Source organism: Burkholderia gladioli (assembly GCF_000959725.1).
GTDB classification, from domain to species: domain Bacteria; phylum Pseudomonadota; class Gammaproteobacteria; order Burkholderiales; family Burkholderiaceae; genus Burkholderia; species Burkholderia gladioli.
Window position 1 is genome coordinate 3151773 of sequence record NZ_CP009322.1, and the last position, 115343, is coordinate 3267115.

General features: G+C 68.0%; 95 protein-coding genes and 3 pseudogenes (1 of these 98 only partly in view). 35 read left to right on the forward strand and 63 right to left on the reverse strand.

The window, feature by feature from the left end:
• Positions 1–392: the beginning of an MFS transporter gene (locus tag BM43_RS13670; protein ID WP_036055226.1), read on the reverse strand. 937 nt of this gene lie to the left of the window's left edge; 392 of the gene's 1329 nt are visible here — the first part of the coding sequence; it begins with the start codon at positions 390–392; its stop codon lies beyond the left edge, outside the window.
• Between the two features lie 148 nt (positions 393–540).
• The gene (locus BM43_RS13675; protein ID WP_036055225.1) at positions 541–1626 is read right to left on the reverse strand and encodes a tartrate dehydrogenase; all 1086 of its coding nucleotides are present in this window, start codon (positions 1624–1626) and stop codon (positions 541–543) included.
• 112 nt (positions 1627–1738) lie between these two features.
• Between BM43_RS13675 and BM43_RS13680 the strand changes: the two genes are divergently transcribed.
• The 4 genes from BM43_RS13680 to BM43_RS13695 all read left to right on the forward strand — a co-directional run bounded on the left by BM43_RS13680 (position 1739) and on the right by BM43_RS13695 (position 4825).
• Positions 1739–2773, forward strand: coding sequence for a LysR substrate-binding domain-containing protein (locus BM43_RS13680; protein WP_036057070.1), 1035 nt, complete (start codon positions 1739–1741; stop codon positions 2771–2773).
• A gap of 160 nt (positions 2774–2933) precedes the next feature.
• Positions 2934–3506, forward strand: coding sequence for a chromate transporter (locus BM43_RS13685; RefSeq protein ID WP_036055224.1), 573 nt, complete (start codon positions 2934–2936; stop codon positions 3504–3506).
• A gap of 10 nt (positions 3507–3516) precedes the next feature.
• Positions 3517–4053, forward strand: coding sequence for a chromate transporter (locus BM43_RS13690; RefSeq protein WP_013691653.1), 537 nt, complete (start codon positions 3517–3519; stop codon positions 4051–4053).
• A gap of 487 nt (positions 4054–4540) precedes the next feature.
• The gene (locus tag BM43_RS13695; RefSeq protein ID WP_042284692.1) at positions 4541–4825 is read left to right on the forward strand and encodes a hypothetical protein; all 285 of its coding nucleotides are present in this window, start codon (positions 4541–4543) and stop codon (positions 4823–4825) included.
• 122 nt (positions 4826–4947) lie between these two features.
• On the opposite strand, the gene BM43_RS13700 is transcribed toward BM43_RS13695, so the two are convergent.
• The 5 genes from BM43_RS13700 to BM43_RS13720 all read right to left on the reverse strand — a co-directional run bounded on the left by BM43_RS13700 (position 4948) and on the right by BM43_RS13720 (position 10464).
• Positions 4948–5826 (reverse strand): PilZ domain-containing protein, encoded by an 879-nt coding sequence (locus BM43_RS13700; RefSeq protein ID WP_036055223.1) that lies wholly within the window; start codon positions 5824–5826, stop codon positions 4948–4950.
• A gap of 253 nt (positions 5827–6079) precedes the next feature.
• Positions 6080–6286 (reverse strand): YbdD/YjiX family protein, encoded by a 207-nt coding sequence (locus tag BM43_RS13705; protein WP_013691656.1) that lies wholly within the window; start codon positions 6284–6286, stop codon positions 6080–6082.
• 22 nt (positions 6287–6308) lie between these two features.
• Positions 6309–8387, reverse strand: coding sequence for a carbon starvation CstA family protein (locus BM43_RS13710; protein WP_036055222.1), 2079 nt, complete (start codon positions 8385–8387; stop codon positions 6309–6311).
• Between the two features lie 262 nt (positions 8388–8649).
• Positions 8650–9660, reverse strand: coding sequence for an ABC transporter substrate-binding protein (locus tag BM43_RS13715; protein ID WP_036055221.1), 1011 nt, complete (start codon positions 9658–9660; stop codon positions 8650–8652).
• 165 nt (positions 9661–9825) lie between these two features.
• Positions 9826–10464 (reverse strand): LysE family translocator, encoded by a 639-nt coding sequence (locus BM43_RS13720; protein ID WP_036055220.1) that lies wholly within the window; start codon positions 10462–10464, stop codon positions 9826–9828.
• Between BM43_RS13720 and BM43_RS40410 the strand changes: the two genes are divergently transcribed.
• Both BM43_RS40410 and BM43_RS13725 read left to right on the forward strand, forming a co-directional pair.
• The gene (locus BM43_RS40410) at positions 10463–10786 is read left to right on the forward strand and encodes a hypothetical protein (RefSeq protein WP_144417663.1); all 324 of its coding nucleotides are present in this window, start codon (positions 10463–10465) and stop codon (positions 10784–10786) included. The genes BM43_RS13720 and BM43_RS40410 overlap by 2 nt on opposite strands.
• Before the next feature lie 418 nt (positions 10787–11204).
• Positions 11205–12368 (forward strand): porin, encoded by a 1164-nt coding sequence (locus tag BM43_RS13725; protein WP_013691662.1) that lies wholly within the window; start codon positions 11205–11207, stop codon positions 12366–12368.
• Between the two features lie 98 nt (positions 12369–12466).
• On the opposite strand, the gene BM43_RS13730 is transcribed toward BM43_RS13725, so the two are convergent.
• The 8 genes from BM43_RS13730 to BM43_RS13760 form a co-directional block, all read right to left on the reverse strand.
• Positions 12467–14335, reverse strand: coding sequence for a S9 family peptidase (locus BM43_RS13730; protein ID WP_036055219.1), 1869 nt, complete (start codon positions 14333–14335; stop codon positions 12467–12469).
• Complete coding sequence (gene pqqE, locus BM43_RS13735) at positions 14304–15500, reverse strand: pyrroloquinoline quinone biosynthesis protein PqqE (protein ID WP_042284696.1); 1197 nt, start codon at positions 15498–15500, stop codon at positions 14304–14306. The genes BM43_RS13730 and pqqE overlap by 32 nt, the downstream gene beginning before the upstream one ends.
• Positions 15500–15775 (reverse strand): pyrroloquinoline quinone biosynthesis peptide chaperone PqqD, encoded by a 276-nt coding sequence (pqqD, locus tag BM43_RS13740; protein ID WP_025098424.1) that lies wholly within the window; start codon positions 15773–15775, stop codon positions 15500–15502. Before pqqD ends, pqqE begins: the two co-directional genes overlap by 1 nt.
• Positions 15772–16524 carry a pyrroloquinoline-quinone synthase PqqC gene (pqqC, locus tag BM43_RS13745; protein WP_036057067.1) on the reverse strand — a complete coding sequence of 251 codons (753 nt, stop codon included), beginning with the start codon at positions 16522–16524 and terminating at the stop codon, positions 15772–15774. The genes pqqD and pqqC overlap by 4 nt, the downstream gene beginning before the upstream one ends.
• Positions 16525–16632: 108 nt before the next feature.
• A complete protein-coding gene (pqqB, locus tag BM43_RS13750) occupies positions 16633–17544 on the reverse strand; it encodes a pyrroloquinoline quinone biosynthesis protein PqqB (RefSeq protein ID WP_036055218.1) in 912 nt (303 codons plus the stop codon).
• Positions 17545–17651: 107 nt separating this feature from the next.
• Entirely contained in the window at positions 17652–17729 is a 78-nt protein-coding gene (gene pqqA, locus BM43_RS42580) for a pyrroloquinoline quinone precursor peptide PqqA (RefSeq protein WP_013691668.1), read from the reverse strand.
• A 327-nt stretch (positions 17730–18056) separates the two neighbouring features.
• Positions 18057–19067: an NAD(P)H-quinone oxidoreductase gene (locus BM43_RS13755; protein WP_036055217.1), complete on the reverse strand. Its 1011-nt coding sequence runs from the start codon at positions 19065–19067 to the stop codon at positions 18057–18059.
• 44 nt (positions 19068–19111) lie between these two features.
• The gene (locus BM43_RS13760; protein WP_036055216.1) at positions 19112–20551 is read right to left on the reverse strand and encodes an NAD-dependent succinate-semialdehyde dehydrogenase; all 1440 of its coding nucleotides are present in this window, start codon (positions 20549–20551) and stop codon (positions 19112–19114) included.
• Between the two features lie 304 nt (positions 20552–20855).
• Here BM43_RS13760 and BM43_RS13765 point away from each other — a divergent pair, with 304 nt between their 5' ends.
• Together BM43_RS13765 and BM43_RS13770 are read left to right on the forward strand one after the other, a co-directional pair.
• Positions 20856–21797 (forward strand): LysR family transcriptional regulator, encoded by a 942-nt coding sequence (locus tag BM43_RS13765; protein ID WP_036055215.1) that lies wholly within the window; start codon positions 20856–20858, stop codon positions 21795–21797.
• A 70-nt stretch (positions 21798–21867) separates the two neighbouring features.
• Positions 21868–22143 carry a DUF2164 domain-containing protein gene (locus BM43_RS13770; RefSeq protein WP_036055214.1) on the forward strand — a complete coding sequence of 92 codons (276 nt, stop codon included), beginning with the start codon at positions 21868–21870 and terminating at the stop codon, positions 22141–22143.
• A gap of 21 nt (positions 22144–22164) precedes the next feature.
• Here the strand turns inward: BM43_RS13770 and gcvA are convergent, their stop codons facing one another.
• Together gcvA and BM43_RS13780 are read right to left on the reverse strand one after the other, a co-directional pair.
• Positions 22165–23076: a transcriptional regulator GcvA gene (gene gcvA / locus BM43_RS13775; RefSeq protein WP_013691675.1), complete on the reverse strand. Its 912-nt coding sequence runs from the start codon at positions 23074–23076 to the stop codon at positions 22165–22167.
• 150 nt (positions 23077–23226) lie between these two features.
• The gene (locus BM43_RS13780; RefSeq protein ID WP_036055213.1) at positions 23227–24210 is read right to left on the reverse strand and encodes an alpha/beta fold hydrolase; all 984 of its coding nucleotides are present in this window, start codon (positions 24208–24210) and stop codon (positions 23227–23229) included.
• Positions 24211–24374: 164 nt separating this feature from the next.
• On the opposite strand from BM43_RS13780, the gene BM43_RS13785 reads away from it, so the two are divergent.
• Complete coding sequence (locus BM43_RS13785) at positions 24375–24959, forward strand: CGNR zinc finger domain-containing protein (RefSeq protein ID WP_017919494.1); 585 nt, start codon at positions 24375–24377, stop codon at positions 24957–24959.
• 125 nt (positions 24960–25084) lie between these two features.
• On the opposite strand, the gene BM43_RS13790 is transcribed toward BM43_RS13785, so the two are convergent.
• The 8 genes from BM43_RS13790 to BM43_RS13825 form a co-directional block, all read right to left on the reverse strand.
• Complete coding sequence (locus BM43_RS13790) at positions 25085–25831, reverse strand: SDR family NAD(P)-dependent oxidoreductase (protein ID WP_036055212.1); 747 nt, start codon at positions 25829–25831, stop codon at positions 25085–25087.
• A gap of 578 nt (positions 25832–26409) precedes the next feature.
• Positions 26410–27897, reverse strand: a complete 1488-nt coding sequence (locus tag BM43_RS13795) for a M81 family metallopeptidase (protein ID WP_036057066.1) — start codon at positions 27895–27897, stop codon at positions 26410–26412.
• On the reverse strand, positions 27897–29204 hold the full coding sequence (locus BM43_RS13800; protein ID WP_036055211.1) for a Zn-dependent hydrolase: 1308 nt from the start codon (positions 29202–29204) through the stop codon (positions 27897–27899). The genes BM43_RS13795 and BM43_RS13800 overlap by 1 nt, the downstream gene beginning before the upstream one ends.
• 32 nt (positions 29205–29236) lie before the next feature.
• On the reverse strand, positions 29237–29938 hold the full coding sequence (locus tag BM43_RS13805; RefSeq protein ID WP_013691682.1) for an ABC transporter ATP-binding protein: 702 nt from the start codon (positions 29936–29938) through the stop codon (positions 29237–29239).
• Positions 29935–30702, reverse strand: coding sequence for an ABC transporter ATP-binding protein (locus BM43_RS13810; RefSeq protein ID WP_036055210.1), 768 nt, complete (start codon positions 30700–30702; stop codon positions 29935–29937). Before BM43_RS13810 ends, BM43_RS13805 begins: the two co-directional genes overlap by 4 nt.
• Entirely contained in the window at positions 30699–31694 is a 996-nt protein-coding gene (locus tag BM43_RS13815) for a branched-chain amino acid ABC transporter permease (RefSeq protein ID WP_226284937.1), read from the reverse strand. The genes BM43_RS13810 and BM43_RS13815 overlap by 4 nt, the downstream gene beginning before the upstream one ends.
• Before the next feature lie 62 nt (positions 31695–31756).
• Positions 31757–32617: a branched-chain amino acid ABC transporter permease gene (locus BM43_RS13820; protein ID WP_013691685.1), complete on the reverse strand. Its 861-nt coding sequence runs from the start codon at positions 32615–32617 to the stop codon at positions 31757–31759.
• A 79-nt stretch (positions 32618–32696) separates the two neighbouring features.
• The gene (locus tag BM43_RS13825; RefSeq protein WP_036055208.1) at positions 32697–33905 is read right to left on the reverse strand and encodes an ABC transporter substrate-binding protein; all 1209 of its coding nucleotides are present in this window, start codon (positions 33903–33905) and stop codon (positions 32697–32699) included.
• Between the two features lie 236 nt (positions 33906–34141).
• Here BM43_RS13825 and BM43_RS13830 point away from each other — a divergent pair, with 236 nt between their 5' ends.
• Both BM43_RS13830 and BM43_RS40415 read left to right on the forward strand, forming a co-directional pair.
• Positions 34142–34990 carry a FadR/GntR family transcriptional regulator gene (locus BM43_RS13830; protein WP_036055207.1) on the forward strand — a complete coding sequence of 283 codons (849 nt, stop codon included), beginning with the start codon at positions 34142–34144 and terminating at the stop codon, positions 34988–34990.
• Positions 34991–35014: 24 nt separating this feature from the next.
• Complete coding sequence (locus BM43_RS40415) at positions 35015–35236, forward strand: hypothetical protein (protein WP_144417664.1); 222 nt, start codon at positions 35015–35017, stop codon at positions 35234–35236.
• A gap of 7 nt (positions 35237–35243) precedes the next feature.
• Here BM43_RS40415 and BM43_RS38865 read toward each other — a convergent pair whose 3' ends face one another.
• The 20 genes from BM43_RS38865 to BM43_RS13920 form a co-directional block, all read right to left on the reverse strand.
• Entirely contained in the window at positions 35244–35531 is a 288-nt protein-coding gene (locus BM43_RS38865) for a hypothetical protein (RefSeq protein WP_144417665.1), read from the reverse strand.
• A gap of 805 nt (positions 35532–36336) precedes the next feature.
• Positions 36337–36606 (reverse strand): hypothetical protein, encoded by a 270-nt coding sequence (locus BM43_RS40420; RefSeq protein WP_105859280.1) that lies wholly within the window; start codon positions 36604–36606, stop codon positions 36337–36339.
• The gene (locus tag BM43_RS13835; protein ID WP_080752265.1) at positions 36603–44240 is read right to left on the reverse strand and encodes a hemagglutinin repeat-containing protein; all 7638 of its coding nucleotides are present in this window, start codon (positions 44238–44240) and stop codon (positions 36603–36605) included. Before BM43_RS13835 ends, BM43_RS40420 begins: the two co-directional genes overlap by 4 nt.
• A gap of 233 nt (positions 44241–44473) precedes the next feature.
• Positions 44474–47080: a penicillin-binding protein 1A gene (locus tag BM43_RS13840; protein ID WP_036057064.1), complete on the reverse strand. Its 2607-nt coding sequence runs from the start codon at positions 47078–47080 to the stop codon at positions 44474–44476.
• A gap of 91 nt (positions 47081–47171) precedes the next feature.
• A complete protein-coding gene (locus BM43_RS13845) occupies positions 47172–50513 on the reverse strand; it encodes a multidrug efflux RND transporter permease subunit (protein ID WP_036055205.1) in 3342 nt (1113 codons plus the stop codon).
• Between the two features lie 10 nt (positions 50514–50523).
• Positions 50524–51114: a GNAT family N-acetyltransferase gene (locus tag BM43_RS13850; protein WP_036055204.1), complete on the reverse strand. Its 591-nt coding sequence runs from the start codon at positions 51112–51114 to the stop codon at positions 50524–50526.
• Complete coding sequence (locus BM43_RS13855; RefSeq protein ID WP_036057062.1) at positions 51111–51638, reverse strand: GNAT family N-acetyltransferase; 528 nt, start codon at positions 51636–51638, stop codon at positions 51111–51113. The genes BM43_RS13850 and BM43_RS13855 overlap by 4 nt, the downstream gene beginning before the upstream one ends.
• A gap of 23 nt (positions 51639–51661) precedes the next feature.
• Positions 51662–53026, reverse strand: coding sequence for a metallopeptidase TldD-related protein (locus tag BM43_RS13860; protein ID WP_036055203.1), 1365 nt, complete (start codon positions 53024–53026; stop codon positions 51662–51664).
• On the reverse strand, positions 53026–54462 hold the full coding sequence (locus BM43_RS13865) for a TldD/PmbA family protein (protein ID WP_036055201.1): 1437 nt from the start codon (positions 54460–54462) through the stop codon (positions 53026–53028). Before BM43_RS13865 ends, BM43_RS13860 begins: the two co-directional genes overlap by 1 nt.
• Positions 54455–56125 (reverse strand): ABC transporter ATP-binding protein, encoded by a 1671-nt coding sequence (locus BM43_RS13870; protein ID WP_042285894.1) that lies wholly within the window; start codon positions 56123–56125, stop codon positions 54455–54457. Before BM43_RS13870 ends, BM43_RS13865 begins: the two co-directional genes overlap by 8 nt.
• Before the next feature lies 1 nt (position 56126).
• A complete protein-coding gene (locus BM43_RS13875) occupies positions 56127–57236 on the reverse strand; it encodes an ABC transporter permease (protein ID WP_036055199.1) in 1110 nt (369 codons plus the stop codon).
• Complete coding sequence (locus BM43_RS13880) at positions 57190–58242, reverse strand: microcin C ABC transporter permease YejB (protein ID WP_013691699.1); 1053 nt, start codon at positions 58240–58242, stop codon at positions 57190–57192. The genes BM43_RS13875 and BM43_RS13880 overlap by 47 nt, the downstream gene beginning before the upstream one ends.
• Positions 58243–58246: 4 nt before the next feature.
• Positions 58247–60169: an extracellular solute-binding protein gene (locus BM43_RS13885; RefSeq protein ID WP_036055198.1), complete on the reverse strand. Its 1923-nt coding sequence runs from the start codon at positions 60167–60169 to the stop codon at positions 58247–58249.
• Positions 60170–60320: 151 nt separating this feature from the next.
• Positions 60321–63101: a TonB-dependent receptor gene (locus tag BM43_RS13890; protein ID WP_036057060.1), complete on the reverse strand. Its 2781-nt coding sequence runs from the start codon at positions 63099–63101 to the stop codon at positions 60321–60323.
• Between the two features lie 382 nt (positions 63102–63483).
• Positions 63484–64059, reverse strand: a complete 576-nt coding sequence (locus BM43_RS13895; protein WP_013691702.1) for a helix-turn-helix domain-containing protein — start codon at positions 64057–64059, stop codon at positions 63484–63486.
• A 13-nt stretch (positions 64060–64072) separates the two neighbouring features.
• Complete coding sequence (locus tag BM43_RS13900; RefSeq protein ID WP_036055197.1) at positions 64073–65266, reverse strand: tetratricopeptide repeat protein; 1194 nt, start codon at positions 65264–65266, stop codon at positions 64073–64075.
• 16 nt (positions 65267–65282) lie between these two features.
• Positions 65283–65708, reverse strand: coding sequence for an ExbD/TolR family protein (locus BM43_RS13905; protein ID WP_013691704.1), 426 nt, complete (start codon positions 65706–65708; stop codon positions 65283–65285).
• A gap of 9 nt (positions 65709–65717) precedes the next feature.
• On the reverse strand, positions 65718–66140 hold the full coding sequence (locus BM43_RS13910) for an ExbD/TolR family protein (RefSeq protein WP_036055196.1): 423 nt from the start codon (positions 66138–66140) through the stop codon (positions 65718–65720).
• A 13-nt stretch (positions 66141–66153) separates the two neighbouring features.
• Positions 66154–67065 (reverse strand): MotA/TolQ/ExbB proton channel family protein, encoded by a 912-nt coding sequence (locus BM43_RS13915; RefSeq protein WP_013691706.1) that lies wholly within the window; start codon positions 67063–67065, stop codon positions 66154–66156.
• A gap of 93 nt (positions 67066–67158) precedes the next feature.
• Complete coding sequence (locus BM43_RS13920) at positions 67159–67854, reverse strand: energy transducer TonB (protein WP_013691707.1); 696 nt, start codon at positions 67852–67854, stop codon at positions 67159–67161.
• 851 nt (positions 67855–68705) lie between these two features.
• Between BM43_RS13920 and BM43_RS13925 the strand changes: the two genes are divergently transcribed.
• The 9 genes from BM43_RS13925 (at position 68706) to BM43_RS13965 (ending at position 78391) form a co-directional block, all read left to right on the forward strand.
• Positions 68706–70535 (forward strand): ATP-binding response regulator, encoded by a 1830-nt coding sequence (locus BM43_RS13925; RefSeq protein WP_036057059.1) that lies wholly within the window; start codon positions 68706–68708, stop codon positions 70533–70535.
• A complete protein-coding gene (locus BM43_RS13930) occupies positions 70532–70942 on the forward strand; it encodes a response regulator (RefSeq protein WP_013691709.1) in 411 nt (136 codons plus the stop codon). The genes BM43_RS13925 and BM43_RS13930 overlap by 4 nt, the downstream gene beginning before the upstream one ends.
• Positions 70914–71309, forward strand: coding sequence for a hypothetical protein (locus BM43_RS13935; protein WP_025100485.1), 396 nt, complete (start codon positions 70914–70916; stop codon positions 71307–71309). Before BM43_RS13930 ends, BM43_RS13935 begins: the two co-directional genes overlap by 29 nt.
• 82 nt (positions 71310–71391) lie before the next feature.
• Complete coding sequence (locus tag BM43_RS13940) at positions 71392–71730, forward strand: STAS domain-containing protein (RefSeq protein ID WP_013691711.1); 339 nt, start codon at positions 71392–71394, stop codon at positions 71728–71730.
• Between the two features lie 216 nt (positions 71731–71946).
• A complete protein-coding gene (locus BM43_RS13945; RefSeq protein WP_230676386.1) occupies positions 71947–72822 on the forward strand; it encodes a substrate-binding periplasmic protein in 876 nt (291 codons plus the stop codon).
• Positions 72819–75854, forward strand: a complete 3036-nt coding sequence (locus tag BM43_RS13950; RefSeq protein WP_017921519.1) for a SpoIIE family protein phosphatase — start codon at positions 72819–72821, stop codon at positions 75852–75854. Before BM43_RS13945 ends, BM43_RS13950 begins: the two co-directional genes overlap by 4 nt.
• A gap of 224 nt (positions 75855–76078) precedes the next feature.
• Complete coding sequence (locus BM43_RS13955) at positions 76079–76294, forward strand: hypothetical protein (protein ID WP_036028486.1); 216 nt, start codon at positions 76079–76081, stop codon at positions 76292–76294.
• Positions 76291–77307: a glycosyltransferase family 2 protein gene (locus BM43_RS13960; protein ID WP_036055193.1), complete on the forward strand. Its 1017-nt coding sequence runs from the start codon at positions 76291–76293 to the stop codon at positions 77305–77307. The genes BM43_RS13955 and BM43_RS13960 overlap by 4 nt, the downstream gene beginning before the upstream one ends.
• Positions 77308–77344: 37 nt before the next feature.
• Positions 77345–78391, forward strand: coding sequence for a glycosyltransferase family 2 protein (locus BM43_RS13965; protein WP_036057058.1), 1047 nt, complete (start codon positions 77345–77347; stop codon positions 78389–78391).
• A 162-nt stretch (positions 78392–78553) separates the two neighbouring features.
• On the opposite strand, the gene BM43_RS13970 is transcribed toward BM43_RS13965, so the two are convergent.
• Positions 78554–79243 (reverse strand): response regulator transcription factor, encoded by a 690-nt coding sequence (locus BM43_RS13970; protein WP_013691716.1) that lies wholly within the window; start codon positions 79241–79243, stop codon positions 78554–78556.
• A 242-nt stretch (positions 79244–79485) separates the two neighbouring features.
• On the opposite strand from BM43_RS13970, the gene BM43_RS13975 reads away from it, so the two are divergent.
• Together BM43_RS13975 and BM43_RS13980 are read left to right on the forward strand one after the other, a co-directional pair.
• Positions 79486–80880: a cache domain-containing protein gene (locus BM43_RS13975; RefSeq protein ID WP_036055191.1), complete on the forward strand. Its 1395-nt coding sequence runs from the start codon at positions 79486–79488 to the stop codon at positions 80878–80880.
• Between the two features lie 6 nt (positions 80881–80886).
• A complete protein-coding gene (locus tag BM43_RS13980; protein WP_025100493.1) occupies positions 80887–81534 on the forward strand; it encodes a response regulator in 648 nt (215 codons plus the stop codon).
• A 66-nt stretch (positions 81535–81600) separates the two neighbouring features.
• Here BM43_RS13980 and BM43_RS13985 read toward each other — a convergent pair whose 3' ends face one another.
• Together BM43_RS13985 and BM43_RS13990 are read right to left on the reverse strand one after the other, a co-directional pair.
• Positions 81601–82107 carry a cupin domain-containing protein gene (locus BM43_RS13985; RefSeq protein ID WP_036055189.1) on the reverse strand — a complete coding sequence of 169 codons (507 nt, stop codon included), beginning with the start codon at positions 82105–82107 and terminating at the stop codon, positions 81601–81603.
• Between the two features lie 278 nt (positions 82108–82385).
• Positions 82386–82982, reverse strand: a complete 597-nt coding sequence (locus BM43_RS13990; RefSeq protein ID WP_013691720.1) for an MlaC/ttg2D family ABC transporter substrate-binding protein — start codon at positions 82980–82982, stop codon at positions 82386–82388.
• A gap of 295 nt (positions 82983–83277) precedes the next feature.
• Between BM43_RS13990 and hpnN the strand changes: the two genes are divergently transcribed.
• Positions 83278–85908, forward strand: coding sequence for a hopanoid transporter HpnN (gene hpnN / locus BM43_RS13995; protein ID WP_036055188.1), 2631 nt, complete (start codon positions 83278–83280; stop codon positions 85906–85908).
• Positions 85901–86836, forward strand: coding sequence for an MlaA family lipoprotein (locus BM43_RS14000; RefSeq protein WP_013691722.1), 936 nt, complete (start codon positions 85901–85903; stop codon positions 86834–86836). The genes hpnN and BM43_RS14000 overlap by 8 nt, the downstream gene beginning before the upstream one ends.
• A gap of 165 nt (positions 86837–87001) precedes the next feature.
• Here the strand turns inward: BM43_RS14000 and BM43_RS14005 are convergent, their stop codons facing one another.
• The 7 genes from BM43_RS14005 to BM43_RS14035 all read right to left on the reverse strand — a co-directional run bounded on the left by BM43_RS14005 (position 87002) and on the right by BM43_RS14035 (position 95013).
• Positions 87002–87556, reverse strand: a complete 555-nt coding sequence (locus tag BM43_RS14005) for a carboxymuconolactone decarboxylase family protein (RefSeq protein ID WP_036055186.1) — start codon at positions 87554–87556, stop codon at positions 87002–87004.
• 101 nt (positions 87557–87657) lie between these two features.
• Entirely contained in the window at positions 87658–88998 is a 1341-nt protein-coding gene (locus BM43_RS14010; RefSeq protein ID WP_036055184.1) for an aspartate aminotransferase family protein, read from the reverse strand.
• Between the two features lie 87 nt (positions 88999–89085).
• The gene (locus BM43_RS14015; protein WP_036055183.1) at positions 89086–90123 is read right to left on the reverse strand and encodes a C45 family autoproteolytic acyltransferase/hydrolase; all 1038 of its coding nucleotides are present in this window, start codon (positions 90121–90123) and stop codon (positions 89086–89088) included.
• Positions 90124–90377: 254 nt separating this feature from the next.
• Entirely contained in the window at positions 90378–91079 is a 702-nt protein-coding gene (locus BM43_RS14020) for a phosphorylase (RefSeq protein ID WP_025100235.1), read from the reverse strand.
• Positions 91080–91081: 2 nt separating this feature from the next.
• Complete coding sequence (gene shc / locus BM43_RS14025) at positions 91082–93301, reverse strand: squalene--hopene cyclase (RefSeq protein ID WP_036055182.1); 2220 nt, start codon at positions 93299–93301, stop codon at positions 91082–91084.
• A 330-nt stretch (positions 93302–93631) separates the two neighbouring features.
• Complete coding sequence (hpnD, locus tag BM43_RS14030; RefSeq protein ID WP_036028459.1) at positions 93632–94480, reverse strand: presqualene diphosphate synthase HpnD; 849 nt, start codon at positions 94478–94480, stop codon at positions 93632–93634.
• 200 nt (positions 94481–94680) lie between these two features.
• The gene (locus BM43_RS14035) at positions 94681–95013 is read right to left on the reverse strand and encodes a hypothetical protein (RefSeq protein WP_013691729.1); all 333 of its coding nucleotides are present in this window, start codon (positions 95011–95013) and stop codon (positions 94681–94683) included.
• Between the two features lie 344 nt (positions 95014–95357).
• On the opposite strand from BM43_RS14035, the gene BM43_RS14040 reads away from it, so the two are divergent.
• The 3 genes and pseudogenes from BM43_RS14040 to BM43_RS42705 form a co-directional block, all read left to right on the forward strand.
• The gene (locus BM43_RS14040) at positions 95358–96254 is read left to right on the forward strand and encodes an alpha/beta fold hydrolase (protein ID WP_088555578.1); all 897 of its coding nucleotides are present in this window, start codon (positions 95358–95360) and stop codon (positions 96252–96254) included.
• Between the two features lie 85 nt (positions 96255–96339).
• Positions 96340–97105 (forward strand): annotated as a pseudogene (locus tag BM43_RS42700) (PDC sensor domain-containing protein); the annotation flags it as partial.
• A 65-nt stretch (positions 97106–97170) separates the two neighbouring features.
• Positions 97171–98637 (forward strand): annotated as a pseudogene (locus BM43_RS42705) (ATP-binding protein); the annotation flags it as partial.
• 209 nt (positions 98638–98846) lie between these two features.
• Here the strand turns inward: BM43_RS42705 and BM43_RS14050 are convergent.
• Both BM43_RS14050 and arsC read right to left on the reverse strand, forming a co-directional pair.
• Positions 98847–99407 carry an NADPH-dependent FMN reductase gene (locus BM43_RS14050; protein WP_025100229.1) on the reverse strand — a complete coding sequence of 187 codons (561 nt, stop codon included), beginning with the start codon at positions 99405–99407 and terminating at the stop codon, positions 98847–98849.
• Positions 99408–99724: 317 nt separating this feature from the next.
• Positions 99725–100082 (reverse strand): annotated as a pseudogene (arsC, locus tag BM43_RS14055) (arsenate reductase (glutaredoxin)).
• 476 nt (positions 100083–100558) lie between these two features.
• Between arsC and parA the strand changes: the two are divergent.
• Both parA and BM43_RS14065 read left to right on the forward strand, forming a co-directional pair.
• Complete coding sequence (gene parA / locus BM43_RS14060; RefSeq protein ID WP_013688816.1) at positions 100559–101221, forward strand: ParA family partition ATPase; 663 nt, start codon at positions 100559–100561, stop codon at positions 101219–101221.
• A 24-nt stretch (positions 101222–101245) separates the two neighbouring features.
• Positions 101246–102295 carry a ParB/RepB/Spo0J family partition protein gene (locus tag BM43_RS14065; RefSeq protein WP_013688817.1) on the forward strand — a complete coding sequence of 350 codons (1050 nt, stop codon included), beginning with the start codon at positions 101246–101248 and terminating at the stop codon, positions 102293–102295.
• Positions 102296–102594: 299 nt separating this feature from the next.
• Here the strand turns inward: BM43_RS14065 and BM43_RS14070 are convergent, their stop codons facing one another.
• Positions 102595–103971, reverse strand: coding sequence for a replication initiation protein (locus BM43_RS14070; protein ID WP_036055180.1), 1377 nt, complete (start codon positions 103969–103971; stop codon positions 102595–102597).
• A 46-nt stretch (positions 103972–104017) separates the two neighbouring features.
• Here BM43_RS14070 and BM43_RS40425 point away from each other — a divergent pair, with 46 nt between their 5' ends.
• Positions 104018–104287 (forward strand): hypothetical protein, encoded by a 270-nt coding sequence (locus BM43_RS40425; RefSeq protein WP_124083594.1) that lies wholly within the window; start codon positions 104018–104020, stop codon positions 104285–104287.
• Positions 104288–106175: 1888 nt separating this feature from the next.
• A complete protein-coding gene (locus BM43_RS14075) occupies positions 106176–107384 on the forward strand; it encodes a DNA-binding protein (protein WP_036055179.1) in 1209 nt (402 codons plus the stop codon).
• Between the two features lie 59 nt (positions 107385–107443).
• Here the strand turns inward: BM43_RS14075 and BM43_RS14080 are convergent, their stop codons facing one another.
• The 3 genes from BM43_RS14080 to BM43_RS14090 all read right to left on the reverse strand — a co-directional run bounded on the left by BM43_RS14080 (position 107444) and on the right by BM43_RS14090 (position 109724).
• Complete coding sequence (locus BM43_RS14080) at positions 107444–108487, reverse strand: tyrosine-type recombinase/integrase (protein ID WP_036055178.1); 1044 nt, start codon at positions 108485–108487, stop codon at positions 107444–107446.
• 153 nt (positions 108488–108640) lie between these two features.
• Positions 108641–109027 (reverse strand): DUF2471 family protein, encoded by a 387-nt coding sequence (locus tag BM43_RS14085; protein WP_013688821.1) that lies wholly within the window; start codon positions 109025–109027, stop codon positions 108641–108643.
• A gap of 82 nt (positions 109028–109109) precedes the next feature.
• Positions 109110–109724, reverse strand: a complete 615-nt coding sequence (locus BM43_RS14090) for a helix-turn-helix domain-containing protein (RefSeq protein ID WP_013688822.1) — start codon at positions 109722–109724, stop codon at positions 109110–109112.
• A gap of 161 nt (positions 109725–109885) precedes the next feature.
• On the opposite strand from BM43_RS14090, the gene BM43_RS14095 reads away from it, so the two are divergent.
• Positions 109886–111085 (forward strand): glycine C-acetyltransferase, encoded by a 1200-nt coding sequence (locus tag BM43_RS14095; RefSeq protein WP_036055177.1) that lies wholly within the window; start codon positions 109886–109888, stop codon positions 111083–111085.
• Positions 111086–111097: 12 nt separating this feature from the next.
• A complete protein-coding gene (tdh, locus tag BM43_RS14100) occupies positions 111098–112126 on the forward strand; it encodes an L-threonine 3-dehydrogenase (RefSeq protein WP_013688824.1) in 1029 nt (342 codons plus the stop codon).
• Positions 112127–112257: 131 nt separating this feature from the next.
• Here the strand turns inward: tdh and BM43_RS14105 are convergent, their stop codons facing one another.
• Both BM43_RS14105 and BM43_RS14110 read right to left on the reverse strand, forming a co-directional pair.
• On the reverse strand, positions 112258–112884 hold the full coding sequence (locus tag BM43_RS14105) for a GNAT family N-acetyltransferase (protein ID WP_025100223.1): 627 nt from the start codon (positions 112882–112884) through the stop codon (positions 112258–112260).
• 115 nt (positions 112885–112999) lie between these two features.
• A complete protein-coding gene (locus BM43_RS14110) occupies positions 113000–113671 on the reverse strand; it encodes a YceI family protein (protein WP_013688826.1) in 672 nt (223 codons plus the stop codon).
• An 82-nt stretch (positions 113672–113753) separates the two neighbouring features.
• On the opposite strand from BM43_RS14110, the gene BM43_RS14115 reads away from it, so the two are divergent.
• Positions 113754–114395: a TetR/AcrR family transcriptional regulator gene (locus BM43_RS14115; protein WP_042285908.1), complete on the forward strand. Its 642-nt coding sequence runs from the start codon at positions 113754–113756 to the stop codon at positions 114393–114395.
• Between the two features lie 132 nt (positions 114396–114527).
• Positions 114528–115007: a nuclear transport factor 2 family protein gene (locus BM43_RS14120; RefSeq protein ID WP_025100220.1), complete on the forward strand. Its 480-nt coding sequence runs from the start codon at positions 114528–114530 to the stop codon at positions 115005–115007.
• Positions 115008–115343: the final 336 nt, after the last annotated feature.

Here is a 115343-nt window from a genome sequence, read left to right on the forward strand (position 1 = left end):
TGCGCGAGGTAGTAGATGATGCCGGGGAAGAAGCCCGCCTCGGCCACGCCGAGCAGGAAGCGCACCGAGTAGAAGCTGGCCGGCCCGGTGACCAACGCCGAGGCCGCCGAGACGATGCCCCACGAGATCATCACGCGCGCGATCCAGACGCGCGCGCCGACCTTGCTGAGGATCAGGTTGGACGGCACCTCGAACAGGAAGTAGCCGATGAAGAACAGCCCGCCGCCCAGGCCGAAGGCGGTGGGCGTGAGGCCCAGCGCGGCATTCATGGTCAGCGCGGCGAAGCCGACGTTGACGCGGTCCAGGAAGCTGACGAAGTAGAGCAGCATCACGAACGGAATGATCCGCCACATGAGCTTGCGGGTGACGCGGCGCTCGAGATCGGTTTGCATGCATGTCTCCTGCGGCCGCGCGGCACGGCATCGCGCCGCGGGCCGGATGTTCGGGTGCGTCGGGCTCTCGTCGATCCTGCTCGGCCCTGATCGCGATAGCGGCGCGTCCCCGCCGCCGTGCAGCCGGGGCGCGCCGCCTGCGGCTTGCTCAGGCGGCCACCGCCGCGCCGTGCGCCACCAGCGCGCAGACCGCCTCGGTCACCTGCTCGGTGCGCGCCTGGCCGCCGAGATCGCCGGTATGCAGCGCCGGGTTCGCGGTCACCGCCTCGACGGCGCGCATCACGCGCGCGGCCGCCTCGGGCTCGCCCAGGTGCTCGAGCAGCATCACCACCGACCAGAAGGTGCCGATCGGGTTGGCGATGCCCTTGCCCATGATGTCGAAGGCCGAGCCGTGGATCGGCTCGAACATCGAGGGATAACGGCGCTCGGGATCGATGTTGCCGGTCGGCGCGATGCCCAGGCTGCCGGCCAGCGCGGCGGCCAGGTCGCTGAGGATGTCGGCGTGCAGGTTGGTGGCGACGATGGTGTCGAGCGAGGCCGGGCGGTTGATCATGCGCGCCGTGGAGGCGTCGACCAGCTCCTTGTCCCACTTCACGTCCGGGAATTCCCTGGCGACCTGGGCGGCGATCTCGTCCCACATCACCATCGCGTGGCGCTGCGCATTGCTCTTGGTGATCACCGTCAGCAGCTTGCGCGGCCGCGACTGCGCGAGCCGGAACGCGAAGCGCATGATCCGCTCGACGCCGGCGCGCGTCATCATCGACACGTCGGTGGCCGCCTCGATCGGGTGGCCCTGGTGCACGCGCCCGCCCACGCCTGCGTATTCGCCTTCCGAGTTCTCGCGCACGATCACCCAGTCGAGGTCGCCCGGGCCGCAGCGCTTGAGCGGCGCGTCGATGCCGGGCAGGATCCGCGTCGGCCGCACGTTGGCGTATTGGTCGAAGCCCTGGCAGATCTTCAGGCGCAGGCCCCACAGCGTGATGTGGTCGGGCACGTCGGGGTCGCCGGCCGAGCCGAACAGGATCGCGTCCTTGTCGCGCAGCGCGTCGAGGCCGTCGGCCGGCATCATCACGCCGTGCTGGCGGTAGTAGTCGGCGCCCCAGTCGAAATCCTCGAAGTCGAAGCGAAAGCCGGCGGCGGCGGCGGCCAGCGCCTCGAGCACGCGGCGGCCGGCGGGAATCACTTCCTTGCCGATGCCGTCGCCGGGAATGGTGGCAATCCGGTAGGTCTTCATGCGGGTGTCTCCGATTGACAGTCTGTTGGTGAACACACGGTAACGCGCCGGCCGCCGCGAAAACCGGTGCTAGACTCAAAGCATCTTTAACTTCAATTCACAAGTGAGCGCCGTGAACGATGCCGTCCAGCCCGCTGATCTCGCCTTCTTCTCGACGCTGGCCGCCTCCGGCAGCCTCAGCGCCGCCGCGCGCGAGCTGGGCCTGACGCCGGCCGCGGTCAGCAAGCGGCTGGCGCAGATGGAGCAGCGCGCCGGCGTCGCGCTGGTCAACCGCACCACCCGGCGCATGGCGCTCACGCCCGAGGGCGAGGTCTACCTGGAACGCGCGCGGCGCATCCTCGACGAGATAGAGCAACTGGGCGAGCTGCTGTCGCGCTCGAACGACCGGCCGCGCGGCCTGCTGCGCGTGAACGCCACGCTCGGCTTCGGACGCAGCGCGGTGGGCCCCGCCATCTCGCGCTACGCGCGGCGCTATCCCGAGGTAGAGGTGCAGCTGCAGTTGTCGGTCACGCCGCCGCCGCTCACCGACGACAGCTTCGACGTCTGCATCCGCTTCGGCGAGCCGCCCGACACGCGCGTGGTGGCGCGGCGCCTCGCGCCGAACCGACGGCTGCTATGCGCTTCGCCCGCCTACCTGGCCGAGCGCGGCATGCCGCGCAAGCCGGCCGACCTGGCGCGCCACAACTGCATCGGCATCCGCCAGGGCGACGAGGCCTACGGCGTCTGGCGGCTGACCCAGGCACGCGGCGCCGCGCGCGCCACCGAGGCGGTGCGCATCGGCGGCAGCCTCACCACCAACGACGGCGAGATCGCCGTCAAGTGGGCGCTCGACGGGCACGGCATCCTGATGCGCGCCGAATGGGATATCCACGACTACCTGGCCGACGGGCGCCTGGTGCTGGTGCTGCCGGGCTACGAAACGCCGGCCGCCGATATCTATGCCGTCTATCCGCGGCGCCTGCAGATGTCGGCGCGGGTGCGCAGCTTCGTGGATTTCATCGCGGGGGAGTTCGCCCAGCCGCGCGTGCTGTCGGTGCCGGGAGCCGCGCCCGGGGCGAGGGCGAGAACGGCAGGCGACACGCCGGCCGCCGCGCGCGACGCCGCAACACCGGATCGGCCGCCCAAGCGCCGTCGCCCGGCACGATAAGGCCCGACGAGGCGGCAAGACGCGGGCCGCCGCATCCCGCGCCGCGCCTGCCCGCGACCATCCCGGATTGCCGCCCGGCGCGCCGCGATGCTATCGTCGGCCGGTGCGGCACGCAGGCAGCCGCACTTCGCCCCGCCCGCCACCGCCCGCCCGGTTCCCGATGACAGCCAGCACGCCCGACCCGCAGCGGCCGACCACCCTCGGCCTGTTCCTGATCTTTTCCCGCATCGGCCTGACCAGCTTCGGCGGCGGCCTGAGCGGCTGGTTCATGCGCGAGTTCGTCCAGGATCGCGGCTGGCTCAGCGAGCAGGAATTCCTCGACGGCCTGGCGCTGTCGCAGGCGCTGCCCGGCGTCAACGTGAAGAACCTGGCGATCTGGATCGGCTATCGGCTGTGCGGCTGGCCCGGCGCGATCGCCGGCTTCTGCGGCATCATCTTCCCGCCCGCCGTGGTGATCGTGCTGCTCGGCCTGCTGTTCGCCGAGATCACGCGCTATCCGATCGCGCATGTCGCCCTGGCCGGCGCGGCCGCGGCCGCGATCGGCCTGTCGCTGTCGATGGCGCTCACTGCCGCGCGCCGCCTGCCGCGCCGCGTGGTGCCCTACGCGGTGTTCGCGGCCACCTTCGTGGCGGTGGCGGTATTCAAGGTGCCGGTGCTGTGGACCGTGCTGACGGCCGGCGTGCTCAACGTCGGCTACGAGTACCGGCGCCTGCGGCGCGGCGGCGGCGACTGAGGCCGGCACCATGTCCCGTACCCTCTACGCGCTGTTCGCCATGTTCGCGCCGCTGTCGGTGGCCACCGTCGGCGGCGGCCAGACCATCATCGCCGACATGCAGCGGCAGGTGGTCGACGTCCACCACTGGATGACGCACGCGCAGTTCGTCAACGATTTCGCGATCGCCCGGCTGGCGCCGGGCCCCGGCTCGCTGCTCGCCACCCTGGTGGGCTTCCAGGTGGGCGGCGTGGCCGGCGCGCTGGTGGCCACGCTCGCGCTGTTCGGCCCGACCGCCTTCCTGATGATCGCGGTGGCCCACATGACCTCGCGGCACCACGACGCGCCCTGGCAGCTCGCGCTGCAGGCCGGCCTGCGGCCGGTCGCGGCGGGCCTGATCCTGGCGGCCGTCTATACGCTGGTGCAGGGGCTCGACGGCGGCTGGATCGCGATCGCCACGGCGCTGGTGTCCACCGCGCTGGTGATGCGCACGCGCGTCAATGCGCTGGTGCTGATCGCCGGCGGCGCGGCGCTGTTCGCGACGCTGCATGCGCTGGGCGTGCTCTGAAACAGCGGCACGGCGCGATCCGGACCAGCGCGACGCGCAGCCGCCAAAACACGACATGCGACAGACATTGCCGTGAAAATAAGCGCCAGCGCATATCCAAACCGCCTGTCATGGGACACAATGGATTCGTTGGGCGCTGCCCCTAGGTGCCCAACCTGCAGAGTTGAGACGATTAGCAGGCCGCTCCTCGCGAGCGGTCTCTTTTTGTCCGCGCGGCCTCGATCACCGCCACGGCCTCGACGATCCTGCGCCGCCCCTCGTCCCCCTTCCGTCGCTCCCTCCCGCCGCGTCGATGTCGCCATCCCCGGCGCCTCGCGTCACCGCCTCACGTCACCGCCTCACGTCACGTTACGCGGACGTAACACCACCACCGCGCGCCAGCCCATTTGTTAAATCCAGGCCTTGATTCCACACGTTTTTTTTGATTGGCATCCTTATTGCATAAAAGCCTGCAACACCGCCAATCACCACGTATGTGGAGCTTCACATGGACATCGCAGGCGTCGCCCACCCGCTGCTGGATATCAACGACTTCGACGTGATCGACGGCGATACGCTGATCATGGAATCGCGCAGCGCCGCGCCGGTTCGCGCCGAGGCACTGCCCGGCGTCGACCTGCCGCCGCTCACGCTCTACGGCGCCTATCGCCAGGGCGTGGCCGACTACTTCGCGCGCCGATCGAATCCGTATCGCCTCGGCAGCCGGCTCGCCGATGTCTGGCAGGAAGGTCGGCTCGAGGCCGCGACGCGCAGCACGCGCCGGGCACACTGACACAGGACCGGGACGACGATGGCGCGGCAGCGCCGCCATCGCGCATCACCGGGCTTCGGCACCCGCCCCGCGGCCGGAGCCCGGATCGAGGATCCAGGCGGACAGCACAACAGGCAAACCGCTCAGGCGGAAACGGACCAGTCGAACAGCGCCGCCTTCAGGCGCGTGATTTCCGCCTCGGCCATCGCGTCGAGCGCGACATGATGAAGCCAGGCCGGCTCGGCCTCGAGCTGATGCGTCAGCCCGCGCAGGCTGCCGGTCAGCGTCAGCGCTTCCACCGCGCCATCGCTGGCCGCCACCGGCAGCGTGACGCGCAGGCTCTCCCCCACCTTGCCCAACTCCCGGTCGACCGCGATCGACAGGCCGCTCGGGCTCACGTCGAGCACCAGCCCCGTGCCCCGCGCGCTAGACAGCACATAGCGCGCGGCGAGCCGCACCGCGACGCGCGTATCGCGCCGCTCACGCACGCGCTTGAGCTTGCCGGGCGCCGACAGGATCAGGTACGGCGCCGGCTCGAATGCCACCGCCTCGACGAAGGCCGTGAACCAGTAGACCGCCGACCGCCCGATCGCCATCGCCTCGATCGCCTCGCCTGGCGTCAGGTCCACCGCGCGCGGCTGCAGGGGCCGCACGAACAGCGGCCCGGCCGGATGCACGCCGAACACCCGGAAGCGGCTCATCTGGCGCGTCGAACCCGCGCGCCGGCGCAGGCCGAGCGTCGCGTCGGCGGGCAAGCTCAGGCGCGGCGCGGCAGGAGCCGCTTCGGACGGCGCGGCCCCGTCCGGCGCCTCGCCCGCTTGCGGTGCTGCTTGCGGCGCGTCGCCATCGGCGCGGCGCGCGGGCGCGAAACGCGCGAACAGGAACGCGATCTCCTCGGCATCCAGGCTCGCGCCGGCCTGCATCAGCGGCGCGCCGCCGGCATCGAACAGCGGCCACGGCAGGGGCTCGCCGGCTGTCAGCTCGGATTCGGCGAGCAGCAGGACGGAACGGTTTTCGGACATCGGGACGGCACTCCGGACGAAATGGATTCGATTCGTATGACGGCACGATAAGGGAAAACCTGAGAGGGGTATCGCCGGAAACGCGGGGCGAGCCGTTGCGCGCGCATCGATATGCGCCGCGACGACGGCCTGACGAGAGAAGCCGGCGCAAGCTCGCCGGCAAGAAAAACGGCCGCGTGAGGAACGCGGCCGTGTAGTCGATCGAACCACGGGCGATGGCGGCGCGGCGGCTACCCGCGCGCGCGGAGGATGATCAGCAGCACTTGCCCGCGCCGCTGCCGTAGCGCGCGTTCTGCCGCTCGCGGAAGAATTCCTCGTAGCTCATCGGCGCGCGGTCGGGATGCGTCTCGCGCATGTGGGCGACATAGGTGTCGTAGTCGGGCACGCCCACCATCAGGCGGAAGGCCTGCCCCAGGTAGCGCCCAGCGGAGCGCAGTTCGTCGCCGAGATCGGTAAACATGAGGGCCTCCCGCGCCGGTGGTTCAGCGGCCGCTGCCGAGCGCCTGCGCGGACGGCAGCGGTTCGAACGGCGTTTCCTTGGTGGTCGGCCGCGCCTCGCGACGCGCGCGCAGCACCGCCAGCACGCCATAGGCCGCCACGCTGATCACCACGAACATGAACACGCCCGCCAGCGCCGCGTCGATCGTGTCGTTGAGGATGATGCGCTGCATCTGCTCGAGCGACTTGGCCGGCGCCATCACCTTGCCCGCGTCGACGGCCGATTGCAGCTTGGCCGCGTGGGCCAGGAAGCCGACCTTCGGGTTCGCGTCGAAGATCTTCTGCCAGCCGGCCGTCAGCGTGCAGATCAGGAGCCAGGCGGTCGGCAGGATGGTGACCCAGGCGTAACGCTCGCGCTTCATCTTGAACAGCACCACGGTGCCGAGCGTCAGCGCGATAGCGGCCAGCATCTGGTTCGAGATGCCGAACAGCGGCCACAGCGTGTTGATGCCGCCCAGCGGATCGACCACGCCCTGGTAGAGGAAGTAGCCCCAGGCGGCCACGCACAGCGCGGTGGCGACCAGGTTGGCCGGCAGCGATTCGGTGCGCTTGAGCGCCGGGTGGAAGGTGCCCAGCAGGTCCTGCAGCATGAAGCGGCCCGCGCGCGTGCCCGCGTCGACGGCCGTCAGGATGAACAGCGCCTCGAACAGGATCGCGAAGTGATACCAGAAGGCCATCATCGCCTGGCCGCCGATCACCTGGTGCAGGATCTGCGCCATGCCGACCGCCAGCGTGGGCGCGCCGCCGGCGCGCGCGATGATGGTGGTCTCGCCCACTGCCTTGGCGGTCTGCGTCAGCATGTCGGGCGTCAGCATGAAGCCCCATTGCGTCACCGTCTGCGCGACCGCCTCGGGCGTGGTGCCGAGCACCGCGGCCGGCGCGTTCATCGCGAAGTAGATGCCCGGCTCGATCACGCTCGCGGCCACCAGCGCCATGATCGCGACGAAGGATTCCATCAGCATCGCGCCATAGCCGATCAGGCGCGCATTCTTCTCGTTGTCGAGCAGCTTGGGCGTGGTGCCCGACGAGATCAGCGCGTGGAAGCCCGATACCGCGCCGCAGGCGATCGTGATGAACAGGAACGGGAACAGGTTGCCGGACCAGACCGGGCCGCTGCCGTCGACGAACTTGGTGAAGGCCGGCATCTTCAGCTCGGGCGCCACCACCAGGATGCCGATCGCCAGGCCCAGGATGGTGCCGATCTTGAGGAAGGTGGAAAGGTAGTCGCGCGGCGCGAGCAGCAGCCAGACTGGCAGCACCGAGGCCACGAAGCCGTAGCCGATCAGGATCCAGGTCAGCTGGGTGCCCGTGAAGGTGAACCAGGCGGCCAGCGCCGGCGTGTCGTGCACATGCTGGCCGTAGACGATCGAGGCCATCAGCAGCACGAAGCCGATGATCGACACCTCGCCGATGCGGCCCGGGCGGATGTAGCGCGTGTAGACGCCCATGAAGATCGCGATCGGAATCGTCGCCGCGACCGTGAAGGTGCCCCAGGGCGAGTTGGTCAGCGCCTTCACCACGATCAGCGCGAGCACCGCCAGGATGATCACCATGATCAGGAAGGCGCCGAACAGCGCGATCACGCCCGGCACCGTGCCGAGCTCCATCTTGACCAGGTCGCCGAGCGAGCGGCCGTTGCGGCGCGTCGAGATGAACAGCACGATGAAGTCCTGCACCGCGCCGGCGAACACCACGCCGGCCAGGATCCACAGCATGCCGGGCGTGTAGCCCATCTGCGCGGCCAGCACCGGGCCGACCAGCGGACCGGCCCCTGCGATCGCAGCGAAGTGATGGCCGAACAGCACGTACTTGTTGGTCGGCACGTAGTCGAGGCCGTCGTTGTACTTGACCGCCGGCGTCATGCGCAGGCCGTCGAGCTGCACCACGCGGCTGGCGATGAAGCGGCTGTAGAAGCGGTAGGCGATCAGATAGACGCAGACCGCGGCGATCACGATCCACAGCGCGCTGATGCGCTCGCCGTGCGCGAGCGCGATGGTGCCGAAGGCAAAGGCGCCCAGCAGCGCGATCGCGCTCCAGAGCAGGGTTCCGGAAGCCCGATTCATGGTGTCTCCTGGCTATTGTTCGACGTCGTCGCGTGCGGTCTTGCACGCGAACCGGCGGGGGTGGCACGCGCCCGGCAAGGGGCTCGGCACTGCCGCGTATTGTTCGCGTTCGGCACCGCGCGGACAAGCGCACAACTACGTATCCACGCTACGTAGCAACGCGTAGGGGAAAGCGATGAGGGGCGGGGGAAGGCGCGCGAGGCGTGTCGCGGCGGCGGGGGAATGGATGCGCGTCGCGCGCGAGGCGGCGACGCGAAAGGCCTCAGCCGCGCGACACGTCGCGTACCGAGATCGCGGCGACGTCGACGCGCGCCGGCAGGATCGCGTCGTGTTGCGCGCGATCGGCGACGCGCTGCAGCGTCGCGATGTCGGCGGGCGTCACGGCGCGCTGCGCGACCGAGGCGCGCCCGGTGATGTCGCTGGCCGCGTCGAGCGGCAGGCGGGTCAGCGAGGCATAAACCTTCGCGTAGTCGGCCGGATGCGCGAGCGCCCAGCGGCCCGCCTGTTCGAGCCTGGCGAGCACGTCGGCGAGCGCCGCGCGCCTGGCGCGATCGGCCAGGGTCGGCGCGGGCGAGGTCAGGAAGCCGAGCCCCGAATTGATGCCGCTGCCATCGCGCAGCACGCGTGCGCCGCGTCGCACCACGTGGCCGTAATAAGGATCGAAGGTCGCCCAGATATCGATGCGCTTCGACTCGAAGGCCGCGAAGGCATCGACCGGCAGCACGAAGCGCACTTCCACGTCGGTGCGCGACAGGCCACGCTCCTCGAGCGCGCCGTACAGTTGGTACTGCGAAATGCTGCCGCGCGCGGACGAGACCACCACCGTCCTGCCCTTCAGGTCGGCGACGTTGCGCACCGCGGAATCGGGCTGCACCACGATGCCGAGCGAGGCCGGCGAACCGGCGCGCGTCGCGACGATGCGCAGGTCGGGGTCGCCCAGCGCCGCCGTCAGCACCGGCAGGTCGCCGGCCGGGGCGAGATCGATGGCGCCGGCGCGCTGCGCCTCGAACAGGGGCGCGGCGCCCTGGAAGTTGGCCCAGCGAAAGCGGTAGCGCGTGCCGTCGAGCACGCGCGCTGCCTCGGCCAGCGCGCGCAGGCCGCCCGCCTGGTCGCCGAGCACCAGCGTGACGTTCGAGAGATCCGCCTCGGCCGGCGCGGCCCGCGTCGGCATGGGCGCGGCCAGGCTCGCCAGCGCCGTGCCGGCCAGGCCCGTGAGCGAGCGCAGCGCGCGACGGCGCGCGGGCGAGGACGGCGGGAAGGAACGATGCGACATCGATGACGACCTCGGAGAATGCCGAGCCGGGCGGCAAGGCTGGTCGCCAAGATTAAGGAAGGGCGTGGCCGGCACCAACCATTGAAATCGGCAATGCTTATGAGGGAGCGACGGAATGCGAATGCCGTGACGCAAGAGAACCGGGCGAGTCCCGCGCCCCTTCCCTCACGAGCGGATCGACCGGATGAACCCCGCCGCCAGCACGCAATAAAAACCCCCGCAGAACAAGCCGAAGGCCTTGCGCGTGCGCGCGAACAAGGGCCCGGCCGCGCGCGCCGAAAACGCCAGCGCGTAGCCGGCGAAGATCGCCGCGCCCAGCAGCGCGCAGCAGGCGACCAGCACGAAGCTGGTCCAGGCCGGCGCGTGCGGCGACAGCCCCAGCGAGGTGACGGTCAGCCAGGTCAGGATCGCCTTGGGATTGGTCAGGTGGATGCCGAGCCCCTGCAGGTAGAAGCGCATCAGGCGATCGCGGCGCGCCGGCGCGGCCGCGGCGAGCGGATCCTGCCTGGAATACGCGCCGCGCACCGCCTTGTAGGCGAGCCACAGTAGATAGACCGCGCCCAGCACCTTCAGCGCGATCAGGCATTGTCGGTACGACATCAGCAGCGCCGACATGCCGGCCGCCGCCGTCACGCCCCAGCACAGCGAGCCGCTGATCACGCCGGCCGCCATCGCGAAGCCGGGCTTGCGGCCGTAATGCAGCGAGGTATTGGCGATCGACAGGTTGGCGGGGCCCGGCGACACCGTGCCGACCAGGTAGACGGCGAACGCGACGCCGAGATTCGAGAGCACTTCGACGGACATGGTGACGATCCTGGGTCCTTGGGGGCACGTTGCCGGAATGGGAGGGGCCAAGCGGGCGGGCAACCCGCGCGCGGACGATTATCGCGCAGCCGGCAGGCAGCAACAGGGACGCTTCGATCGCGCCGGGCAGGCACTGTCATGCCGTTTCGGGCTGACACTTCGGCGTCGTGCCGGTGCAAGCGCGCGCAAAGGAAACCGGGATCGGAACCGTGCGGCGCGGACCGACAAGCGCGGCGAACGAATCACGCCGGCTTTAAGCCGATTCCATCGGCAATACGAATTCCGATTAAAAATCGAAATGCAGTATTGCCAAAATTGGTGACGCGCGCATAAAAAAGAGCGGCCGAAGCCGCTCAAGCGTGGACTCGTCTGTCTACCCACCAGAGTAAGGACGAGTGGACGCACACTATCATCTTTCCCAGTCGGCTATTGAACCGATTTGGTTAATTAATCATTGCAGGAACAAAATCAATCCCGGCGCGGGCCCTTCCTGCTCAAACCTTGGGCAGGATTGTTTCCGATTCCACGCGAAGCACGGCGACCCAAACGATCTCCATCGCGCAATTAATGCAAAATCGAGAATAATTCAAATAAGTTAACAAATCTTTCACCGTAATCGGCTTGTATTGTTTTCGATACAAGACTGAATTTCGTTTTTGCCAATTAAATCTGTCTGGTTAGTCTCACGTCACTCCAAAACCACCACACGCAACAGCATCCACTACAGGAGATTGACCGACATGAAACGCACCGCATTGACGATGGTGTCGCTCGCCTCGCTGGCGGCGATGGGCTCGGCCCACGCGCAATCGAGCGTGACGCTGTACGGCCTGATCGACACGTCGCTCACCTATATCAATCACGCGGACGGCGCCAAGAACTCCTGGCTGCTCGGCAACAGCAGCGCCGGCAACCTGGCCGGTTCGCGCTGGGGCATCAAGGGCAGCGAGGACCTCGGCAGCGGCCTGAAGGCGATCTTCCAGTTGGAGAACGGCTTCAACCCGAGCACCGGCGGCCTCGGCCAGGGCGGCCGCGAGTTCGGCCGCCAGGCCTTCGTGGGCCTCGCCAGCGACCGCCTCGGCACGCTCACGCTGGGCCGCCAGTACGACCCGCTGATCGACCTGGTGCAGCCGATCACGGCCGACAACTACTTCGGCAGCGCCTTCGCGACGGCCGGCGACGTCGACAACTACGACAACAGCTTCCGGGTCGACAACGCGGTCAAGTACACCTCGCCGCTGTTCGCCGGCGTGCAGTTCGAGGCGATGTACTCGTTCGGCGGCGTGGCCGGCTCGACCGGCTCGAAGCAGTCGTACGCGGCAGCGCTGTCGTACAACGGTGGCCCGCTCAGCGTCGCCGGCGGCTACTACTACGCCACCAACACCGCGGCCGACCTCGGCCCGCGCTCGACCTGGTCGAGCACCTCGGACGGCACCTTCGACGGCCCGATCAACCTCGGCTACCAGACCGCGCACTCGATCGGCATCGCCCGCATCGCCGGCCAGTACGTGTGGGGCGCCTTCACCTTCGGCGGCGGCTACAGCAATGCGCAGTACCGTCGCGACGGCTCCTCGCTGTTCGGCCAGAACGAGCGCTACAACACCGGCCAGGGCTTCCTGAACTACCAGGCCACCGCGGCCCTGCTGCTGGGCGTCGGCTACAGCTACACCAAGGCCAGCGGCGACACCTCGGCCACCTACCACCAGGCCTCGCTGGGCGCCGACTACACGCTGTCCAAGCGCACCGACATCTACATGACGGCCGCCTACCAGCACGCCAGCGGCACCACGCGCGACAGCGTGACGGGCAACGTGGTCGCGGCCCAAGCGTCGATCGGCTCGTACGGCTATGCCGGCACGAACTCGCAGACGATGGTCAACCTCGGCCTGCGCCACCGCTTCTAAGCAGCCCCCGCCAAGGCGGTTCTCCCGAACCGCTGCGCGCACAGTGCGAAGGCCGCCCTCGGGCGGCCTTTGTTCATTGCGGCGACGTGCTTCCTCGCTCAGATCCCGCCGTCGAGGATGCGCCGGTAGAACGCGTGCTCGGCCTCGAGCGAATGCGCCTGGTTCACCGCGCGCCGGAAGCCGTGGCGCTCGTCGGCGTAGTAGTGCACCTCGTTCGGCACGCCGTTCGCGTCGAGCGCCTCGGCCATGCTGCGCGTCTGGTCGGGCGTGACCACCGCGTCGAGCTCGCCCTGGAAGAACACCACCGGCGCACGGATCTGGTCGGCATGGACCAGCGGCGTGCGCGCCAGGTAGCGCTCGCGATCGGCCACCGGATCGCCGATCAGCCAGCGCAGGTAGCGCGCCTCGAACTTGTGCGTATGCGCGTCGAGCTGCAGGGGATCGCTCACGCCATACAGGCTCGCGCCGCCGCGGAACACGTCGCGGAACGCCAGCGCGCAGAGCGCCGTGTAGCCGCCCGCGCTGCCGCCGCGGATGAAGGCGCGCCGCGCGTCCACCAGGCCCTGCGCCGCCAGGTGCTCGACCAGCGCGCAGGCATCGTCGACGTCGGCCACGCCCCAGGTCAGGTGCAGCGCCTGGCGGAACGCGCGGCCGTAGCCGCTGCTGCCGCGGTAGTTGAGCAGCGCGATCGCGAAGCCGCGCTGCACCCAGTATTCGAAACGCGGGCTGAACACGGGATGGCTGACCGAGGTCGGGCCGCCGTGCACGAACACCACCACCGGCGGCGGCTCGGCGGGCGCGCCGTCGCTCGCCGCCTGCTCCGCGGCGGGCAGGTAGAGGTAGCCATGGGCGTCGCGATCGCCGCTGCGAAAGCGCAGCGGCAGCGGCTGCGTGATCCGCTCGACCGGCACCAGCGGCGCGACCTCGCGCAATACCTCGACACGACGATCGCGCCGGTCGATCGCGAGGATCGCGGCCGGGCATTCGGGCGAGGCGGCGAGGCAGTAGCAATGCGTCTCGTCGGCGGCCAGTTGCTGGAACAGGCTGTATTCCGGCGCGATCCGCGTCAGCGTGCCGTCGGCCGCGCGCAGGCCGAGCCGGCCCCAGCCCTCGTCGAACCAGGTCGTGAACAGTTCGCCGCCCGCCAGCGGCAGCCAGCTCGACGCGCCGAGCTGCCAGGGCGCGCCCGCGTGATCGCCGGCCTCGGCCGGCAGCGCCACCAGGCGCTCGCCCTCCAGCCGCCACGGCTGCCAGAAGCCGGCGCGATCGCTCAGGCAGACCAGCCGGCCCTCGGCGTCGAAGCCGGGCTGCTGCAGGGCTTCGTCGTCGCCCTCGCCCGCGAGGGTCCGTTCGTCGAGCACGCCGCCCTCGGCCGCGTAGCGCCGCAGCTTGAGGCGCGTGGCGGTCCAGGGCTGATGCGGATGCTGCCATTCGATCCAGGCCAGTTGCCGGCCGTCGGCGCTCAGCACCGGCGCGGCGTAGAAATCGGCGCCCTCGGCCAGCAGCTCGCGCGAGCCGTCGTGCAGGCCGATCGAGACCAGCCGATGCGTGTCGCCCTCCTCCTCGACGGCGAGGATCCGCCCGCGCGCGTGACGCAGCGCGCCGTAGCGCAAGCCTTCCGCCGTGAGCGGCTCGGGCGCGGCCAGGCTGCCGGGCGCGAAGCGGTAGATGCGCTGGTCGCGCTCGTTGACGAACACCACCTGCTCGCCGGCCAGGCAGAACGCGCCGCCGCCATATTCGTAGACGCGGCCGCGCGCGCTGAAACCGTCGGGGCTGACGGCCTCGATCACGCCGTCGCGCGCGCGCCAGATCCGGCACATCGCGTCGGCCGGGTCGTACTCGGTCCAGAACACGCCGGCCGGGCCGGCCTGCAGTTCGACGAAGTCACGGCCGGCGGCCACGGCCTCGTCGGCGGTGAGACGCGCACGCGGCGCGTCATGGCTTGAGTCGGCGGGATTCCTTGACATTGCGGAAGATCAGCGGATGGGAGGTGGTCGGCCGGGGCTGCACGGCTTCGTCGCGCGCGCGCAGGATCACCGGGTGATAAGGCGACTTGCCGCAAACCGGGTCCGCGTTCGCGGCATCGCCGGTCAGCATGTAGGCTTGGCAGCGGCAGCCGCCGAAATCCTTCTGCTTCTCGTCGCAGGAGCGGCAGGGCTCGGGCATCCAGTCCTCGCCGCGGAAGCGGTTGAAGCCGAACGAGTCGTACCAGATGTGGCGCAGGTCGTGCTCGCGCACGTTCGGGAACGCGATCGGCAACTGCCGCGCGCCGTGGCAGGGCAGCGCCGTGCCGTCGGGCGTGACAGTCAGGAAGATGCTGCCCCAGCCGCTCATGCAGGCCTTGGGCCGTTCCTCGTAGTAATCGGGCGTGACGAAGATCAGCTTGCAGGGATGGTTTTGCGCGGCCAGCTTCTCGCGGTAGTCGTTGGTGATGCGCTCGGCCCGCGCGAGCTGCTCGCGGGTGGGCAGCAGCGCCTCGCGGTTCAGGTAGGCCCAGCCGTAGAACTGGCAGGTCGCCAGCTCGACGAAATCCGCCTCGAGCGCGATGCACAGCTCGATGATGCGGTCGATGTGATCGATGTTGTAGCGGTGCGTGACGAAGTTCAGCACCATCGGATAACCATGCGCCTTCACCGCGCGCGCCATCGCCAGCTTGTGCGCGAAGGCCTTGTCCGAGCCCGCCAGCATGTTGTTGACCTGCTCGTCGCTGGACTGGAAGCTGATCTGGATGTGATCGAGCCCGGCGCGCTCGAAGGCGTCGAGCTTGGCTTCGTCCAGGCCGATCCCGGAGGTGATCAGGTTGGTGTAGTAGCCGAGCCGACGCGCCTCGGCGATCAGCTCGGGCAGGTCGGGGCGCACCAGCGGTTCGCCGCCCGAGAAGCCGATCTGCGCGGCGCCCATCGCGCGCGCCTCGCCCATCACGCGCACCCAGTCGGCGGTGCCCAGTTCCTCGCCCTGCCGCGCGAAGTCGAGCGGGTTGGAGCAATACGGGCACTGCAGCGGGCAGCGATAGGTCACTTCCGCGAGCAGCCACAACGGCAGCCCGACGGGCGCGGCCGGGGCCGGCGATGCCGCCGGGCTGGCCTGCGTGTCGGCCGCCACGGCCGCCGCGCTGTCGATGACCTCGTTCATCAGGCCAGCTCGATCCAGTGCTTGTCGAGCGCGACCAGCATGAACTGCTCGACGTCCTCGCCGAGCTCGGGCACGCCCGGGAACTGCGCGTCGAGTTCGGCGACGATGGCCGCCACGCTGCGCTGGCCGTCGATCAGCGCGCCGATCGCGGCCGCGCTTTCATTCAGCTTGATCATGCCTTCGGGATAGAGCAGCACGTGCGCGTCCTGCGCCGGCTCGAACTGGAAGCGATAACCGCGGCGCCAGGCCGGCGTGCGTTGTCGGTCGAAACTCATAGCGCGATTCCCTTGTGCCAGACGCGATCGGCGGTGACGGTGTGATAGGGCGGACGATTCAGCTCGTAGGCCATCGACATGGCATCGAGCATGGTCCACAGGATGTCGAGCTTGAACTGCAGGATCTCCAGCATACGCTGCTGCGATTCGAACGTCGTGTAGTGCTGGAGCGTGATCTGCAGGCCGTGCTCGACGTCGCGGCGGGCCTGGCCCAGCCGCGAGCGGAAGTATTCGTAGCCGCTCGGGTCGATCCACGGATAGTGGCGCGGCCAGGTATCGAGCCGCGATTGATGGATCTGCGGCGCGAACAGCTCGGTCAGCGAGCTGCTGGCCGCTTCCTGCCAGCTCGCGCGGCGCGCGAAGTTGACATAGGCGTCGACAGCAAAACGCACGCCCGGCAGCACCAGCTCCTGCGAGCGCAATTGATCGGGATCGAGCCCGACGGCCTGGCCCAGGCGCAGCCAGGCCTCGATGCCGCCGTCCTCGCCGGGCGCGCCGTCGTGGTCGAGCAGGCGCTGGATCCACTGGCGGCGCACTTCGCGATCGGGACAGTTGGCGAGGATCGCCGCGTCCTTCATCGGGATGTTGACCTGGTAGTAGAAGCGGTTGGCCACCCAGCCCTGGATCTGCTCGCGCGTGGCGCGGCCCTCGTACATCGCGACGTGATACGGATGATGGATATGGTAGTAGGCGCCTTTGGCGCGCAATGCCTGCTCGAACTGCTCGGGGCTCAGGGCGGTCTGGCTCATGATGGCTTGCATTCCGGTTTCGATACGGGCGGGCCCGCGGAAGTGGCTCGGGAAAACGCTGCGCCGCGGCGGCCGGCAAACCCGCGCCGCGCGCCGCCGCGACGGCGTTCAGAGATCGATCCGCATGCCGTCGAACGCGACCTCGACCTGCCGGCGCGCGAGTTCCGCGCGCTCGGGCGACCGCTCGTCGAGGATCGGGTTGGTGTTGTTGATGTGGGTGAGGATCTTGCGCTGCGCGGGGAAGCGCTCGAGCACCTCGAGCATGCCGCCGGGGCCGCTTTGCGCCAGGTGGCCCATCTGGCGGCCGGTGCGCGTGCCCACGCCGCGCCGCTGCATCTCGTCGTCGTGCCAGAGCGTGCCGTCCAGCAGCAGGCAATCGGCCTGCGCCATGCGCGAGGCCAGCGCCTCGTCGACGGCGCCCAGGCCCGGCGCGTAGAACAGCTTGCCGCCGCTGCGCGCGTCCTCGATCACCAACCCGATGTTGTCGCCGGGATGCGGATCGTGACGATGCGGCGAATACGGCGGCGCCGCGCTTTGCAGCACGAAGGGCGTGAAGCGCAGGTTCGGGCAGGCGGCGATCGTGAAGGCGCGATCCGGCTCGACCGGGTTCCAGCGCAGCCCGCCGTTCCAGTGCGAGAGCATGGTGAACAGCGGAAAGCCGGTGCTGAGGTCCTCGTGGACCATGTCGGTGCACCAGACGTCGAGCGGGCAGCCCTCGCGCAGGCTCAGCAGGCCCGTGGTGTGATCGATCTGGCTGTCCATCAGCACGATCGCGGCGATGCCGGTGTCGCGCAGCGCGCGGCCCGGCTGGAACGGCGCGAACTGCTGGAGCTGGGCGCGGATGTCGGGCGAGGCGTTGCAGAGCACCCAGGAGACGCCGTCGTCGGAGATCGCGATCGACGATTGGGTGCGCGCCTTGGCCTCGACGCTGCCGTCACGGAAGCCGGCGCAGTTCGCGCAGTTGCAGTTCCATTGCGGAAAGCCGCCGCCGGCCGCGGAGCCGAGGATCTGTATGTGCATGCCTGAATTCGGTGAGGAGCCGGCCGCCGCGAGCGGGCGACGGCCGGCCACAAGAAAAATAGCCCCGGCGAACCGAGGCTAGATATGGCCTTGGGAGGGGCTTCGAATCAACGATTCGAGATGTACATCGTGATTTCGAAACCGAGGCGCAGGTCGGTGTAGGCAGGCTTGATCCACTTGGACATGGCAGATTCTCCATTCGGGCGATACGGACAGCCCGGCGCGAGGCCGGGCACGGGAAGACCGAGGAACAAAAAAACGCGCTCGCGGCGAACACCGCGCGGTCGCGTTTTTATCCCGGAAAGGTCCGAGGGCAATCCTACCACTTTGTACGGTCTGACGAATTCCGGCGCCCGGCGCGCGATCCGGCCCCGCTGTCGGCCCTGTCGCGCGCGGCTCCGGTTCGCAGCGGCGAACCGGAGCCCATCACGTCCGGGACAACGCCGGCAGCGAGGCGGGCGCCGGTCGGATAGACCGTTAGTTGCGCATCAATATCGAAGCCATGCCGATGATTAAGCCACCGGCACGAGATCCTCGTCGCCCATCGTCAGGATGATCTTGCCGACGTTGGCCGCGCTTTCCATCCGGCGATGCGCGTCGGCCGCGCGCGCCAGCGGGAAGGTGCTGTCGACCACCGGCTCCAGGCTCGCGCCGCCCGAGAAACGTTCGAGCCAGTGCTCGCGGAAGCGCCGCACCATCGCATGCTTCTCGGCCTGCGGCCGCGATTTCATCACCGTGCCGAGGATCTGCAGATGGCGGTACAGGATCCGCTCCAGCTCGACGCCGACCTTGCCGCCGCCGCCGAGGATGCCGACCTGCACCAGCCGGCCGCCATGGGCCAGCGCCCCAAGGTTGCGCTCGAAATACGGCGCGCCGATGAAGTCGATCACCACGTCGACGCCGCGCCCCTCGGTGGTCCGCGCGATCACCTCGCCGAAATCCTCGGCGCGGTAGTCGATCGCGTGATCGGCACCGAGCTGCACGACGCGTTCGAGCTTCTGCGCGTCGGCCGTCGCGAAAATCCTCGCGCCGCTCGCGTAGGCCAGTTGCACGGCCGCCGAGCCCACGCCGCCCGCTGCCGCGTGGATCAGCACCGAATCGCCGCGTTGCAGCCGGCCCAGGTGGATCAGCGCCTCGTGCGCGGTGACGAACACCTCGGGGATCGCGGCCGCGTGCACGTCGTCGAGCGCGGCCGGCACCGGCATCGCCATCCGGTAGTCGATGCGCGCGATCTCGGCGTAGGCGCCGCCGCCCACCACGCCCATCACGCGATCGCCGACGCGATAGCCGCTCGTTTGCTCGCCGACGGCGATCACCTCGCCGGCGATCTCCAGCCCCATCAGCGTCGAATCGCCGAAGTCGGGCCGGCCGTAGCCGCCGCGCCGATGGGTGAGATCGGCGCGGTTGACGCCGGCCGCGCGCACGCGCACCAGCAGGTCGGTCGCGCGCAGTTCGGGCGCCGGCACCTCGTCGAGTCGCAGCACCTCGGCGTCGCCGAATTCCTTGAAGACAATCGCTTTCATGATCGGATTTCCCGGTTCGATGGTTGAAGGCTTACGCGGGCCGCTCAGGCCTGGCTGATGAACTTGCGGGTCAGGTAGGGCTCGATGCCCTCGGCGCCGCCTTCGGAGCCGTGCCCGCTTTCCTTGAGCCCGCCGAACGGCAGCTCGGTCGCGACGATCCGGTACTGGTTGATGCCGATCATGCCGGCCTCCAGCCCGTCGCCGACGTCGAGCGCGGTGCGCACGCTGGCGGTGAACGCATAGGCGGACAAGCCGTAAGGCAGGCGGTTGGCCTCGGCCAGGCCGTCTTCCAGCGTGTCGAAGGGCATCAGCACCGCGATCGGGCCGAACGGCTCCTCGTGCATCACGCGCGCCTCGGGCGGCACGTCGGCCAGCACGGTCGGCTCGAAGAAGAAACCCTCGCCTTCGATGCGGCGGCCGCCCGCCAGCAGCGTGGCGCCGCGTTCCAGCGCGTCGGCCACCAGCGCCTCGATCTTGGCGAGCTGCCGCGCATTGGCGAGCGGCCCGACCTGGGTGCCGGGCGCGAGGCCGTCGCCCACCTTCAGCGCGCGCGCCGCCTGCGCGAAGCGCTCGGCGAACGCGGCATACGCGCCGCGCTGGACCAGGAAGCGTGTCGACGAGATGCAGACCTGGCCGGTGCCGCGAAAGCGGTTCGCGGCCCCCTCCACGGCCGCACGCTCGACATCGGCGTCGTCGAACACCAGCACCGGGCCATGGCCGCCCAGCTCCAGCGTGATCGGCTTGACGCCCTCGGCCGCGCGCGCCGACAGCAGGCGCCCGATCGGCCCCGAGCCGGTGAAGGTCACCTTGCGAATCACGGGCGAGGCGATCAGCCGGCGCGACACCTCGTCGGGCACGCCGAACACCACCTGCAGCACGCCCTTGGGCAGGCCCGCGTCGTCCAGCGCGCGCGCCAGGGCCAGCGCGGTGGCGGGGCTTTCCTCGCCGGGCTTGAGGATCACGCTGCAGCCCGCGGCCAGCGCCGCCGACAGCTTGCGCGAGGGGGTAATCGCCGGGAAGTTCCAGGGCGTGAAGGCCGCCACCGGCCCGATCGGCTGGCGCTTGACGAGCTGCTGCACGCCGGGACGGTTGGACGGCACCACGCGGCCGTCGATGCGGCGCGCCTCCTCGGCGAACCATTCGAAATACTCGGCCGCGCGCAGTACCTCGTCGCGCGCCTCGGCCAGCGGCTTGCCTTCCTCCAGCGTGAGCAGGGTCGAGATCCGTTCGGCGCGCTCGCGGATCAATTCGGCCGCGCGCTTGAGCACACGCGCCCGCTCGGCCGGCACCGCGCGGCGCCAGACCGTGAAGGCCGCCTCGGCCGCGGCGAGGGCGCGATCGAGATCGGCCGCGGTGGCCAGCGGCACGCGGCCGATCTCGCCGCCGTCGGCGGGGTTGATCACGGTCGCGGTATCGCGGCCCTCGGCCGACAGCCATTGGCCGTCGATGAACAGGTACAGCGGTTCGTAGGCGGGATGCGTCATCACAGGCTCCATTCAGTTGTCCGGATCGATTCGTCTGGCGATCGATCGGCGCGCGGTTCGCGAAAACATCGTCGGTCCGGTGCCGCCGTCACGCGACAGCGCCGAACCATGGAGCCAAGTCTAGGGAGGCCGGCCGCCGTGGGTTAGCCGTTCGAAAGGGAAACAGTCTTGTCTGGCACAGCAGAATAAAGTCGGGCAAACGGCTTGCCGGAACCCCGAGCCGAATCCATCATGCTGGCTCGCGGACCGGCCCCATGCCCGGCGGCCGGGCCCGCGTGTTCCTCAACCGCAAGCGGGAGCGTCGATGGACAAGTTCCACAACATGTCGGTATTCGCCAAGGTGGTCGAGATGGGCAGCTTCACCGCCGTGGCGAACCACCTCGACACCACGGTCGGCAATATCTCGCGCGCCGTCTCGACGCTGGAGGAGGCGCTGAACACGCGCCTGCTGCATCGCTCGACGCGGCGCCTGACCATCACCGATGCCGGCCGGCGCTTCTACGAACGCAGCGCGGCGATCCTCGCCGATCTCGAACACGCCGAGGCCGAGGCGCGCGACGCGCTGCTGGAGCCGCGCGGCCTGCTGCGCGTGCATTGCGTGCCGGGGCTGGGGCGCGATCTGGTGACGCGCGCGGTGCTGGCCTATCGGGAGGCCTTCCCGCAGGTCACCGTCGACCTGCGGCTGTCGCAACGCATGCCGAACCTGCTCGAGGACCAGCTCGACATCTCGATCGTGATCGCGCGCGCGTTACCCGATTCGGCCTACGTGAGCCAGCAGATCGGCACCAGCCACTGCGTGCTGGCCGCCTCGCCCGCCTATCTCGCCGCGCATCCGGCGCCCGAGCGGCCCGAGGACCTGGTCGACCATCGCTGCGTGCTGCTCGGCACGGTCGACTACGCGCCCGACGTCTGGCAGCTGGAGGGCGCGGGCGGCGAGACCGTGTTCCGCCCCACCGGCCCGCACTTCAGCGTCAACGACATGGAGGCGATGGGCACCGCGCTGGAGGCTGGCGCGGGGATCGGCCTGCTGGCCGGCTACGCGGCGCTCGACGCGCTGCGCGCGGGCCGCCTGCAGCGCGTGCTGCCCGGCTATCACACCTGGCGGCGCAATGTGTTCGTGATGTATTCGTCGCGGCAGTTCGTCGACGCGCGCATCAAGCGCTTCGTCGAGTTCGTGCGACAGCATGTGGGCGAGCCGCTGGAAGCCTGCGCGCAAGAGCTCGGCATCGCGTCGGCGGCGGCCTGAGCGACGAACCGGCCCGCGCGCGGCATGCGCTAAGATCGTCCGCTCCCGCCTCTCACCGCCGCGAGCCCGCATGAGCATCGAACTGACCAAGGAAGACCGCGCCCAGGCGATCGCCTCCCTCCAGCGCTATTTCGAGCAGAACATGGAGGAGCCGATCGGCAACGTCACGGCCGGCGCGCTGCTGGCCTTCTTCCTGGACGAGGTCGGCCCGGCGATCTACAACCACGCCGTGGCCGACGCGCAGGAGCACATGCAGCGGCGCGTCTCCGAACTCGACTTCGAGGTGCATGAGGACGAGTTCCCTTATTGGTCGAAGCAGGCCTCGAAGGGCAAGCCGCGCAAGTAGGCCGCGACGCGCTCCGCCTACCTAGGCGCCCACCTCGGCGAGCAGCCACTCGCGGAACGCCACCACCGGCGCCTCGTTCTCGCGCCCCTTGCGATGCACGAGGTAGTAGGCCAGCTCGCAGGTCTGCTCGGTCTCGAACGGCTTCACCAGCCGCCCCTCGGCCAGGTCTCGCTCGACCAGCGAGGTCCGGCCGAGCGCCACGCCGTTGCCCGAGATCGCGGCCTGGTAGGCCGACGAGGAATCGTTGAGCTGCAGGCCGCGATCGCAGTCGACCTGGTTCGCGTAGCCGGCCTTGCGCAGCCATGAGCGCCAGGTCGGGAACACGCCGAAGTCGCTCATCGAGGTGTCGTGGATCAGCCGGTGATGGCGCAGCTCGGCGGGGCTGGTCAGCGCATGCTCGCCCTCGAGCAGCGCGGGGCTGCAGACCGGGAAGAAATCGTCGCGCAGCAGGTAGGTGGACACCAGGTCGGGCCAGTTGCCGGCGCCGTAGCGGATCGCCACGTCGACGCGTTCGGCGGTCAGGTCGACCAGGTGCCGGCTCATGTCGATACGCAGGTCGTAATAGGGATGCTGGACCTGGAACGACTCGACGCGCCAAAGCAGCCAGCGGTCGGCGAAGGCCGGCGGCACCGTCACGGTGAACACGATCCGCGACTTGCTCGCGCGCAGCCGCTCGACCGCCGTGGACAGCAGGTCGAAGCCGCCCTGCAGTTCGGGCAGCGCCGCGCGCGCGGCATCGGTCAGCGTCAGCCGCGACGGGCCTGACGAGGCGCGATGGAACAGCTCCACGTCGAGATAGCTCTCCAGCCCGCGAATCAACTGCCCGACCGCGGCCGGCGTCACGTTCAGCTCGGCCGCCGCGGCCGGGTAGCTCAGGTGCCGAGCCACCGCCTCGAAGGCGCGCAGGGCATTCAGGTTGTTCGGGGCTCGCATGATCCGCTCGTGACCGGGTACCGATGGTGCGATGGATTCTCGCAGCGGCTTCCGGGCCGGTCAATCGGCGCGCAGGTACGACAAGACGCGGCACGCCGATCGCTCGACGTGCCGCGTCCCGCTTCATTGCTTCGTCATCGCCTCACGCGTTCAACGGCGCGGCACGTTGCGGTCGAGGAAGTGGTGGATCACCGGCGCGATGTCGGCGATGTTGGTTTCCAGCGCGAAGTGGCCGGTATCGTAGAAATGCACCTCGGCCTTCGGCAGGTCGCGCTTGAAGGCTTCCGCGCCCGGCGGCAGGAAGAACGGATCGTTCTTGCCCCACACGGCCAGCACCGGCGGCTGGTACTTGCGGAAGTAGGCCTGGAATTCCGGGTAGCGCGCCACGTTGCTCGCGTAGTCGCCGAACAGGTCGAGCTGGATCTCGTCGTTGCCGGGGCGCGCGACGAAGGCGGCGTCCAGCGTGTAAGCCTCGGGCGCGACCTGGTCCGGGTCCTTCACGCCATGCGTGTATTGCCACTTGATCGCCTCGGGCTTGAGGAACTCGCGCAGCGCATCGCGGTTTTCCTGCGAGGGATCCTTCCAGTACTTCTGGATCGGGTTCCAGCCGTCGCTCAGGCCCTCGACATAGGCATTGCCGTTCTGCGTGACGATCGCCGTCACGCGCTCCGGATGCGCCACCGCCAGGCGCCAGCCCACCGGCGCGCCGTAGTCGAACACCTGCAGCGCGTACTTGTCGAGATGCAGGGTTTCGGTGAAGTGGTCGATGGTCTGCGCGAGATGATCGAAGGTGTAGGCGTAATGCGCGCGATCGGGGCTCTGCGTGAAGCCGAAGCCCGGCAGGTCCGGCGCGATCACGTGATAGCGGTCGGCCAGGCGCGGAATCAGCTCGCGATACATGAAGGACGAGGTCGGGAAGCCGTGCAGCAGCAGGATGGTGGGCGCCGACGGGTTGCCGGCCTCGCGGTAGAACACCTTCACGTCGTCGACCTGAACGTAGTGGTGACTCACCACCGGCGCGGCCGCCGCGCTTGCCGCCGCCGTCGTCGCGGCCTGCGCCGCCGCGCCGCCCGCCAGCCCTTCCACCACGCCGAACGTCATCAGCGCCCCCATCAATACCTGCTTGATCTTCATGGCAAAACCTCCGTTGGTCGAAAGATCCGCGTGCCGGCCAGCGGGTGCCCTCGCACCCTCTGTAACCGTCAATATCGTTTTTAAAGGTTACGTAGCGCATGAGTAACCTGTCAACAGATTTTTTATGAGTTACAATCCGTCCATCGACTTTCCGGGAGTTCAGGATGAGCACCGCAAGCCCGGCCGGCGGCTCGACGGCCCTGTTCATAGGCGACGATCTCGCCCTCGATTTCATCAACACGCGCTACGGCATCGGCGAGGCGCGCACCGACGTGCTGGCCAGCGACGCCAGCGTGATCGACTGGCTCAGGCAAGCCGGCGCGCTACCGGCCGGCCATGCAGGCCCGGCCCCGGCCGGCCTGCGCGAGGCGGCGCTGGCGCTGCGCGACGCGGCGCGGCAGTTGGTCGAGAAGCGCCAGGAAGGCAAATGGGGCGACCCGGCCGCGCTGAACCGCGTGCTCGCCTCGGGCAGCCATCACCTGGAGCTGCAATGGAAAAAGGGCGGCGAACCCGAGCTGGTGTCGCGCCGCACCGACCTGAACGCGACCGCCGCGCTGCTGCCGGTGGCCGAGGCGCTGGCGAAGCTGCTGGCCGAGGCCGACTTCGGGCTGGTGCGCAAGTGCGAGTGCGAGGACTGCACGCTGATGTTCCATGACCGCACCAAGTCGCATCGGCGCCGCTGGTGCAGCATGGCCTTGTGCGGCAACCGCATGAAGGTGGCCGCGTATCGGGCGCGGCAGAAGGCCTGAGGCGTCGAAGCCGCTGCCCGGCGATACATCGGGTGTGAAAAAGCCGGTCCAGGCGGACCGGCTTTTCTCGTTCGAGGCGCGGGCCGATCGGCGCGCGCCTTGCGCTCGCCGGATCGCCACCGATCTCAGATCTGCGACAGCCCGCCGTCGACCACCAATTCGGCGCCCGTCACGTAGGACGCGTCGTCACTGGCGAGGAACAGCGCCGCCTTCGCGACTTCCGCAGCCGAGCCGATCCGCTTGAGCGGCACGGCGGCAGCCAGCGCCTCGCCCGACTTCTTCAGGTCGGCTTCGGGGATGCCCATCTTGGTGGCGAAGGGCGTGTCGATCGGGCCGGGGCTCACCGCATTGACGCGGATGCCGCGCGGCGCGAGTTCGGCGCCGAGCGAACGCACCAGCGAGCGCACCGCGGCCTTGGTCGCCGACAGGATCGACAGGCCCGGCGTGCCGACCTCGTTGAGGAACGAGGTGGTGACCACCACGCTGCCGCCGTCCACCAGATGCGGCGCCGCCTTCTGGATCGTGAAGAACAGGCCCGTCACGTTCAGCGAGAACTGTTCCTCGATCTGCTCCGCCGTGACCGCTTCGAGCGGCGCGGCCTTGCCCGCGCCGGCGTTGGCATAGACCACGTCGATCCGGCCGTGAGTTTCGACCACTTCGGCGATCGCCCGGTCGATCTGCGCCGGGTCGCGCAGGTCGACGCGCAGCGCGGTGGCCTGGGCGCCCAGTTCGCGCTCGGCGTCCTTCAGGCGCGCCTCGTTGGTGCCGAACACGACGACCTTCGCGCCTTCGTCGCGAAACAGCTTCGCGGCTTCCAGGCCGATGCCCGAGGTGCCGCCCGTGATCACTGCCACCTTGTTTGCCAGCTTCATGATGATGCTCCTTTGAGTCGGTTGAGAGGGTTCGTTTCGGCGGGAGCCGTGTCGCTTCCCGTTGGCTCAACTATCGTCGCCGGGGCCCGGGCGCGTCGAACGAGAAGATCTGGCGCAGCCGGCAAGAAAGACTATTCGGGGCGGTGAGAAGCCTTGCCGGGCGTGGGTTTTCAAGTAGGCACCGATGGTGGTCAAACGCGCTGTCGAGCGCCGTCGGGGCGTTTTTGCATGCTGCGTCTGCCGCACGGCGCGGCGTCGCCTGTCGCTGATTCTCTCGGTGGGCGGGCTGGCCTCGGCGATGCGGCCGGCGCTCTGGCTGGGAGATCCGCGCAGGCTCTGGCCGAGCCGTCTCGCGAGGTTCATGAACCTGCTGCCGGTGGCCACGGCGCTGCTCGCAACGGCCGGCTCGGCGAATCACCGCGGGCCGATCACCCGGTCGGCGCGGGAGTCACGCTGGCGGGCATGCTGGCCGCGTAGACGCTGAAGGGAAAGGTCGCGCGCGGCGGCGCGACGTGTTCGCGAGGAAGGGCTTGCCGAGCCGGCCGCGAGACGGGGCCCGGCGGCCCGGCGGGCGAGGCTCAGCGCGCCGCCCAGCCGGTGTCCGCGTCGAGCGGATAGACCGGCCGATCGAGATGCCGGTAGTCGAACAATCCGTAATCCGAACCGGTCACGCCGCGGCTGTCGCATTCGACCAGGCCCGCCGAGATCGGCACGAACACCGGCCGGCAGTACATGCGCGACTTCAGCAACAGGAAACGCGCGCGGCGCGGATCGACGCCGACGCTCTCGAACACGCCCAGATCCCAGGGTTCGTGGGTGCGCTCGGTGATCACCAGCACCGCCGCGCCGACGTCGAGCACGGCCGCGCGGCCCATGTGCGCGCGCTGGCCGGTATAGGTCGGTCCGGTGATGGTGTATTCGCCGTCGGTGAGCGCCAGCACCGTGCCGCGCGCCATGAAGGGCGCGCGTTGCGAGCCGTCGCGCGCCGGCCGCTTGTTGCCGACCGGCAGCGTGACGTTCGCGCCGACGCCGGCCTCGACGAGCACCGCCACCGCCTCGGGATCGCAGAGCGGCCCGCTGACGAGGCCGTCGAGCCCCTGCGCCAGCGCGGCCTCGAGCAGGTCCATGGTGTCGCAGGTGCCGCCCGACATGCAGTTGTCGCCGTGGTCGAGCAGCAGCACCGGCTTCTCGGCGCCCCGCGCGAGCGCCAGCGCCTCGGCCACCGACTCGGCCAGCGGCGGGCTGCGGTAGACGAAGGCGTCGCGCTCGTCCCAGATCGCGGCGGCGATCCGCGCGGCCACCGCCTCGGCCTGCGCCGCGTCGCCGTCGCCGACCACCACCACGCTGATGCAGGGCGCCGCGATATCGGCCAGCGAGAAGCCGGCCAGGATCGACACCGCCAGCATGCCCTCGGCCTCGGCCGCGCGCGCCGCCGCCACCGCGCGCTGCATCGCGCCCTCGGCGGTGGCGCTGCACAGCGTCGAGCTGAGCAGCGGCGGCCGCCGCCAGGCCAGCACCGGCCGGGCTCGGCCGTTGAGCGTGTGGAACAGCAGCCGCGCCGCATGCTCGCCGGTCTCGTACATGTCGACGTGCGGATAGGTCTTGAAGCTGACGATGATGTCGGCGTGGTCGATCATCGCCTGCGTGACGTTGCCGTGCAGGTCCAGCGCGACGGCGATCGGCACGCCCGGCAACGCGGCTCGCACGCGCGCCAGCAGTTCGCCCTCGCCGTCGGGCGTGCTCTCGGCCACCATCGCGCCGTGCAGGTCGAGCATCACCGCGTCGCAGCCCGGCGCGGCGGCCACGATCGCCTCGCAGATCGCGGCATAGGCCTCGGCCGCCACCGGCCCGCTCGGGTTCGCGCCGGCCGAGATCGGCGTGACCAGCTCGGCGCCGGCCGCCTCGGCCGCGTCGATGAAGGCCGCCATCGCGGTGCGCATGCCCTTGTTGTCGCGATAGGCCTCGGCGCCGTAGCTCGGCCCGTTCGCGCCGAACGCGGCCAGCGGCGTGGGCACCGGCGAAAAGGTATTGGTCTCGTGGTTCATCCGCGCGATCAGGATCCGCATCATGCGCCCTCCACGCCGGCGGCCGCCCCGGCCGGGGCCAGGCTCGCGGCCTCGAGCATCGCGTGAAGCAGCACGTTGCAGCCGGCTTCCAGGTGCTCGGGGCTCGCGTCCTCGATCTCGTTGTGGCTGATGCCGTCCTTGCAGGGCACGAAGATCATCGCGGCCGGCGCCACGCGCGCCAGGTACACCGCGTCGTGGCCGGCGCCGCTGACGATGTCCATCGCCGACAGCCCGAGCCGCGCCGCGCCCTCGCGCACCGCGCCCACCAGCTTCGCGTCGAAGGGCTGCGGCGGGAAGTACACCACCTGCTCCACGTCGATCGTCATCGCCGCCTCGGTGCCGGCCTGCGCGCAGGCTTCGCGCAGCGCGGCGTCCATCGCGCTCAGGGTGGCGTCGTCGGGCGCGCGCAGGTCGACGGTGAGCGTCACGCGGCCCGGGATCACGTTGCGCGAATTCGGATGAACGTCGACCCAGCCCACCGTGCCGCGCGCATGCGGCGCGTGCGAACGCGCGATGCGGTTGACCGCGGCGATCAACGCGGCGGCCGGCAGCAGCGCGTCGCGGCGCAGCTCCATCGGCGTCGGGCCGGCATGCGCCTCCATGCCGTGGATCGTCACGTCGTACCAGCGCTGGCCGAGCGCGGCCCGCACCACGCCGATGATGGTCTGGTTGGCCTCCAGCACCGGCCCCTGCTCGATATGCGCCTCGAAATAGGCGCCCACCGGATGCGGGCCGGCGGCCTCGCCGGCATAACCGATCGCGGCCAGCGCCTCGCGCACCGACACGCCCTCGCGGTCGCGCTGGTCGAGCGCGTGATCGAGCGTGAAGGCCCCGGCGAACACGCCCGAGCCCATCATCACCGGCACGAAGCGCGAGCCCTCCTCGTTGGTCCAGACCGCCACCTCGAGCGGCGCGAGCGTGCGCAGGCCCGCGTCGGCCAGCGTGCGCAGCACCTCCAGCCCGGCCAGCACGCCGTAGTTGCCGTCGAACTTGCCGCCGGTGGGCTGGGTGTCGATATGGCTGCCCGTCATCACGGGCGGCAGGTCCTCGCGCAGCCCGGCGCGGCGCGCGAACACGTTGCCGATCGCATCCACGCGCACCGTGCAGCCGATCTCTTGCGCCCAGGCCGAGAAGCGGTCGCGCGCGAGCCGGTCGAGCTCGGTCAGCGCGAGGCGGCACACGCCGCCCTTGTCGGTCGCGCCGATCCGCGCGAGCTGCATCAGGCTGTCCCACAGCCGCGCGCCGTTCACGCGCAGCGCCGGCGCGGCGTCCTCGCGCGCGCCGCGGGGGGTATCCAGAACTTGCATCGATGTGTCCTCGGTTGGCGGGGCGGCGTCGCTCAGGCGACGCCGACGCCCAGGTAACGGTCGCGCACCGACTGGTCCGCGAGAAAGGCAGCGTTGTCGCCCTGGTAGACGATCGCGCCCTGCTCGATCACGTAATGGCGATCGGCGAGCTGGGTGCAGACCTCCAGGTTCTGCTCGACCAGCAGGATCGCCACGCCGGCCGCCTTGATCAGCTTGAGCTGGGCCACGATCTCCTCGACGATCACCGGCGCCAGGCCCTCGACCGGCTCGTCGAGCATCAACAGGCGCGGCCGGTTCATCAGCGCGCGGCCGATCGCCAGCATCTGCTGCTCGCCGCCGGAGAGCTGCGCGCCGCCGTTGCGGCGCCGTTCCTTCAGGCGCGGGAAGATCCGGTAGATGTCCTCCAGTTGCCACGGCGAATCGCGCCGCGCGCCGAGCCGCAGGTTCTCCTCCACCGTCAGCAGCCGGAAGATGCCGCGATGCTCGGGCACGAAGCACACGCCGCGCGCGGCGATCCGATGCGGCGCGAGGCCCGCCAGCGCGGCGCCGTCGAAGCTCACCCGGCCCTGGCGCGGCGCCACCACCCCGGCGATCGCCTTCAGCGTGGTGGACTTGCCGGCGCCGTTGCGGCCCAGCAGGGTAACCGTCTCGCCCTCGCCGATCGTCATCGACACGCCCTGCAGCACGTGGCTCTTGCCGTAGTAGCCGTGCACCGCGTCGAGTTCGAGCATCATGCGCGGCCTCCCGTGATCATGTTGCCGAGATAGGCGCGGCGCACCCGCTCGTCGGCGCGGATCGCGTCGGGCTTGCCCTCCACCAGCACGCGGCCCTGCTGCATCACCGTGATGGTGTCCGAGATGTCCATCACGATCCCCATGTTGTGCTCGATCAGCACCACCGTGTAGTCGTCGCGCAGGCCGCGGATCAGCGTCTTCATGTCGTCCAGGTCGTCGATGCCCATCCCCGAGGTAGGCTCGTCGAGGAAGATCGCGCGCGGCTTCGCGGCCAGCGCCATGCCGACCTCCAGCCGCCTCTGCTGGCCGTGCGAGAGCGCGCTGGCGGCGCTGCCGGCGAAGCGCTGCAGCGCCAGCCGCTCGATCACCGCGTCGATCGTCTCGCGTTGCGCGAGCGCGCCGCGCGGCGGCGTCCAGGGGTTGAAGGCGCGGCGCGCCTCGACGCCCTGCGCAGCGATGCGCAGGTTCTCGCGCACCGACAGGTTCGGAAACAGGCTGGTGACCTGGAACGAGCGCGCGATGCCGCGCCGCACGCGGCGGTGATCGGGCTCGCGCGTGACGTCGGCGCCGTCGAACAGGATGCGGCCCGCGCTGATCGGCACGGTGCCGGTCAGCACATGGAACAGGGTGGTCTTGCCGGCGCCGTTCGGGCCGATCACCGAATGCACGGTGCGCGGCGCGATGCGCAGGTCCACGCCGCCCAGCGCGGTGAACTTGCCGTAGCGCTTGACGATGCCGCTCGCCTCGAGAATCGCCTCGCTCATGCCTGCCTCCCTTGATCCTTGCGGCCGCGCAGTGCGGCCACGATGCGCTCGCCCAGCCCCCACAGGCCGCGCTGCATGAACAGGCTCACGGCGATCAGCACCAGGCCGAGCAGCAGCAGCCAGCGCGGCCACAGCGTCGAGAGCCAGTCCGAGAACAGCACGTAGAACACCGCGCCCAGCACCGAGGCGAACAGCTTGCCGGTGCCGCCGATCACGGTGGTCACCAGGATCATCTCGCTGGTGTGGTAGTCGATGTTGGACAGCGGCGCGATGCCCGTCATCAGCGCATGCAGCGCGCCGGCCAGGCCCGTCACCGCGCCCGACAGCACGAAGGCCAGCAGCTTGAAGCGCGGCACGTCGTAGCCGACCGCGGCGGCGCGTGCCTCGTTGTCGCGAATCGCCAGCAAGGTGCGGCCGAACACCGACAACGTCACGCGCCGCAGCAGCCAGAACGCCGCCACGAACAGCACCGCCACGAAGCCGTAGAACTGCCAGGGCGTGGCCAGCGGCAGCAGCGTGTGGCCGGCGATCGACAGCGCCGGGCGCGGGATGTCGAGCAGGCCGTTGTCGCCGCCGGTGAGCTCCGGCGTGGTGTAGGCGAGGAAGTAGAACAACTGCCCGAAGGCCAGCGTCAGCATCACGAAGTAGGTGCCGCGCTGGCGGATCGAGAACCAGCCCACCACGGCGGCGGCCAGCGCGCCGATCGCGACGGCGGCGGCCAGCGCGAGCGGCAGGGGCAGCGCGAAGCGCGTCAGCACGATGCCGGCGGTGTAGCTGCCCAGGCCGAAGAAGATGCCCTGGCCGAACGAGAGCAGGCCCGTATAGCCGAGCAGCAGGTTGCAGCCGAGAGCGGCCAGCGCATAGACCAGCACCTCGGTGGCCAGCGAGCCGGAATTGAGCGCCAGCGGCAGCGCGCAGGCCACCGCGATCGCCAGCCAGGTCTCGTAATGGCGGCGCCAGATGCCGCGCGCAGCGGCGCCGTCGACGGCCATGTCGGGCATCTCTGCCGCCTCGTCCTGGCGCGGCGCGGCCACCAGCGGTTTCGAACCATCGATCATGCGGCCCTCCCGAGCAAGCCGTTGGGACGCAGCAGCAGCACGGCCGCCATCGCCACGTAGATCATCAGCCGCGCGCCCTCGGGCCACAGCGTGCTCATCACGCTCTGCACGATGCCGACCAGCAGGCCGCCCACCAGCGCGCCGAGGAAGTTGCCCATGCCGCCGACCACCACCACCACGAAGGCGACGCCGAGCGCCTCGATGCCCATGAAGGGATCGACGCCGCGGATCGGCGCGGCCAGCACGCCGGCCAGCGCGGCGGTGGCGGCGCCCAGCGCGAACACCAGGCTGAACACGCGCGACACGTTGATGCCGAGCAGGGACACCATCTCGGCCGCCTCGCTGCCGGCGCGCACCGTGCTGCCCAGCCGCGTGCCTTCCAGCAGCCACCAGAGCAGCGCGGCCAGCACCGCGGTGAAGCCGATCACGAACAGCCGGTACTTCGGATAAACGAAGCTGCCCCAGATCACCACGCCGTCGAGCGAGGCCGGCACCGCCACGTTGTCGCCGAGCGGGCCCCAGACGAGGATCGCGCATTCCTGCAGCACCAGCGCGAGGCCGACCGTGACGAGGATGTGGAATTCATGGGCTTGCGCGTAGACGTGGCGCAGCACCAGCTTCTCGACCAGCCAGGCGAAGGCGCCCACCGCGAGCGGCACCAGCAGCAGCGCGACCCAGAAGTTCGCTTCCCATTGCAGCGCCTGGTAGCAGAAGTAGGCGCCCAGCAGGTAGAAGGCGCCGTGCGCGAAATTCACGAAGCGCAGCAGGCCGAACACGATCGACAGGCCGACGGCGAGCAGGAAGTACAGCATCCCGACGCCGATGCCGTTGACGATCTGCAGCAGATAGACATTCATGGCAGGGAGGATCCGCAGGAAGGGAAGGCGGCACCGGGCGCCGCCTTCGTCGTGTCGTCGTATCGTCTCGCGGGCGGCGTCAGCCGAGCTTGCAGCCGGTCTTGTCGGCGGCCAGGAAGGACTGGCCGGAGCTGACGATGTCGGCGTAGTCGTCGGCGTTCTTCATGCGGTTCTTCGCCTTGCCCTTGAGCAGGTAGTAGTTCTTCAGCACCTGGTGATCGGCGCGGCGCACTTCCTCGGGGCCGGTGAGGCCGTCGTACTTCATGCCCTCCAGCGTGGCGATCACCTTCTTCGGATCGGTGCTGCCGGCCTTGAGCATGCCGTCGAGCAGGATCTTGGTGCAGATGTAGGAGCCGGCCAGGCTGTAGTTCGGGTTGGCGTGGAAGGTCGCGTTGGCGCGCTTGACGAGATCGCGGTTCAGCGGCGAATCGATGCCGTGCCAATACTGCGCGCCGAAATACACGCCGTCGCAGAGATCCGCGCCGAGCGTCTCGAACTGCTCCAGGCCCGAGGCCCAGGCCATCAGGATCGTGCAGTTGCGCTTCATGCCGAAGCTGACCGCCTGGCGCAGCGTGTCCGAGGACTGCGAGCCGAAGTTCAGGATCAGCAGCACGTCGGGCTTGGCGGCGACGGCGTTGGTCAGGTAGCCGCTGAATTCCTTCTCGGCCAGCGAGTGATAGCTGTTGCCGACGTGCTGGATGCCGGCTTCCTGGAAGATCGCCTTGGCGGCCGACAGCAGGCCCTCGCCGAACACGTATTGCGGCGTGATGGTGTACCAGCGCTTCGCGTTCGGCAGCATCTTGATCAGCGGACGCACGGTCTGCTCGATCGCCCCGAAGGTCGGCACCGACCAGCGGAAGGTGGCGCTGTTGCAGTCCTTGCCGGTGATCTCGTCGGCGCCCGCGGTGGTGATGAACACGCCGCCGGCCTTCTCCACCTCCTTGCCCATCGCCAGCGATTCCGAGGACAGGATGCCGCCCGCGAAGTAGCGCACGCCCTTCTGCTGCGCGACTTCCTGCACCCGGCGCACCGCCGTGGCCGGCTTGCCCTCGGTGTCGAGCGTGACGTAGGACAGCGGCGAGCCGAGCACCTGGCCGTATTGCTGCACGGCCAGCTTCATGCCGAGGTCGGCGTACTTGCCGTTGGCCGCGAACGGGCCCGACATCGGCACCGGGCAGGCCAGCTCGAGCGGCGCGCCGGCGGCGAACGCGGCACGGGAGGCAAGGGCGCCGAGCGCACCCGGCATGGCCGACGCGGCGGCCAGTTTCAACAGTTCACGGCGATTCAAGTCGATGCTCCTTCGGGGATGGACGCTCGCGAGCCGGCCGGCTGCCGATCGCTCGGGCCGCCTCGCTCGGGCGGCCATCGGTTCATCCTATTTATCATGATAAATAGGATGAACATGATCCTAGGTATGTCAAAATCCACTGTCAATCAGGCAAAATTCGCTACCGCGAACCGGCCACCGCCACCGCGCGCAACGCGGCCGGCAGGCGCCGCCAGAACAGGAAGGGAGTCAGGAAGATGGGCATGGAGCGAGCGAAAGCGGCTGTCGCGGTCGAGATCAAGCAGCAGAAGCGCGCGGATCTGGTCGCTGAGGAAATCAAGCGGCTGATCACCGAGAAGGACCTGAAGCCGGGCGATCGGCTGCCGCGCGAAGCCGAGCTGCAGCAGCTCTATTCGGTCAGCAAGAGCACCGTGCGCGAGGCGCTGAAGTCGCTCGAGGTGCAGGGGCTCATCAAGGTGACCACCGGCCCCGGCGGCGGCGGGATGGTGGTGGAGGTGCCGCTCGACCGCACCTTGCAGCTGCTGCAGAACTACCTGTTCTTCAAGGACGTGTCGATCGACGACATCTACACGGTGCGCAAGCTGCTGGAGCCGGAGCTGGCGGCCGGCGCGGTGCCGCACCTGACCGAGCGCGACTTCGCCGCGCTGGAGGCCAACATCGCCTGTTGCGACGGCGCGGCCGGGCCGCACGATCGCGGCAACCTGGTGCGCCAGCGGCAGGAGGACATGACCTTCCACGACATCCTCGCGTCGGCCAACCCGAACCCGTTTCTGCGCTTCACCTGCGAGCTGATCAACGAAATGATCCGGCAGTTGATCGAATTCCGGAACGACACGCCACTGGCCGAGCACAAGCGTTTCGGCGAGGCCAACGTGTCGATCCATCGCGCCATCACCGAGGCGGCGCGAGCGCGTGACGTGGAGAAGGTGCGCGCGCTGATGGTGGAGCACATGACCGAGGCGCCCAAGCATGTGAAGCGCATGAAGGGCAAGCTGCGCGGGCGGCTGATCCTCGATTCGGAGATCCGCAAGCGCGTGAGGGCGCGGATGGCTGGGCCGGTGGGGGAAGGTGAGGGGGAAGGCTGAGACGGGTGGTTTGGTGGTGAAAAAATGGATGTCTTGATGCCGTTCAGTCGTTTCGTTGAACGGCGTTTTTTATTGGATGAAGCCCTGCCATGTGACTGGATCGAACCGGCCGTCGAGGCGATGGGCACCCCCAGCATTCGTAGGCGACAAGATTGCCTCAATCTGCGCGCCGAACATATCGCCCTGGCTACACGACAGCATGCGGTTCAGCTTGAAGTAGTGTGCAATAGTAGCGGCAGCCGATGAGAATTTCTCATTTCGACTTGTCTTGGTCTTCTCTATCATTCTTCTTATAACTATCGCGCGCCTTCTTGTAGCGGTTGTCAAATGGTTTGATTTTTAACATTGCAGCACGACTTGCAAATCCGCCGACCAGCGCGATCCCAAAACCGGATAGCAGTACAATTCCCCCAAAAGGTGATGGCGGAATGAATTTGACTGCAACATACATCATCAATACCCCTATCACGACAAGAATCAACCTCAGCCATCGAGGGAAATTCCCATCTTCGATCAGTTTAATTTTTCGCATCATTCCCATCTACCTTTCCCGTTGTGGCGTTCACAGCGCCTTGCCAATAAGAATCGAGCACCCCTTTAATCTTATTTGAACTATCGCTATTGCTCACAGTTTGTCATGACTCACTGCTTTAACTCAAAATAACTTAATCCACTATCATGAGTGCCTATCCGAATCGTCGCCCTTCGCTTCGTAGTTTTTGCGCGCCTTTTTGTAGCTGCTATCGAAGGGCTTGATCTTCAGCATATGTGCTCGACTGGAAATGCCTCCAAGGGCCATCATCGCAAAGCCAGAGAGAAATGCTCCGGCTCTGATCCATCGGGGCATTTGGTCAAGTCCGATCCCTCCCACGGCCAGGGTTAAACCACTAAAAAAAGACAACTCTAAGCCAACCGGAGAAATTACCGTCGTCGATGAGCTTCATTTCTTTTCCTTGTCAGCACTCGGACCTAAAATAAAATTCAACTGCAGCCCTACGCGCGCGATTGCTTGGCCATCGAGGTCGATGCTTCGCTGCCGGACCTACGGCAAGTGCTCGAGCGTCTGAAGGAGATGCGAGGCTTACCTGCTCGACAACAGGCAGGAGTTCGCTGGTAAGGGCTGGATGCATGGGCCTACGAAGCCGGTGTCACGCTGTCATTCATCCGACCTGGCAAGTCGGTGGGAAGTGCCTATATCGAGAGCTTCAACCGACGGTTCCGCGCTTCTTCATGCTACCGGGTTTGCTGGTCAATGCCTGGAATGGCGAAGCGCGGAGCTTCTTGGGCAGATAAGCTTGTCGCGACCAACGTAGCAAACGGCAGTAGCGGCAGCCAGTGGGGATTTTTCATTTGGGCTTATCAGCGTCTGCGCCGACGTTCGTTTTATAGCTATCACGTACCTTCTTGTAGTTGCTACCGAAGGGTTTAATTTTTAGTAGACGAGCACGACTGCTCAAGCCACCGATAGCCATAAGCAAGAATCCGAGCAACGCTAAAAGCACGCTCCAAATCGAGGGAGGCGCATATTTGAATGCCCAATACGATATCCCTATGCCCGCCGCAATCAAGGTGGCACACACCAACCCGGTCAAGTTTCCGTTGTCGATAAGTTTCACTTATTCTCCGGTTGATTAACAATACGCGCCCAAGAGGAATTTATGAAGTCCTGTATTGATTGAGACAATCTGCTGCCGTTAAAATTGTTTGCAGCCTCATTGATTATAGGCGTCGCAAGTGGATACTTTGTTGAGAGTCGATCGGAAATCATGGCGCCTCCGCTATTCGTCCAATATTTCCCAACATCAGGTTTCACAACCTGCACTACAGCGTCGGCTACCATGCCGGTCACTGTGGCAACATAAGCCGCCGTAGCCAACCCCGGCGCGTAAGGCGATGGCATAGTCGCTCCGGCCGCAGTGACTGCCCCAAACCGTCCAGCGGCAGTCGATACACTGCCTGCAGCATTAGCCACTGCTCCCCATACATCTAACCCCACTGGGGTCGGCGCATACGTATAAGTACTCGGCACTTGCCCCTGTGCAGCCGAATTGTAGTTTTCCATGATGAAATTTTGCAATGCCGGATTCGCCTCCAACATTACTTGAATAATCAAAGGATTTCCATTTTCATTAGACAATCCTGTATTTAACCAACCGGCACTAGGATCGCTCGGAGCGCGACCATTCAACTCTTCGGACGTTCCAGGCGCCACCGCCCCATCTCTCGCATCGGACACACCCATGATCCGCATCTGATCCTCGATTTGCGCTTGGGTATATTCACCCTTGCTTTTTTCCGCCAGTTGTTTCGCGAGCGCCTTTTCTTCCGTATGCAATTGCCGGTTGAACCGATCCACGTTGTACCCCGAGAACGCCCCCGATTCACCACCCACCGCCGCACCGGCTCCCGTCGCCAGCGCATTCGCCACGATGTTGCCCAGTGCCTGATTCATATTGACGTCGCCGGTCGGATCGCTGCCCGCGATTGCACCGCTCAGCTCGTTCAACTTGCCCGACGCGATCGACGCAATCGCCGCGCCGGCTGCGCCGCCTACCGTGTTACCGCCCGCCAGCCCCGTCACCAGCGCCGCGCCGGCACCTTGCATCAGCGCTCGATTCGCTCCGCCTTCCTTCCACGCGTCAACGCCCGCCTTGTCCCCGTCCGCCGCGGCCTCCTTCATCATCTTGTCCGCGTAGTCCCCGATACGGCGCGACACCGCTTCACCGGCGGCGCTGGCCGCCGCCATCATGTCCGCCTGATTGCTCAACAGGCTCTGCATGTCAGGAAGCTTGGAAACTGTACCGTTCGTATTCGTCGTATCGCGGTTCAGGCTTGCCACATCCTGCTTCTGGTTCACCGAATCCCTAATCGTGACCGTCCCCGCGCTGACGCCGCTCTTCGTCGTCGCGCAATCGCTGCCACTGTCGTTCTGGCCGAGCATGGGCGCCGCACCGCCCGTATTCTTGCCTGACGCGCTGCCATGTGTGCTGTAGTTCATCCCGCCATCGCCGGTCGTCGCGCCCGCACTGAAGCCGCTCGAGCTCGCATCGTAGTGCGACTGATTCTGGACGTCCGAGAAGGAGAGCGACCCTGTCGTCAGCGAATTCCTCGACGCATCCGCGTGGCTCGCAATCAACCCGCCCTTCAGGTCGGTATTGCCGGCCACGTTGACATTGAACCCGCCATCGCCCGCATGAATTCCGGCCTGCTCATTGACGCCCGCATAGCTTCCCGACGCGTTGCCCTTGCTCCGGCTGAAGTTCCCACTGGCGCCGCCCTGGCTGATGCTGAAGCCGCCGCCTGAACTCGACTGATGCGCCGCGCTCGACAACGTATCCTGCACGCTCGCGATATTCAGATTTCCGCCCACGTCGGCATTCACCTGATTGCCCTTCACCGTCGATCCGATGAGGTTCGTATCGCCCCCCGAGATAATCGTCACGCTGTTTGCCGCGCTCACATGGCTGTTGTTCTGCGTGACCAAGTCGCTGTTGCCGTCGCCGCTGGCTTTCGACATCGCCGCCGAGACACCGAAGCCGCCCGTGCCAACCGACACGCCCACGCTCGCGCTCCTCGAATCGTTCGTGCTGCGCGTTGAGTCCGTATCGGTCGTGTTGACGATATTGACCTGGTTCTTTGCCGCCAGGATCACATCGTTCGCGTTCACGTTCGAGCCCGCGATCATCACATTGCCGCTTCCCGGCTGGCCGTTACCCGTCGCCGCGAACGCCGCGGTTCCGCCTGCCATGACGCTGGAGCCGCGATTCGTCACGCTATCTTCCGAGAACGCGCTCTTGCTGTGACTGCTGCCGACGCTGACCTCAACCTTGAACTGGGGTGTTTCGCCTGCCCCCAGTGTATTGACCAGATCGCCCGCGGCCATGTTCGCATCCCATGCCGCGCTGGCCGCCGCCATCCCGTGCAACGCTGCGGCGCGGCCATCCTGGCTACGACCGGCCGCTCGCGATTGACCCACGGCATTCGACACCGCATCGATCACGGGCGCTTTCAGCGCCAACGTCAGGCCGCTCTTCGACACGTCCTGCGTCTCGCCCCGGTGACGCGTATCCTGCGCAGCGTCGACCGTCACGTTCGCGCCTGTTCCGCTCAGGTTCTGGGCCGCAATCAGGTCGCTTCCCGTTACGTGCAGATCGTTCCCCGCAGCGATGCTGAGGTTGCCCTTCAGCGAACCGATCGTGCTGCCGTTGTTCGACACCTCGGTCGTCTGGCTGGTCGTCTTCAGCGAACTGCTGCCCACCGAGACCGACAGGCCGCCGCCCGACATCAGCCCCGATTCCTTCTTGTCGTAGTAGTTCGAAGACTGCAAGGTATCCTGCGACGTCGTCACCCTCACGTTGTGCGCGGCAGTGAGCGTCACGTCGTTCGTCCCGACGAGGGTGCTGCCCTGAACATTGACGTCCTTTCCGCTGACTATATTCACGCCGTCCGCCGACACCAGACTGCCACGATTGAGCGTCATCGTCTGATCGATTCCACTTGCAACCTTTACACCACTCACCACATTGCTGTGACTATGCGTTTCATGTGAGTTGAGTGCATGCGTCTCGGTTGCCGCACCGACGTTCACGTCGCCGGCGGCCAGCAGGTTCGCATTGCCTTTGTCGAGGCTGATGGTACTACCGGAAAGCGTCATGTCCTTCCCCGAGACGATATTGACCGTATCGCCTCCCTTCAGCGTCGTGCCAGTCAGTGCCTGGTCGGACGTGTGCAGCGTCTCTGCATAGCTGCCGTGACTGTCGCTGCCCGAACTGTTGCTGTTCACGGTCGAGGTCGCACTCGCCGCCTCCAGCGTGACGTTTCCCTTGGCAGCAAGCGTCCCACCTTGCCCGAGCTCGATCTGCGCGCCCTTCGCCGTCAGGTCACCACCCACGACGACATTCGATTGCCCATCGACGCTGACCGAACTACCGGTGACCTTGTTGATGTCAGTATTCGACACACCATTGGCCCGCTGCACGATCTTGTGCTCGCCGGTCTGCACGGCACCGAGATCCCAGTTGCCGCCGACATTCATGCCGAGATTACCGCCGACGGACAGATCGCCCGCGTTTTGCTGGAAGTTACCGCCGGTCGTGATCGAAGCATCGCCCGCAACGTCGAGTTTCGCGGTCGGCCCGAGCGTGGTGACCACGCTCGTCGCCCCGTCCCGGCTCACGCGTGTGTTCGTCTTCGTCGCCGTGTCGAGAATCAGGTCCTGGCCCGCGTCCAACTGCAGGCTGCCGGCCTTCACGTTCGCCGACGTCAGATCGATGTTGTTCTCGGTCGAAAGCGCCATCAGTCCGCCGCCTTGCAGCGCGCCGAATGCGTTGTCGATCTGCTTGCCCTGGATCGCCAGCGTATTGTCCGCCGTGATCGTGCCGCTGTTCGTGAACGACTGCGCGTTCTGGAGATCGATGTTGGTTGCGGCAATCAACGGGCCATTGACGTTCTGCTGGCTGGCCTGCGCCAGATACACGACCGGCACCAGCACCGACTGGCCGTCGACCACGCGCGTTTCCATCAGGATCACGTTGCCGGTTAGCTTGGCGACCTGGTCGGCCGACAGGCTCGCGCCGATCGGTAAATCGAGCGACTTCGACAGATCGGCGCCGGCCGCCATCAGCGACTCATACATCGTCTGCAGGTCCGCATATGGTCCGAGCACTGCCTTGCCCGTCAGCGATGTCACCTGATTGCGTACCAGTTGCTGCTCGTAGAAGCCGTCTCCCAGGCGCTTCGGGATATGCGTGAGGTCGACACCGATCTGACTGAAGAAGTAGTCGCTCGAGATGAAGTTCTTCTGGTTCGTGAACGCCGGGTTCGTCTCGATCACATAGCTCGCGTTCGGCGCGGCGGTCGGCTTGAACAATCCGCCTTGCGGAATGGTGAGGTTGTTCAGGACATTCAGTGCCGTCGCGCTGGCAAGGATCGGATCGACCGGCGCGGACGGCCCGCCGTGCACCGACGACGCCCCCGATTTCGCGCCGCTCGCGTTACCGCTCAGCTTGATCGGCGTGAGTCCCGGCACCGATTGCCCCGGCAGCAGGCCGAGCGGCGGAATCGATGCGTTACCGGCCGTGTTATTGACGCTGACGCCCGTGCCCGAGATCGTGCCGTTCGAACTCAGCGTCGAAAAATAGCCCGGCAGCGTGTAATCCTTGAGGGAGGCTGGCGCCGCCTGTGTGTAGCCGCCCGGGCGCCCCGTGACGAACGGCGCGTTGCCGAACGGCAGTTGCCAGTCGTGCTCGGTGTAGTCGTAGTTGTTGTAGTGATATTGCCCCGAGTAGGAGACCGTCACGCCCGGCAGTTTCTGGCCGGAGGCCGCCCAGCCGTCGGCGTCGTAGCGGGCTGGCATCTTGACGTCGCCGACCGCCGCGATGTTGCTCCAGTAGCTTTGCAGCGTACCGACCGACGACGCATCGATCTTGCCGCCCGACACGATTTGGGCGGCCGGGCTGAGGCTCGTTACGGTCGTCGCTGTCGCGCTGTCCGCGTAGTACGTGGTCTTCTGGTAACTGCTGTTCCATTGTCCGCCATGGGGAGGAACGGTAGGGACTCCCCCTGGGAAGTCCAGAAAAAGCGCTTGCACCTCGGGCTTGCTCAAATCGACCCAGCCCACGTCCCGGCCAGAGCACGCCGTCATGTCGACTGCCGAGCATCCAACCATGCTGATGCCAAACTGCGCGAGCGATGCCGGGTCGATCTGGCTGGTGGACGTCTTCATCACGCGGCGCGTGCTCGTCACCTTGTCCGCGTGCAGTTCCATTTCGCTGCCGGACTGGATCAGAGCCGACACGTTATTGACGAGCGCGGCGTTCGTATAGCTGCCGCTCGCGTCCTTGCCGCCCGCCAGCACGACCTTGCCCATGCCGAAGATGGCTGTCGTCGCCATCGAGTCGGTCGCGGTCGTGTCGTCGCGGTTTTCGATGTCGTGCGCGAGGATGTCGAGCGTGCCGTTGCTGTCCGACGCCCCGATCAGCGCGGTCGGCCCGAGGTTCGAGATCGTATTCGTCGCGTTCAGCGAGGCGCTGGCGCCCACCAGCGCGCCGGTATTGGTCAGGTTGGTCGACTGCGTATGCAGCAAGCCGCCGGCCGTCAAGGCGCCCGCGTTGACGATGTTGCCTGCGTCGACGCTCAGTGTGTTGACCGACTGCAGGCTCGCGTTGTTCGTGAAGGTGCCGGGCAAGGTGAACGCGAGGTCGTGACCGACATTGAACTGGGTATCGGACGCCGCCGTGTAGTCGCCTTGGAGATGCACGTTGGCGTCATGCGTCGCGCTGTAGGTGCCGCCGCCTTGCAGCGTGGCCGCGGCGATCGATAAGTCGTGCGTCGAGCTGATCTTGCCACCTTGGTTCGACAGGGCGCCGCCACTCGTCAACGACAGCGACGCGTCAGAACGAAGCAACCCCTGCGCATTGTTCAAGTGGCCCGATATGGTCGCGTCGATGCCCCGTTGCGCGGCGAGAATACCGCCCGCGTTGTTCAAGCCAGCCGCTTGGACAATGGCTTGTCCCTTCGTCACGATGCTGCCCGACGCGTTGTTCAGTGCACCGGCGTCCGCGTTGGCTCCCGTGCCCGGAGCGATCGTCAACGTCCCGATCCCGCCGTGCGTAATGGTGCCGCCCGCGTTGTCCAGCTCGGCCGGCGTGAGCGTCAGGTCGGTAGCGTTGGTCTGGATCACGCCGGAGGCCGAGTTATCGAGCGTGCCGCTGACGTTCATCCCCATCGTCGACGATCCATACTGCGTGATCGTACCGCCGTGGTTCGACAGGTTGGCACCCGTCAGTGTCATGCTGCCGCCGCTCGACACGCTGCCGTGGTCGTTGATCATCGTGCCGGAAGCCTTCGCGTTGACCGTACCTTGTGCGCTGGTCGTCGCGCTCGACAGGTTCACGTCGCCGGCTGTCGCGTTCAGCGACAGATTGCCGTTTGCTGTCGTCTGGCTGCCGGCGAGATTCACACTGGCACCGGTCAGTGACGCATTGCCACCGGCAGCATTCTGGCCGGTTGCGCTCAACTGACCGGAGGCCGTCAGGTTCAGGTCGCCGCCATGGCCGACCGCCCCATCGTTGTTCACGCCCGCACCGAGCGTGCCGGTTGAATTGACGCTGCCGGCATTCACGCTCGTATTCTGCTGCGCCGCCAGCGTCCCGCTGTTCGTGAGATCGGTGCCAATGCTTGCCGACAGCGACTGCCGAGCGTAAGTCGTACCGCTATTCTGTATCCCGTTCGCGGCCGACAACGCGAGGTTGCCGCTCGCCATCGTCTTGCCCGTGAGCACCAGATGGCCATTCGATTGCAGCGTCAGATCGCCTGCCTGCGCCGCGATCGTCCCTGCGTTCGCGACACCGACGCCTGCCGAGTTGCCAACCAAAAACACCCTGTCGGCATACATGCCGCCCAACTGGGCCACATCAATCGCGACAGCGGGAACAGGACCGTCACCGGCGATCGGCGTCGCGGCAAGCGTGTCGTGATTCACCTGGTTCGCGCCGGCGATCACGTTCAGATTCTTCGCGTAGATCGCCGCATTGGCCTGCACGGCACGAGAAATGATGTCGACCTGATCGAGATTCGAGGCATTGAGACCCGCACCGGCAACGGTCACGAGGCCGCGGCTGACGTTGTAGCCAGCCAGCGAACCGTCGGCTCCGTAGAACGGCAGGCCCGTGGTCAGGGTCGCGCGGCTGGTATTGATGAAGCCCGCGCCATCGAGATAGATACCCGAGGGATTCGCCAGCACAAGCTCCGCGCGGGCGCCTGCGATCTCCAGCGCGCCGCGGATCCGGGACGGGTTCGGGCTGTTGACCTGGTTGACGATGATGCGCGCCACATCGTTCGGCCCGAAGTTCGGGTTGCCGTTGATCCATCCGCCAAGCTGGGTCTGGACCATGGTGGCCGAGTTGTTCAGGATCGCGCCGGCCTTCTGCACGTCGAACTGGTTGTAGGTGTTGACCGACACACCGCCACCACCGGGCTTGTTGATATTGACTTGCGGCAGCCCGTTCGGCGTCTGGATCACCGCCGGCGCGCTCGGCCCGGCCCCGACTATTTGCGCCTGGACCGGCGTCGACAGAGCACCGGCCACCACCGAGGCGGCCAGCACCACGGCAACGCGCATGCCTGACGATCGCTTGACCCGCCGCGCCTCGCCGCTTGCGGATTTGCCCTCGGCCGTGGCCGTCTCGGTGACGGCCACCACCATACCCCGAAGCCTGAAATACACCAGGCGATGCGCATTCTTGTTCATTCTCTTCGACGTGGCCTGCGTCCATTGAGGTGGTTATTGGACGCGAGCTTATCGAAGCAATGAAAGATAGCTGTCAACAACTGCCAAGTTGTTGACCCAAACGACTCAAATTATGAAATTTGGATACGTCTGATTGATTAGGATCGGGACTCTCTGATCGCTTTTGCAAAGCCAGTCAGGCCGCGACCACGCCGTTGGTTCATCGTGACGGGGAAGCCATTTGCGGCATTCGCTTATTGCCCGTTGCCGTTGCCCGACGACGGCGTATCCGGCGTGGGCGTCGGCGATTCGGCCGGCGGCTCGCTCGGCAGGCCGTTGTCCTGCCCGCCACCGCTCGCGCCACCATTGCCACTGCCGTGATTACCGCCGCCGGCCGGCGCCGAAGGCAGCAGCGGCGGCGCCGAGGCACTGAAGGTATCCACGCCCGACGCGGCATGGCCGCCCGCCGCGCCGCCGCCCTTCAGGAATGCGCCGAGCGGATCCGAAGCCGCCTCGGCCGCGGCCGCCGCCGAGGCAGCGCTCGCGGCACTGGCCGCCTGCTCCGCCTCGCTCGGCGCCGGGGCCGGTGCCGGCGCGCGCGGCTTCTGCGGCACGGCCGGCTTCTCCGGCTTGGACGGGAACAGATAGGCGATCCAGTCGTCGAGCTTGCCACGCAAGGTATCGAAGAAACCCGGCGGCGCCTCGGTATCGAATCTCACCCGCGCGTCGATCAGCTTGGCGCGGAACACGCGCTGGTAGAAATCGCCGACCATAGGCAAGGCGCTGCGCGCGCCCTGCCCCCAGGTATCGCCGAGCGTGACGCGGCCGTCGTCGAAGCCGACCCAGGCGCCCGCCACCAGTTGCGGCTGCATCAGGATGAACCAACCATCGGTATTGCCCTGGGTGGTGCCGGTCTTGCCGGCCACGTCGGCGCGGATCCCGAAGCGCGAGCGAATCGCCGAGCCGGTGCCGCGATTGATCACGCCGCGCAGCGCCTCCACCAGCGTGCGCGAGGCCGAGGTGGACAGCGTGCGTTCCGGCGGCGCCGGCATGAACTCGGCCAGCACGTTGCCGTCGCGATCCTCGATGCGGGTCACCATGCGCGGCTCCACATAGCTGCCGAGGTTGGCGATGGTCGCGTAGGCCGAGACCATCTCCTTGAGCGTGACGGGGCTGGTGCCCAGCGCCAGCGAGGGCACCGCCTCCAGCGTGCTGTCGCGCACGCCCATCTCGCGCGCGAGCCGCGCCACCTTGACCGGCCCGACCTGCTGCATCAGCTGCGCGGTGATGCGGTTGCGCGAATAGGCCAGCGCGTCGGCCAACGTCATCGGCTTGCCGGTGGGCGTCTCGGCGTCGTCGGGGCGCCAGATCTCGCCGCCCTTGAGCGGGATCTCCACCGGCTGGTCGATGAAGGTATCGGTGGGCTTGGCGCCGTCGGCGAAGGCGGCGCCGTAGACGAAGGCCTTGAAGGTCGAACCCGGCTGCCGGCGTGCCTGCTGCACATGGTCGAAGGGCTCGGTGCTGAAATCACGGCTGCCGACCCAGGCGCGGATCGCGCCGTCGCGCGGGTCGATCGCCATGAAGCCGGCCTGCACGTCGGCCTTGGCCTTGCAGAGATCGCGCAGGAACTCGCGCTGCTTGCCGAGCGCCTTCAGCGCGGCGGCATCGTCGGCGCCGCCGTCGCGCGCGGCCTTGTACTCGGGCGTCTCGCGGATGAAGGTCTGGAACAGCGGGCTGCCGAACGCGCAGCCGCTGCCCGAATTCCAGGCGCTGTTGGCGATGCCCTGCAGCTGGTTGGCCTGCAGCTTGAGCGCCGCGGTGGCCATCGACTGCATGCGCGAATCGATCGTGGTCCTGACGATCAAGCCATCCGAGTAGATGTTGTAGTCATTGCGGTCGGCCCAGCCGATCAGCCATTTGCGCAACTGCTGCGCGAAATGCGGCGCCGGGCCGGGCGGCTCCTTCTGCCGCTCGAAGTCGATGCGCAGGGGCTTCTTCTGCAGCACCGCGAACTGCGCCGGCGTCAGCTTGCCGTACTTGACCATCTGCCCGAGCACCGTGTTGCGCCGCTGCAGCGCACGCTCGGGATTGATCACCGGGTTGTAGTAGCTGTTGCCCTTGAGCATGCCCACCAGGGTGGCGCTGTCGAGCACGTCGAGCTGGTCGGCCGACTTGTCGAAATAGGTGCGCGCGGCCATCTCCACGCCATAGGCGTTGTAGAGGAAGGGCACCGTGTTCAGGTAGGTCTCGAGGATCTGCGGCTTGCTGTAGACGGCCTCGATCTTCAGCGCGGTGATCGCCTCCTTGAGCTTGCGCGTGAGCGTGGGCGCGCGGCCGATCTGGTCCGGATAGAGATTGCGGGCGAGCTGCTGGGTGATGGTCGAGCCGCCCTGGCGGTCGCCCGAGAAGGTGTGCAGCGCGGCGCCGGCGGTGCGCCGCCAGTCGAGCCCGTGATGCTCGTAGAAGCGGTGGTCCTCGGTGGCGATCAGCGCGTCCACCATGTGCGGCGAGATATCGGCCAGCGCCACCCACTCGCGGTTCGAGGGCTTGAATTCGGCCAGCAGCTTGCCGTCCGAGGACATCACCTGGGCCGGCGCGTCGACCCGGGCCTTGCGGATGTCGCCGATGCTCGGCGTGAACGGGATCAGCACCAGCACGTAGAGCAGGAACAGCGCCGGGACGGCCGCCACGACGATCAGCACGCCGCGGCGCGTGGGATGCCGCAGGTGGTGCCAGAGCAGGGCCAGCGCGCGCGAGACGGGCGGCCGCGCGCGGGCCAGGGCCGAGGCCAGCACGGGCCGGGCGGCGGCCCGCCAGGCGGCGAGGCGGGAAAGCAGGCTGGACAGGAAACGACGGCTCACGCGGGACATCCGAAGAGGCGAAAGCGTGCATCGTATCAAAGCCGGCGCGCCGGACCGGCGGGAGAGGCCGAGCGGGCCACACCCGAGCCCGCTAGCGCGTCGGCCCGTAAGGCTGGGCGCCGGGCGGCGGCAGATCGCGGCCGTCGCGTCCCTCGCGCGGCGCTTCGCCGGCCTGGCTGCCCGGCGACGGCGCCGCTTCCCGATTCCCTTCGTGATTTCCTTCCCGATTCCCGCGCCGCTCGGCGGCATCGCCCGAGACGCCCTCTTCCCCATCCGCGGCGCCCTCGGCCGCGCCACCCGCGCGCCGCCGCTCGCTGCCGAGCACGGCCACCAGCCGGTACGCGAGCGGCGCGAACACCAGCCCGAACAGCGTCGCCGCCAGCACCCCGCCGAACGCGCCGGTGCCGATCGAGCGGCGGCTCTCGGCGCCCGCGCCGGTGGCGATCACCAGCGGCACCACGCCAAGCAGAAAGGCCATCGAGGTCATCACGATCGGCCGGAAGCGCAGCGCCGCCGCGTCGAGCACCGCCTCGCGCAGGCTGGCGCCGCGCCGGTAGGCATCGCGCGCGAATTGCACGATCAGGATCGCGTTCTTGGCGGCCAGCCCGATCACGGTGATCAGCCCGACCTTGAAATAGACGTCGTTGGGCAACCCGCGTGCGAGCGCCGCGGCCAGCGCGCCGGCCGCCCCCAGCGGCAGGATGGTCAGCACCGCGAACGGCACGGTCCAGCTCTCGTAGAGCGCGGCCAGCACCATGAACACGGCCAGTACCGACAGGCCGATCAAGAGCGGCGTCTGCCGCGCGGCGATGCGCTCCTCGCGCGCCGCGTCCACCCAGTCGTAGCCGATCCCGCTCGGCAGCGCCGCGGCCAGCCGCTCCATCTCGGCCATCGCCGCGCCCGAGCTCACGCCCGGCGCCGAGCGCCCGCTGACGTCGAGCGAGGGATAACCGTTGAAGCGCGACAGCGAAACCGGGCCCAGGCTCCAGCGCCGCGAGGCGATCGCCGAGAGCGGCACCATCTGGCCCGTCGTATTGGGCACCATCAGCGACATCAGCTTATCGTCGGACATCCGCGCGCTCGAGTCGGCCTCGACGATCACGCGGCGCATCCGGCCATTGGCCGGGAAGTCGTTGACGTAGTTCGAGCCGAAGGTGCCGCCCAGCAGGCTGGACAGCCGCTCGAAGGGCACCCCCAGCGCATAGGCCTTGGCGCGGTCGATGTCGAGCTCGACGCGCGGGCCGTCGGGCTGGTCCTCGGTGCGGATCGAGGCGAGCCGCGGATCGGCGCGGGCCGCCTCCACCAGTTGCGTGCGCGCCGCCTTCAGCGCATCGAGCCCCACGCCGCCGCGATCCTCCAGCCGGAAGGTGAAGCCGTCGCCGTGGCCCAGGCCCGGCACCGAGGGCGGCAGCGAGACGTCGATGTCGGCCTCGATGATCTTCGAGAACTCGCCGTTGAGGCGGTCGCGCAGCGCCATCGCGTCCACGTCGCGATGCGCCCAGTCGGCCAGCTCGACGAAGCCCATCGCGATGTTCTGGCCGCTGCCGGTGAAGCTCCAGCCGATCACGCTGGTCACGTTGGCCACCGCATGCTCGCGCGCCAGCACCGCCTCGACGCGCTCGACCACGGCCAGCGTGCGCGACTGGGTGGCGCCGGCAGGCAGCTGGATCATCACCTGCAGTTGCCCGCGATCCTCGGAAGGCAGGAAGCCGCCCGGGATGGCCCAAGCCATCAGCGCGCACAGCGCCACCAGGGCCGCGTACAGCAGCAGCATCGGGCGCGGCCGGTCGATGGTGAAGGCCACCACCCGGCGATAGCGCTCGCCGAGCCGGTCGAACAGGCGCGCGAACGCATCGGCCGCGCGCGTGGCGAGCGCCGGTACGCGCCGCCCTCGCGCCGCGGCGGCGCCCCGCCGCTGCGCCTGCCCCGGCCCGATCGGCTTGAGCAGGCTCGCGCACAGCGCCGGCGTGAGCGACAGCGCGACGAAGGAGGACACGCCCATCGAGGCGATCATCGCGATCGAGAACTGCCGGTAGATGCCGCCCACGCCGCCGGGGAAGAAGGCCATCGGCACGAACACGGCGGTCAGCACCGCGGTCACGCCGACGATCGCGCCGCTGATGCGCTTCATGGCGCGGCGCGTGGCCTCGCGCGGCGACAACCCCTCGTCCTCCATGATGCGGTGCACGCTCTCCACCACCACGATCGCGTCGTCGACCAGGATGCCGATCGCCAGCACCAGGCCGAACATGGTGAACACGTTGATCGACAGGCCGAAGATCCACATCGCCACGAAGGCGCCCATCAGCGTGACCGGGATCACCACGGTGGGCACCAGCGTGTAGCGCAGCCCGCGCAGGAACACCCACATCACCAGGAACACCAGCACCACCGCCTCGGCGAGGGTCAGCACCACCTCGTCGATGGCGATCTGCACGAAGTGGGCGCCGTCGAAGGGCACGCGGATCTGCGCGCCGGCCGGCAGGCGCCGCGACAGCTCGCCGATCCGCTCGCGGATCGCGTTCGAGGTATCCAGCGCATTGCCGCGCGGCCCGAGCTGCACGCCGACCGCCGCGGCCGGCTTGCCGTTCAGGCGCGACCAGTAGGAATAGTCGTCGCGGCCGATCTCGATGCGCGCGACATCGGCCAGGCGCACCGCCGAGCCGTCGGGCTTGGCCTTCAGCACGATCCTGCCGAACTCGGCCGGCGAGGCCAGTTGCCCCTTCACGATCACCGAGGCGGTCATCTGCTGGCCGGGCTCGAAGGGCGCATCGCCGATCGCGCCGGCCGTCACCGCCACGTTCTGCGCGCCCACCGCGGTGATCACGTCGTCGGCGCCGAGCCCGAACTCACGCAGCTTGTCGGGGTCGAGCCAGATCCGCAGCGCCACGTCCGCGTCCCACAGCTGGGCCGAGCCGACGCCGGGCACGCGCTTGATCTCGCGCAGCAGGTTGCGGGTGAGGAAGTCGCCCAGCGAGGTGGAATCCTGCCGGCCGTCCTTCGAGGCCAGCGTGACCAGCATCAGGAAGGTGTTGGCCGACTTGAACACGCTGATGCCCTGCTGCACCACCTGCTGCGGCAGCCGCGGCTCGACCTGCTTGAGGCGGTTCTGCACGTCGACCACGGCGATGTCGGGATTGGTGCCCGGCGCGAAGGTGACGTCGATCTCGAGGTTGCCGTGGTTGTCGCTGTTGGTTTCGTAGAACTGGAGATTGTCGATGCCGTCGAGGCTCTCCTCGATGATGCTGGCCACGTCCTCGTCGACGGTTTCCGGCGCCGCGCCGGGATAGGTGGCCGATACCACCACGCGCGGCGGTGCCAGGCGCGGGTACTGCGCGACCGGCAACTGCGGGATCGCCAGCAGCCCGGCCACCACGATCGCCAGCGCGACGATCCAGGCGAACACGGGACGATCGATGAAGAACGACGGCATCGACCTCCCCTCAGTCGCCCGGCGGCGCGAGCGGCGGTGCCGCCACCAGGCGCGCCATCAGCAGCCCGTCGGCCAGCTCGCCGTCGCGGATCGCGTGGGCGCGCGAAAACGCCTCGGTGACGAAGCCGAAACGCTCGTAGAGCGCGATCGCGCGCGTGTTGTCGGCGAACACGTTCAGCTCGATGCGGCGCAGGCCGAGCTCGCGATCGGCGGTGTCGAGCATCGCCTGCATCAGCCGGGCGCCGATGCCGAGGCCCGCGTAGGCGTCGTGCACGGCGATGCCGAAGCTGGCGCCGTGCGAGCGCGGCGGCGGATGCACGAATAGCGCGAGATGGCCGACCACCTTGCCGTCGATCACCGCGCACAGCGCGAAACCCTGGCCGGCGCCGCTCACCAGCGGCGCGTGCCAGTTGCTGACCACCTCGGCCGGCCGGCAAGGCATGGCGAGCGTGTAGCGCAGCGAGACCGGCTGCTGGTGGATCGTCGCGACGGCGGCCGCGTCGGCCGGTTCGTAGGGGCGCAGGATCACGGTGTCGGCCGGGCTTGCCGGCACGGTCGATTCAGGCGCGGCGGCCGGCGTGACGGGATTCGACCCGCTCATGGCTGCTCCGCCGGATTGAAGGGCGCGGCCACCGGCAAGGCATCCACCAGCCGCGCCATCATCCGCAGGTCGACCAGCATGCCCTCGCGCAAGGCGGCGCCGCGCCGGAAGCCTTCGGTCTCGAAGCCGTAATGGCCGAACAGCGCGAGCGCGGCGGCGTGATCGGCATGCAGGTCGATCTCGAGCCGGCGCAGGCCGAGCCAGCGATCGGCGAAGTTCAGCATCGCCTCGACCAGCGCGCGGCCGACCGCGTCGCCTGGCAGCGCGTCGTGCACCGAAAGGTCGAGGATGCCCACGTGATTGCGGCGCAGCCGCTGCGGTGCCAGTTCGCCGAAGCCGACCAGCGCGCCGTCGGCCCAGGCGCCGAAACCATGCCGCTGCGCCACCAGCTTGCCGAGCCAGTCGCGCCGCCATTCCAGCGTGCGATGCGGCGCCTCCAGGCGCCAGGTGGCCACGCCCGGCCGCGACAGCAGCGCGTGCAGCGCCTCGGCATCCTCGGCTTGAAGGGCGCGCACGGTCGTCATGGCGGGCTCGATCGCGGCGAGCGTCACAATGTCAGCGCGAAGCTGCGCACCAGCATGCCCGGCACGCTGAGGCCGCCGGTGGCGCGTTCGCCCCAGGTGCTGTTGTTGAGCAGCGTCTGCGGCTGGGCGCCGAGGCGCTCCAGCTCGCTGCCGAACAGGTTGTAGAAGCTGTCGTCGAAGCGCATCGCCTCGACCGGCGCGACGATCTCGCCATCCTCCACCCAGAAGGTGGCGAAGCGCGTCATGCCGGTCATCCGGCAGTGGCTGCGATCCGAGAAGTTGAGATACCAGAGGTTGCCGACATACAGGCCGGTGCCGAGCGCGGCGAGCACCTCGGCATCGGCCAGGTCGCCGCCGGCGATCGACAGCGACTCGGGCACCTCGGAGGACGAGGCGCCGTTCGGCACCAACCCGTATTCGCGAGCGGTACGCGCATCGACCAGTTGGCCGACGCCGCGCCCGGCCGCCACCAGCGGCACGCTCTCGCGCAGGTAGCCGTCGGCGCTGAAGGCCGGCGCCAGGCCGAGCGAGAAATCCTCGGTGATCGAGACGCGCGGGTCGAGCGCGACCTCGCCCTCGTAGAGCCGCTGCAGCGCACCGCGCGCGCTGCGTTGCGCGCGGGCCGAGAAGCCTGCCCAGCCAGCGGCCAGCTCGACCATCTCGCTGACGGCCGAGGGCTCGAACCAGGTGCGATAGCGTCCCGGCGCCAGCGTCTTCGGCGTACGCGCGATCACCGGCAGGCGCGCGGCCGCTTCCTCGACCTTGGCGGCGAACACCTCGTCGCGCCAGTCGTCGCCGGCATAGACCGACTTGATGGCGCGCCCGCTCTTGTCATACAGCGACCAGCTGAAATTGAAGTTCTCGACCTCGTGCCAGCCGCGGCTGCCCGTCGACGAGGCGAAACCCCGCGCGATCGTGCCGCCGGCATGGGCACCGACGAAGTCGAGCCCTTGCGCGGCCTCGGCCACGCGGGCGGCCAGCGCATCGGCGTCGGGCACGCGGCCGCTGCGTCGCGTGGTGCGCGTCCAGCTGCTGGTATCGAACAGCAGGTGGGGATCGTCGGGCGCATCGCGCAGGGCCTCGCGCAGCGCGGCCAGCGAGTCGGCCAGCGCGGCGCGGTCGCTCGCCCAGTCGCCGCTGGCGGTCTGCTCGACCGAAGCCTGGCGGGCGCCCTGCACCAGCCGCAGGCTCAGCTTGCCCTGCAGCACGCGGCCGGTCTGGCGGATGCGGCCCGTGTTGAAGCGCACGAAATCGGAATGCTCGGCGGCGAACCACAGCAGGATGGTCTCGCCGGGCGCGCGCAGCGCGTCGGCCTCGTCGGCGAGCCGGTCGAAATGCGTCCGCCAGTCGATGGTGGCGGACGTGGAAGCGGTGGCGAATCCGGTCATCACGCGCCTCCGAACACGTCGACGTCGGCGAACACGCAGGCCGGCGAGGCGTGGCCGACACGGATCACCTGGGCCGGCTCGCCCTTGCCGCAATACGGCGTGCCGTGCACGCGGAAGGTGCTGGCGTCGCCCACGGCGCGCAGGCTGCGCCAGAAGTTCGCCGAGATCCCGCGATAGTTCGGCTTGCGCACCACCTGGGTGAGCTTGCCGTTCTCGATCAGTTGGCCGAACTCGCAGCCGAACTGGAATTTGTTGCGGTGATCGTCGATCGACCAGGAGGTATTGGTGCGCATCAGGATGCCGCGCTCGGTGCCGGCGATCAGTTGCTCGAGCGAGGCGTCGCCGGGCTCGATGTTGAGGTTCGCCATCCGGTCGATCGGCGCGCGGTTCCAGTTCGAGGCGCGGCTGTTGGCGACGCCGGGCAGCCCGGCGCGCTGCGCCGAGAGCGCGCCGCCCAGCGGGCGCTCGAGGATGCCCCGGCGAATCAGGTAGGCCTTGGCGGCGGGCGTGCCGTCGTCGTCGTAGGCGTAGGAGGCGGCCTCGCCGGGCAGTTCCGGGTCGAAGCTGACGTTGAGCAGGGCCGAACCGTATTGGTAGCTGCCGAACATCTCGGGCTTGACGAAGCTCCAGCCCGCGAAGTTGCGCTCGTCGCCGAGGATCCGGTCGAGCTCGAGCGGATGGCCGATCGATTCGTGGATCTGCAGCATCATCTGGTCGGGCATCAGCAGCAGGTCGCGCGGCCCGGACGGGCAGTTCGGCGCGGCCAGCAGTTGCAGCGCCTCGTCGGCCACGCGCGCGCCGGCGCCGGCAAAGCCGCTGGCCTCGAACACCGCCAGGCCGCCCTGCGAGAGCATCCCGCGGCCGCCGCCGAGCGAACGCGTCTCGGTCTCGCCGTCGGCATGCGCGACGGCGGTCAGTTCGGGGGTGACGAAGGCGAAACGCTGGTCGATGCGGATGCCGTCGCTGGTCAGGTAGAGCTGGTCGGTCTCGATCAGCATCACGCTGGCGGTGCGCTCGACGATGCGGGGGTCGATCGCGGCGGCCGCGCATTCGTGGGCGAGCCGCGCCAGCCAGTCGGCGCGCGTGGGCAGCGCCGCGCCCACGCCGGGCGAAACGAAGCTGCCGCCGCGGGCCGGCCGCGCCACTTCGCGATGATCGATCAGGGACCAGCGCGCGGCGGCCTTCGCGCGTGCGATCGCGGCGTCGAGCGCGGCCTGCAGGCCCGCCGGCGACAGGTCCGGCGTGGCCGCGTAGCCGGCGCCGGCGCCGCACCAGGCGGTCAGCATCGCGCCGCGATCCAGCGTGCGCTTGAGCGGTTGGGCGACGTCGTTGCGGACCTCGTGCTCGTCGGTCCGCTCGTCGACGATGCGCAGCGACCAGAAGTCGGCATCGCCGCGCAGGCCGCGGGCGGCCTCGGCCCAGCGTTCGTCAATCATTGGCTCTCTCTTCGGCCGCCGCGGCCGTCGAGAGCATCGACGACGCGAGCAGCGCTTGTGTATATGCGTGCGAGGGCGCGTTCAGCACATCGAGCGCATCGCCCGATTCCACCACGCGTCCCGCCTTCATCACGATCACCCGGTGCGCCATCGCGCGCATCACCGCCAGGTCGTGGGTGATGAACAGATAGCTCAACCGGTACTTCTTCTGCAGATTCGTCAACAGCTTCAGTACCTGCTTCTGGATCGACACGTCGAGCGCGCTGGTCGGCTCGTCGAGCACCAGCAACTCGGGTTCGACCGCCAGGGCACGGGCGATCGCGATCCGCTGCCGCTGCCCGCCGGAGAATTCGTGCGGATACCGTAGCATCGCCTCGGCCGGCAGCCCGACCTCGTCGAGCAGCGCGGCAATTCTGCCACGCCTTGCGCTCGCCGTCATGTCCGGCCGGTGCAGGGCCAGCCCCTCGCCGACGATCTGCTCGACCGTCATGCGCGGCGACAGCGAGCCGAACGGGTCCTGGAACACCACTTGCATGCGGCCGTAGAGTTCGCGCTTGCCGCGCGAGCCGCGCACCTCGGCGAGCGGCAGCCCGTCGATCTCGATGGCGCCGGCCGCCGGCTGCTGCAGGCCAAGCACGGTGGCCGCCAGGGTCGACTTGCCGGAGCCCGATTCGCCGACGATGCCGATCGTCTCGCCGCGGCGCAGCGTCAGCGCCACCTCGTGCACGGCGCGAAAGCGGGTCTTGCCGAACAGCGAGCGCAGCCCCTTGGCGGCGGTGCGGTAGTCGACCGCCACGTCGCGCACCTCGAGGATCGGCCGCGCGTCGGCCGCCACCGGCTCGACCTCGCGCACCGGCTCGCTGTCGAGCAGCCGCTGCGTATAAGGGTGTTGCGGGTTGGCGAACAGCGCGGCGGTCTCGTTGGTCTCGACCAGCACGCCCTTCTCCATCACCGCCACGCGCTGCGCGAAGCGGCGCACCAGGTTCAGGTCGTGGGTGATCAGCAGCACCGCCATGCCGCGCGTGGCCGCCTCCTGCTCCTGCAGCTCGATCAGCAGGTCGACGATCTGCTGGCGCACCGTCACGTCGAGCGCGGTGGTGGGCTCGTCGGCCAGCAGCAGGCGCGGCCGGCAGGCCAGCGCCATGGCGATCATGGCGCGCTGGCGCTGGCCGCCCGAAAGCTGGTGCGGGAAGCTGTCGATGCGCCGCTCCGGCTCGGGAATCCCGGTGCGGCGCAGCAGTTCGATGCCGCGCTCGCGCGCCGCGCCGGGCCGCAAGCCCTCGTGCAGGCGCAGGCTCTCGGCGATCTGCTTGCCGACCGTGTAGAGCGGGTTGAGCGCCGTCATCGGCTCCTGGAACACCATCGCGATGTCGGCGCCGCGGATCCCGCGCATCTGCTGCTCGCTCTTGGCCAGCAGGTCCTCGCCGTCGAACAGCATGCGCCCCGACAGCTCGGCGTCGCGCACCAGGCGCAGGATCGACAGCGCGGTCACGCTCTTGCCCGAACCCGATTCGCCGACCAGCGCGACGCGTTCGCCGCGCGCGATCGACAGCGACAGCGTCTGCACCGCGGCGCGGCCGCCGAAGCTGGCGGAAAAATCCTCGATGCTCAGCAGCGGCCTTTCGTGGGACGGATTGGACTGCTTGGACTGGATTGGCGTCATCTCACTTGCCCCCGCCGAAGGCCGAGCCGCGGGCACGCGTGTCGAGCGCGTTGCGCAGTGCGTCGCCCATGAAGGTCAGCAGCAGCAGGGTGACCACCAGGGCCGCGAAGGCCGAGATCGAGATCCACCAGGCGTCGAGGTTGTTCTTGCCCTCCTGCAGCAGCTCGCCCAGGCTCGGCGTGGGCGGCGGCACGCCCAGGCCGAGGAAGTCCAGGCTGGTCAGCGAGAGGATCGCCGCGCTCATGCGGAACGGCAGGAAGGTGATCACCGGCGTCAGGCTGTTGGGCAGCACGTGGCGCCAGATGATCTGCGCATTGGTCAGGCCCATGGTGCGCGCGGCCTTCACGTAGTCGAGCGCGCGGTTGCGCAGGAACTCGGCGCGCACGTAGTCGGACAGCACCAGCCAGCCGAACATCGAGAGCAGGATGAACAGCAGCCACAGCGAGGGGTTGAAGATCGAGGCGAAGATGATCAGCAGGTAGAGGTCGGGCATTGAGCTCCAGATCTCGATCAGGCGCTGGCCGATCAGGTCGGTGCGCCCGCCGTAGAAACCCTGCACCGCGCCCGTGAAGACCCCCACCACCACGCCCGAGATGGTCAGCGCGAAGGCCATCAGCACCGAGAGCCGGAAACCGTACAACAGGCGCGCGAGCACGTCGCGGCCGAACTGGTCGGTGCCCAGCCAGTTGCTCGACGAGGGCTTGGCCGGATACGGGTTCTTCGCGAAATAGTCGATCGTGTCGTAGCGGTAGCGGCTGGGCGGATAGATCACGAAGTTGCCGTTGCCCTCGAGGCGCTTCTGGATATACGGATCGAGATAGTTGGTCTTGGCGGGGAAATCGCCGCCGAACAGCGTCTCGGGGTACTCCTTCACGATCGGGAAGTAGTAGTGCCCGTCGTAGCGCACCACCAGCGGCCGGTCGTTCGAGAGCACGTCGGCGAACAGGCTGATCACGAACAGCGTCGTGAAGATCACGAAGCTCCAGTAGCCGAGCGGCTGGCGCCGGAAGCGCAGCCAGGTGCGCCGCCACGGCGACAGCGACGCCTGCAGGCCGGCCGTCGGATCAGTGGTCCAGGCGGGAGAATTGGATGCGGGGGTCGACGAGGACATAGCAGACGTCAGCGATGAGTTTGGTGATGAGGCCGATCAGCGTGAACAGGAACAGCGAGCCGAGCACGACCGGGTAATCGCGGCGGATCACCGAGTCGTAGGAGAGCTGGCCCATGCCGTCGAGCGAGAACAGCGTCTCGATCAGCAGGTTGCCGTTCAGGAAGGCACCCACGAAGGCGGCGGGCAGGCCCGTGACGAGCGGGATCGCGGCGTTGCGCAGCACGTGCTTCCACAGCACGTCGCGCTCGGGCGCGCCCTTGGCGCGGGCGGTCAGCACGTATTGCCGGCCGATTTCCTCCAGGAAGGTGTTCTTGGTCAGGATCGTGACGATCGCGAAGTTGCCGATCACGGCCGCCGTGACGGGCAGCACGATGTGCCACAGATAATCGAGCAGCTTGCCGATCGCGCTCAGCTCGTCGAAGTTGTCCGAGGTGATGCCGCGCATCGGGAACAGTTGCCAGAAGGTGCCGCCGCCGAACAGCATCAGCAGCAGCACGCCCAGCACGAAGCCGGGAATCGCGTAGCCGGCCAGCACCATCACCGAGGTCACGGCGTCGAAGCGCGAGCCGTTGCGCACCGCCTTGGCGATGCCCAGCGGCACCGAGATCAGGTAGGTGAGCAGCACGGTCCAGAGGCCGAGCGTGATCGACACGGGCAGCTTGGAGCGGATCACCGCCCACACGCTGCGATGCGCGAAGTAGGACTGGCCGAGGTCGAAGCTGGCGTAGCTGCGCAGCATCAGGAAATAGCGCGTGAGCGGCGGCTTGTCGAAGCCGAACTGCTTCTTGATCTGCTCGATCTGCTGCGGATCGACGCCCTGGCTGCCGTGATAGCCGCCACCGCCGCCGCCGGCCTCGCCGCCGCGCGTGCTGCCGTGGCGCAGTTGCGTGAGCACCTGCTCGACCGGGCCGCCCGGCACGAACTGGGTGACCGCGAAGGTGATCGTCACCACGCCGATGATGGTCGGGATCATCAGCAGCAGGCGTCTCAGGATGTAGGCGAGCATCGGTTTACTCCTTGCCGCCCGCCGCGGCCGCGGCGGGGGTCGTGTTGCCGGCTGCCGGCGCCTTGCGGTACCAGTAGTCGATGATCCAGTCCTCGTACAGGTAGGACAGCGGAATCGTCTTGGGATGGCCCAGCGTGACCTTGTAGCCGATACGCGCGTTCGGCAGGTAGTACTGCGGCACCAGGATGTAGAGGTTGATCAGCACGCGATCGAGCGCGTGGGTGGCCGTCTCCAGGTCGTCCAGCGTATTGGCGGCCAGCGCCGCGCGGATCAGCGCGTCGACCGCCTTCGACTTGACGCCCGGGTAGTTCTCCGAGCCGACCTGCGAGGCGGCCGCGCTGCCGAAGCGGCGCGTCAGCTCGGCGCCCGGGATGGTCACCGGCGCGTAGATGTAGGTCGTCATGTCGTACTCGAAGTTGTCGAGCCGCTTCTGGTACACCGCGCTGTCGAGCTCGTGCAGCCAGGCGTGGATGCCCAGCAGCGAGAGCGCCTGCGAATACGGCAGGATCAGCCGGTCCATGCCGGGCTGGTCGTCGATGATCTCGATCGTCATCGGGTTGCCGTTGGCGTCGCGCAGCGCGCCGTCCCGGTAGTGCCAGCCGGCCTGCTCGAGCAGCGCGCGCGCCTCCTTGAGGTTGTCGCGCAGCGAGTTCGGCGGGATCGTGGTCGGCTGCTGGACCATCGGGCCGAACACCTCGGGCGGCAGGTCCTTGCGGAACGGCTCCAGCAGGGCCAGTTCCTTCTGGCTCGGCATGCCGCTCGCGGCGAACGGGCTGGCGGCCCAGAAGCTGTTGGTACGGCGGTACTGGCCGTAGAACATCATCCGGTTCATCCAGTCGTAGTCGAAGGCGAGCGCCAGCGCATGGCGCACCCGCACGTCCTGGAACATCGGCTTGCGCAGGTTGATCAGGAAGCCCTGCATCTGCGCCGGGCCGTCCGGGAACTCGCCCTTCTTGAGCAGGCCATTGTCGAAGTTCTTGCCGATGTAGCGGCGCGCCCACTGCGTCGAGCTGTATTCCATGCGCGCGTCGATATCGCCGGCCTTGAAGGCCTCGAGCATGGTGTACTGGTCGAGGTAGAGCTTGAACGTCACCTGGCGGAAGCGGTACATGCCGCGTCGCGACGGCAGGTTGGCGGCCCAGTAATGCGGGTCGCGCTCGTAGACGATCGAGCGGTCGTTCTTGCGCGCGACGATCCGGTAGGCACCGCTGCCGATCGGCGGCACGTCGACGATCTGGTCGAAGGGCGGGCGCGTGCCGTCGGCGCGCATGCCCCACTTCGGCGAGAACACCGGCAGGTCGCCCGCGATCAGCGGCGCCGAGCGCTCGGCGCGCTTGAAGTCGAAGCGCACCGTGTGCGCGTCCACCACCTCGGCGCGCTTGATGATCTCGAACTGCGCGTTGAACAGCGGCGAGGCCTGGGGGCTCGCCAGCGTGTCGTAGGAATACTTGACGTCGGCGGCGGTGATCGGGTCGCCGTTGGAGAAGCGCGCGGCCGGGTTGATGTGGAACGTCGCCGACAGGCCATCGGGCGCGATCTCCACGTCGTCGGCGATCAGCGGGTACTCGGAGGCGAGTTCGTCCCAGCTGCGCTGCATCAGCGTGTCGAACATCAGGTTCTTCATGTCCGGTGCGGGCGAGCCGCGCACCAGGAACGGATTGAGCGAGTCGTAGCTCTGCGCTTCGTCGTAGTTGTCGAAGTTGAGCGTGCCGTCGTTCGGCGCGTTCGGGTCCGCGTAGTCGAAGTGCGTGAAGTCGGGCGGGTATTTCGGCGAATCGTATTGCGCGATGGCCGGCACGGCGAGCGCGACGGACGGCAGCGCGAGACAGGCGGCCGACGCGGCGCATGCGAACGCGAGGGCCTGCGCGAGACGGCCGGCAAGACGCCGGCCGGCGCCGCGCGGCCGACGCCACGTGACAAGGTTCATCGTCATCCTGCTGGTGGAAGGCGCCGGACGCGGGCCGGCGCGAACAACGGTGGAGAGGGGAAACCGGGCTGGCGGCCACCGCGCGGCCGCCGCCTCCCGCATCAACCGGAAGGCGGCGGCCCGCCGCGAGCCCGGGCCGTCAGGCTGGACCTCAGAACTTGTAGGTCGCGCCGATCTGGGCGAAGCGGCCGATGTACGTGTAGATCGACTGGTCGTAACCGGTCTGGCTCAGCGTACCGTTCGCGAAGATCGGGTCATACGGCGGCGTGCGGTTGAAGATGTTGTCGATACCGCCGTAGATGGTCCAGTTCTTGAAGCCGGTGTAGGTCACCATCAGGTTGAACTGGCTGTACGAGCCCACCTTCGCCGGCGCCGGGGCCGGAATCAGGTTCTGCGCGTACGGGCCGGTGAACAGCCACGTGAGCGCCGCATCCCAACGGTGGTAGCTCCAGTCCAGCGTGGTATTGCCGCGCCAGCGCGGGAAGCTGCCGCCGAACGGCTGGGTCAGCGTGAAGTTGTTGCCCGCGCCGTCCACCGGGGCCGCGCCCGGCTGGCCGATCTTGAAGCTCTTCACGTAGGCCCAGTCGCCCGACAGCGTCAGCGTGCCGAAGCTCTTGAGCGGCAGCGCCTGGCGGAAGGTCGACTCGAAGCCGTTGGTGTCGAGGTAGCCCAGGTTGGTGTACGGCGTGATCTTGTAGAGCAGCGCGCCGGTATTCGGATCGTTGACGATCTGCGTCGGCGCACCCTGGCCGATCACGTTGTCGACGCGGATCTTGTACCAGTCGAGGCTGAAATCGGTGTAGCGGCTCGGCGAGAGCTGGAAGCCGATGTTCAGGTTGCGGGTGTGCTCCGGCGAGATGTTCGGGTTGCCCACCGTGATCGACGTGTAGTTCTGGCCGCTCGCGGCATCGACCTGGCTGCCGATGGTGCGCGAGGCGCTGTCCTCGACGAAGGTCGGTGCGCGGAAGCCGCGGCTATACGACGTGTACAGGGTCAGCTGCTGCGCCGGCTGGTAGCGCAGGGCGAAGCGCGGCGAGAACGCGCCGCCGACGTCCGAGTAGTGGTCGTAACGGCCCGATTGGCTGAAGGTCAGGTTCTTCAGGATCGGCACGTTCAACTGGTAGTAGACCGCCGCGACGTTGCGCTGGCCGTTCACGGTCTGAAGGTTCGGCGACGTCACGAGGCCGTCGGCGAATTCCGAGCCCGGCGCGAGGAATTCGCTCTGGTGCGTGAACTGTGCGCCGAGACCCAGGCCGACATCGCCGGTGGGCAGGTGGAACAGCGTCGGCGTGGACAGCGTCGCGTCGATCGTGTCGAGCTTCGAGATCCCGAAGGTGCTGGCGTCCTCGAACAGGCCGTTCAGCCCGTTCGGCGTCGAACCCGGGTTCGCGAAGTTCAGCGTGCCGTTCTGGTAGATGTTGTTCAGCGCATTGACGTTCAGCTCGTTCGAGAACGAGTTGGACACCGTGCTCTGCGAGTGGCTCAGCGAGGTCGCCCAATCCCAGTCACCGCCGATCGGCAGGCCGAACGAGCCCTTGATGCCGGTCGATGCGCGCCAGAACGTGGAGTTGGTCTTCTCCGCAACCGCTTCCGGGAACGAGTAGGTCAGTTGCGACGGCGCGCCCGTGGTGTTGAACGGGTTGCTGGTCGGAACGATGGTGTTGAACGGCGAGAGCTGTTGCGTGACCGGGTTCCAGACCAGCGCCGGACCCTGCGGGTTGCCGATGGTGTGGGTGCCCTGGTTCGAGGTCGACGAGATGCTGCTGATCATGAAGTCGCCGAACGCGGTGGTCTTGTCGTCGACCTTGAAGTCGCCGTGCAGCTTCGCGTTCAGGCGTTCCGTCATCGGCAGGATCGACATGCTCTCGGCGGTGTTCGCCGCGCAGACCGTGCCGCCCAGGCCATTGGTGGCCGCCAGCGAGTTGGTGCCCGCCGGCCGCACGACGCTGCCCGGCGGGCAGCCGGCGAGCGCCTGCGCGTTGCCGCCCGGCAGGTTCCAGTACGAGGGTGCCAGCACCGACAGGCCGCCCGGGAAGCCGGTGAAGTCCTGGTTGCGGGTCGAATCGCGGTCCGCCAGCGTGAAGCCGTTGGACTTGTAGTAGCTGGCCGCCGCCGTGATGTTGAAGCGGTCGGCGTTCAGGTCGCCGAAGCCGGCCAGGATGCCGAACTTGGTGGTGCCGTCGCCGTTGCCGGAATTGATCGCCGAGCCCAGGCTGCCGTCGAGCTGCACGCCGCGGAAGTCGTGCTTGGTGATGATGTTGACCACGCCGCCGATCGCGTCCGAGCCGTATTGCGACACGGCGCCGGTCTTGACGATTTCGATCCGCTCGATCGCGTTGAGCGGCAGGGTGTTCAGGTCGAAGAAGGAGTCGTCGGCGTTCGAGAAGAACGCGAACGGCGCGACGCGCTGGCCGTCGACCAGCACCAGCGTGTACTTCTCGGGCAGGCCGCGCAGCGCGATGCCGGCCGCGCCGGCCGCGAAGCTGCTGCTCTGGCCTTCGCTCCAGCTGTTCGCCGAGTTGGCGGTGGTATTGCGCAGGAAGTCGGCCACCGTGGTCGCGCCGCTGCTGGTGATTTCCTTCGGCGTGATGGTCTGCACCTGGTTGAAGCCGACCTTGTCCGAGCTGCGGATCAGCGAACCCGTCACCTCGAAGCGCTTGATCTGCTGCACCTTGTTGCCGCCCGCGGGCGCGGCCGTCGTGGCCGCGCCCGAGGCACCCGCCGGCGCGTCGGCCGTGGCGGCCCCCACGCTGGACGGCGTATCCGCCTGCGCCACCTTGATGGCCGGACCGGATGCCAGGGCATCCGCCACTGCGGCCGGCCCCGCCGCCGGCTGGCTTTGCGCGAACGCCGGCACTGCCAGCGTCGCCGCCAATGCGATTTCCGCCCAGACGATCTGCCTCACGGCCATCGCCAACACTCTCTGTTTCATCTTGCCCCTCTCGCTGAACAAATAGACCCCACCCGTCGCGCGCGAAATCTCATGAATTTCGTTCACCGCCGACGCGGCATCGCGTTTCGGCACCGATTGCCAAACCCTGTTTTATTGCCGGTTCCCTGCTGTGTAGTGCGTGTTACCGCGTCGCCCGCAGCGGATGCATCCATGACGGCATCCTTACAAGTTGTTAGTCCTGCGAACGATACTGCCTGAGCGACAGCTGCCTGCTTCGCGACCGGTTCGATCGACCGGGTCGTCGCGACCCCGCGCCCTCCGCGGTGCCGCCTGCCTTGTTCGCGGGCCGTGGCACAGGCCCGCTGTTTTTTTGCCGCCTACTGCTTCCCCCTGTCGGCCACCTGCTCGCCGCCAGTTCGGATCAGAACAATCTCGGTGTCCCGACCCAGACGATCCACGACTCCTCGGTCGACACGTTGCGCCATGCGTGCGTGACATTGGCCTCGTAGTGCGCGGTATCTCCCTGCTTCAGCGTGAAGGTGCGCCCGTCGAGGGTCAGCGCGATTTCGCCGCGTATCACGTACAGGAACTGCTCGCCCGTATTCGACGCCACGGCGGACTGGGCATGGTCCACCGGCATCTTCACCAGCACCGCGTCGAGCTGGCGGCTGTCCATCTGGCTGGTCAGCCGCGCGAACGAATTGGCCGAATCCGCGAAGCTGAAGAACTGCAAGGTCTCGGCGCGCCGGACCGACTTGGCCTCGGTGGGCGCCTCGACGAAGTACTGCATGCTCACGCCGAGCGCGCGGGCGATGCCGACCAGCGATTGCAGCGAGGGCGTCGCGCGGCCGCGCTCGACCTGGGAGAGGAACGGCTTGGAGATGCCCGCCATTACCGCCACCTCGTCCAGCGTCAGCTTCAGCCGCTGCCGCAGCGCGCGGATCCGGCCGCCGATCGCCGCCGACGCGGACATCGATTCATCGAGGATCGGAACCATGTTAGATCGCTGTTCATTTCGCCACGACGAGGGTCCACAGCCGCGCCAGCTCGGCTGTTCCGTCGTTCCCGTTGACGGCACGGAACGCCTGCACCGCATGGGCCTTGTCGCCCGCCACGTAATACGCCTCGCCGAGCCGCAGCTGCGCGAGATCCGGATGCGCCAGGCCGCCCTTGGCGATCGCCTGGCGGATCTGCGCGATACCCTCGGCGCCCTTGCCGGCGAACACCAGGTTCAGGCCGGCGTCGACCGGGTTGACCGGATTGTCGGGATCTGGCGGCGCGGTCAGTCGCTTGGCGGCCAGCGCCTGCAGGCGCTTCTCGCGGTCGGCCTGGGCGTCGTGGCCCAGCACGCCGGAGGAGAAGCCCTGGTCGATCACCTGCTTGCCCTCGGCGGTCGAGCCGACCACGATCGCGAGCTGGGTCATCTCCATGTAGTCGTCGACGCTCGTCAGGCTGTTGGTGGCGCGGCGCAGCCGGTAGATATCGAGGTCCAGCGAGGACAGGTAGCCCGGCCGCGTGCGGATCGCGTTGAACAACTGGGACTGATAGGCCGGGTTCGGGTGATGGACGGCCAGCGACTCCAGCGCCGAGAGATAGGTCGCGCTGTCGTTGGCGTGCTGCGCGCAGGTGGCCAGCATCTGCAGCGAGCCTTCGTCGGTGACGCGCCCGGCGCGCGTGTCGGCGTCCACCGCCGGCTTGAGGGTGGCCACCACCTGCTTGCAGTCGTTCGAGAGGTAGTAGGACTGCAGCAACAGGGTGCGCATGTCCGGATCGTTGCCGCCCGCCTTCTGGTAGCGCTGCGCGGTGCGGATCGCCGCGGCGTAGTTCTTCTGCTGGAAATACAGGCCCGCCAGCGTGGCGGCGGTGCGCTGCTCGTCGGCCGCGCCCGCGTGGCCCGAGGCCAGCACCGCCTCGTAGGCCTGCTGCGCGGCGCCGGTGTCGCCGGCGGCGATGGCGGCCGCGCCGCGCATCTCGTCGACCGTCACGGCCTCGTAGGGCGTCTTGTTCGGCACGGCCTGCGCCTGCGCGATCTTGCCGAGCGCGTCGCGATACTTGTGGGCGCGATAGAGGTCCTGCGCGGCCGCGAGCGGCTTGGCGATCTCGGGGCGCAGCGAGTCGGCCGCGTGCGAGATGCCCGATGCGCAGGCGAAAAGAACCCCCAGCGCGGCCGCGAGCGCGGCGCGCTTCATCCGTTGGTCGATCATCGAGGTACCCGGTTCGTTACTGCATGTACTGTTCGTTGCCGATCAGGCCGATCTTGGTGGCGCCCACGCGCTGCGCGGCGGCCAGCACGCCCGCCACGTCGCGATACGGCACCAGCTTGTTCGGCCGCAGATGGATCTCCGGCTGCACCGGCTCGGCCGCGGCCTGCGAGAGCTTCTGCTCGAGCGCGGCGCGGTTCGGCACCAGGGTGCCGTTCCAGGTGGTGGTGCCGTCGAAGTCGATGTCGATCTGCACCACCTCCGGCGGCGTGGCCGGCGGCGGCGGATTGCCGACCGGCAGGTCCATCTTCACCGAGTGCATCTGGATCGGGATGGTGATGATCAGCATGATCAGCAGCACCAGCATCACGTCGATCAGCGGCGTGGTGTTGATGTCCACCATCACTTCCGGCTCGCCGCCACCGCGCGAAACGTTCATTCCCATCGTCTGCTCCTAGCCGCGAGCCGGCGGCTCGGTAATGAAGGACACTTTCGCGATCCCCGCCCGCTCGCAGTCGGTGATCAGGCGCCCGATGAATTCGTAGCGGGTGTCCTGGTCGCCGCGCACGTGCACGTCGGGCTGCGGGTTCATCTGCGATACGTCCTTCAGCTTGGCGAGCAGGGTCGGGCCGTCGACCAGCTTCTCGCCCCAGAAATACTGCCCTTCGCGGTTCACGGCGATCTCGATGCTCTTGGGCTTGGTCTGCAGCGGCTGCACGGTTTCCTTGGGCAGCTGCAGCGGGATCGTGTGCGTGACCACCGGGATCGTGATCAGGAAGATGATCAGCAGCACCAGCATCACGTCCACCAGCGGCGTGGTGTTGATATTGGCGATCACCTCGTCTTCGCCTTCCTCCTGCCCGACACTCATGGCCATGGCGAATCTCCGCTCAGCGGCCGAGCGAGGCGGCAGGCGCGCGCACCGCGCGCTTGCCGCCGCCTGCCAGCACCACGGTGTGCAGCTGGGCGCCGAAGTTGCGCACGCGCTCCATCACCGACTTGTTGCGACGGACCAGGAAGTTGTAGCCGAGCACCGCCGGCACCGCCACCGCCAGGCCGATCGCGGTCATGATCAGCGCCTCGCCCACCGGGCCGGCGACCTTGTCGATCGAGGCCTGGCCAGCGATACCGATCGCCGTCAGCGCGTGGTAGATCCCCCACACCGTGCCGAACAGGCCGACGAACGGGGCGGTCGAACCGACCGTGGCCAGGAAGGCCAGGCCGTCCTGCATGCGGTTCGAGACATTGGTGATGCCGCGCTCGACCGAGGCGTCGATCCAGGTATTGCGGTCGACCGCCTCGAGCAGCGCCTCCTGGTGATGCTCGCCCGCCTCGATGGCGGTTTCGGTCAGGAAGCGGAACGGCGAGGCCTCGTCGAGCAGCTTGACGCCCTCGGCCAGGCTCGGCGCGGTCCAAAGCTGTTCGTCGGCGTGCTTGGCGCGGCGGTTGGCGCGCAACTGCTCGAGGAACTTGGTGATCATGATGTACCAGCTGCCCATCGACATGATGACCAGCAACACCAGCACGAAGCGCGCCACGAAATCGCCGCCCTTCCACAGCGCGCCCAGCCCGTAGGGATTGCTGACCGCCTCGGTGGCGGCCGGTGCCGGCGGCGGCACCGCGTCGGCGGGCGCGGCCTCGGTGGCGGGTGCCGTCTGGGCGGCCGCCGGCGCCGAGCTGGCCGCGGCATCGCTCGACTGCGCATAGGCAGCCTGCGGCGCCAGCAAGGCGACGGGGGCAAGCAGCCCGGTGGCGGAAATCATCATGCTTGCCGCGAGCGCGGCGATCGAACGCTTGGCCATACCCAACTCCTGTCGATTCGTTGTACTGACGAACACGTCACGTGCTTCGCCGCCCGGTGCCGGCCCCGCCGGCACCGCTTCAGATTGATGAACTCAGTTCAGGTTGAACGAGAAAGGAACCTGCACGCGCACCGGCTGACCCTGCCCGACGCACTTGAACTGCTTGACCGCGTTGAAGGCGGCGCGATCGAGATCGGAATCGGCCGACTGCGCGACCCGCTCGTTGGTGATCTTGCCGTCCGCGTCGACCGTGAATTCGATCAGCACGTCGCCGGTGATGTTGTTTTCCTGCGCGGCCTGCGGATAGCGGATCGAGCCGCGGATCTGGTCCGAGTTCGGGCACACCACGCCGACTTCATGGCTGACGGGCTTGGGCGCGGGCGCGGCCACCGGCGGCGGCGCCGTGACGGGCGCGGATACCACGGGTGCTGCCTGGTGGACGATCGGCGTCTGCACCGGCGCCTGCACCGGCACCTCGGGGGGCGGCACGAACGGCGGCGGCGGCGGAGCGAATTTCGGCGGCGGCAGCTTGACGACCGGCATCGGCGGCGGAGGCGGCGGCTTGACCGGCTCGATGATGCGGGTTTCGATCGGGTGCTGGATGACCTGCACGACCTTGGTGGCAAGGCCGTTGAGCAGCGCGTAGATCAGCACGACGTGCAGCAGCAGCACGATGGCGATTCCCGCGTAGCGCCGGATCGGCTGCTTGCGCGAGGCATCGTACTGGCGGGGACGGCCGAGTTGCGCCAGCCCGCTGTTCGACGCGGCGAGGCCCTCTTCAATCTTCATTGTCAAATCAATCCCCCCGGACGGGATGCGCCCGGTAACCGGTTGCACCCGGATCGGGTGCAACCGACGTCTCGTAACCGGGGAGCGGATCCTGCGCAATATCGTTTGGATTCCAAATCGATAGCGCCGGTCCCTGCTGCCCGAATGATCAAAAAGCCAGAACCTCTGTGTGGTGTCGCCCGTCGCGCGCCGGAATCGACGCCATCGCGGCATCGTTCGGTGCTTCTGCGCGGCGCTCAGGCTGGCGGTGATCGACCGTCCAGCGATTCGCCGCCGGTTTGCGACATGACTTGGGTGCAGAAGATATCGCAGAAAAAAAACGCTCGTCAAACTTTATTTGATGACCCCACACTAAATTTGGAGGGTTTATTCGAATTCCTTGGCGAGCCCCTTCGGACAAGGCTTCCCGCGAACCTCGTTAATCTATTTGTAAAGCAGATTACAAATCTGTTTTTGAGAAATAGATATGCACGATAATCGTGCGATGCACCAATTTGGACTGCACTGCAGTGCGGCAATTTCCATTGCATTACAAATTGGCTGACATCGTATTTACCCGAATTCCCATTGCTTTATATGCACCATTCCGAATTCGGCATGAAGCGTGGCAATCGCGTCCGATGCGCTCCACCGAGTTTCATTTCCTGCTTCGCCCCACCCCTGTTCATTCGCATTACTGATCATCAAGATTCCGGACGCTTGATCATGCATCGAAACGATCATCGTCAGAATTCCTGATCGATTTACGAAACCTCCCGGTCGACCGCGCCGCGCCCCGTCATCGCGCGGTGGCATAATCGATCCGCTCCCACAGCATCGCGGTGCGCCGCGCGCCGGCGCCCGCCGTCACGATGACCGATCCGATCACGCTTCCCGCCCCCGACAATCCGCTGCGCGTGCTCGTCGTCGACGATATCGGCGCGAGCCGCGCGGAAACCGCCTCGCAGGTGCGCGCCTCCGGCCATCACGTGCTCGAGGCCGACAGCGGCGCCGCCGCGCTGCGCATCGTCGAGACCACCGACGTCGACCTGGTCCTGCTCGACCTGCTGATGCCCGACATGGACGGCTTCGAGGCCACCCGCCGCCTGCGCGCGATGCGCGAGCGCGCCTGGCTGCCGATCGTGGTGATGTCCTCGCTGCATGGCGCCGAACACTTCGTGCGCGCGGTCGAGGAAGGCGCCGACGACTACCTGGTGAAACCCGTCGACGGCGCGCTGCTGGCCGCGAAGATCCGCAACATCGGCCACGTGCTCGAACTGCAGGCGCGCGTGGCGAATCTCGCCGCGCACAATCGCGAGCTGTTCGACCATGTCGGCGACGCCGTGCTGACCATCGAGGACGGCCTGCGCATCTGCGACGCGAACGCGGCCGGCTACGCCCTGCTCGGGCTGGACGCGCTGCCCGACCAGGGCGCGCCGCTCGACGCGCTGCTGCCCGCCGAGCTGGCCGAGCGGCTGCGCGCCGACACGCCGCCCGCCGCCTGCCAGGCGCTGGTGCGCGGCCCCGCGGGCGACACCTTCCCGGCCGACATCCGCATCAGCCGCTGGCGTACCAGCGCGCGGCCGCGCGTCTCGCTGGTGATCCGCGACCTGACCGAGCAGCGCCGGCTCGACCGCCTCAAGGACGATTTCCTCAGCACCGTCAGCCACGAGCTGCGCACGCCGCTGACCTCGGTGAAGGGCGCGGTCGACCTGCTCGCCGGCGGCGCGGCGGGCGAGCTGCCGGCGCCCGCGCAGAAGCTGGTCGACATCGCGCGCCGCAACGGCGAACGGCTCGGCCGCCTGATCGACGACGTGCTCGACGTGGCCAAGCTCGAAGCCGATCGCATGACGCTGCAGCGCCGCGCCTGCGCGCTCGACACGCTGGTGGACGAGGCGCTCGCCGCCAACCTCGACTACGCGCGCCGCGTCGGCGTCACGCTCACGCGGGTAGGCGCGCCGTTCGGCTGCGAGGTCTGGGTCGATCCAGACCGCTTCCTGCAGGTGATGGCGAACCTGCTGTCGAACGCGATCAAGAATTCGCCGGCCGGCAGCGCCGTGGAGATCCGCGGCGCCACCGACGGCGCGCGTGCGCGAATCGCCGTGCGCGACCACGGCGGCGGCATCCCGGAAGCCTTCCGCGCCCGCATCTTCGAGAAGTTCTCGCAGGCCGACGAACGCGACCGGCGGGTGGGCACCGGCACCGGGCTCGGCCTGCACATCACCCAGGTGCTGGTCGAGCGCATGCACGGCACGGTCGGGCTGGTCTCGACGCCGGGCCACGGCGCCGAATTCCATGTCGACCTGCCGACCGGCGACGCCGCGGCCGTGCTGCCGCCGGCGCGGCCGGTGGCGCTGGTGATCGATCCGGACCCGGCCTGGCGCGCGCGCATCGCCGCCGCGCTCGCGCCCCGATTCGCCACGCTCGCCGCGGCCAGCGCCGAGGAACTCGGCGCCGCCGCCGTGACCGCGCCGGCGCTGCTGGTCGCCGATCCGTCGCGCGGGCGCGACGCGCCGGAAGCGCTGGCGCGGCGGCTGCGAGAAATCGCCGGCCCGGCGCCGATCCTGCTCTACACTGACGACGTTTCGGCCGCCGCGCCGGCGCTCGCGGCCGACCGGCTGCCCAAGCGCGGCACCGACGACGATGCGTTGCTGCGTGCCGCGCGGCGCATCGCCCATCCCGACGGAGGACCCCATCGATGAGCTCCACGCTGCACAAGGTGCTCTGCGCCGAGGACGACCCGGACATCCGGGCGATCCTGGAATTCAGCCTCGGCGCGGTCGGCGGCTACGAGGTCCGGCTGTGCCCGGACGGCACCGACGCGCTGGCCGAGGTCGACGCCTTCGCGCCGGACCTGATCCTGCTCGACGTGATGATGCCGACCCTGAGCGGCCCCGACACGATGCGCGCGCTGCGCGAGAAACCGGCGCTGCGCGACACGCCGATCGTGCTGATGTCGGCGCGCGCCTTGCCCGACGAGATCGAGGCGCTGCTCGAGCACGGCGCCACCGGCGTGATCGTGAAACCGTTCGACCCCATGACCCTGCCCGAACACCTGAAGATCTACTGGGACTACGCCCGTGATAAACGCGCCGGACAATCCTCCTGATTTCGAACGCCAGCTTGCCCTGCTGCGCGCGCGTTTCACGGCCGGCCTGGTGGCGCGCCGGGACGAACTGGTCAGTGCCTGGAGCGAATGGAACAGCCTGGCGGCCAGCGCCGACGGCGACCGGCCGCGCGCGGTGCTGGCCATCGCCCTGCACCGGCTGGCGGGCGCGGCGCTCTCCTACGGCTACGAGGCGCTCGGCCAGGACGCCCGCACGCTGGAGGGACGCATCACCGCCGACGGCGCGCGGCCCGAGGGGCTGGCGATGAGCTTCGCCGCGCTGATCGCCGATCTCAGCGACGCCTACTCGGCCGCCTCGGGCGTGCCTCCGGCGGGGCCGCCCGCCGAGCCGCCGCCCGCGGCCCAGTGACGAGACGGCCCCAGGCCGCCGACCGGACGCGCCGCCCGGCTCCCCGAGCCCCGGCGCGCCTGCATCCCACGAGGATCCCACGATGGAATTGTTGACCACCCCCGCCCCTGGCGGCCCGCTGCTGGTCCGCCCGACCGATGCGCACCTCGATGCCGGCAACGTGCAGGCTTTCAAGGACGCCATCGCGCCGCTGCTCGCCCAGGAGGCGCGCATCGTGTTCGACATGTCCTCGCTGAGCTTCGTCGACAGCTCCGGGCTCGGCGCGCTGATCGCCTGCCTGCGCGAGACGCACCGGCGCGGCGGCGACTTCAAGCTGTGCGCGATGACCAAGCCGGTCAACGCGCTGTTCGAGCTGATGCGCATGCATCGCGTGTTCAGCGTGCACGGCTCGACCGATGACGCGCTGGCCGCCTTCGCCTGAGCGCCCCGGCCCGCGGCGGGAGGCGGCGCCGTGCGCGTCGCGTCGCCCGCCGGGGCGGTTCACGATCCCGCCACACTTTCCGCCGATGCCCATGCTGCAATCTTCCGGATATCACGATCCGTCCTCGCCGGCCGTCGCGAACGCGCGGCCCGGCACCCGTCACCCGCGCGCCGCGCAAGGAACGACACGATGGTTCGCTGGCCCGATCTGCGCAGTATGAGGAACCGGTTCTCCGGTCACCCCGGCGCGCCCGGCAGCCGCCGGGGCGACACGCGCGAGGCCCGGCCCGCCTCGGCCACGCTGCGCCGGGCGGCGGCGGGATCGGCGGCGCTGCTGATGATGGCCGCCTGCGGTGACGCCAGCGCGGGCGCCGTGCTCGATCGCGTGCATGCCACCCGCACGCTGCGCGTGTGCCTGTCGCAGAACGATGCCGGCATCACCTACCGCGATCCGCGCACCGGCGAGCCGCGCGGCATCGACGTCGACCTGGCGGCCGCCTTCGCCGGCGATCTCGGCGCCCAGATCGTGATGGTCGACACCTCCTTCGACCGCTTCGCCGACGACCTGCTGGCCGACCGCTGCGATGTCGCGATGCTTGCCGTGGCGGCCACCGCAGAGCGCCGCGAGATGCTGCGCTTCAGCCGTCCATACCTGTCGAGCGGCATCGTCGGGGTGGCCTCGCGCGGCAGCGAGGTGGTGCCGGGCTGGGGCGATCTCGACCGGCCCGGCGTGCGTGTCGGCGTGCAGCAGGGCTCGCAGATCGAGCCGCTGCTGCGCGCCACCCTCAAGCGCGCCACCCTGGTGGTGCTCGACGCGCGCGTGAACCGCGAGGACGAGTTGCAGGCAGGGCGGCTCGACGTGCTGGTGGCGGGGCTTCCGTATGCGCGCCGCCTGCTGGAGAATGCCGACTGGGCCCGCCTGGTGGCGCCGCCGCGGCCGTTCCATCCGATGCCCTATGCCTATGCCGTGCGCCCCGGCGACGACGCCTGGCTGCAGACGGTCGACGCCTTCGTCGCGCGCATCCAGCGCGACGGCCGGCTCGCCGAGGCGGCCCGCCGCCATCACCTGACCGACATCATGCTGCTCCAGTGAAACGAATCGAAGCGATCATCGGCCATCACACCGCGCAGCTCCCCGCCTGGCTCAACAGCCGATCGGTGCTGGTCGGCGGCGCGCTCGTCGGCGCGCTGCTGATCGGCGCGGCCGGCAGCTTCGCGTGGTGGGAGCATCGCAGCGCGATCGACGACGAGCGCGGCAGCGCCGAGATGCTGGCGCGCGCGCTCGACGACCAGGGCGCGCGCGCCGCCAGCACCGCCAATTCGATCGCGCGCTCGATCGACAGCACGCTGCAGACGCGCGACCTGCGCGGCACGTCCTTCGCCAACCTGATGCTGGCGCGCAGCATCGCCGGCACGCCGATGCTGCGCAGCGTCTCGCTGGTCGACAGCGAGGGCGAGGTGTTCGCCAGCTCGAACCCGGCCAACCTCGGCGCGCATCTCGACCTGGCGCGGCTGCCGGGCCCGCGCGTGCCGGTCGCCGACGGCGATCTCGCGATCGGCCGTCCGGTGGCGGGCCGCGATCTCGCCGATTCCTCGCTGCTGCGCGGCGCGCGGGCCGGCGCCGGCAATGCCCTGCCGCTGCACTTCCTGCCGCTCGCGCGGGCCAGCGTGACGCCCAACGGCGACGTGATCCGCATCGTGGTCGCGCTCAATCCCGACTACCTCAAGACCAGCTTCCAGATGCTGCTGGGCGACGCCTCGCGCTCGGCCGGGCTCTACACGCTCGACGGCACGCCGGTGGTAACCACCGGCGTGCCGCTCGACAAGGCCGGCGCGCTGGGCGCGCATGCACTGTTCCGCAACCTGCTGCCGCGTGCCGAGAGCGGCAGCTTCGCGGCGCTCGATTTCGACGGCACCTCCAGCATCGGCGCCTGGCGCACCGCGCGGCGCTGGCCGCTGGTGACGGTGGTGGCCACCCCGGCCGAGAGCGCGCTCGCCACCTGGACCGTGGTCGCGCACTGGGTCACGCTCGGCAGCGGCGCCGCGCTGCTGCTGTGGGGCGTGTTCTGCACCGCCGCCTCGCGCAGCCTGCGCCAGAACGCGCTGACCATCGCCGCGCTGGGGCAGCTGATGCGCGAGATCGCCAGCAGCGAGGCGCGCAACACGGCGGTGCTGACCAGCGCGATGGACGGCATGGTCACGCTCGACGCGCTCGGGCACGTGGTGGAATTCAACCGCGAGGCCGAGCGCATCTTCGGCTATCGCGCCGAGAACCTGATCGGCCAGCCCGGCGAGGCGCTGCTGCCCGACGAGATCCACGAACTGATGCGCGACCGCCGCCTGCCCGGCGAGGACGACCGCTCGGCCACGCCGCGCCGCCGGCTCGAGCTGAACGCGCGGCGCGCCAACGGCCGCGTGTTCCCGGCCGAGATCTCGGTGGCGCCGGTGGACGTGGACGGCGAGCTGTACTACTTCTGCACCGTGCGCGACCTGTCCGAGGCCAAGCGCGTCGCGCACGAGCGCGCCCAGTTGCTGGCCAAGTACCGCGATTCCTCCTCGGACCTGCGCGGCCTGAAGAACGCGCTCGACGAGCACGCGATCGTCAGCATCCTGTCACCGGACGGGACCATCCTCTATGCCAACTCGATGCTGGCCTCGGTCAGCGGCTACCCGAGCGACGAACTGGTCGGCCAGTCCTACCGGCTGCTGCGCCCCGACGACGCCTCGGGCGGCCTGGTGGTGGACCGGCTGCCCGAGCTGATCCGCGAGGGCGCGCCCTGGAGCGGCCAGCTCGTGCACCGGCGCCGCGACGGCTCGCTGTTCTGGACCGCGTCCACACTGGTGCCGATCATGAACACCTCGCACGACACCAAGCACGCCTTCCTGATCCAGACCGACATCAGCCTGCAGGTGGCCGGCGAGCGCGAGCTGAAGGCGGCGCATCGCGCCGAGCTCGAACTCGGCGCGGGGATCCAGCGCGGCCTGCTGATCGGCGACCTGCCGCCGGCCGTGCACGGCTGCTTGCTCGCCAGCTTCAACCTGGCCTCGCGCGGCATCAACGGCGATTTCTTCGACCTGTTCGAATTCGACGATGGCTGCTTCGACCTGCTGGTGGGCGACGCGATGGGCAAGGGCGTGCCGGCCGCGCTGCTGGGCGCCGCGCTGAAGATGCAGTTCTCGCGCTCGATCGCCGAGCTGGTCGCGCATGGCGAGCCGGGTGCCGAGCGGCCCTCGCCGGCGCGCATCGTGGCGCATTCGCAGCGCGCCATGCACGCGCGCCTGCAGGCGCTCGACAGCTTCGTCACGCTCTGCTACCTGCGCATCGACCGCGTGCGCGGCACCGCCACCTGGGTCGGCTGCGGGCACGAGGAAACCATGCTGTTCCACGGCAACGCGCCGCCCGAATTCCTGCGCAACCAGCATCCGCCGCTCGGCGTGATCGAGGAGGCCGAGATCTTCGAGGACAGCGTGCGGCTCGGCCCGGGCGACACCGTGGTGCTCTACTCCGACGGCCTGACCGACGCCGTCGACGACACCGGCGAGCGCTTCGGCCTGGACCGGCTGGCGGCCACGCTGCGCGCGCTGGTGCCGACCCATCGACGGCCCGGCACGATCGTGCGCGGCATGCGCGCGGCCGTCGAGGCGTTCACCAACCGCGCGCGGATTCCGGACGACATGACGATGCTGGTGCTGCAACTGCCCGACGGCGAACCGAACACGCGCCGCGAGCGGCTCGACATGCCGCGCACGCTCTCGCAGTTGCAGACGCTGCGCAACTTCGTGGCGATGCACGCGGCGGCGGGCCTCGGCGACGACGACGCAGCCTCGCTCGCGCTGGCCGCCGTCGAGCTCGCCAGCAACGTGGTGCGCCACGATTCGCGCCCCGGCGACGGCCCGATCGAGGTGGTCTGCACCACCGGCCCGGAGCTGGCCACGCTCGAATTCGTCTACGACGGCCGGCCCTTCACGCCGCCGCCGGAGCTGAAGCCCGATTTCTCGGGCGAATCGGAAGGCGGCTTCGGCCTGTTCATCATTCGCGAGAGCTGCGACATCGTCAGCCACGACCACGTCAACGGCATCAATCGCGTCACCCTGATCAAGCGCCGCCACACCCAAGCAGCCTGAACCAACCGGGAAGCTCTCCTCAGACGATTGGCGCGACGCGCGCCGATCGATGGCACAACTGAGGATCGCATCCCGCGCCGCCCGACGAAATCCGCCGCGCCCACCAGAAGCCGCGCCCGGCGCGGCATCCGACCCTTTGGCGTGATCCGACGTTTGCAGTTCTGTCACGATTCCGGACCCGATTCGCGATGAAATTGAGCCCATCCACGCTGGAGGGCCACGCGATGATCGCAATCTCTTTGGACGCACAACAACGTTGCAGCCGCCAATCGGGCGGCAAGCAGGCCGACGTTCGTCTGCAGCCGGGGCGCGCGCGACGTCGCCAGCAGACCGCGCGCGCCTGGCGCCGCGCGCGCCTGGCCGCCGCGCCGCTGCGCCGCGCCTTCGGGCCCTGCTGGGTCGGCAGCGCGTTGCGCGCGCCGCTGGAGGAAGAGTTTTGAACGCGCACCAGGTCGCCGTGGTGGTGAGCGGGCGCGACCGTGACGGTTCGCTGTCGCGCTGCCTGCGCAGCGTGCGCGGCGCCGATTGGGGCGAGCTGCCGGTCGAGGTGCTGTACGCGACCGACGAACCGCTGGGCGACGATGCCCGGCTGGCCGCCCTCGACGGCGCGCGGGTGATCGCGGCCGACACGCGCGGCATCGGCCAGCCCACCACGCGCGCGGCGATCCGCAACGCCGGCTGGCACGCCACGCATGCCGACACGGTGCTGTTCCTGGGCGCCGACACCCTGCTCGACCGGCACTTCCCGCAAGCCGCGCTGGCGCGCCTGGACGCGCAATGCGCGGCAGTGCGCGGCCAGTGCCGCGAGGCGCTGCCGCATCAGTCGCATTACGCCGCGGTGGTCGACCTGGATGGCGTAATGCCGTTCGGCGACGCGCTCGACTGCGTGGGCGACGCCCTGTTCAGCCGCGAGGCGCTGCTCGACGTGGGCGGCTTCGACGCCAACCTGGCCGACGGCGAGGCCGCCGACCTGTGCCGCCGCCTGGCGGCGCGCCGCTGGCGCATCGTCGAGCTGGCGATCCCGATGACGCGCCACGACGACGTGCTGGCCCGTTTCCGGGATTACTGGCGCCGCGCGGTGCGCATCGGCGAGGCCTATGCCGCCGCCGACGCGCGCTGTGCCGGCCGCGCCGCCTTCCCTCACGGCTACGCGCCGCAGCGCAACCGCGCCTGGGGCGCGGCGCTCGGCGTGGCCGCCCTGGTGTTCGCGGCGATGCTCGCCACCGCGCCCGGCATCGCCTGGAGCCTGCTCGCGCTGTTCGGCGCGGCGCTGCTGCACACCACCCTGCGCGCCCGGCCCAGCGCCGGCGACTGGCGCCTCGCGACGCTTTATGCGCTGCACGCGCACCTGCAACAATTGCCGATTCTCTATGGCCAACTCGCCTACCGCCGCCGTCATGCCGCCGCTCGTCCGCGGCGAGCGCCCCGCCAGCTATCCGGGGGCGCGCCATGATAACGATTCCGGCCGCGCAGCGTCGCCGGAGCCCACCATGATCGGCCTGCACGACGCCGAGCCGATCGCCTCGCCCGAGCCGCGCCCGTCCCCGCACGAACATGTGCTGGCCCGACGGGCGTTGTCGATCCTGATCGTCGCGCACGATTCGGCCGAGCACATCGACGCCCAGCTCGCGATGCTGGCGATGGCCGCGCGCTATCGCGACTGGCAGGTGATCGTGGTCGACAACGCCTCGAGCGACGGTACCGCCGAGCTGGTCGAGAGCCGGCATCCCTGGGCGCTCTTGATCCGCTCGCCCGTCAACATCGGCTACGCGGCCGCCTGCAATCTCGCCGCGCGCGAAGCGCTCGGCGCCCTGCTGCTGCTGGCGCATCCCGATACCCACGCCCAGCCCGCGATGATCGCGCGCGCCGCCGCGCGCATGCTGGTCAATCCCGGCGTGGGCATCGCCGGCGGCCGTCTGGTGGACGCCGAGGGCCAGGACGTGCCGGCCTCGCACCGCTTCCCGTCCGCGCTGGGCGACGCCTTCGCCTGGCGCGGCCCAGTATGGCCCGGCGCGGCGGCCAGGCGCGTGCCGCTCGACCCCGACCTGCAGCCGCGCGAGCCGGCGCGGCGCGTCGACTGGGTCTCGGATGCGTTCGCGATCATGCGCCACGACCTGTTCCGCTTCCTGGGCGGCTTCGACCCACGCTTCTTCATGTACTGCGAGGACATCGACCTGTGCCGGCGGGTGGCGATGGAAGGTTTTTCGGTGATGTACTGGCCCGACGTGCGCGCCCTGCGCGCCGGCCGTCCCGGCGCGGCGCGCGGCGACGCGGCGGCCGAGGCGCGCCACGCGCGCTGGCAGATGCGCAGCCGCCTGCTCTATCACCACAAGCACCAGGGATCGACCGGGGCCTGGATCGCCAGCCGCGTGGAATCGGCCTGGCTCACGCTGGCGGGCTGGGGCTATCGCTGCGGCGGCGCGCTGCCGGCCGCCGACGCCGGGCATCGCGATGCGCTGACGCGGCGCGCCCAGGTCGAGGATGCCTGGCGCGCCACCGACGGCGGCCGCGCCTCGCCGCCGGGGCCGTGGCGCTGAGCCTCGGCCTGGGCCGCCTGGGCCGCACCAGACGGCCGATATCGACGGGAAATCAGGAAATCGAAGAGCCGGGCGGCATCGAATGCGCCGCCGCGTTCACAGTCTTACGCGCGCCTGCCTGATCGGGCGCGTCGCTCGCCGGCGTGCCACCGGGCCGCTGCCTTACTCGGGCGTATCGAGCCGCACGCAGCGATACCCGTAGCCGTAGATCGGAATCACCTTCCAGCCGTTCGAGCCGTCCAGGTGCAGCTTCTTGCGCAGCCGGCTGACGTGGGTGTCGACGGTGCGCGTATCGACATCGGCATGCACGCCCCACACGCGATTGAGCAGATGATCGCGCGACAGCAACTGGCCCGGGCTCTGGAACATGTAGACCGCCAGGTCGAACTCCTTCTGCGTCAGGTCGACCGGCGCGCCGTTGACGGCGATCCGCACCCGCTGGATGTCGATCTCGTAGGCGCCCAGCGTCAGCGGCGCCTTGCCGCCAACCCCGTAGCGCCGCGCCACGGCCGCGATCCGCGCCAGCATCTCGGCGGCCCGCGCGGGCTTGACGAGGTAGTCGTCGGCGCCGGCGCGCAGCGCGGTCAGCACCGTCTGCTCGTCGTCGCGCGCGGTCAGCACGATCACCGGCACGTTCCAGCCGAGCGTGTCGCGCACCGCCTTGATCATCTCCTCGCCCGTCGCGTCGGGCAGCATCCAGTCGATCACGAACAACTGGAACCGTTCCTTGCTCAGCGCCGCGGTGAACTCGGCGCCCGTCTCGAAACCCTGCACGCGATGCCCGCCATGTTCGAGCCACAACATGATCAGGTCGCGTTGGTCGGCATCGTCTTCCAGCACGGCGGTCAGCATTGCGGGTACTCCATCCAGAAAATGGCCCATCTTACTCACCCCTCGCGCGATTGGGAAATCGGCTTCTCGCATCGAAGCCCGCGCCGGGCCTGCCAAGCCGCGCCGCCGCGGCGCCCGGGAAGCGGCGCCCGAACCGCTCGCGCTGCACTGCCGCATGCGTCGCGCGGCACCGAAATCGCGGACAATAGCGCCGGTGCGCCCGGCCCCTTGCCGATAAGGCGCGCCCTCCCCGTCGATCGACCATGAAACTCAAGGCGAAGATATTCCTGCTCGCGATCGTGCCATTCCTGGTCGCGATCGCCGGCATCGGCTTCGGCGTGCGCCAGCAGGCCACCTCGCTGGCGCGCGCCCAGCACGAGACCATCGAATCCGCCTACCTGGGCAGCAAGGAGGTCGAGCTGCGCCATTACGTCGAACTGGCCACCAGCGCGATCGGCCCGCTCTACGCGGCCTCGCGCGACGGCGCGGCCGGCGACGAGGCGCGGCGCGCCCAGGCGCTCGAGATCCTGCGCAAGATGGACTTCGGCCCCGACGGCTATTTCTTCGTCTACGACCTGCAGGGCAATTCGCTGATGCACCCGCGCGAGCCCGAGCGCGTCGGCCGCAACTTCTGGTCGATGCGCGACGCGCAGGGCGCGGCCACCATCCAGGAACTGATCAAGGCCGCCACCACCGGCAACGGCTACGTGCGCTACCAGTGGCAGCGGCCCTCCACCGGCCGCGTCGAGGCCAAGCTCGGCTACGTGGTCGCGCTCGAGCACTGGGGCTGGATGCTCGGCACCGGCATCTATCTCGACGACGTCGACCGCGCGCTGGCGAGCACCGATGCGCGCGCCTCGGCCGAGATCGACGGCACCATGAAGGGGCTGGCCGCGATCGCGCTGGGCGGCGCGGCGGTGATCGCGCTGTGCGCGCTGGTGCTCAACGTCAGCGAATCGCGGGTGGCCGACGCCAAGCTCAAGGCGCTCGCGCAGCGCGTGGTGGAATCGCAGGAGGACGAGCGCGCGCGGCTCTCGCGCGAGCTGCACGACGGCATCAGCCAGATGATGGTGTCGGTCAAGCTGATGCTCGAATCGGTGCACGAGCGGCTGGCGCAAGGCCCCGCGCGCGACGCGGCGGCCGAGGGCGCGCTGGCCAAGAGCGCGGCCCGGCTCGGCGACGTGCTGCGCGAGGTGCGCCGCATCTCGCACGCGCTGCGCCCGGCCATGCTCGACGACCTGGGCCTGGCCGCCGCGCTCGACCAGCTGATCCGCGAGCTGCGCAGCGAGACCGGCTTCGAGGTCGGCTACACGCAGATCGCCCATTCGGGCGCGCCGCCGCTGCCGGCCGCGGTCAACACCGCGCTGTTCCGGATCGCCCAGGAAGCGCTGACCAACCTGATCCGCCACGCGCAGGCCACGCGCGGCTCGCTCTCGCTCGAAGTGACTTCGCACGCCGTCTCGCTGAGCGTGGCCGACAACGGCCGCGGCTTCGACGTCGAGCGCACCCAGGCCGACCCGCACGGCGGCGTGGGGCTGCGCAACATGCGCGAGCGCATCGACGCGCTCGGCGGCACCCTGACGATCCGCTCGCAGCTCGGCCACACCGTGATCGCCGCGCGCGTGCCGCTGCCCGCGCAGCGCCACACCGGAAACTGACCCACCATGACCGCTCCCGATTCCCCCTCGCCCGCCGCCCGGCTGCTGCTGGTCGACGATCATCCGCTGGTCCGCGACGGCCTCAAGATGCGCCTGGAGGCCGTGCCCGGCTTCGTGGTGGTCGGCGAGGCCGGCAAGGCCGAGGACGCGCTGGCGCTGGCCGAGTACCTCGAGCCCGATCTCGCGCTGATGGACGTCACCATGCAGGGCATGAACGGCATCGCGCTGGCCGGCATCTTCCACGAGCGGTTCCCGGCGATCCGGGTGGTGATGCTGTCGATGCACGACAACGTCGAGTACGTGACGCAGGCGGTGCGCGCCGGCGCGAGCGGCTACCTGCTCAAGGATTCGCCGGCCAGCGACATCGTGCGCGGTATCGGCGCGGTGCTGGCCGGGCAGACCTTCTTCAGCGAGGGGCTGGCCGCGCGCATGATCCAGGCCAGCGCGGGCGCCGGGCCGGTCGAGCGCCTCACGCCGCGCGAGCTCGACATCCTCGACGCGCTGGCCGAGGGCCTGTCGAGCAAGCAGATCGCCCTGCAGAACGGCTTGTCGGTGCGCACGGTCGAGACGCACCGGCTCAATCTCAAGCGCAAGCTCGGCATCGAGGGGCAGGCCGAGCTGATCAAGTTCGCGGTCGAGCATCGGCGGCGCTGAGCACGCCGAGGGCGCCCAGCCTGGCGTGCGCCCGGCACTTCCCTCATGCGGCCGCTCGCGCGGCCTTCAGCGCGCCAGTCGCGCGATCGCCGCGGCGTGTTGCGGAAATTCGCGCGCCAGCGCCTGGGCGTCGCCCAGTTCGAATTCGCTGAACTCGAAACCCGGCGCCACCGTGCAACCCACGAAGGCGAGCCCGCCCGGCTCCGCGCAGACCGCGCCGAACCAGCGCCCGGCCGGCACCACGGCCTGGCTCACGGTGCCGGGATGGGTGAGCGGATTGCCGAGCCGATGGACCAGATGGCCCTGCTGCTCGTCGAGCACATGCACCTCGAGCGGCTCGCCGGCATAGAAATGCCAGACCTCGTCGGAGCGGATCCGATGCCAGGTCGAGTACGCGCCGTCACAGAGCAGGTAGTAGATCGCGGTCGAGGCGCTGCGCGCCGCGCCGTCGCTCGAACGCGCCACCTCGAGCGGCGCGCGGTAGGTTTCGCGGAAATAGCCGCCCTCGGGATGCGGCTGGAGGGCGAAGCGTTCGATCAGCTCGGCGGCGGCTCGGGAAGGGGCTTGCGTCATCGGATCGGCACCTGGGAGAAAGGATGTGCCCGCAAGCGTAGCGCAACGCGGCCGATCCGTGCACGAGCGCCGACGGGGGCGAGGCGCAGCAATGCGCATTCCCGGACCTCGGGTCGCGAAGCTGTCGAAATGGGAGGAAGCGAGAGGCGTCTCGCCACGGTTTTGCCACGATCCGCGCAACGATACGGCACATCGTTGTGGATACAAGCATGAGGAAGGAGACAGGCGCGGCCGCCCCGCCATAACCGGCGAAGGCGGCCGCGCGAACGCGTGCCGGCTTAGTTGACGCGCGCGTTATGCTTCTGCAGGAAGCTGATCAGGCCGTCGATCCCGCCCGCGGCCAGTTGCGACTTGAACTGCCCCTGGTAGACCTGGATCAGCCAGGCCCCGGACATGTCGATGTCGTAGATCTTCCAGTCGTTGCCTTCCTTGCCGAGCCGGTAGCCGACGTTCTGCGTATCGCCCGGCGTGCTCACGGTGGACTGGACCAGCGCGTCGGTGGCGTTGCCGCCGCCGGCCTTGAAGGTGAACTTCGCGTCCTGGCTGCCGAGCTGGGCCAGCGAGGCCGCGTAGGTGCGCGTCATCAGGAGCCGAAATTGCTTGTAGAGCTCCTGCTGCTGCGCCGGGCTCGCCTGGCTCCAGGCGCTGCCGACGGCGATCCGGGTGGTGCGCTCGAAGTTCGCCACCGGCAGGAAACGCGTCTCGACGACCTGCGTGATCTTGGCCATGTCGCCGCCGCGCGCGGCGGGATCGGCCTTCATGGCGTTGACGGTCCCCTCGACCGCGGAGCGGACCACGTCGACAGGCGCGCTTTGCGCGAAAGCCGTGACGGAGACGGCCGCCGCCGCGACGAATGCAATCAGATGACGTTTCATGCGTTCTCTTGCTCTCGAAAAAAAGAAGCCGGCGCCAATGGCTCCGGATCGAAACAGTATAGCGGCCGATCCCGCGCGCGGCGCCCCCGGGGGCCGCGCCGGAAAGCTTCGTTACGCCACGCTTACGTTTGTCACCACCCGATGACATCCTGTTCCGGCCGGGCGCGATCTGGTCCGGCACCGTTTCTACCACGCCGGCCGTCGAAAACGGGGCGCGGACCTAGCCGCCTCCGAAACCGCCGCGCCGGTATACTTGGTCACTTTTGCCCGAGGCCCGCCCCCGCCAGCCCGCCCAATGCTGACAACCCTACTCGTCCGACTCGTTGCCTGGTCGGTACGGCGCCCGATCCTGGTCGTCGTGCTGTCGCTCCTGATCGCCGCCTTCGCCGGTGTCTATACCGTCCAGCATTTCAAGATCAATACCGATGTCAGCAAGCTGATCGACAACGAACCGCAATGGGCGGCACTTGGAAAGGCCGTCGACGACGCCTTCCCGCAGCGCAGCCAGACGCTGTTGGCCGTGGTCGAGGCGCCCGCGCCGGAATTCGCGTCGGCGGCCGCCGACGCGCTGGCCGCCGCGCTCGACAAGGACACCCAGGCCGGCCGCATCGGCCAGGTCTCGCTGCCGGCCGGCGGCCCGCTGTTCGAGCGCGACGCGCTGCTGTTCCTGTCGCCCGCCGAGCTCGCCAAGACCACCTCCAAGCTCGCCGACGCGCGCCCGCTGGTCAACACGCTGGCCAAGGACCCGAGCGTCACCGGCCTGGCCACCACGCTGTCCACCACGCTCGGCCAGCCGCTCCTGACCGGCCAGGTCACCCTGCCCGGCATGAAGACCCTGCTCGGCCGCGCCGCCGCCTCGGTGGACGACGTGCTGGCCGGCCGGCCGGCCGCCTTCTCGTGGCGCGCGCTGGTCGACAGCGATGCCGCCAAGCAGCCCGCCTTCGCGTTCGTGACGGTCGAGCCGATGGTCAACTACGGCGCGCTGAAGGCCGGCGAGCAGACCGAGCGCACGATCCGCGAGACGGCCGCCTCGCTGCAGCTCGACAAGCGCTTCGGCGCGGTGGTCCGGCTCACCGGCGAGCAACCGCTGGCCGACGAGGAATTCGCCTCGGTGCAGGACGGCGCGGCGCTCAACGGCATCGGTACGCTGATCGTGGTGCTGATCATCCTGTGGCTGGCGCTGCGCTCCAAGCGCATGATCGGCGCGGTGCTGATCACGCTGGTGGTGGGCCTGGTGGTGACGGCCGCGCTGGGCCTGGCGATGGTCGGCTCGCTGAACATGATCTCGGTGGCCTTCATGGTGCTGTTCGTCGGGCTCGGCGTCGATTTCGCGATCCAGTACGGCGTGAAGTACCGCGAGGAACGCCATCGCGACCCGAACCTCGAGCACGCGCTGCTGGGCGCCGCGCATTCGATGGGCGTGCCGCTCTCGCTGGCCACCGCCGCGGTGGCCGCGAGCTTCTTCTCGTTCCTGCCGACCGCCTATCGCGGCGTCTCGGAGCTGGGCCTGATCGCCGGCGTCGGCATGTTCGTCGCGCTGTTCACCACCATGACGCTGCTGCCGGCCCTGCTCAAGCTGATGCACCCGCCCGGCGAGGCGAAGGCGCCGGGCTTCCCGCGCCTCGCGCCGGTCGACGACTACCTCGACCGCCACCGCAAGCCGATCCTGATCGGCACCCTGGTGGTGGTGATCGGCGCCCTGCCGCTGCTCACGCGCCTGCACTTCGACTTCAACCCGCTGCACCTGAAGGATCCGCACAGCGAGTCGATGGCCACCCTGATCGCGCTGAAGGATTCGCCGGAAGCCTCGGTCAACGACGTGCACATGCTGGCGCCCACGCTGGCCGCGGCCGACGCCGCCGCGGCGCGCCTGGCCAAGCTGCCCGAGGTGGGCCGCACCACCACGCTGTCGTCCTTCCTGCCCGCCGAGCAGCCCGAGAAGCTCGCCATCATCAAGACCGCCGCCGATTCCCTGCTGCCGGCGCTGACCCAGCAGCCCGCGCCGCCCGCCAGCGACGCGCAGCGTGTGGCCGCGCTCAAGCGCGCCTCGGCCCTGCTCGGCTACGCGGTGGAGGATCATCCGGGCCCGGGCGCGGCCGAGGCCAAGCACCTGTCGGAATCGCTCGCCAAGCTGGCGGCCGCCGATCCGGCCGCGCGCGATCGCGCCGAACTCGCCTTCTCCAGCACCCTGAAGATCGCGCTCGGCCAGCTCGCCTCGCTGCTGCAGCCATACGAGATCACGCGCGCCAACCTGCCGCCGCAGATGGTCAACGACTGGGTCGCGCCCGACGGCCGCGCGCTGGTGCAGATCTCGCCGAAGGTGCCGCCCGGCGTCGATCCCGGCGACGACGTGATGCTGCGCCACTTCGCGCAGGCCGTGAAGCAGGCCGAGCCGGCCACCATCGGCGGCCCGATCTCGATCCTGCATTCGGCCGACACCATCATCAAGGCCTTCCTGCAGGCCGCGGGCCTGTCGATCCTGTCGATCACGGTCCTGCTGTGGATCACCCTGCGCCGCTTCGGCGACGTGCTGCGCACGCTGGTGCCGCTGCTGGTATCGGGCGTGGTCACGCTGGAGCTATGCGTGCTGCTGGGCATGTCGCTGAACTTCGCCAACATCATCGCGCTGCCGCTGATGCTGGGCGTCGGCGTGGCCTTCAAGGTGTACTTCGTGATGGCATGGCGCGCGGGCCAGACCGGCCTGCTGCATTCGAGCCTCACGCACGCGGTGCTGTTCAGCGCCGCGACCACGGCCACCGCCTTCGGTAGCCTGTGGTTATCGCATCATCCGGGGACGGCGAGCATGGGCAAGCTGCTCGCGCTCGCGCTGTCCTGTACGCTGATCGGCGCCGTGGTGTTCCAGCCCGTGCTGATGGGCAAACCGCGCGTGCCACGCGCCCCCCAATCCCCCGAAATCGATGAATAAACTCCGAATCACTGCCGCGGCCACGCTGGCCGGCGCGCTGCTGAGCGGCTGCGCGACCGGCCCCAACCGGACCCCGGGCGACCCGCTCGAGCCGATGAACCGTGCCATCTTCACCTTCAACGACACGGTCGACACGCATATCGCCGTGCCGATCGCGCGCGGCTACCAGAAGATCACGCCGAGCCCGCTGCGCACCGCGATCAGCAGCTTCTTCTCGAACCTCGGCGATCTCGGCAATGCCGCGAACAACCTGCTGCAACTGCGCGTAACCGACGCCACCGAGGACGTGATGCGGGTGGTGATCAATTCGGTGTTCGGCGTGGCGGGCCTGTTCGACGTGGCCACGGTGGCCGGCCTGCCCAAGCATCACCAGGACTTCGGCCTGACGCTGGCGCGCTGGGGCGTGCCCGCGGGCCCCTACCTGGTGCTGCCGGTGTTCGGGCCCAGCTCGTTCCGCGACGGCGTGGGCCGCGCGGTGGACGTGCGCTTCAACCTGCTCAACTACATCGAGCCGGCGGTGCGCAACCCGATGTACATCGCGCAGTTCATCAGCGCGCGCGCCGACCTGCTCGGCGCCTCGGACCTGCTGCAGCAGGCCGCGCTCGACAAGTATTCGTTCGTGCGCGACGCCTACACGCAGCAGCGCCGCTCGGCCACCTATCACGGCGGCGCGGGCGCGGCCTCGCAGGGCACGCTGCCAAGCGGGCTGCCGAACTATGATGATCCGGGCTCGAGCGGCGGCGGCGCGAGCGGCGAACCCTCGGGCCTGCCGAACTACGAGGATCCGGGCGCGAACACGGCGGCACCGGCCGCCGGTGCATCGGGCGCGGCGGCGGCCTCGGGCGCGGCCGCTACCGCGGTGCCGTCCTCGCCGCTGGCACCGGCCGTGCCGGCCGTGGCGCCGGCCAGCGCGCCGGCTGCTCGTTGAGCGTGCCGTACTGAGTAGCGTGCAGCAGGCCGGCTGCATCGAGCCGGCCGCCGTGACCGCGCCACGACGCGGTCACGGCGACGCTCAACCGAGCGTCGCCATCCCGGGCAGGCGAACGCCTTCGACCCGAACGCGCGCCAGTCTCATCTCCCCTGTTTTTCCGCCTCACTCCGCGAACGGCAATGTCTGCTGGCCGTTCGCGCGCATCCCGAACACGTTCAGCGTCATCGCCACCAGCGCGTAATAGCCGAGCAAGCCCACCAGGTTGATTACCACCTCATGGCCGAAGCGCGCGAGCGCCGCGTCGTAGGTCGCGTCGCTCACGCGCTGCGTGTCGTAGAGCTCGGTCGCGAAACGGTGGACCAGCGCATCGTCGGCGTCGTCGAAGACGGGCGTCTCGCCGCGCCGGATCGCTTCGGCCACCGCCGCCGGCACGCCGGCGTCCAGGGCGATCGGCAGATGGATGTGCCATTCGGCCTGCGAGCGCCAGCGCGCGGCGGTGGCCAGGATCGCCAGCTCGGACAGGCGCAGCGGCAAGCCCGTTTGGTAGCGGCAGAACGCGCCGAGCCGCTGCGCATGCTGGGCCAGCACCGGGCTGTGGATCCAGCCGAGGAAGGGTCCGTTGAGGTTGCCGCGCGGGCCGGCCAGGATTTCGTCGAGCACGGCGCGCTGTTCGTCGGAGGCGCTCGCGGTATCGAACGGGGGAAGGCGGTTCGTCATGTCGGAAGTCCGGACTGGAGTGGAAGGCGGGGCGCGGCGGGCAGGCAGCGATCGATGTCGATCGTGGCGCCTGCCGGCGGCCCTCGAAGGGCCGGGGCGCTTCAGCGCGCGGCGCCGCTCGATGCCAGCGCCGCGTCGAGCGACTGCGCCAGCCGCTCGACGATGATATCGATTTGCTCGGCCGAGCAGATGAAAGGCGGTGCCAGCAGCACGTGGTCGCCCTGCCGGCCGTCGACCGTGCCGCCCATCGGGTAGACCATCAACCCGCGCGCCATCGCCTCGCGCCGCAGGGCCGCATGCAGGCGCAGGGAAGGATCGAAGGGCTGCCTGGTGCCGCGATCGGCGACGAATTCGACGCCGACGAACAGGCCGCGCCCGCGCACGTCGCCGACGGCTTCGTGATCGGCGAAACGCTCACGAAGTTGCGCGCGCAACTGTTCGCCGCGCTCGCGCACGTTGTCGAGCAGGCCTTCCTCGGCGATCACGCGCTGCACCTCGAGCGCGGCCGCGCAGGCGGTGGCATGGCCGATATAGGTGTGCCCGTGCTGGAAGAACCCGGTGCCGCCCACGATCGCGTCATAGATCCGGTCGCTGGCGAGCGTCGCGCCGATCGGCTGATAACCGGCGCCGAGCCCCTTGGCGATGGTCAGGATGTCGGGCGCGATGCCGTCCTCCTCGCAGGCGAACAGATGGCCGGTGCGGCCCATGCCCGACATGATCTCGTCGAGGATCAGCAGGACACCGTATTTATCGCAGACGGCGCGGACCTTGCGAAAATATGCGCGCACCGGCGGCACCGCGCCGGCCGTCGCGCCCACCACGGTCTCCGCGACGAAGGCCGCGACCGTCTCCGGACCCAGTTCCAGGATCCGATTCTCGAGTTCGTCGGCGAGCCGCTGGGCGAAGGCTTCCTCGCTTTCGTCGGCGCGCTGCTCGCGATAGGCGTAGCAGGGGCTCACGTGATGCGCGTCGATCAGCAGCGGCAGGAAGGGCTCGCGGCGCCACGGGTTGCCGCCGATCGCCAGCGCGCCGAGCGTATTGCCGTGATAGCTCTGGCGCCGCGCGATGAAGTGGCGGCGTGCCGGCTGGCCGATCTCGACGAAATACTGGCGTGCCAGCTTCAGCGCCGCCTCGATCGATTCCGAGCCGCCCGACGTGAAATACACGTGGCCGAGCCCGGCCGGTGCCGCCTCGATCAGGCGATCGGCCAGTTCCTCGACGGGCTCGGTGGTGAAGAACGAGCTATGCGCGTAAGGCAGGCGCTCGGCTTGCCGCTTGATCGCCTCGATCACGCGCGTGTTGCTATGGCCGAGGCAGGAAACGGCCGCGCCGCCGCAGGCATCGATGTAGCGCTTGCCCGTCGAGTCGATGAGCTCGATGCCGTCGCCGGCCACCGCGACGGGAAGGGTCGCGCGCGGGGCGCGATGAAATACCTTGGTCATGATCGTGTTTGCTCCTGCTGGCTGCTGGAAGACGGGTTCGTAAATGCCATCGGCGCCGCACGACGCGGTTGCCGGCTGCGGTTCGGGTCAGGCGGCCTCGCGCGTCACGCGCAGCGCGAAACCCGTCACGCCATCGCGTCTCACCGAGAAATCGACGCCGTGCCGGTCGATCTCGAAGAGGGCTGTCGCGAGCGTGTTTTCGTCGTCGGGATCGGCCGGATCGTCACGGAAGATCGGCAGGCCCGCGCCACCGCGATCGGCGAGCACGCCGGCCAGCGCGTCGAGGTCCGTCGCGGCGAGCGCGGGCAGCAACGCGTCGAGCCGCGCCTGCCGATCGCGCGACGAAGCGGTGACGATCTGCGCGTCGGCATCGGCATTTGGGCCGGGATGCACGAGGTGGTTGGCATGGCCGTAGCGCGCCTCGACGCTCGTCACCGAGGTACGGGCCGCGCTGGCCTCGACGCTGACAATGCGGGTATCGCCGGCGCAGCCGAGCATGTGATGGAAACCACTCGCAAGCGGCGTGTCGCGCAGCAGCGCGAGCGCGGCATCGAGCGAGGTGGTGTCGAGCACCGCCCGCGCCAGCACCATGCGCGGCACGCCGGCCGCCGGCGCGGTGATCCGCACGTTGTTGATGGTCTGTACCAGGCCGGCGCGGTTCAGCGCGAAGGTGTGGCCGGGGAGCGAACCGGGATAGTAGAAGCTGAGGAAGCCGGGGCCGCGCGTCGGGCGAACCTCGACAAGCCAGCAGCGATCGAGCAGGAACGGATCGCCGTCCTCGTTGTGGGCGATGCGGCAGCCGCTCGCGTCGCGCGCCGCGACGGTGGTGCAGCCGTCGCCGGAGCGATTGAGCAGTTCGCCGCGGCAATTCCAGGCGAACACCAGCTCGGCCGGCAGGCCGAGCCCTTCGGCGAGGCCGTCGAGCTCGGCGACGCAATCGGGAAACATGGCCTCGGCCTCGCGCCGCCAGACCGGCAGCAACGGTTCGCCAAGGTGCGCCTCGAGCGCTCGCCAGGCGCGGCTTTGCGCGCGGTACGCGGCCATCAGCGGGCGCGCGAGTTCGCCGAGCCGGCGGCCGATCTCGCGCGGCGTGCCGGCGATCACGACGGGGTGGAGTGCTTTCATCGATGCGCTTCGGTAGCTGGAAATTCGGGGGTGGATGTCGATCGACGGCGAGGGCGGGCCAATGCAACAGATCGACAACACATGGGCCGAAATTATACGCATCAACAACAAATGTTGTCACGACGAACGAGACGACAACACGGCCGTGGCGCCGGCACTCGGGCTGTGTCGATACGGAAGAGGGAAACGAACGCGGGAGGAAAAACGCCCTCGCTAAGCGAGGGCGTTATCGGCAGGAATCGCCGTGGCTCGACTCAGACGCCTCGCCAGGCGCCTTCGCGCTCGAAGGCGTGACGCGCCTGGATCAGCGTGGTCTTGGCCGCGCGCGCGTCGCCGGCCAGCTTCAGCAGCGCGCCCAGTTGCGAGGGTTGTTTCGCGAGTTCGCGCAGGATCGGCAGGATGGTGGTGGTACCGTCGTCGCGCAGGCCGGCGGTGGCCGCGCTCGGCAGGGTGCGCCAGGACGGATCGACGATCGCCCGGCACACCGCGAAGGGCACGCCGCGCGCCGCCGCGAAGGCGCCGGCGATATGCGATTCCATGTCGACGGCGAGCGCGCCGTGGCGCGCGTGCAGCGCGGCCTTCTGCTGCGCGTCGACGACCGGCGCGCCGACCGCCGCGATCCGCCCGAGCCGCAGGTTCGGCACCACCGGCGTGCCGCGCAACGCGGCCACCAGCCGGCGGTTCCAGCCGGCATCGGTGAGCACCTCGCCGAACGGGCCGTCGATCGCCTCGGCGATGACAAGCGCGCCCGGCGCCAGATCGGGCGCGAGGCCGCCCGCCGTACCGAAGCTGATGATGCCCGAGCAGCCGCCCTCGACCGCTTCCGACAAGGCGCGCTCGAGCCGGTCGGCGCGCGCCGCGTAGACGGTCTCGACGCCCTCGCCACGCGCGATCCTCGCCTCGAAGGCCATGCCGGTGACGGCGATTACCGGCGCCAGGGTGGTCTGGGTCGCCATCCTCACATCCCGACCGTCACGCGCGTGGTGCCGGCGCGCTTGAGGCCGCGATAGCGCGCCAGCGCCCACAGCGGGAAGAACTTGCGATAGCCGTGGTAGCGCAGGTAGAACACGCGCGGGAAGCCGGTCGCGGTGAAGCGCGTCTCGTCCCACAGCCCGTGCGTCTTCTGTTCGGCGATCAGCCAGTCGATGCCGCGCGCGACCGCCGCGTGATCGACCTCGCCGGCCGCCATCAGGCCGAGCAGGGCCCAGGCGGTCTGCGAGGCGGTGCTGGTGGCCGGCTCGTAGCCGCGATAGTCGAGCTTGTAGCTGGTGCCGTCCTCGCCCCAGCCGCCGTCGGGATTCTGGATCGACAGCAGCCACTGCGCGGCGCGCTTCACGCGCGGATCGTCATGGCCGAGGCCCGCCGCGTTCAGCGCGCCGAGCGCGCTCCAGGTGCCGTAGATGTAGTTCATGCCCCAGCGGCCATACCAGCTGCCGTCGGCTTCCTGCTCGGCGAGCAGGTAGTCGAGCGCGCGCTGCGCGGGCTGGCTGTTGACGTTGGTCTCGCCGAGTTGCGCGAGCATCGACAGGCAGCGCCCCGAGACGTCGGCGGTGGGCGGGTCGAGCAGGGCGCCGTGATCGGAGAAGGGAATGTTGTTCAGGTAGTGATGGGTGTTCTCGGGCTCGAACGCACCCCAGCCGCCATCGCTGCTCTGCATGCCGACCACCCATTCGCGGGCCCGCGCGATCGCGTCGCGGTCGACGTCCGATTGCGTGAGGCGCGCCGCGCGGTCCATCGCCAGCACCACCACGGCGGTGTCGTCGACGTCGGGGTAATGCGGGTTCGCGTACTGGAAGGCCCAGCCGCCGGGGCGCACGTGCGGGCGGCGCGAGATCCAGTCGCCGCGCACGTCGAGGATCTGCAACGGGCGCAGCCATTCGAGGCCGCGCAGCGCGGCTGCCTCGGCACGCGGCTCGCCGGTCTCGAGCAGGGCGTGCGCGGCCAGCGTGGTGTCCCAGACCGGCGACAGGCAGGGCTGGCAATAGGCCTCGTCGCTCTCGTCGTCCTTGATCACCAGCAGCTTGTCGAGCGAGCGGCGCGCGATCGCGCGATTCGGGTGGTCCTCGGGATAACCGAGCGCGGCGTACATCATCACAGAGTTCGCCATCGCCGGGTAGATCGCGCCGAGGCCATCCTCGCCGTTCAGGCGCTCGTCGACGAACTGCACGGCCTGGCGAATCGCGCGTTCGCGCGAGTAGCGCGGAAACAGCCCGTCGGTCAGGCGCAGCAGGCCGTCGACGCCGCGGAACAGCAGGAACCAGCCGGTGCTCTGGTGGCCCTGCTTGGGCAGCAGCCCGGTGTTGACGGGCGGATTGACGAACAGCTCGTCGACGCGCACGCCCAGCGGGTTCTTCGCCAGCGGGCGTTTCGCGTTCAGCACCAGCAGCGGCACGATCACCGTGCGCGCCCAGTACGAGACCTTCGACAGGTGGAACGGGAACCACTGCGGCAGCAGCATGATTTCGACCGGCATCATCGGCACCGCGAACCAGGGCACCACGCCGAACAACGCGAGCTGGATCCGCGTGAAGACGTTCGACATCTCGGCGCCGCCCATCGCGTGGATCGCCTGGCGCGCGCGCACCATGTGCTCGGCCTCGACGTCGTCGCCGATCATCTTCAGCGCGAAGTAGGCCTTCACGCTCGCGCTGACGTCGGGCGCGCCGTCCGTGAACAGCGGCCAGCCGCCGCCGGGCAGCTGGATGCGCCGCAGGTAGCGGCCGATCCGGCGCTCGAGTTCGGCGTTCGGCGTCTCGCCGAGGTAGTGGACCAGCAACACGTATTCGGCCGGGATCGTCGCATCGGCCTCGAGCTCGTAGACCCAGTGGCCATCGGCCTGCTGCGCGGCCAGCAGCGCGTCGGTCGCGCGCGTGACGGCGGCGTCGAGTTCGGCGGGGGAGGGAAGCTTGGCGGCGACGGGCGCGGCGGCAGTCGCTGCGGCGGCTTGCGTGGTTGCCTCGGCGGCGACCGGCGTAGGCGTTGCTGCCGTTGCTGCCGTTGCCGCAGGTGCCGCAGGTGCCGCAGGTGCCGCAGGTGCATGATCGGCAACGATCGGCGTCGCGTCCTGCGCAGCCGTGACGGCCGACGTGGCAGGCAGGTTCGCCGCCCCGGCGGCAGGCGACGGCGCGGCGTTCGGTGTCGCGCCGTCGGGTGTGGTCGAGTCGGTGAGATCGTTCATCGGTCCCTCTCTTGTCATGCGGCGCGTGCGTTGTTACCCGAAGGCACGCCCCGTCGATCGACGCGGGCAGGGCGGCGGCCGGCGCGCCCGCGAACAGCGAATCCGGCCGGCGCGAAGGCGAGGCCGAACGTTTCAGGTTCCGGCAGGGCGCGCGCCAAGGCAGCCAGCCCGCCGGTCGGAACGTCGGATGCGCGGCCGGCGGCATCGGCACGGCGCAACATCCGGTGATAGCGGGCACTTACCTCACAGTGCTCCGCGCACGCGCACGGCGAGCAGCCATGCGGCGTGACGGGCGATCCGCCGATCGCCCGGGCATGCATCGACATCAGATCAGAAGAACGCGTAGCGCAAGGCGATCAGCATCATCCGCAGGCGCGGCTTGCGCAGCGGCGCGCGCGGCGCGGCGAAGCCACGTGCCATCGCGGCCTCGAGTATGCAGCGATAGGCGCCGGACATGATGCGCGGCGCCTTGACCTGCGCGCGCGGCGCGCCGTCCATGATCGCGTCGGCGCGCGCGAAATGCGCCAGCGCGCGCTCCGCCAGCGTCGCGCAGACGCCCGGCAGCGCCGGATGCGCGGCGATCGTGAGCGGATCGGTCACGGGAATGCCCTCGCGTTCGAGCAACTCGCGCGACAGATAGCAGCGGTTGATGTCGGCGTCCTCGTCGATGTCGCGCAGGATGTTGGTCAGCTGCAGCGCGCGGCCGAGGTGATGCGCCAGCTCGATGCCGGGCGCTTCCTGCATGCCGAAGATCCGCACCGACAAGCGGCCCGCCGAGCTCGCCACGCGATCGCAATAGAGATCGAGCGTGGCGTCGTCGGGCGCGCAGATGTCCTCGGCGGCGTCCATCGCCATGCCGTCGATCATGTCGTGGAAATCCTCGCGCTTGAGCCCGAACTTGCGGATTTCCTCGGTGAGCGGCACCAGCGAGGCGCGCGGCTTGCCGGCGTAGCAGGCGTCGATGTCGACGCGCCAGCGGTCGAGCCCGGCCGCGCGTTCCTCGCGCGAGCCGCCGTCATCGGCGATATCGTCGACGGCGCGGCAGAACGCATAGACCTGGAACATCGCGTCGCGCTGCGCCGCCGGCAGGATCCGCATCGCGCGATAGAAGGAACTGCCCGATGAGACGGCAGCGACGTCGGTTTGGGTGTCGTCCACGACTAGATTGGAAACGGCCAAGACGAGCTCCGCTAAGACACCCTCGCGGGCGATGAAAACAGCCATGCCCGGCGGGGATGGAGAGGCTTGCGAGATGCGCGAACGATACGCGAACGATACGCGCAGACAGGCTTGATTGGCCGATGCTTGGCCGGAAATGGCGGCAAGTATAGCAATGTTTGACACCCGCTGCCGCTCGCGGGCCCCGCAGGCGCGACAGCCTAGGCGAACACCACGTCGCGTTGCAGATCGAGGGCGATCAGCCCCATCGCGCGGGCCAGTTGCAGCACCTGGCGGCGGTCCAGCCGCGAGCCCATGAAGCTGGTGACCTGGCCGTCGCTCTCCACGGTGAACTGGAACAGCGCGCCGCCTTCACCGAACCAGGCACCCGGCACCAATTCGGATTCGCGCCAGGCCAAACCGTCGATCACGCGGCCGATCGCGTCGCGGATCGTGTCGCCCGGCGCGATCGACGGCGCGACGTCACCGAGGTCGTCGAGCGAGTAGGGGCCGGGCGTCGCGGGGCGGCGATAGAACAGGTAGTCGGTATTCATGAGGCGCGGTCATGAAGGAGCATCCTGGAAATTAGCCCGAGAACCCGGTCGAATGGAATAGGGAACGGTTCCGGCTGTGGCGCCGCCGTAACAGATTGCGCACGATGAAAGCCGTTTGTCATGCGAAGCATCCCGTTTCGCGGCGTTGGAGGGCCGATCGCCGCGTCGCATATCGGATTGGTCTGAAATCGGCGCGGAGCGGGTCAGCGGGCGCTCACATCGCCAGGCGAGCCTGCCGCGACAAAGCAGCCCGCTCTCTGGCACCATCGTGCCGCAGCGATCATCGCCGCGCATCCGGGCAGGCCGTCCCGGCAAAACAACAGAAACCGGATCAGGAGACAGCCGTGAACCATCCCGACATCGACACCCATTCGCGCAACGCCGCCGCGCCGCTGCCCTTCGTGCTGGTCCACGGCGCCTGGCATGGCGCCTGGGCCTACGAGCGCCTGGGCGCGGCGCTCGCGGCGCGCGGCCATGCGAGCGTCGCGCACGACCTGCCCGCGCATGGCATCAACGCGCGCTACCCGGCCGCGTTCTGGCAGGGCGATGCGCAGGCGCTGGCCCAGGAGCCATCGCCGGTCGCCGCCACCACGCTCGACGATTACACCGGGCAGGTGCTGCGCGCGATCGATGCCGCTTGCGCGCTCGGCCACCCGCGCGTAGTGCTGGTCGGCCACAGCATGGGCGGCGTGGCGATCACGGCCGCGGCCGAGCGGGCGCCGGAGCGGATCGCGGCGCTGGTCTACCTGGCCGCGTTCATGCCCGCCTCGGGCGTGCCTGGTCTCGACTACGTGCGTGCCCCCGAGAACCATGGCGAAATGCTGGCCTCGCTGATCTGCGCCAGCCCTCGCGCGATCGGCGCGCTGCGCATCAACCCGGCCAGCCGCGACGCGGCCTATCTCGCCACGCTGAAGCAGGCGCTGTTCGAGGATGTTGACGAGGCGACGTTCCGCGCCGTGACACGGCTGATGTCCTCGGACGTGCCGACCGCGCCATTCGCCACGCCGATCGCGACCACGGCCGAGCGCTGGGGCTCGATCGCGCGCCACTACGTGACCTGCGCCGAGGATCGCGTGATCCTGCCGGCGCTGCAGCGGCGCTTCATCGCCGAGGCCGACGCCTTCCTGCCCGAGCGGCCGACGCGCGTCCACGCACTCGACAGCAGCCATTCGCCGTTCCTGTCCCAGCCCGACACGCTCGCCGAGTTGCTGACGGGCATCGCGCGCAACACGGCGATCTGAGGCAGCGATCGAGCGGCCCGTGTCCGCGAGTCGTTTATGATGACGATCATTCGATGACAGGCCGCCGCACGCTGCAGCTCCCACCATGAAGCCCCTCCGGCACGACGCCTCACGCCCCGCCGCGCCCGCCGCCACCGACTGGGAGGACGACGACGCGCCGTTTACGACGGGCGCGCCCGAGCACGATTTCGCGGTGCGCCGCGTCACGCTGATCGTGCTGCTGCTGGCCGCGATCGTGCTGCCCTGCGTCTACGTCGCCGTGATGGCCTACAACGACCTGCGCACGCGCGAGGCGACCGCGCGCGACGTCACCATGCGCACCGTGCGCGTGGCCGAGGAGCATGCGCTGAAGGTGTTCGACCTGACCGAGACGCTCGACGCGCGCATCGTCGACCTGGTCCAGGATCTCGACGACGAATCCGTGCGCAAGTCCGAAGCCGACATCCACGACGCGCTCAACACCATCGGCGGCGGCTATCCGCAGGTAGCGGCGGTCTCGATCTTCGGCGCGAGCGGCATGCTGCTCGCCAATTCCCTGTACTACCCGGCCCCGCACGCCTCGATCGCGAACCGCGACGACTTCATCGGCATTCGCGACAACAAGGTGATCGAGCACATTTCGCGGCCGATGCGCGGGCCGATGCGCTCCACCACGCCGAGCCTGGTGTTCAACACCGGCGTGGCGCGCCAGCACAGCGACGGCAGCTTCGCGGGGATGGTCTCGATCGCGCTGAAATCCTCGTACTTCAACGCCTTCTATCGGGACCTGCTCGGCGGCGAGAGCTCGCCGATGTCGATGGCGCTCACGCGCAGCGACGGCGCGGTGCTCGCCTCGTATCCGCCGCCGCCCGAGACCGGCGACGAAAAGCTCGACGAGCACGAGGCACCCTTCGTCAACGCGAGCGCCTCGAGTCCGCGCGCCGGCATCATCCGCGTCGAGCACGACGGCGCGAGCGAGATCGTCGCCTACCGCCAGGTCGGCTCCTATCCCGTCTACGTGATCTGCGCCTACCGCGCGCCGGCGATCTGGCGCGCCTGGTACGAGCACCTGAGCGTGCTGTTCATCTCGATGTTCGCGCCCTCGCTGGCGCTGTGGTGCGTGATCTGGCTGTCGCTGAAGCGGCTGCGCGTCGAGGAGCAGGCCTGGGACCGCTGGCAGGCCGAGGCCTCGATGCGCCGCTCGATCGAGTCGGCCTATCGGCAGTCGCGCAAGATGGAGGCGCTCGGCAACCTGGTCGGCAGCGTCGCGCACGATTTCAACAACCTGCTGATGATCATCTCGAGCAATATCCAGATCGTGCGCCGACGCGGCGCCGCGCATCTGGACGTCGAGCTGACGGCCATCGAGCGCGCGCTGAAGAACGGCCAGTCGCTGACGCGCCAGTTGCTCGGGGTGGCGCGCAAGCAGCCGCTGCGCAGCGAGACGATCGACGTGCCGCAATGGCTCGGCTCCTCGTGCCGCGAACTGCTGAAGACGTCGCTGGGATCGAAATCGGCGCTGGTGTTCGACATGCCGCCCGGCATCTGGCCGATCCGCGTCGATATCGCCGAGCTCGAGCTGGCGGTGATCAACCTGTCGGTGAACGCGCGCGACGCGATGCCGACCGGCGGGCGCTTCACGATCGCCGCGCAGAACATCACCTTCCGCCACGAGGACGGCTTCCCGCTGACGGGCGACTTCGTGCAGCTCTCGCTGGCCGATACCGGCAGCGGGATGGCGCCCGAAGTGCTCGCGCACGCCTTCGAGCCGCTCTTCACCACCAAGCCGAAGGGCATGGGCACCGGCCTCGGCCTGCCGCAGGTGTTCGCGTTCTGCGAGCGTTCGGGCGGCATCGCCACGATCGACAGCGCGCTGGGGGAGGGCACCACGGTGCGCCTCTACCTGCCGCGCGCGCGCATCACCGACGAGGCGCCGCCCGCCGCGCCTGCGTCGCGCGAAGCGTCCTCGCTGGAAACCGATCCGCCGCGGGAAGGCCTGCGCATCCTGCTGGTCGAGGACAACGGCGAGGTGGCCGCCGGTACCGAGGCGCTGCTGTCGTTGCTCGGCCATCGCGTCACCTACGCGGCCAACGCCGACGACGCGCTCGCGCTGATCGACGCGCCGCTCGATCCCGAGGACGAGTCGCGGCCCTTCGACCTGGTGATCTCCGATATCCACATGCCGGGCACGCTCAACGGCATCGACCTGGCCGAGGAGATCGAGCGACGCCCGGGCACGCTGCCCGTGATCCTCGTCACCGGCTACGCGGAGGAACTCGACCGCACGCGGCGCGTGAATGCGCGCGTGCTCTCCAAGCCCTTCGACATCGGGCTGCTCGACGACATGCTGCATGCGATCCGGCAGGCGCGCGATGCGCGCAAGAGCGGGCGGATTCGCGCCTGAGGCGTGGAAGCGGGCAGGGTGAGGGAGGTGGACTGCCCTGCCGGCCGGGCTGGTGGCCCGAGGCGCGGCAGGGTGAGGAACGCGAAATGGAGCGGGGCAGGGCAACGAGCCGAGTGCTCGACGTGCGCCGGCGAAATTCCGCGCCCCGCTCCACCGGCCGCGCGCCGCGCCTGTTCAGCTCACATTCGACTCATATCCCGAGCGACCGCTCAGGCCGTCTTCGTCGCGTGGCGACGCACCCAATCCGCGTAGCGATCGACGAAGGACTGCAGGAACTTGCGCGTGTCGTCGCTGACGATCTTGCCCTCATCGTCGATGCGGCTGGTGTCGTGCTTGATGAACATCTCGGGCTGCGCGAGCGTCGCGACATCGAGATAAGACAGCACGTTGCGCAGATGCTGCTGCGCGAGCGCGGTGCCGATGGCGCCCGGCGAGGTACCGAGCACGGCGCCGGGCTTGCCGCTCCAGGAATTGTGTCCCCACGGCCGTGAACCCCAGTCGAGCGCGTTCTTCAACACGCCCGGGATCGAGCGGTTGTACTCGGGCGTCACGAACAGCAGGCCATCGGCTTCCTCGATCTGTTTCTTGAAGGCGGTCGCCTCGGCGGGAAAGGCCGGATCGTAATCCTGGCTGTAGAGCGCGAGCTTGCCGATATCGGCGAACTCGAAGTCGAAATCATCGGGGGCAAGCGAGATCACGGCCTTGGCGAGAGCCCGGTTGAACGACTCGCGTCGCAGGCTGCCGACGACCACGGCAATTCGGTATGTCATCACGTTCTCCTTCCGCTCGATTGAGAATGCGCCCGGATTCCTTCGCCAACGAATGGCAACGGGCCATTTGCGGGCAGGCCAGCGCAAGTCCGGCGGCGCGGGCAATCCGGGCAGGCTTTCCACAAGGTTTTCCACAGAAATTGTGGATAACTTTCAGGCTACGCGTGCCGGGGGATAAGTGGCGGGGCCAGGAAACCGGCTCGACACGCGTGCGGGACAGCATAGCGCACTAGTTTGAACGCAAAACGTGACAGTTGCGGAAGACGAGGTGTGTCGAGTTTCGAGCGATCGAATAGATTAAATAATATTTATAAGAATTATTCAAACAAGGCAGCGATGGATTCCGGAGGGCGACCAATCGCGGCTTTATCATTCACCACCACGATCGGGCGTTGCAGCAGGATCGGGTGCTCGGCAATGGCGGCGTAAATCGCGGTTTCATCGGTGGCTGGGTCGCTCAGGCCCAGGTCCTTGAATTCGGTCTCGTTGTCTCGAACCATGTCGCGCAGGGGACGGCCGAGTTGGCGATGCAACGTCTTCAATTGCGCGACGGTCAACGGAGTTTTCAAATACTCGACCACCTGGAATGGGTTCGCCGCGTTTGTTCAGCGAGTCGAGCAGGGCCAGGGTTTCGCGGGACTTGGAGCAACGGGGGTTGTGGTAGATCGTGATCATTGGGATGGGCGTCGAGGTAAGAGGGCGGGATAGGGCGTCTATTGTAGCGACGGGAAGGGCGCTCTCGAACCAGACTGAACCTCGGCCCGTGGGCGGTTTATTCGAGAAGGGGAGCGCAAACGGTTGTGGGTTTATGCGCATAAATCCATTGGCGGGGCCTGCTTGATCAGGGGTCTTCCAGAAATCACCCCGCCCTGTGGAGAGGACCAACTCCGTCTACTCCGTAGCCCGTGCGCTGCAGCTTTATGCGCATAAACCGGGTGAGCCACCACCTCGTCGGAAGTCCGAATCGCCCCTTTGGGCCCACTGATTCGAATCTCCAAGTCACGCCCCCACGCGTGCTCTTACCCTGGCGCGGCAGCTTTATGCGCATAAACGCCTCGGCCGAATGGCCAATCTTTTATCTGTTATCGACTAAATCATTGAAATACGAAATTCATCAGGTAAAATTTCGTCGATCCAAACAGGAGTGCAAATTGGCAGCCGAAATCATTGCGGTCACTCAACAGAAGGGCGGTGTCGGTAAGAGCACCATCTCCATGCACCTCGGCGCGGCATTCCATGAAAAAGGGAAGCGCGTCCTCGTCGTCGACGCAGATGGCCAAAACACGCTCATCCATTGGTCAAGCGCGTCAGGTGACAGCGACAACGGCATCCCGTTTCCTGTCGTCAATCTCGCCGAAGCCGGCGGACAGATCCATCGCGAGATCAAGAAGTTCATCAACGACTACGACGTCATCGTGGTCGACTGCCCGCCGTCGATCACGGAGAAGGTTTCCGGCGTCGTGCTGCTGGCTGCCACCGTCGCCGTCATTCCCACCTCGTCGTCACCGGCCGATTACTGGTCGAGCGTCGGCCTCGTGAAACTGATCCAGCAAGCCCAGGTCATGAACGAAGACCTGCGCGCGGTGTTCCTGCTGAACAAGACTGAAGAGAAACGCATGCTGACGCGGGAGCTGAAGCGTGCCATCGAAGAATTGGGCTTCCCTCTGCTGAAGACGCAGATCCCGACGCGCGAGGCCTATAAGCAGGCGATGGCGCTGGGGCAAACTGTCCTGCAGATGAACGATCGTGGCGCGCGCCTCGCCGCCGCGGAAATCCGTGCATGCGCCGACGAAATCGCCGGCATGCTGCCCTGACTTTATGCGCATAAAGGACCTTGAATGAAACCCTCCCAATTTGCCAAAGGCTTCCAGGCGCGCCCCGATACCACCACCAGCGAAAAGCGAACGGCGCTCGATCGGCTCAATGCGATCGATGGGATCGTGAAGTCGGAAACGCCGGCACCAACGAAATCGTCAAAGAAAGACATCCCGGTCACGATCGTCGAGACGCCGCCGGCGGAGCCGACCAATGAATCGCCGCAATATCACGCGTGGCGCGTCGAGCATCGCTACCAGCCCGGCCAGATCATCGAACTGCCGCTGAAGACGATCAAGGCGAGCCCATTCAATCCGCGGCACTTCTATCTGAAGTCGTCGATCGCCGAACTCGCCGTCAATCTCGCGAAACAAGGGCAGCAGCAGGCGATCCACGTGATCCCCGACTACGAGCACCCCGGCACCTTCTTCGTCAGCGACGGCGGCCGGCGCGTACGCGCGCTGAAGGAGGCGAACAAGGATTCGGTGAAGGCCATCGTGATCGACATTCCGATCGGCATCGAGAGCTACAAGCTCGGTTACGACCTGAACGTCCAGCGCGATTCGCAAACCGTGTTCGACAACGCGGTGGTCTGGCGCCGCTTTCTGGAGGACAAGTTCTTCCAGAGCCAGAAGGAGCTGGCCGAGCATCTGGGCATCGACGAATCGACGATCGCCGTGGCCTTGTCGATCGGCAAGCTGCCCGAGGCCGTGATGCAGGAAATGGTCACGCGTACCGATCGCTTCGGCTCGAACATGGCCTACCAGGTCGGCCGTTATCACTCGGCTCGCGGTACCGACGCCACGCTGCGCCTGATCAACAAGATCCTGTCCGACGACCTCAGCACACGACAGGTAGCCGACATCGTGAAGGGCAGGGCGAGCGCGCAAGAAAACGCCAAGCCGGCAGGGCGGCAGCGTTATGCCCAGCGCCATGAGATCAAGATGAATGGTTCGACGGTCGGTGACCTGAAGTCCTATGGTGACGACCGCCTTGAGCTCCGCCTGCGCGGCCTGTCGCGAGAAAAGCGCGACGAGATCTTGCAACAACTCGAAAAGATGCTGCTCAGCTGAGCGTTCCAGCCAGGCTTGGCGAGAGAACCACGCCTCTCGCTGGATTCGGAATGCATGACAAGACACCCCGGAAGTCCCGCTTCCGGGGTGTTTTTATTGATGGAGCCTTTGTCGAAGCCGGCGTGATTCACGACCAGGAAAAAGAAGCACGCGGGGAGCTTGCCGCCGGAATATCGCCAACGATACGGTGCACGCTCAAGCCAAGCACCCGAAAAGCAAAAAGGCCGAGCCCCGTTCAAACAGGACTCGGCCTTTCCCGATTCTCGAGCGCGTCGCGATCGATCTGGATTTTCAGTATCTCAAGCTGCTCGCGACTGATTCAGCGTGAACGCCAGCAGATCACCGTCGGTCGGCTCGCCCCAGGTCTTCAGCGCGAGCCAATCGAAGAATGCCGTCTCGACCAGCTTCGAATCGAGTCCGCGCCGGCGCCAGTCATCGCGCAGATGCGAACCAAGAGCCGGCAGCACATCGGTCTCGAACGATTGCCGTGCCAAATCCCGCTCGGCCTGGCCCTGTTCCTCGTAGAGCGATTTTGCTTCCTTGCGGCGGTAGGCGTCGTATTCGCCGCGCAGCCGCGCCTTCGGATCGTCGAGCGAACCCGCCGCGGATGCCACCGACGCCAGCTTGCCCGCGGCCGTTGTACCCGGCAGCGCATCCGGGTCGACCGGCGGGGCATAACCCTTCTTCAGCGCATCCTTGAACAGCGCCCCGGCACTGCGTACCGGCGGCAGGGTGGTGCTGCGCATACGCTGCTCGGTCATCTGGAGTGCCGCGCGAATCCGGTTTTCCTCGCTGTCCGCATAAAGCGTCTGCGCTTCCTTCAAGGGAATGCCGAGCTTGACCATGCGGTCGACCAGCGTGCTGTCGAATACGTTCGGATGTTCGTCGAGCGCCAGCATCGGCTGCTTGCGCTCGGAAACGCGAAACTGGATCTCGGCCACGCGACGGCCTTCGCGATGCTCGATCAGCTCGACGAAGATATTCGTGACCGCATTCACCTCGGCGATTGCCGGGCGCAGGTAATCGCGCTTGAAGTATTTGTATTCGCGCTTGGCCTCGTCGCCGGCTTCAGTGTCGGGGGTGCCCGACAGGATCGGCCGCCACCATTCCCAGGGCTCGCGCATCGTCAGGTGGCTCGGGTTGGTCAGGTAGCGCACGCAGATCTCGTACAAGGCCAGGCCGGCGCTGCTGCGCAACTGGCTCTGGAACTGCAGGCTCAGGCGCGCGTACTGGACGGGGTCGAGCAGCTTCTTCTTGATCTTCGGCGCGAACGAGAATTCGACCCAGACGCGGCGGGTGGTCGGATCCTCGAGAATTTCCGCATCGGCGATCAGCGTCGAGATCCCCCACTTGCGGCCGGGCTTCTGGCTCGAGGTGCCGGTGCTCCATTCGACCTGGACAGACACCATGCGTCGCAGGTGCTCCTTCACGAGCGCCGTGTCGTTCGAATCGAAAGCCGAGTTCGCGACGATGTCGGACAGCAGCGCCCGGTAGGTATCGCCGGAATCGTCGGCCTGCTGCGCGACGGCCAGCAACACGTTGAAGAGCTTGCGCGTCAGCAGCGTGATCTTGCCGCTCTTCGGCTGGATGGCGATCGCCTCGACCGCCTTGCGTAGTTCGGCGGAGCTGGCATTCACCACATCCACATCGGTTTTCTTGGCGCGCTTCGTAACCATGCGTCGGATCGGACAAGGAAAGTTTCCCGCAAGGATAGCGACTGCGGTGATGGGCGTCTACAAGCAGCCCCTCACCGTAGGCGGTGATGCACCGCGATTCGCAGCGCCTCACCCCAGGACGATCCCGCAAAAGCTCACCGATGGCAAAACCTGTGATGCCGGCGCCCGCTTTGTCGTCGCGGGTGACACGGCCGCGCATGATAGCCGCACCGATATCGAGGCGTCGAGAGCCCTCCCGTATCACCTCACCTTAAAAATTTTCCCGTGGACAAGGGCCGGAAAATCTGCACAGACCATTACCGGTTTCACAGCATGAAACCCCCGAAAAACAGGGGGAAATGCCCTGCCAGCACCGAAATGCTGTGTCAATCGTCCTGAGGCCAGCCGACCTCGGCGAAGCAGCGAGCACCCGGCCAGGGTGAAGCACTGCCCTCTGACGGCGTCACCCTGCCAGGCAGGCCAACACGGTGCGCACAGCTTCCGACAAGCACTCACCGCCCCTGTGCGTCAAGCTGCCCAGGGATGCCCTCGGTGCACATCGGTTCATGCCCGGCGTCCTGTCGCCTCACCCTGTGCGGCGGACTACGACGGCGCAACTCTGCACACAGCCCGTCGACACCATTCGAACCAAGCCAGAAGCAATCACCGCGATACGACCCCGTGGGTGGGCTCCAGCAAGCTCCGGAGCGTTCCCGCCTCGGAATCGCCCCAGGAAGCCCTCCCAGCGGCTGTCAGAGGCTCCGGGAGCCACGGGCGTCTCTGGGACTCCGATATCGCATCCGAGCCGTATTCATTCACCTCACCGGCTCGCCATCGATCCATATCGATGCCTTCAAAAGGGTTGTCCACAGCTCCTCGAGGCCCGCCAAATCCGTCGTTTTACCGCATCCGCACATGAGCCCCCGAAAAACCTCACCTTTCGTCGCGAACCGGTGATGCACGACATCTAACGAAAAGCACCGACATACGGGGCCTCACAGCCTGCTCGATCCCGAAAAGCCTCACCTTTTCCCAAAACATGGGTCACCTCAACCTCATCCGATGCTCCCGAAAAATCTCACCCAAGGACTTGAACACCGGAAAATATTCATTAATTTCATACACTTACCCCGAATCGTGCAATGCAGCGCCGATTCCCCCAAGATCCCGGAAGATCTCACCTCAACCCGAATCAGGAGATTCCTTCGGAGCTCAACACACTCCTGAAAAACCTCACCTCTCGTGAAAACGATCACGAAAAGCACGGCAAAAGTTCCAGTCTTGTCGGGGGTTTACGGGTAAGTGGACACCCACTGCTCCCGAAAAACCTCACCTTTGCCATTTTTTTGACTGTGTCGAGGTCCTGAAAAGCCTCACCTCAAAGCTTTTTTGGCCACATTTCCGTCAATCCCGAAAATTCTCACCTCAAGCGTGGCTGGCGCTGAAATTGCAGGCAAAGGCTCCTGAAAAACCTCACCTCAAGCCTGTGAGCGCCGTCAAACGCCCCAAAACGGTACTTTTTTCCCGTAAAAGCTCACGTCAATCCCGCCCCGAATCCCGAGAAACCTCACCTATGCCTATCAAATAGGCAAATCCCTGGAAGATTCGGGGCCAAACGGCCCCCCTGCAAAGCCTCACCTTAGGGATTCCCGCCCAAAACGACGCGATTCAGGCACCATGCGGTGTCGACGTCGATCCCCCTCCCGAAAAGCTTCACCTTTCGCACAGGGCCGGGAACGCTGTGCTCCTGAATCCGCTCACGATCTCTCCTGCAAGGCCTCACGCTCGCCCCCGAACCCCATCACTTCATGTCCCGCAAAAGATCACCATGATTCCCGTAAAGCTTCACCTTGTCGGCCGGAATCCCTTACCCAGTAAGGCTGTGCGGTGGCGTTAACGTTTTTAACAAGGGTTTCAAGGGTGTTTACTTCTATTACTCTCTACGAGCACCCGTGAGCTCCCTGAAACATCGCTTCTCTCCACCCTCCTTCTGTGTGAAACATCCCCAGATATTTGAGGAGCAGATGTTTAGTCTACAAAAACAATGGCTTAGCTAAGATTCTTCGCTTTGTTTCACGGGATTTTGGAGAGAGGATCAGCTAGCAGCGACTGTGGAAGACCTCAACGGCACAGACGACAAGAAGCTGTGGTGTTTCCATCAAACATGTATCAAAAAATACGTATTCCATTATGATCGCTACGTATTGACCGATACTCTCGTTCCGATGACTTTCGACGACATCCGCCAAACGATCCGTGCCGAACTCGATGCGATGCGCACAAGCGGCGCACGCCGGCAGGATCTTTCGCTTCACGCCTGCAAACGCCTGTTTTTCGACCTGGGCATTCGACCCTCCGCAGCCAATGTGCGCGACCTGACCCAAACCGGTAGCGCCGGCGATATCCCCAAGGACATCGATTTCTTCTGGGAGCGGATTCGCTCCGCCTCGAAGGTAAGGCTCGACGGCGGCAATTTGCCGAAATCCCTGGAAGACAAGGCTGGTGAACTGCTGGGCTCGCTATATGAGGAAGCGCAGAAGGAAGCGCGGATCGGGCTGGAAGCCGAGCGGCAAGAAGCCAGCAACGAAATTGCCGCGGCAGCCCAGCGGGTTCGCGAGGCGCAGGTTCGCCACGAAACGCTCGAGCTCGCCCTTGCGCGTAGCGAGAACCGTGCGGAGCAATTGCAGGCGAAGCTCACCGAAGCGGAAATCCGCTTGGCAACCGCGTCGACGCACGGCGCGGCGCACCAGGATTCCCTGCAGGTGCTGACTCAGCGGCTCGAAAACGAAAACGAGCTGTTGAACAAGCGTTTGGAAGGAGAACAGCAGCAGAATGCGTCGCTGAGAGAAAGAATTGACGCCTTGCACGTCGAATCGCGTCAGAACACGGAACATTACGCCCAGCAGATCAAGGATGCGGTGGCCGAAGCCGAGCGCCGTGTGAAGCCGATGCTGGTAGAGCTCGATTCGCTGCGCAGCATGGCCGGCACTTATCAAGCGGGTCTGCGCGACGTGAACCGAAAAGAATTCGAGTTCTTACAACAACTTAGCGCCGCCAAGGCGCGCGCCGACCGACTCGACGAGCAACTGCGCGAACAGAGTGACGAGTTGACGGCCGCGACGCGGGAAATCGAGACATTGCGCCAGGCACAGGGCGTCCCATCCGGAATTGCCGCGTTGCTGCGACGCCTGGCCGATGCCGGGCTGCTCGATGCGGCGGCTTTCGAGGCGATCGGATCGTCGATCGATGCGCACGTGAATTTGCCGCCGCGCTGCCCGAAGTGTGAGGAAGGCGAGCCGGAACTGTCGCACGACCAGGAGGGCTTCGAATTGCTGTGCCCGGAATGCGAACACGCTTCCGGCCACTGTGCCTCGCGCTTCGAGGCGGTCACACAGTTCAACCGGATCGGCAGCTCGAGCGGCTCGCTGTGGTAAAGGTGAGGAAAATCGGGAGCCGAATGGTGAGGGCATTCAGGAGCTGATCGCTCACGGAATCAGACCAGACGCGGGTTTTCGGCCGAGCTCGCAACCGCTTCCTGGTCCCCAATTGCGGTTTTTTCGAGATTGTCGCGCCAAGTTCGCCAAGCTCGGTGCAAGCGATTCGCCGAAACCGGCTGCATGAAGCCGAGCCAATGGCCGACGCGCTCGGGCGTGACACCGTTTTCGAACAGTTCGGCCGCGAAAGTGTTGCGCAGCGTTTGCGGGCTGGCCCGTTCGGTTCTCGAGTTGGCGATGTTGGCGGCTTCGACAATGGCATCGACCGCGCGCAGCATGGTGGCCTTGTGCATCGGCCGGCCGGTCAGCGAGGAAGGAAAGACCAGGTCGCCAGGAATATCGCAGCGCCGCCGTTCGGCAAGCCAGGCGTCGAATAGCGCAATCGCGAACGAGGCAAGATGCGTTTCGCGCTCGAAGGCCGGATGCGTGGAGGGCAGGCGCACCGCGGGCTCACCGGGTTTGACGCAACTAATCGTCAATATGCGTGCTTCCCCCGTTTTCAATCCTCCTCCAAGAAAGGCCGCCACCAGCGCGCGATCGCGCCGTTCCTTCCAATGCGACATGCCGGCCGCTGGCAGCGGCGAGAACAGATAGGCGAGCAGGGCCGCGCGTTCGGACGGCGAGAGGAAACTGGTGGGTTCGTTGTCGCGTGCCCGGCGCCACAATGCTTCGCCATCCTGAGCAATGAAGCGGGCCGGGTTGGTCGAGCCGAATTCATTGCGACGTACATGGTCGAGCACCCGCTCGATGAGTCGCAAATAACGGACCCGTTGCGTTTTCTTGATCGGCAGCTCGCCGACGAAATTGGCGATCGATTGGGTGTCGACCGTGGCGAGCGTCTGTTGCCGTTCGCCGAGCCAGGTCAGGAACGCGCCCCATTGCGCGCGATAGACGTCGGCCGACGAACGGCGAAAGTCTTGCGTCGCGAGCCACGCGTCGAACGACGCGTCCGGTTGGGCGACCCAGTCCGCCTCGGTGCCGTCGAACAGATCGGGTTCGGTGGCCACCAGCGTCCCGGCAGTCGAGGGACTTGGAAGAGACATGTCTATAAATCCGTTAGTTGCTCAATGAGCGTAGTGCACCGCGCCAGGAATTGCCAGCCATCCATGAATGGCTGGTCGCCGGCCGCTCCGGCGCTTCGCGTCTGGCGAGACGGAACCGGCGCAGAACGTGGTGGGCAATGGTGCCGGGACGCTTCAGCCGCCCCAGATGCGTACGCGCCGCGGACGCGAACTCGGCACCGGCTCGGCGGGACCGAGCTTCGGCTGCCGCGAGGCGGCCTCATAGGCCGAGACGGCATACGACAGCACCGCCGGCAGCGCATTGGACTGCGCGACGTCGATTGGATCGTCTGTTTCGGGGAATTCGAAATCCGCGGGCCTTTCGAACAGGCTGCGGATGAAGGGATCGTGCCGGGCGGCGAAGCCGAGATCGGCCATCGCCTCGGCCTCGATCGCTTGCAGCAGCCGCCACGTCAGCGGTACCCGCTGACGGATGTAGCGGGCGGCAATGTGGCGGACGATCATCTCCATGTCTTGCGCCGCAGCCTTGAAGCTGAGCGCGGCCAGGTCCTGTTCGGTCATAGCGGGCTCCTCGTGAGCCAACACTGTACAAATATACAGTGAATTGCGCAACTGCCGGATACGACAGGCCGGACGCGGGATTTCAGCGATGGATCACGATCAGCAGCGCCTTGGCCTCGCCGCGGCCGAGATTGCGGATCGCGTGCGGCGCATCGGCCGCGTAGCGCGCGGTCTCGCCGGTCTTCAAGCGCCGCGAACTGCTGCCGGCCTCGATCTCGATCGAACCGGCCAGCACGGTCAGGTGCTCGCGCGTGCCGGGCTCGTGGGCATTCGACACCAGCGCGCCATTGGCCGGCAGGGTCAGTTCGTACCATTCGAAGCGGCCGGCCAGTTCGATCGGGCCCCAGACGCGCAACTGATATTGATTGTCATGGCCGGACAGCGTCGGGATGTCGTGCAGGCCGTCGACCCGGATCGTCTCCGGCGATTTCGGCTGCGCGAACAGCTCGTCGAGGCTGATGCCGAGCGCATTGGTCAGGCGCCAGGCCACCGCGATGGTCGGGTTGGCCTTGTCGCGCTCGATTTCCGAAAGCATCGATTTCGACACGCCGGCCGCGCGCGACAGGTCGTCAAGCGTGAGCTTGCGTTCGTTGCGCAGCCGCTGGATGGTCTCGCCGACGCGCGGCGGGATGCTCGCATCGCCCGCCGGCGGCGAGGCGGAAGCCGCGGCGCGGCGCGTGCCGGAAGAACTTGCCATTTGATATCGGTTCGCTTAGAGTCGTTCGATATCTCGAACTTGAGTTCGAAATACAGGAAAAATACGATAAACCCAACGGGCGACTATAACAGTAGCAGGCCGCGCGGCCGCCGCCACGAGCGGCCCGCCCGCGCGCCCCCAGCCCACTCAGGAGCAGACAGATGCGTGATGCCTTCCTCGCCCATGTGCGCGGAACCCTCGACCAGATCCGCGCCGACGGTTTCTACAAGACCGAGCGCGAGATCGCGAGCCCCCAGGCCGCGGACGTGAAGCTGGCCGACGGCGCCGGCGTGCTGAATTTCTGCGCGAACAACTATCTCGGCCTGGCCAACGATCGGCGCCTGGTGGCGGCCGCGGCGGCGGGCCTCGAGCGCGACGGCTTCGGGATGGCCTCGGTGCGTTTCATCTGCGGCACGCAGACGGTGCACAAGCAGCTCGAGGCGGCGCTGTCGCGCTTCCTCGGCACCGACGACACGATCCTCTATTCGAGCTGCTTCGACGCGAACGGCGGCCTGTTCGAGACGCTGCTCGGCGAAGAGGACGCGATCATCAGCGATGAACTGAACCACGCCAGCATCATCGACGGCGTGCGCCTGTCCAAGGCCAAGCGTTTTCGCTACAAGAACAACGACATGCAGGATCTCGAGGCGAAGCTGCGCGAGGCCGATGAGGCCGGCGCGCGCTTCAAGCTGATCGCGACCGACGGCGTGTTCTCGATGGACGGCATCATCGCCGACCTGAAAGGCGTCTGCGACCTGGCCGATCGTTACGGCGCGCTGGTGATGGTCGACGATTCGCACGCGGTCGGCTTCATCGGCGAACATGGCCGCGGCACGCCCGAGCATTGCGGCGTGGCCGATCGGGTCGACATCGTCACCGGCACGCTCGGCAAGGCGCTGGGCGGTGCATCGGGCGGTTATGTGTCGGCACGCAAGGAGATCGTCGAGCTGCTGCGCCAGCGTTCGCGTCCCTACCTGTTCTCGAACACGCTCGCGCCGAGCATCGCCGAGGCCTCGCTGGCCGTGCTCGAACTGCTCGCCAGCGACGAGGGCGCGCGCCTGCGCCGCCGCGTGCGCGAGAATGGCGCGCATTTCCGCCGCCGCATGAGCGAGGCCGGCTTCACCCTGGTGCCGGGCGAGCATCCGATCATCCCGGTGATGCTCGGCGATGCGCAGGTCGCGACCAGGATGGCCGATGCGCTGCTGGCCGAAGGCGTCTACGTGATCGGCTTCTCGTTCCCGGTGGTGCCGCGCGGCCGTGCGCGGATCCGCACGCAGATGAGCGCGGCCCACACGCCCGAGCAGATCGATCGTGCCGTCGACGCCTTCGTGCGGGTCGGCAAGTCGCTGGGCGTGATCTGAGGAGACGCGGAGATGAAAGCGCTGGCGAAACTCGAACGCGGCCCCGGCCTGCGGATGACCGACGTGAAGCGGCCCGAGGTCGGGCATAACGACGTGCTGATCAAGATTCGCCGCACGGCGATCTGCGGCACCGACATCCATATCTGGAAGTGGGACGACTGGGCGCAGAAGACGATTCCGGTGCCGATGCATGTCGGCCACGAATACGTCGGCGAGATCGTCGAGATGGGGCAGGAGGTGCGCGGCTTCGCGATCGGCGACCGCGTATCCGGCGAAGGCCACATCACCTGCGGGTTCTGCCGCAATTGCCGGGCGGGGCGGCGGCATCTGTGCCGCAATACTGTCGGCGTCGGCGTGAATCGCGAGGGGGCCTTCGCCGAGTACCTGGCGATCCCGGCCTTCAACGCCTTCAAGATCCCGCCCGAGATCTCCGACGACCTGGCCGCGATCTTCGATCCGTTCGGCAATGCCACGCACACGGCGCTGTCCTTCAACCTGGTCGGCGAGGACGTGCTGATCACGGGCGCCGGGCCGATCGGCATCATGGCCGTGGCGATCGCGAAACATGTGGGCGCACGCAACGTGGTGATCACCGACGTCAACGATTACCGGCTCGGCCTCGCGCGCAAGATGGGCGCGACGCGTGCCGTGAACGTCGCGCGCGAATCGCTGCGCGACGTGATGCACGAACTGCACATGACCGAAGGTTTCGACGTCGGCCTGGAGATGTCGGGCGTGCCGAGCGCGTTCACCAGCCTGCTCGATGCGATGAACCACGGCGGCAAGGTCGCGCTGCTCGGCATTCCGCCGGCGCAGACGGCGATCGACTGGAACCAGGTGATCTTCAAGGGGCTCGAGATCAAGGGCATCTATGGCCGCGAGATGTTCGAGACCTGGTACAAGATGGTGGCGATGCTGCAAAGCGGGCTCGACCTCTCGCCGATCCTCACCCATCGTTATGCCGTCGACGACTATGAAGCGGCGTTCGCGGCGATGCTCTCCGGCGAGAGCGGCAAGGTGATCCTCGACTGGACCGTCTGAGTCGGGTATCACGCAAGGCCTGCATCAAGCGATGCCGGTGTCTGGCGCGACAGCGCCGGCGCCGGCATTTTTCATGGGCGGCCGCGAAGCGCTTTTATTCAGTGATCCCTATCGAAGGCGAGAAGCCCACCTCAGCCGCGGCGGCTGCAGGACGACAGCGTGACGATGCGCGGTCCCGTCTCGGGCAGGCTGACCGGCTGGGCGGTCGAGCGGCACAGGATCGCGCTGTCGTAGCCGCGGCCGGCGAAGCGGACCACGTCGGCGATCTCGAAGCCGAGGCTGCGGTAGAAGGCCAGCAGGTGCGTGGCCGGATAGGGCGTGTCGAGCGCGAGCCGGGCATAAGCGCGCGAGGCGGCCCAGCGCACCGCGAACGCGACCAGCGCGCGGCCCACGCCGCGGCTTTGCCAGATCGGATCGACGCCGAACTGCCGCAAGCTGGCGACGTCGCGGCAGCGATAGAGATGGTTCGTGCCGGCCTGGTCGCGCTCGTGCAGCGTCATGGTCGCAATCACATGGCCATGGCAGGTCGCGACGAAGCAGGTGCCGGCCAGCGCGCGCTGGCGCGTCGCCGAGGCGGGCTGGTCGACGCACGGACAGTTCAGTCCCATCGCGCCGAGCCGGCCGAAGGCGCGATGCAGCAGGACCGTCAGCGTCTCGTAATCGTCGCGCGCCGGATCGAACGGCCGTAGCACGATGCGATCGTACGGCTTCGGCACATAGCCGGTGTTCGGAACGGGGGCGAGACGAGGTGTCGACATGGCGTTTCCTGAACCTGATTCGGTTGTCCGAAGTGTAGGAACGGCCGCTGGCGACGATCAAGAAAAAATGTCGTAAACGCCGGCCGGCGCGGGCTCGCCGCGCCGGCGCCGAGGCTTACTGGGCGGGGCTTGCCGCGCCGTCGCCGCCGGCTGGCGGCATTTCGAACTCGGCCTCGATCCGCACCCGCACGTCGTCGCCGACAGCCGGGTACCAGGTCGGGATGTCGAAGGCCGCGCGGCTGAAGCTGCCGCTGGCCGAGAAGCCGACGGTCGGCTGCTTGGTGAGCGGGTTGCGGCCGTAGCCGTTGAAGGTGACCGCCAGCGTGATCGGCTTGGTGGTGCCGCGGATCGTCAGGTTGCCGGCCAGCTTGCCGGTGTTCTCGCCGGTCGGCGTCCAGCCGGTGCTATCGAAGCGGATCGAGGGATAGCGCGCGGCGTCGAGCGCGTCGCTGCCGGTCACCATGCGATCGAGAATCGGCACGTTGGTGTCGAGGCTGGACGCGTCGATGGTCGCGCTGACCTGGCTCATGGCCGGGCCGCCGGCGCGCCAGTCGAGCACCGCGCTGGCCTTGTCGAAGCGCATCGTGAAGCGCGAGTAGCCGAAGTGCGAGACGTCGAACGAGACGCTCCAGTGATGCGGATCGAGCGTGTAGCGCCCGACCGGCACCTTCTCGGTGGCCGTCGATACGTGATGCGTGACGACCGCCACGGGCGTGCAGGCGGTTGCCAGCGCGAGCCCCAGGCCGCCGATGAGGGCGCGCCATCGCGCGCCGGATTGCCAAGCCATGACCGTCTCCTGTTGTGTCCGGGCACGATAGCGCAGGCAAGCTCGCTTGACAAAGGAGAATGATCGTTCTACCTTATGCGCCATGAACGAGAGCAAGCGAAGAAACTCAGCAGTTCCTCAAGAACCCGAGCCGGCGGCGGGCAATGCGCGCTTGCGCCTGCTCGAGGCCGCGGAGGAACTCGTTTATGCGGGCGGTATTCATGCCACCGGCGTCGACGCGATCGTCAAGCGCTCGGGTGCCGCGCGCAAGAGCTTTTATACGCACTTCGAATCGAAGGAAGCCTTGGTAACGGCGGCCTTGGCGCGACGCGACGATCGCTGGATGGCGTGGTTCATCGACGGTACGCGCGAGCGGGGCAAGACGCCTCGTGCCCGGCTGCTGGCGATGTTCGATGTCTTGCGCGAATGGTTCGAGCGGCCCGATTTTCACGGCTGCGCCTTCCTCAACGCGGCGGGCGAGATCGGCGACGTGCATGATCCGATCCGCGGCGTGGCGCGTTATCACAAGGAGCGGTTGCTGGCCTTCGTGCGCGAGGAGTGCGATGCCTTGGCCGATGCCGACGGCATCGATCGCAGGAACGCGGCGCGCCTGTCGCGTCAGTGGCTGGTGCTGATCGACGGCGCGATCGGCGTGGCGCTGGTCAGCGGCGATGCCTCGGCATCGCGCGATGCGCGCTCGGCCGGCGAGGTACTGCTGGCAGCCTTCGAGGCCCGCGCCGACTGAGCAACACCCAGGCGCCGCACGGTTTGCATGCGGCGCGACGAGATGATCGCCTTCGCGCGAGTGCGCGAAGGCTTGTTTGCAGTCCTGAGAAACTTGCAGTCCCCAACGACCTACGCAGCCAGGAGAAACACCATGTCCGAAGTCAGCGAAATCCGTCCGCCGCTCCCGCCGTTCACGCGCGAGACCGCCATCCAGAAGGTGCGTGCCGCCGAGGACGGCTGGAACACGCGCGATCCGCAACGCGTGTCGCTCGCTTACACGCGCGACAGCAAGTGGCGCAACCGCGCCGAGTTCGTCACCGGTCGCGAGGAGATCGTCGGCCTGCTGACGCGCAAGTGGGCGCGCGAGCTCGACTATCGCCTGATCAAGGAGCTGTGGGCCTTCGACGGCAACCGTATCGCCGTGCGCTTCGCCTACGAATGGCATGACGATGCCGGCAACTGGTTCCGCTCCTACGGCAACGAGAATTGGGAGTTCGACGAGAACGGCCTGATGGCGCGTCGCCACGCGAGCATCAACGACCTGCCGATCCGCGAGCAGGATCGCCTGTTCCATTGGCCGCTCGGTCGTCGTCCCGACGATCACGCGAGCCTGTCGGATCTCGGTCTGTAAGCTGATGTGAAACATGCGGGGCCATTCGGCGACGAGCCGGATGGCCCCGTCTTGCATGGTGCTCGCGATATCGCGCACGGTTCGAGAGAGATGACGATGTCGCTCACCTTGTCGTGCTGAGTTCGCTTCGCGCGATTCCGCTTCGGTGCGCTGCGTGATGCCGCGGTTCATCACCGATCACAACACACGTATCGATGAGCGGTGCCAATTCGATACATGCAGCGGCTCACCATCGAGCGCGCCCACGATGTCGTTAATTTCTCGGCAATGGCTTCACAGCCAGGCGGCACGCCCTGTATCGATACCCTCAGCGCAACTAACGACCAACATCCGTAT

Excerpts from the sequence above, each read along its gene's own strand:
- BM43_RS13925 (WP_036057059.1), top strand. The coding sequence starts at position 68,706 with ATGACCGATCCGATCACGCTTCCCGCCCCCGACAATCCGCTGCGCGTG.
- BM43_RS13690 (WP_013691653.1), top strand. The coding sequence starts at position 3,517 with ATGTCCCGTACCCTCTACGCGCTGTTCGCCATGTTCGCGCCGCTGTCG.
- BM43_RS13705 (WP_013691656.1), bottom strand. The coding sequence starts at position 6,286 with ATGTTTACCGATCTCGGCGACGAACTGCGCTCCGCTGGGCGCTACCTG.
- BM43_RS13795 (WP_036057066.1), bottom strand. The coding sequence starts at position 27,897 with ATGCGGATCCTGATCGCGCGGATGAACCACGAGACCAATACCTTTTCG.
- BM43_RS14050 (WP_025100229.1), bottom strand. The coding sequence starts at position 99,407 with ATGACATACCGAATTGCCGTGGTCGTCGGCAGCCTGCGACGCGAGTCG.
- BM43_RS40415 (WP_144417664.1), top strand. The coding sequence starts at position 35,015 with ATGGATGTCTTGATGCCGTTCAGTCGTTTCGTTGAACGGCGTTTTTTA.
- BM43_RS13720 (WP_036055220.1), bottom strand. The coding sequence starts at position 10,464 with ATGTCCGTCGAAGTGCTCTCGAATCTCGGCGTCGCGTTCGCCGTCTAC.
- shc (WP_036055182.1), bottom strand. The coding sequence starts at position 93,301 with ATGAACGATCTCACCGACTCGACCACACCCGACGGCGCGACACCGAAC.
- BM43_RS13860 (WP_036055203.1), bottom strand. The coding sequence starts at position 53,026 with ATGACCGGATTCGCCACCGCTTCCACGTCCGCCACCATCGACTGGCGG.
- BM43_RS13890 (WP_036057060.1), bottom strand. The coding sequence starts at position 63,101 with ATGAAACAGAGAGTGTTGGCGATGGCCGTGAGGCAGATCGTCTGGGCG.
- BM43_RS13835 (WP_080752265.1), bottom strand. The coding sequence starts at position 44,240 with ATGAACAAGAATGCGCATCGCCTGGTGTATTTCAGGCTTCGGGGTATG.
- BM43_RS13905 (WP_013691704.1), bottom strand. The coding sequence starts at position 65,708 with ATGGGAATGAACGTTTCGCGCGGTGGCGGCGAGCCGGAAGTGATGGTG.
- BM43_RS13940 (WP_013691711.1), top strand. The coding sequence starts at position 71,392 with ATGGAATTGTTGACCACCCCCGCCCCTGGCGGCCCGCTGCTGGTCCGC.
- BM43_RS13985 (WP_036055189.1), bottom strand. The coding sequence starts at position 82,107 with ATGACGCAAGCCCCTTCCCGAGCCGCCGCCGAGCTGATCGAACGCTTC.
- BM43_RS13810 (WP_036055210.1), bottom strand. The coding sequence starts at position 30,702 with ATGAGCGAGGCGATTCTCGAGGCGAGCGGCATCGTCAAGCGCTACGGC.
- BM43_RS13955 (WP_036028486.1), top strand. The coding sequence starts at position 76,079 with ATGATCGCAATCTCTTTGGACGCACAACAACGTTGCAGCCGCCAATCG.
- BM43_RS13880 (WP_013691699.1), bottom strand. The coding sequence starts at position 58,242 with ATGCTCGCCTACATCCTGAGACGCCTGCTGCTGATGATCCCGACCATC.
- BM43_RS13990 (WP_013691720.1), bottom strand. The coding sequence starts at position 82,982 with ATGAAACGTCATCTGATTGCATTCGTCGCGGCGGCGGCCGTCTCCGTC.
- pqqA (WP_013691668.1), bottom strand. The coding sequence starts at position 17,729 with ATGTCCAAGTGGATCAAGCCTGCCTACACCGACCTGCGCCTCGGTTTC.
- BM43_RS13920 (WP_013691707.1), bottom strand. The coding sequence starts at position 67,854 with ATGAAGATTGAAGAGGGCCTCGCCGCGTCGAACAGCGGGCTGGCGCAA.
- BM43_RS14095 (WP_036055177.1), top strand. The coding sequence starts at position 109,886 with ATGCGTGATGCCTTCCTCGCCCATGTGCGCGGAACCCTCGACCAGATC.
- gcvA (WP_013691675.1), bottom strand. The coding sequence starts at position 23,076 with ATGCGAGCCCCGAACAACCTGAATGCCCTGCGCGCCTTCGAGGCGGTG.
- BM43_RS13975 (WP_036055191.1), top strand. The coding sequence starts at position 79,486 with ATGAAACTCAAGGCGAAGATATTCCTGCTCGCGATCGTGCCATTCCTG.
- BM43_RS13895 (WP_013691702.1), bottom strand. The coding sequence starts at position 64,059 with ATGGTTCCGATCCTCGATGAATCGATGTCCGCGTCGGCGGCGATCGGC.
- BM43_RS14105 (WP_025100223.1), bottom strand. The coding sequence starts at position 112,884 with ATGTCGACACCTCGTCTCGCCCCCGTTCCGAACACCGGCTATGTGCCG.
- BM43_RS13770 (WP_036055214.1), top strand. The coding sequence starts at position 21,868 with ATGAGCATCGAACTGACCAAGGAAGACCGCGCCCAGGCGATCGCCTCC.
- BM43_RS13850 (WP_036055204.1), bottom strand. The coding sequence starts at position 51,114 with ATGAGCGGGTCGAATCCCGTCACGCCGGCCGCCGCGCCTGAATCGACC.
- pqqB (WP_036055218.1), bottom strand. The coding sequence starts at position 17,544 with ATGCACATACAGATCCTCGGCTCCGCGGCCGGCGGCGGCTTTCCGCAA.
- BM43_RS14005 (WP_036055186.1), bottom strand. The coding sequence starts at position 87,556 with ATGACGAACCGCCTTCCCCCGTTCGATACCGCGAGCGCCTCCGACGAA.
- BM43_RS13870 (WP_042285894.1), bottom strand. The coding sequence starts at position 56,125 with ATGACGCCAATCCAGTCCAAGCAGTCCAATCCGTCCCACGAAAGGCCG.
- BM43_RS14090 (WP_013688822.1), bottom strand. The coding sequence starts at position 109,724 with ATGGCAAGTTCTTCCGGCACGCGCCGCGCCGCGGCTTCCGCCTCGCCG.
- pqqD (WP_025098424.1), bottom strand. The coding sequence starts at position 15,775 with ATGAGTTTCGACCGACAACGCACGCCGGCCTGGCGCCGCGGTTATCGC.
- BM43_RS14020 (WP_025100235.1), bottom strand. The coding sequence starts at position 91,079 with ATGGCGACCCAGACCACCCTGGCGCCGGTAATCGCCGTCACCGGCATG.
- BM43_RS13765 (WP_036055215.1), top strand. The coding sequence starts at position 20,856 with ATGGACAAGTTCCACAACATGTCGGTATTCGCCAAGGTGGTCGAGATG.
- BM43_RS14070 (WP_036055180.1), bottom strand. The coding sequence starts at position 103,971 with ATGGTTACGAAGCGCGCCAAGAAAACCGATGTGGATGTGGTGAATGCC.
- BM43_RS13715 (WP_036055221.1), bottom strand. The coding sequence starts at position 9,660 with ATGTCGCATCGTTCCTTCCCGCCGTCCTCGCCCGCGCGCCGTCGCGCG.
- BM43_RS14000 (WP_013691722.1), top strand. The coding sequence starts at position 85,901 with ATGAATAAACTCCGAATCACTGCCGCGGCCACGCTGGCCGGCGCGCTG.
- pqqE (WP_042284696.1), bottom strand. The coding sequence starts at position 15,500 with ATGAACGAGGTCATCGACAGCGCGGCGGCCGTGGCGGCCGACACGCAG.
- BM43_RS13900 (WP_036055197.1), bottom strand. The coding sequence starts at position 65,266 with ATGATCGACCAACGGATGAAGCGCGCCGCGCTCGCGGCCGCGCTGGGG.
- BM43_RS13700 (WP_036055223.1), bottom strand. The coding sequence starts at position 5,826 with ATGTCCGAAAACCGTTCCGTCCTGCTGCTCGCCGAATCCGAGCTGACA.
- BM43_RS13695 (WP_042284692.1), top strand. The coding sequence starts at position 4,541 with ATGGACATCGCAGGCGTCGCCCACCCGCTGCTGGATATCAACGACTTC.
- BM43_RS13800 (WP_036055211.1), bottom strand. The coding sequence starts at position 29,204 with ATGCAAGTTCTGGATACCCCCCGCGGCGCGCGCGAGGACGCCGCGCCG.
- BM43_RS13845 (WP_036055205.1), bottom strand. The coding sequence starts at position 50,513 with ATGCCGTCGTTCTTCATCGATCGTCCCGTGTTCGCCTGGATCGTCGCG.
- BM43_RS13945 (WP_230676386.1), top strand. The coding sequence starts at position 71,947 with ATGAGGAACCGGTTCTCCGGTCACCCCGGCGCGCCCGGCAGCCGCCGG.
- BM43_RS13885 (WP_036055198.1), bottom strand. The coding sequence starts at position 60,169 with ATGAACCTTGTCACGTGGCGTCGGCCGCGCGGCGCCGGCCGGCGTCTT.
- BM43_RS13820 (WP_013691685.1), bottom strand. The coding sequence starts at position 32,617 with ATGAATGTCTATCTGCTGCAGATCGTCAACGGCATCGGCGTCGGGATG.
- BM43_RS13865 (WP_036055201.1), bottom strand. The coding sequence starts at position 54,462 with ATGATTGACGAACGCTGGGCCGAGGCCGCCCGCGGCCTGCGCGGCGAT.
- BM43_RS13710 (WP_036055222.1), bottom strand. The coding sequence starts at position 8,387 with ATGAATCGGGCTTCCGGAACCCTGCTCTGGAGCGCGATCGCGCTGCTG.
- BM43_RS13980 (WP_025100493.1), top strand. The coding sequence starts at position 80,887 with ATGACCGCTCCCGATTCCCCCTCGCCCGCCGCCCGGCTGCTGCTGGTC.
- BM43_RS14015 (WP_036055183.1), bottom strand. The coding sequence starts at position 90,123 with ATGAAAGCACTCCACCCCGTCGTGATCGCCGGCACGCCGCGCGAGATC.
- BM43_RS13790 (WP_036055212.1), bottom strand. The coding sequence starts at position 25,831 with ATGAAGCTGGCAAACAAGGTGGCAGTGATCACGGGCGGCACCTCGGGC.
- hpnN (WP_036055188.1), top strand. The coding sequence starts at position 83,278 with ATGCTGACAACCCTACTCGTCCGACTCGTTGCCTGGTCGGTACGGCGC.
- BM43_RS13805 (WP_013691682.1), bottom strand. The coding sequence starts at position 29,938 with ATGATGCTCGAACTCGACGCGGTGCACGGCTACTACGGCAAGAGCCAC.
- pqqC (WP_036057067.1), bottom strand. The coding sequence starts at position 16,524 with ATGAGCCAGACCGCCCTGAGCCCCGAGCAGTTCGAGCAGGCATTGCGC.
- BM43_RS13910 (WP_036055196.1), bottom strand. The coding sequence starts at position 66,140 with ATGGCCATGAGTGTCGGGCAGGAGGAAGGCGAAGACGAGGTGATCGCC.
- BM43_RS13760 (WP_036055216.1), bottom strand. The coding sequence starts at position 20,551 with ATGACGCATCCCGCCTACGAACCGCTGTACCTGTTCATCGACGGCCAA.
- BM43_RS13830 (WP_036055207.1), top strand. The coding sequence starts at position 34,142 with ATGGGCATGGAGCGAGCGAAAGCGGCTGTCGCGGTCGAGATCAAGCAG.
- BM43_RS13815 (WP_226284937.1), bottom strand. The coding sequence starts at position 31,694 with ATGGCCGTCGACGGCGCCGCTGCGCGCGGCATCTGGCGCCGCCATTAC.
- BM43_RS14010 (WP_036055184.1), bottom strand. The coding sequence starts at position 88,998 with ATGACCAAGGTATTTCATCGCGCCCCGCGCGCGACCCTTCCCGTCGCG.
- BM43_RS13675 (WP_036055225.1), bottom strand. The coding sequence starts at position 1,626 with ATGAAGACCTACCGGATTGCCACCATTCCCGGCGACGGCATCGGCAAG.
- BM43_RS14085 (WP_013688821.1), bottom strand. The coding sequence starts at position 109,027 with ATGACCGAACAGGACCTGGCCGCGCTCAGCTTCAAGGCTGCGGCGCAA.
- BM43_RS13970 (WP_013691716.1), bottom strand. The coding sequence starts at position 79,243 with ATGCTGACCGCCGTGCTGGAAGACGATGCCGACCAACGCGACCTGATC.
- BM43_RS13725 (WP_013691662.1), top strand. The coding sequence starts at position 11,205 with ATGAAACGCACCGCATTGACGATGGTGTCGCTCGCCTCGCTGGCGGCG.
- BM43_RS13685 (WP_036055224.1), top strand. The coding sequence starts at position 2,934 with ATGACAGCCAGCACGCCCGACCCGCAGCGGCCGACCACCCTCGGCCTG.
- BM43_RS14075 (WP_036055179.1), top strand. The coding sequence starts at position 106,176 with ATGACTTTCGACGACATCCGCCAAACGATCCGTGCCGAACTCGATGCG.
- tdh (WP_013688824.1), top strand. The coding sequence starts at position 111,098 with ATGAAAGCGCTGGCGAAACTCGAACGCGGCCCCGGCCTGCGGATGACC.
- BM43_RS13785 (WP_017919494.1), top strand. The coding sequence starts at position 24,375 with ATGAGCACCGCAAGCCCGGCCGGCGGCTCGACGGCCCTGTTCATAGGC.
- BM43_RS13755 (WP_036055217.1), bottom strand. The coding sequence starts at position 19,067 with ATGAAAGCGATTGTCTTCAAGGAATTCGGCGACGCCGAGGTGCTGCGA.
- BM43_RS14065 (WP_013688817.1), top strand. The coding sequence starts at position 101,246 with ATGAAACCCTCCCAATTTGCCAAAGGCTTCCAGGCGCGCCCCGATACC.
- BM43_RS13780 (WP_036055213.1), bottom strand. The coding sequence starts at position 24,210 with ATGAAGATCAAGCAGGTATTGATGGGGGCGCTGATGACGTTCGGCGTG.
- BM43_RS13915 (WP_013691706.1), bottom strand. The coding sequence starts at position 67,065 with ATGGCCAAGCGTTCGATCGCCGCGCTCGCGGCAAGCATGATGATTTCC.
- BM43_RS40410 (WP_144417663.1), top strand. The coding sequence starts at position 10,463 with ATGGTGACGATCCTGGGTCCTTGGGGGCACGTTGCCGGAATGGGAGGG.
- BM43_RS13875 (WP_036055199.1), bottom strand. The coding sequence starts at position 57,236 with ATGTCCTCGTCGACCCCCGCATCCAATTCTCCCGCCTGGACCACTGAT.
- BM43_RS13730 (WP_036055219.1), bottom strand. The coding sequence starts at position 14,335 with ATGTCAAGGAATCCCGCCGACTCAAGCCATGACGCGCCGCGTGCGCGT.
- BM43_RS13855 (WP_036057062.1), bottom strand. The coding sequence starts at position 51,638 with ATGACGACCGTGCGCGCCCTTCAAGCCGAGGATGCCGAGGCGCTGCAC.
- BM43_RS14035 (WP_013691729.1), bottom strand. The coding sequence starts at position 95,013 with ATGAATACCGACTACCTGTTCTATCGCCGCCCCGCGACGCCCGGCCCC.
- BM43_RS14110 (WP_013688826.1), bottom strand. The coding sequence starts at position 113,671 with ATGGCTTGGCAATCCGGCGCGCGATGGCGCGCCCTCATCGGCGGCCTG.
- BM43_RS14120 (WP_025100220.1), top strand. The coding sequence starts at position 114,528 with ATGTCCGAAGTCAGCGAAATCCGTCCGCCGCTCCCGCCGTTCACGCGC.
- BM43_RS38865 (WP_144417665.1), bottom strand. The coding sequence starts at position 35,531 with ATGGGAATGATGCGAAAAATTAAACTGATCGAAGATGGGAATTTCCCT.
- BM43_RS13965 (WP_036057058.1), top strand. The coding sequence starts at position 77,345 with ATGATCGGCCTGCACGACGCCGAGCCGATCGCCTCGCCCGAGCCGCGC.
- BM43_RS14115 (WP_042285908.1), top strand. The coding sequence starts at position 113,754 with ATGAACGAGAGCAAGCGAAGAAACTCAGCAGTTCCTCAAGAACCCGAG.
- BM43_RS14080 (WP_036055178.1), bottom strand. The coding sequence starts at position 108,487 with ATGTCTCTTCCAAGTCCCTCGACTGCCGGGACGCTGGTGGCCACCGAA.
- BM43_RS13930 (WP_013691709.1), top strand. The coding sequence starts at position 70,532 with ATGAGCTCCACGCTGCACAAGGTGCTCTGCGCCGAGGACGACCCGGAC.